Genomic DNA, 115343 nt, shown 5'->3' on the forward strand with positions numbered 1-115343 from the left:
TGTGTGGATTGCCACCTCGCGAAGGATTGGACGGACAAAGTATCGTTCCCTTGTTAAAAGATCCTCAAATAAAATGGGAACGGCCTGCGCTCACAACCTTTGGTTATAAAAACCATACCGTTCGTACAGAGCGTTGGCGCTACATCCAATATAATGATGGTGGCGAGGAGCTTTATGACCACGACATTGATCCGAACGAATGGACGAACCTGGCTAATATCTCGAAATTCGATTCTATTAAAACTGAGTTAAAGAAATTAATTCCGACAATCAATATACGGTAATCGGATCTGCTTTAAAATACATTGATCTGTCATCGGCTTGTTGTTCTCATTTTCCATAGTCTAATGACGTTTCCCTATGACCGAGGTTTTTAATTCCGAGTACCCTTCCATCGAACATCTCCGCGAAAAGGCACGCAAGCGGATGCCTGGTTTTGCCAATGACTACCTTGAAGGCGGATGTTTTTCCGAAATAAATCTTCACCGTAATACAGCCGATATTCGTGAAATTCAACTGCGCCCGTTTTATCTTCGGGATTATCCGGGTAGTGATTTGAAAACCACGCTTTTTGGTAAAACGTACGATGCGCCCTTTGGCATTTGTCCCATTGGTCTTCAAGGTCTCATGTGGCCGCGAGCAACCGAGATTCTGGCTAAAGCGGCATTTGAGGAAAATATTCCTTTCACGCTAAGCACCGTTGCCACCGCCAGTATAGAAACGGTTGCTGAACTGACCGAAGGCAATTTTTGGTTTCAGCTTTATCATCCGGCCGAAGATCATTTGCGGGACAAGCTACTTGACCGGGCGGAGGCCGCAGGATGCAAAACCCTTATCATTCTCGCTGATACACCCACTTTGGGTTATCGTCCCAAAGAGATTCGTAACGGTCTCTCCATTCCACCGCGGATGTCACTGCGAAATATTCTGCAGATGACCGCCCATCCTTCATGGTCTTTTGGACAACTCGCAGCAGGGATACCAGAATTCAAGACGATGAAGCCGTATATGCCAAAGGGGCTAAATATGAAGCACCTGGGTCTCTTTATGAATAAAACCTTTTCGGGACGTCTGACGGTCGATCGGATCAAGGCCATCCGTGATCGCTGGAAAGGTAACCTGGTAGTGAAGGGAGTGGTTACCGATGAAGATGCTGCCAAAGTCGTTGAGCTTGGTCTCGATGGTATTATCGCGTCCAATCACGGAGGACGTCAGCTAGACGCCGGTCAATCGACGATCAAGCCGATGACGGAGCTCGCCAAGACCTATGGTGATAAAATCACCATGATGATTGATAGTGGTTTGCGTTCCGGTTCAGACGTTGCGTGCGCTATGGCAAGCGGAGCGAAGTTCACTTTTATGGGACGCTCGTTCATGTATGGAGTTTGTGCACTAGGCAAGCACGGTGGACATCATACAATCACCTTGATGAAACGTCAGCTTCAACAAGTCATGGAGCAAATCGGCTGTGAACAGGTAAAAGACTTTCCCAAACATCTCATCGAGCAATGAGGAATAATCAGTAACCTCCATCACGCTTTTGACTCTTCGTCTCACAGTGTTTATCGAACCCCAACTTTCCACCTTATGAAACGCGTTCTTTGTTTTGGTGATTCCAATACGTGGGGATTTTTAATCGGTAGCGACTGTGAGCGCATGCCTGCGGATGTGCGATGGCCTGGCGTGATGCAGGCAGAACTTGGCAATGAGTTTCTAGTCATCGAGGAAGCACAGAATGGTCGAACCACGATGTGGGATGATCCGTGTGAACCAACCGATAAAAACGGATTGCGACACCTGCCTGTCATACTGGAATCACAAGCGCCGGTTGATTTGGTTATTTTGATGTTGGGGACAAACGACTTGAAGAATCATCTTAATCAAAATGCTCATTCCATTGCGCATAGCTGTGGTGTCCTGATTGATCGAATTCTTGAAAGCACATCCGGCCCGAATAAAACTGCACCGAAAGTTTTGCTTATTGCTCCGGTGCCTGTTTCGGTAGGGTATTGTCCCTTTGGCCACCTGTTTGATGATGGAGCTGAAAAATCGACGGGCTTTAAGAAAGCCTATTCTGAAGTCGCAGCTGATCGAGGTATTCCATTTTTGAACGCGGGAGACTATGCACGTTGCCCAGCTCCCGATACGATTCATATCGATGCAGAGGGTTGTGCAAATCTTGGACTGGCTGTGGCAGAAAAGGTCCGGAAAATCTTCTCAAACACCTAGACATTTTAATTTCTAAAACCAAAAACTACCCCATGAACTACCGATTCTTTATTTCTATCGCAGGCTTTGCGGCTGCTCTGCTTGTCGGCTGCACGCTTGCCGAAAAACCTCAGGAAACGAAAACATCTCCCAATGTAATCTTCTTTTTGGTCGATGACCTGGGATGGACCGATGTGGGCTCTTTTGGTAGTAGTTTTTATGAGACGCCAAACATAGATCAGTTCGCTGCCGAGGGAGTTAAGTTTACTAACGCCTATGCTGCATGTCATGTGTGTTCACCGACACGTTCCAGTATTTTAACAGGTAAATATCCTGCGAGAAATAAGATGACCGATTGGATCCCAGGCCGCCGTGACTTTCCTTTCCAGAAATACTTAAATGTTAAGACAGGGCAGTTCTTGCCCTATGAAGAAACAACCATTGCCGAGACCTTGAAAACTCACGGCTATGCCACAAAAGCGATTGGTAAATGGCATTTGGGTACCAACCCTAACACGCCTGATAAACATGGGTTCGATGAACATGTTCCTCGGAATTGGCCGAGGGGAGCACCCAATGGGACGTTTTATGCTCCTTATGAATTGGAAGGCTTGGAAGATGCACCGGAAGGTGAATACCTGACTGATCGGCTGACCGATGAAGCTCTCGAGTTTATCGGACGTGATAGGGACAATCCCTTTTTTCTTTATATGGCGCATTTTGCCGTGCACGATCCGATTCATGGACGTCCTGATCTGGTTGAGAAATACGAAGCTAAGCTGAAAGCGAATCCAACAACTGGAGACACGCCTTTTGTGCTAGAACAGAATCCGGATGTTGCAGAACCGCTAAGCCGCGATTATTTGGATACCGCAATCCAGCAAGATGCCTTTGCGGGATATGGAGTGCTTCCTGAAAGAACGGTGAAAATAAAACAGTACCAGGATAATACCCAGTTCGCCGGTATGGTGGAAGCGGTTGACCAGAGTCTTGGTCGTATCCTTGCAAAACTCAAGAGCATGGGAATCGACGACAACACCCTCGTTATCTTCTTCGCCGACAATGGTGGCATGGCAGGGATGAATGTGGGGAACCCCGAGAGAACCGTTCCAGAAAGTCAATTGGACAGAGCTTTCTCCAGTTCGAATTTACCTCTTCGTGGTGCCAAGGGCTGGCTCTACGAAGGAGGCATTCGTGTGCCATGTATTGTAAAGTGGCCCGGGCAAGGAGAGCAGGGGACCGTTTCGGAAGAACCAATCATAAGTACCGACTTTTATCCTACCATTCTCGAAATGGCTGGATTGCCGTTGATTGAAGAACAGCATCAAGATGGGGTTAGTATTGCTCCTCTGGTTAAAGGAAAAGGCACCTTCGACCGGGACGCCATCTATTGGCACTTTCCTCATTACAGCAACCACGGCATGCAACCTCCCGGCGGAGCCATCCGAAGCGGCGACTATAAACTGCTGGAGTATTTCGAAAATTACACCGTGCAGCTGTTTAACCTGAAAGACGATATTGGTGAACAAAATGACTTATCGAAAGCTATGCCGGAAAAAGTGAATGAGCTACGTAACAAATTACACGCCTGGCGAACTTCTCTCGATGCGGAGATGCCCGAGCCGAACCCGGATTATTCACCCAATGCGGGGCTATGATTTATCGTCGGGAGATCGGTGGGGGTAAGAATTAGGGAATCTGGTTTTAGGGTGTGATTGTTTTTCACTTCGTTGTCGGTCAAGACCTCGGTGCAATTGATGTCAGAAACGAAAGGGTGGCCAAAGTGTAGCAAATTTATTCGCGACTCTTATTTCAAAAACCATCGGGTCGGGACTAAAGTTGCTTACAAAAGGAGGGTGGTGACGAGTGGAATGAAACTCATGGTTCTTCCTCCATCAACTCCCCGAACAATCGGACAAACTTTCGATCAGAGTCGTTTAATAATACTGTTGTTTCGATCAACCAGGCATCGCCCAGATTTTCGATGATCTGATCCGTTACTCCATCGCGGTTCCAAGTAGCGAGTTCAGGCGACGCTCGTGCTATCAGGGAGCTATCCGGAGCGTTTTTAGACCGTCTATACCGTATTGTTAGAATTTGTCTGTCGTTGGCTATTCTCATGGGTACCCCATTGTCGGCTTCTTGCACATGCGGATTAAGGTTCATCAAATATTCCATCAGTGTCTCCAGGCCGTCGCCATCAAGGTCGGCGTTTGGGCCCCAGTGCGTTGTTTCTTTTTCCGGGTCGTCAAGATCGGCGGCAGTAAACTGTCTCGATTGCCAAGCTTCGAAGGAGTCGGGTAAACTTAGAATTTGAAGTGTGTTTGTCTCGGCGAATGCGAATGCGATCTCTCCACCTCCTGCAACGTAAATCCTTCCGTCGGTGGCGACGGGGTAAATACCGTGTCGTGCCAAAGGTAAGGGAATACCGGAACGCCAGGTGTTTGTTCCTGGATTGTAGATGTCCACGCGGTCATGAAGTAGTGGTGTTCCTCCTTCACCGCCGATGACATAAAATTCTCCGAGAATAAATGGTGCGCTTCCCATGCCCCCGCGGCCAAGCGGGAGCGGTGCGAGGGTGCCATCCGGAAGATGACTCGACTTCCATTGGTTCGTCGCGGGATCGTATACTTGCGTTGAGTTTCCCGGACCGCCACTTCGTCCGCCGAAAACCCAAAAACGTTTTCCGTCCGTTCCGCTGGCGGCGTGATTGTGTCCGTGAGGCATCGGCGCCAGGGTTGTCCACGAATCTTCTCCGGGATTGTATTTTGCAACATTGTCAACCGAACCAACGCCGGGAACAGAGCCTCCGGCGACATAAATTTCACCGTTAATCACGCATGAGCCAGTGGACGATGCTGGCCAAGGCATGTCGGCTCCCAGACTCCAGTTGTTTGATTCTGGATCGTAAATCTGCACCATCCCCTCTGCACCAGCGCCGCCACCAATTAGGTAGAGTTTTCCTCCCAGAGCTTGAGCTGCATGGTGATGGCCTGATTGCGGACGTGGTGCTATTGCATCGGAGGGCGCCCAGGTTTCAGATGTCAAATCGAAGACGGCTAGGTCTGCTCCGCTGAAACCCGCGACGTAGAGTTTTCCCTCAACCACTGCAGCGCCTACCTCGCCCAAAGAAATCGGCATGAGTGGTCCCTGTCCCCAGCCCTCTTCGTGCGTTGCCTGAACAGCGGTTTCGCCAAAGAGTATCGAAATGGCGCTAGCTGCGCAAATAATGAACTTCCGAACCATAAACCAAATTGATCAATCGAGACTTGTGGTGCAACCAATCACTTGCGTGATTTATGTAGATGTAGTGACCTAACTCACAAAGTGTAGAATGCGAATGGAGCGATCGGTTGAAGCACGTCGGCGACCAGTCCACCGAGGGTGCACAGCCAAGCCGAAACCATGAGGCTGGTTTTACGAATGTTCTGATTTGATATCCTCTCGACGAAAGCACAGTTACTATTGTCTTCCCTTATGATCTCGCTGGAGGATTCCCCACTTGACCGACTTCGTTCCAAGGTCTAAGGATTGCTGCTTCTTCCCCAATGAATCCAACGTACCGGTTCGATGTAGATCAATGATTAGGTTGGAGCGGTCTGGAATTGGATCAAAAACTGATGTCTTTTAAATCTTGCACCCTTTGATAACTGGCAAAATGAGTTTGATGCTTCAGCATCCAGTCTACCGCCTGGGAATCTGCCTGCTTGGATTCACTATTACTATTGCCGACGGGAAGGTTGATTTCGATCAGGACATTCGCCCGATTCTTTCAGATAATTGTTTCAAGTGCCATGGACCCGATGCCGCGCAAAGAGAAGCCGATCTTAGGCTGGATACGAGATCAGGTTTGTTTGCCGACCTGGACGACTACAGGGTTGTGGCTCCAGGTGACTTGGAGAAGAGCGAACTCTTTTATCGAATCTCCCATGAGAATCCGGAAGAGCGTATGCCTCCTAAGGATGCGGATAGGCATTTGGAAGACAGCGAAATTGCCCTCATCAAATCCTGGATTTCAGAAGGCGCCATCTGGGAACAGCATTGGTCACTCGTTCCACCGGTGCGTCCTGATACGCCTTCGGTTTCTGATGCTCGCTGGGTTAATAATCCGATCGATGCATTTGTTTTGGCGCGACTGGACTTGGAGGGTCTGAAACCTTCACCGAGAGCTGATCAGCGTATACTGGCACGGCGAATACATTTCGATATCACAGGGCTTCCTCCGACTCCGGATGACGTAAAACGTTTTCTGAATGCTTCGGTTAAACAGACCGCAGAACACTTGTTTACATCCCCGGCCTATGGAGAAAAAATGGGCATTCGCTGGTTGGATGCGGCGCGTTACGCTGACACCAGTGGTTATCAAAACGACGGATGGCGGGAAATGTGGCGTTGGCGCGACTGGGTGATTGAAGCTTACAATTCCAATATGCCCTTTGATGAGTTCACGATACATCAGCTTGCTGGCGACTTATTGCCGAAACCAACTATGGACCAATTGATCGCCACCGGATTTAATAGGAATCACCGGGGAAACGCAGAGGGCGGAATCGTACCTGAGGAGTTTCAGGTGGAGTATGTCGTAGATCGTGTGGATACCACTTTCACGATTTGGCAGGGCATGACGATGGCATGTGCCCGCTGCCACAATCACAAGTATGATCCCATTTCCCAGCGCGATTACTATCAGCTGTTTGCTATGTTTAATAACCTGCCCGAAAACGGTAGAGCGTGGAAGGAAGGCAATTCGGAGCCGTGGTTAAAAGCTCCAACGCGTTCTCAGGAAGACCAGTTGGCTGATTTGAAAACTGCGGAATCCAAAGCGCGAAAGGCTTGGGATAAAACCAGGAAGGGTTTGGATCGAACTTTTTCTAGTTGGGAATCGCAGGCTGTTGATTTGCCTGAGAACTGGACGGTAGATTCCGGTTTGGTTTTCAAAGAAACAGGAGTTGGCTTGACTGGTCAGGAATTTGAAAAGGAAGGGAAGTTTGGGTACTTTGACAAATTCTCGTTTGGTGCCCGACTAAAGGTGGAGACCTTGAAAGAGGGGACCATCCTGTCCCGAATGGTTCCCGTGCCGGAAGGGAAAGGACACAATCTTCACCTAACCGAAAAAGGAACGATACAGGCAAATTTCGTTCAACGCTGGCTGGATGATTCTGTGAAGGTTGAAACACTTGATCCGATTCCAAGCGGGGAGTGGGTGCACGTGTTTGTGACCTATGGAGGAACACGCAAGGCGAGTGACATAAAGCTCTATATCAATGGAGTGTCGGTGCCACATAAGGCCAATTATGATTTTCTGAACCAGAACTTTGACTCTGATGAACCACTGCGGATTGGATCTGGCATGGTGGACTTCAATGGCCAGATCGATGACGTTCGCTATTATGATCGGGCACTGACTGAGGAAGAGATCAGAGTAATCTTTGAAACAACTTCTCTTAAAAGTATCCTATCGCTTTCGGAGTCCGAACGCAGCAAATCGCAATCTTCGAAGCTCAAACACTATTTTCTTAATGAGGGTGGACCTGCCAAACTGACGCAGACCTACAGCAATTGGAAAACGGCTAGGGCAGGACTCACCGAATTTGAGGAGGCGATTCCTACGGTAATGGTCATGCGCGACGAGATGCCGCGGCAAACGCATATTCTTAAGCGTGGCATTTATGATCAGCCCGGAGACCCGGTTGAACCTGGAGTTCCTTCGTCACTTCCTCCTTTACCCGACGATTTTCCGAGGAACCGACTGGGTCTGGCCAAATGGCTTGTTTCTGGAAATAACCCGCTCACGGCGCGAGTAGCGATTAATCGTATCTGGCGCGACTTGTTCGGAACGGGCCTGGTCAAAACGACCGAAGATTTTGGGGTCCAGGGAGAGCGGCCCAGTCATCCTGAGTTACTTGACTGGTTGGCGGTCGAATTTGTGGAATCGGGGTGGGACATCCAACATATGCTGACTTTCATTGTTAGCAGCAACACCTACCAACAGTCTTCGCGCGTTGATGAAAGTGAACGTGCCCGCGATCCGGAAAACCGTCTGCTGGCCCGTGGTCCGCGGTTTCGTTTGCCGGCAGAGATGATCCGCGATCAAGCGCTGGCAGCGAGCGGATTACTGCATAAGCAGATTGGAGGTCCAAGTGTAAAGACCTACCAGCCCGACGGACTATGGGCCGACTTCGCTTCTGATTCAAACTATGTCCTGGCCACTGGAAATGATTTGTACCGACGTAGCTTGTACACCTACTGGAAGCGAACGGTGCCTCCTCCCATGATGACCAATTTTGACGCCGCCGGAAGAGAAGCGTGCGATGAAGCACTTCGTAGAACCAACACACCTCTCCAGGCGCTCAATCTGATGAACGATGTAACCTTTGTAGAGGCGGCCCGTGTTATGGCTCAAGGATTATTAATGAATATCAAGGGAGATAATGAAATTCTTAATCGAGCCTATCAGCAATTGCTGGGACGATTGCCGGAAGCGAACGAGGCAAACATTTTACTCAAAAGTAAAATGGACTATCAAAAGCGATATTCGGATGATCAGGTCGCAGCAAAATCATTGATTAGTTACGGTGAATGGTCCGTCGACGAAACCATCTCCGTGGCTGAACTGGCCAGCTGGACTATGATTTGCAGCACACTGCTGAATCTCGATGAAACTGTGACGAAAGAATGACTTTGTAGAATGAAAAAACTAACTCGAAGAGATTTTATGAGTGGAATGGCCGGTGGCATTGGCACCATGGCCCTGGGTAATTTATTGGGTATCGAGCCAAGTCTGCCTCCACGTGTAAAACGCGTTATCTTCCTTTTTCAGTCCGGTGGCCCTTCTCAAATGGATCTCTTCGACCATAAACCTGAGTTGCAGAAGATACGAGCGACTGAGCTGCCCGATTCGATCCGACAGGGACAACGTTTTACCGGCATGACAGCTACCCAGTCGAATTTTCCGGTGGTTCCAAGCATGTTCAATTTTGCACGTCATGGCCAATCTCAAGCCTGGGTCAGTGACTTACTTCCGCACACGGCGAAGATTGTGGATGATTTATGTTTCATCCGCACGATGAAAACGGAGGCGATCAATCACGACCCGGCCATTACGTTTTTTCAAACGGGATTCCAGCTTGCGGGTCGCCCGAGTATTGGCTCGTGGTTATCCTATGGATTAGGAAGCGAAAACAAAGACCTGCCAGCGTTTATTGCCCTGATTTCGGGCAATGGAGGACAACCGCTTTATGACCGGTTATGGGGAAGCGGTTTTTTGCCTTCAAAATTTCAGGGAGTAAAATTCCGTTCCACCAAGGACCCGGTTCTATACTTGTCGAATCCTGAGGGCGTTGATGCTCAAACCCGGCGTCGTATGATCGACGACGTGGCGCAGCTCAACGAAATGCGTTTCAAAGAATTCGGGGATCCGGAGATCCAAACGCGTATCGCTCAATACGAGATGGCTTACCGAATGCAGTCCTCGGTTCCGGAGTTGACTGACGTCACATCTGAACCGGACCATGTTTTCGACCTCTACGGAGAGGATGCAAGGAAACCGGGAACCTATGCCTATAATTGCCTGATGGCGCGGCGCATGTCGGAGAGAGGCGTTCGCTTCGTTCAATTGTTTCATCGCGGCTGGGATAACCATACCGAGCTTCCTGAAAAGATACGTACCCAGTGTAAAGATACCGACCAGGCATCTGCAGCTCTTGTAACCGATTTAAAACAACGTGGTATGTTGGACGACACACTGGTTGTTTGGGGTGGAGAGTTTGGCCGCACCGTTTATTGTCAGGGTCGATTGACGACCGATGACTATGGGCGTGATCATCACCCTCGGTGTTTCACCATTTGGATGGCGGGTGGGGGAGTAAAACCCGGATTCACCTACGGAACCACCGACGATTTCAGTTACAACACCATCGAAAATCCAGTCGATGTCCACGACCTGCATGCCACGATCCTCCACCAGCTCGGCATCGATCACACTCAACTCACATACAAATTCCAGGGAAGACATTATCGTCTGACCGACGTGCATGGGAATGTGGTGAAGGAAATCCTTTCCTAACGAAATTGTATTAACGGCTCAAACCGGAAGATATAAGAAAGGATCCATCCTGCAGTTAAGACTTCGCTGTGAGTCGGTGGTAATTCATGAATATTTGGATGGCGCCCCCCTTCCTTCTTCCTGCCTGTCGCCGAGATCCGGCCGGGTCAGGGCGGCTTCCTTCCAAAAAAACTTTGCCATTGTCATGACTGGTTGGATCGCCTGGCTCTTGTTTCGCACTACCGAGTAAATTCTGACGACACCTCTTCAAGTGACTCTTGCCGCGTTGAAAAACATATTTCAGATACCACTCAGGGTAATCCACCTTGATTACGAATCCCCTTGTCAACCCCCGTTCGGCCTGCAGCACTTTCTGAATCCACGTTTTCATCAATGCTAACACAACATGATTCTGAATCATGTTTTTCAAGGAAATTGGCGTTGATAAATCTCCGCATACAATCATCCTTTGACTTGATCATGAGCTACTTAACAAACTCATTCTTCAAATCGAGGATATTTTTCCCATTAAAATAATCACGTATACCAATAGTTGGAAAGAATATGAAAAACCTCAGATACATTTTACTGGTCTTAGTTTTTGCTGCTACAATACCCTTGCTGGAAGCGGAAAACACAAAGAAAGACTCATTCGTGAAGATCACTGAACTCACAATAAATAACATATTCAAGGCGACACTACTCAGATACAGGATAGATACTGGTTCATACCTGAGCACGAAAGAAGGACTGAAGGCGTTACTCGAAAATCCGGGTACCGACAGATGGCGAGGTCCTTACCTCAGATCATATGACGATTGCCATGATGTATGGGGAAACGAACTAATTTATAGATACCCTAGCACAAGAGATCCAAAAATATTTGATCTGTATTCGCTTGGCCCTGATGGGAAAAAAAAGCGGAGACGACATCTACAACGAAATTTTAAAGAAATAATCTCAACAAGGCGCTTATCGTAACTCCGTAGGCTTCGCCGACTCCGTTCGATAGCTTAGCGTTGGAAAAAAGAATTTTAACCACTGATCAACTTAGAGCAGCAAAGCCGCAACCAAAGTTTAACCTAACCACAGATTGCTCAGATAGACACAGATTTTGTAGGGATTCCTTAACCACGAATGGACCAATTGACACGAATCAGAAGGTAGGGACTGATCGCCAAACTGTCCGATATCCTGAAAGATTGGTTCATCGAATTTCATTCACCATCCAAGATACCAAGCTGGGGCTTCCGCCTCCTAAGACATGCGGCGCGACGTATCCGCCTCCTTCAAATACTGCGAGACAGGTGGCGTTCCCGGGGGAATACAGTTTCGGATTTCGGGTCTGATTCTTTGACTGAATAAATGATTCCGTACCCATGATTCTGTTATAAAGAAATGCTTTCAGCTTTTTGCGTAATTTAGCGCATTTCGTAGTTAAGCATTTTTCTTCGAACTTATTTTATTACCAGCTATTCGCGAGGTCACCGTGATTGGTTGAAATATGAAAACGTTGCTTTAAAAACAAGATTCCACCGGATAGTAGTGCAGATTCACACTGATCCATGAAATGGGTAGGCCATATAAATTTAACCGTCATCAGTGTCATCGGTGTTTGAAAAAAAAAGAAGAGAAAGAATAAATCAGGATCCTAAATCTTGTTTGCGTCGAACCATCTAGATCTCCACTACTGAAAGATAGATTTCCCCCATGACCATGACCCATTCTCGCAGATCTCGCCATAGTTCTTCAACGACGGCGGAAGATCAACACCCCAACTCCAACCAGACGCTGCTTCAAATCCAGACTCGCGGGTTTTGGTGTCAGGCATTGTGCCTTCTGCGTTTTTTGTGGTTTCCACCTCTTACTTCCTACCTCTGGATTGGAGAGCTTAGCGTTGGAGAACTGTATACCAACCACACGCATGATGTACACAGATACGATCCGGATAATTCGAAAAGAAAATATCAGTGTCTATGCAAGGGAAACATTAAAACGCTCAATGTTCATTTCTCATAATCCTATTCAAATCATGATGGCCTGATTTATCTGCTTTTGTAAGCGATGAGGTACTCGATTGTTCTGAGGTAGGCAGTGTCGCCGTCGAAGATAGGAGTACTGCGGTTCTCTCCCAGGTCGAAGCGGGCGTGCTCCTTATATGTTGGGCCTGGTTGGATGAATACTGCGAGTCCGTTTTCTTCTCCTACCAACAGTTTGTCACCGACCAGCGTTACTCCGGTGAATGCCCTGCCTTTCATGCCGTCGATTTTTTTAGAAAAAAGAAGCTCTCCAGTGGCGGCATCCAGTGCCTGGAATTCGTTGCCCATGGAGATGATGTAAGTGATGCCTTGATGCGTAACAGGTGAGGCGTAATACCGTTCTTTGGAGACTTCCGAGTACCAGACTTGGGTAAGTCCGGTTTTTTCCAATGCTTTCTTGGTGCTTGGAATCTCCATACAATAGGCATCGCCCTGTATGCCGGCTGCGCCATGAACCACGTAAACCCGGTTTCCTCCGACGAATGGAGTGTTGAAGAATGCGAATTTCTTTTCAGGAATGTCCCAGTCTTGTGAAGGCAGTTTTTTGCCATCTGAGACACGCATCAATTCTCCGCGCACGGTATAAAGGTACCATTCATCTTCTAACTGAAAGGACGCCGGTGGTCCAAAGGTTGCGGGATCTTTTATACGCCAGAGTTCCTTTCCCGATTCCGGATCGAGTGCCGCATAGTCACCCATGCGGAGTATGAGTTTACCACCAATCAACTGAGGGGAGACCGCGGTGCCGAATGCGTGGTCCGGACCTTCCATGACTTTCCCCCAAATGCGATTTCCGTTCAAGTCATGTTTGGTGACAATTCCCATTCCGTTGCCGGTGTAAATGTAGGTGCCATCTGAGCAGGCAGTCATGGATGCATAACCGTTGGTGTCGTGGGTTTTGGGTTTGATGAATTGTTTGGGAACGGTACCGGCTTCTTGTTCGAGTTTCTTCTGTTCGGCGTTGGCGTCCTCCAGCTGGCTTTGAAGTTTTTCGTTCGACTTGTCGCTTCGCAGCTTTCGGGTCAATTCGTAGACTTTGCGTTTTGCGGGCTCCAGAAGTTCAGTCAGGTTTTCATTGGCTTCAATGATACGTTTGATCTCTCTCCGTTCTTCATCTGGCATTTCAATGACATCTTCAAATGAGTTGGAGGTTCGCCAGAGTGTTTTGCCCGTATTGGCATCGGCGCAGATGAGGTCTCCGGGTTCTGCAGTATAGAAGAGTTTCTGGCCTACAACGATGGGAGTGGCGTTTCCGCGAATGGGTGTGTCAATCTTCCAGAGGACATTGTCCTGATTGTCCCAATCAATAGGGGCGGTTGTGTCGGGGTAGAGTCCGAAGCCGCCATTGCGCCAGGAAGTAACGTCAGCCGAAAGATTGTTAGCAGCCAGACTAAGGCCTAGGGGAAGCAGGGTAGAAAACTTCATAGGGTAATTGGAAACGGTATTTTTGGAATTGGAAATGCAATTCTATGAATTAATTAGGGCACCGGAATCAATCGCAATTCTCTCAGACTCAATTGCGGGCCGTCGAGCTGGTGTTGGAGTTTAAACACCGCTTTGGGAATATCCTCCTCAATCAGGACATTACCAAATTTTCTCTGACGGAATCTGTCAACTCCACCGGAGTAGACCACGGCTCCGGTGACAAAATTGTCGTTGATGGATAGTTTAAAAGGACGTCCTGCATATTCTACTGCCATAGCAGCATCGGCAAAGATATCGTAGTAACCGGCTTTCAGGTCGTAGGCCGTCCATTCGAGGGTATCGCTTTCCGAAACGTAGTCAAAGGAGCTCTGATCGCTGTTGTAGTAAACCGAGGGGCCCATTGCTTTGCCCCGGTTCGCGGTAAGTCCGATGGATCCGTCTGCGTCGGTCCGGATTTTGAGGGAGTCATCCGATGCGTTGAGAAAGGCCAGGAGATCTGCCATTGCTTGATGGTCAAGTCCCAGTTCAAGACCTTCCGGCATTAAGGACATGCTGCTGCTTTCCAGCGAACGCATATTTTGGCGGAGCATGGTTTGTTTGAGACCACCGGTGGTGGTTAATGTGACGCTGCTCGTTGATTCATCTGAAAGAATCCCTACGGCGGTTTCGTTGTTCGTGCTTGTTGCGATAAACTGATTGAATTTATCTTCGACCGCACGATTTGGGTCGAGGATAGCGATGAGCAAGGCTGGTGATGATTTGTCGGAAAGCGCCGTTAGATTGGGGCCGACATCGACTCCGATTCCATCCATGGCATGGCAGCTTGAGCACAAATTCGTAAAGTGGCCTCGTCCCGCATTGGGATCTCCGACCAGGTTTAAAACCGGTTGGTAATCTTCTATTAGCTGCTGACGGTTCGAGTTGGTTGTTTGCTGGAAAACGGTTTCAGCAAGTTGGGAGATAGTGGGATCCCGATGATTGCTGAGTTGGTTACTTTGAGTGATAGAAAACGATTTTGCGATGTCGGTTTGAATAGCAGCCGTTTTAAGAAGCTCGATTGTCCAGTTGTTTCTTGAGAGTAGGGTGTCCACGATTTTGCTGCGGACTTTTGGTGAATGAGCTTTCCAGTTCTCCAACAGTTTCTCCGGTGCTTGGGCTCCAAGAAGTAGTGCGAGGCTGTCGACTGAGGCGAGTTGAAGTTCGGTTGGATTACTGGGTCCAAGAAGCTGAAACGCTAATTCGGTATTGGCTGCTTTTCCATCCTCCTGAAATGATAAAACTTGCAAAGCTAGTTTACGCTGGTCGGTGGTAGCTTTTGGGTCATTTGCTATGGAATAGGCGGTCGTGAATATTTCCCCTTCTTTCCTGTTCAGGTCCTGATTTTGATTCGCTACCCAACTTCTACCATTTGAGAATCTATTCAGCACGGTTCGATAGTCCAGATAAGCGGTGAGGTTGTTTATTACAGGATGATCTGTAGTGCGGGTTAAAATTGAATTTAGCAAGGTGGGCAAGGCAGTGTGATTTTTGGTCCCGGTTGCAGTCTGAATGAGGCCCCTTAGAAAAGGTTTCAGCTCGGGATTCAGAACATCGCTGCCTAATTTCACTGCCAGGGTTAATTGATGCGGTATCGCGGAGCTAAGCACGGCGGAAGTCATCAAATCATCTGTGGCGTTTTCTTTGGCGATTTTGAGCAAGGTCTCGCTGGCAAGTGTGGATGAGGATTCTCCCAAGCTGTAAGCAACCTGCATTCGAACCTGTGCATCGTCATAATCGGCTAGGCCGATGATCTTATTTAAGATTTCCTCATCTTCGATGAAGGTCGTGCTCAACTTGAGTGCTTGAATCCTGACTCCGGCAGCTGAATCACTCAAGGCACCGAGCACAGCGTTTTTAGTTAAGCCGTTCAATTGTGATAAAACCGAGAGCGCCTGACCGCGGGCCTCGGGTAATCGACCATTTCTCACCATGGTCACCAGTGCCGGGTTAATCCCGGAGTCGTTTCTAAGTAAGAGTAACTGATGCGCCTGGTCGCGTTGCCAGCGAACATCGGAATCCAGCATCACAACCAATTTGGGCGTGTTCAGCTTATCGAAATCAGGAATCTGGGTCTGCTTGGCTCCTTTTTTCGAAATACGGTAGATGCGTCCTTTGTCGTGTCCTTCGCGTAAGTTCAGCTTTCGCTGCCAGTCCTCCGGAATCCACTCGGGATGTTCGATGGCCAGACGATACATGTCGGTGATATAGAGGGCTCCATCCGGGCCGCTTCTAATGGATGTTGGACGGAACCAATTATCGGTGGATCTTAAAAACTCGGAATCTTGTTCCTCTGGGGCTCGTTCGCTTCTGAAGCTTGTGCCGTTGGCAAACAACACAGCGCGGGACACCAGATTGTGAACCGGCTCAGCCACAAATGAATTCCGGACAAACGCCTCACCCAATGCAGAGTCCTCGTAAATCATAAATCCACAAGCTGAGGTAAAGCGGTTTGATTTTTCGTAATCATTAAATCGGCTGAGTGTTTTGCTGATGGGAAACACCGGTCCTGCTGTAGCGATCTCCGGTAAGAAGACCCGGGAAGATGCATAATTCACGTGAGGGTTTCTGTTGAGATACTGATCATCGAGTGCGAAGTGCCAGCCTGGGTACGAGTTACTGTTCCCAAACCAGTTTCCCCAGGAGTCGCGATTTCGGCCATACTGTGAACGGCCCAAAATGGCTTCGATCTGACCGGTTTCCGGTTTGATACGTAAATCGCGTCCATCGATGTCGATGGCTTTATCGGAGCCTATGGGTCGAACGTTTCCACCGCTATCGCCATTGGCCAGATATATCCATCCATCAAGCCCCCATTGCATGCCGTTGACCAGGTGCTGTTGGTTTCCCAGGTTGAAGCCGGTATAAAGAGGAGTGATTGAATCCGCCTTGCCATCGTCATCTGTATCGCGCGCGTAAAGAATATCCGGTGGAGTGGTAATCAGCACTCCGTCCTTCCACGGAAAGACGGAAGTGGGGAAGGGGATGGCATCCAGAAAAAGCGTCGATTGGTCGTACTGTCCGTCCTTGTTGCTATCGACCAGATATCGAATGCGACCACCGCCTTGTCCTTTTCCGTCAAGGCCCAAAGGATAGTCAGCCATTTCGACAACCCACATGCGTCCATCGGGTCCCCAGGCGACATCGATCGGATCCATGACCAGTGGTTCAGCTGCGACCAACTCAATTTGCAAATTGGAATGAATCTCCATCGTCGCTAATGCCTCTTCCTTTGAGGTCGGTGCCGGCATAAAATCCAGGGTGGATTCCGAGTAGAAGGTATGGGGAATCTGTTGCAACACTTCGTCGAGCACCAGGTCCTCGGTATCGGGAGACAGTCGTTGTGGTTTATCATAGAAATACATGGATCTATCAACCTCGTACCCGCCTTCATCATACAAGCGTCTCGAAGCAATATAGGAGGGAATTGCGTTGGCATAGGCGCTTACCCAAAGTCGTTTTTTGTCAAATCGCTCTTTCAGTTTGATGGAGTAATCGACGACAACTTCTCCAGCGAGAAAGACCATGGCCAAGTCTGTCCCGAAGGTCCAGGTCTGGATCGGGTATTCCATGGAGGTCGGTAAAGTTTCTCCCTGATCCAACCGCTTCAGAACCTGTTGTGCATAGTAGTTCGATATTATTTCGGAATTTGCGTGCGTTACCCATTCTTCACGGGTCGGCAACGGATCGAAGGGGAGAGTGATATGTTCAAGCCGGGTTTCCGGAACAGTTGATAACGGAGTCATTTTGCCTTTTATGATACGATCCACTTCGTCTGCCAGCGTTTTACCGTGTTGAAGAACCTCCTCCATGCTGCCCCGGGGATTGGGGTTTGAATCGGCCCCGCAACCGATGGCGATCATGGCCGTAACACCCGGATGCCTCTGCTCAAGCAAACGCTGCGCTTCACCTGCCCAGTCACCATGGATCTCGTTAAAGTTCCCGCCCAAGGTAGTGCAATGGCAGGCGTAGTTTGTCAGGACGGCCAAAAGGTCTCCGTGTGTGTCATTGATTCGCATCACGGGTAGCGAATGATCGACGGGTCCGTCTGGCTGGTTCCCAAAGCCCGTCCATTGGCCATTTTCAAGGACACGACGATTCCCGGCAAAACCTACTTCGCCTTCGCCCCAGGCCAATGAACCTGGCTTGAGATTTTTGATTGCCTGGCGACAGACCTCCGCAACCATATCGGCGAGTTTTGCAGAATATCGTTCAATGCCTGACCAGTGGTCGCTTGGAATATCGGCCATGAAAATAGGATCCAGGACATTTTTCAGGTGAGGTCCTGAGTGAGTATGGGTCGCGCAAATAGCGATTTTCGAGGCGGGGATGTTCAGCTCTTTTACAACGCTTGCCTTTAACCAGTCGGGAACGCCTATCAGGTCGAGGGTTACAATAAGGGCAGGCTCATCTCCATCGCCAATTGCCAATGCCTTGGCCGACAATTTTCCTTTTACCCCTTCCGATAATTCTCTTCGGCTTCCATAACCGCTTAAGCGAATAGGTTCGTCTGGAGTAATGTCGATGGTTGCGACACCGACATGCAAGGTTGAGGGTGACTCCGAAGTTTGGCCATCGGGCGTTTTGACTTTCGAACAGGCAGTTACCAGAAAGCAGCAACTGAAGGTGATAATCGGGAAAATGTAATTCGGCCTCATTTTTAGGGTAGTTCAATTACTCAGAATCGAAGAGGAAACGAGAAACCAATCAGTTAATTATTTTGGATGCAATAACACGGTGAATTCTTTGGCAGGCTCGTAGTATGCGATTCCTCGGCTGGGTGGTCCGTTTCCCAAGCCTTTCAAATTATAATTCATCGACAAATAATATAGGTGTAAAGTCTGCATATTTGAATCGAGGCTGCCCTGTGTGGACAACGATGGTTCCCAAGTCCAAAGGAGACATATTCATCCAGTGAAAATTTCCGACCAACAATTTATTAAGGACTAAAAGAAAACGGATTCGGGAAATACATCTACGGATTTATGTGCTTCCCGGATCGACAAACGAACGATCGACTCTGCTTTTGGAAAATGAAGTTTGTGTTTCGAAAAGATTCAGCAGAACCACTTCCAGCAAACTTGAATAAACCCCATGGAATTACGGAATTTATAGAGAATGGTGCTGGCCATTTTAAATTAGCCATTTCCTTGAACTCATTGAATTGGCATGAATTTTACGGTGAAACTTTTTGCAGGTTCCCAATGTGACCTTTCTCGGCAGGCGGGACCGTCACCATGAGCCTCTACCTGATAATGCGTTGCTATGGTTTTGATAAGAATCATGCTCATGCGTAGTGCTGTTTGAGCCAATGGGCAACAATGATGGCCAATGCCAAATGGAGCGTATTCTTTTAATGAAAAATTAGTTTCAAGAAAGCGACCTGGCCGAAAGGCAAATGGCTCCGGAAATATCTTAGGGTTTTTATGAGCTTCCCATAAACAGATGCGAACAAAAGATCCCTTTGGAATTATGAAATTATTATAATGCAAATCGCGATCCAGAACCCGTATAAGGCGCTCTATCTGATTTAAACGTAAGGTTTCCAAAACAAATGCCCGCGTTGTGTTTATTTCTTCGCTGGCAAGGTCGGCATCTTCTCTGGCAATTTCTAATAAGATTTCCGGATGATTGCTGGCAAACTTGGACATCCAACGAAAGAGCCCAACCATGTCGTGACGTCCCATCTCGACCATGTATATGAGGTTGCCGAGGCTGGTCTCATCGACCAGATCAAGCGCATGCATATTTCCAAGAATACTTGAAGCGTTTACCGACAAAACGTCTTTGTTCCTTTGTAGAAGGAAATCCCTGATTTCGTTAAAGGCGGTTGTTTGCTGTTCCCCAATGTCAAAATTAAATTGGGTGTTTCCCAACAAGCTGTATTTTTCCATTACCCAGCGGTAGTCAGACGAATTCGCATCCAAGCCGAAGAAAATGTTTAAAAGCATACCGGTTGAAATGTTATGCAGTGTTTCAATATAAGCTTCTGGATCGTTTGCTCCGTTCGCAGTTTTTCCCACGTATTCTTTCAGGGCGATTTTGGCTATTTCGGCGTGTGCATTTGAATTTTGATTCATGATTTCCGGGGAGATTCCTTGGATCAAAGCGCTTCTATACTTTTTGTGATCGTCTCCTTCTAACTGCCGAAGGAATCCTTTAGGAAATAGAGATTCCAGATTTACGGTTGGCATGTGCATATCATTCTTAAATTCGAGTAAGAACTGATGAGCCATTGGCAGGTCGACAATGCAGGTGAGAAAATTATTAGCGTTTCTTCCTTTAAAAATGGGACCGTATCGTTCTGTTAGCTGGAGAATCAAGTTCCGGTTCAAGCGCTCCTTTGCATAGAGTTGAATGAGCCGCCCAGGTGGCAATTCGTATTTTGAAAACAAGTAGCGTTGGGCCTTTAGCCACAAAAATGCTATAGAAACCAGAGCCTGGGTTTTTAACTTAAGTTTTCTGATCATTTTTAAAATTTGTAAGAGTTGAATACAAATCCAATGCAAAGCCAAGTCTGCTTATTGTTGAGATTATCAAGATAAGGTTTTTCAAAAGATCGGTTCCGGTTTAATTTTTTATGATCCAATTAAAGAGTCTGGACGTGAGCCTGTTGAATTGAATATTATTTTCGGATGTCTGATTCCCTACCTTCATTTTCCAATTCCCTTGAACCCACTAAAACGCTTTCCCGAAGAGCTTTTCTTGCCAGCACCGTGGTTGCCGCACCCATGATTTTGGCAAGCGGAGTATTGGGTGCCAATGGTCGGCCCGGTGCTAATGAACGTATTGTTACCGGGCACATCGGCGTAGGTGGCAAGGGTAGTAGCCATTTGAAAAGTATCGGCGAGCATGTGGGTGCATTGTGCGATGTGGATGCTCATCAAGTTGAGAAAGCCGCGCAACTCGTAGGTCGAGCCGTTCCCATATACTCCGACTATCGGCACCTGTTGGAACGGAAGGATTTGGATGCGATTGTGATCGCGGCGCCGGATCACTGGCATGCATTAATGATGATTCACGCCTGCGAAGCGGGTAAGGACGTATATGTTGAAAAGCCCGCTTGTAAATATATCGAAGAAGGCCGGGCCATGGTGCGAACAGCGCAGCGCACAAAACAAATTGTTCAGGTCGGTTCTCAAGGACGTTGTCACCCTGGTGCGGCGGCGTTAAAAGCTTTTATCAAAAGCGGTGCAATCGGGCGAGTTACCCGCGTCGAATGTTGGCACAACGATAATCCGATCGGTGGCGACCCTATGAAAACAACGAACCCTCCACCTCAATTGGACTGGGATATGTGGTTGGGTCCTGCCGCGATGCGTGCTTACAATCCGGATTATTGTCATCGGAATTTCCGTTGGATGATTGATTTGGGAGGAGGGCAAATCCGTGACCGTGGTGCTCATGTTTTCAATCTTATTTCCTGGATTCTGGAACTGGACCGCACTGGACCGTCCCGCATCGAAGCGAAGGGTAAAGTCCCTGAAACGGGCATCTGGAATTGTCCCACAAATTTTGAAGTTACCTACGAGTTTAAAAAACCTGACATCAGCATTCACTGGGCACAACCGGGGGAGCGCGCAGCCGATTTTGAATTTGGAGCGGTCTACCACGGGACCAATGGGAAAACGGTTGTTCGTGGAGGTGATGGGCGAGTGTTTTTAGATGATCAAGTGATCGCTTTTGCCAACTCCAACGAAATGCCCTACGAATTGCCCAAAGGAGTTCCCGCTCATAACCTCAATCTGGAAAATTGGTTTGATTGTATCAAAACCAGGAAGACACCTATCATGGACATTGAATCCGGTCATCGGGTGGCAAGTATGTGTATTTTGGCAAACTTGGCTTATCGGCTGGAGAGACCTATTGAGTGGAATGCTGGCCGTGAACGATTCGATAACGACAAAGCGGCAAACTTGCTTCTGGGAACTCCAGGGCGGGGAAAATATAATTTGTTGTATGCTTGATGGGTGTGTCGAGGTGTAATTCAGTGAGTACCATAGAGTATCTTGCCTGGGTTGCATTGTATGGATGTAAGCACCAAGGAAGCCAGAGCCATATCGCAGCTGCATGAAGAAAGAGGTTTGTCTTTGATTGTAGCAATGGTGCGCACGTTTCGCCGTAGTCTCAGAAGGCGGATGACACCATTGATTTTTTCATTCCGGGCTTCTACGCCTCTATGGTCTTACGACCATGACTACACCTGAGAAATTTAACTGTAGGAAGGGAGCTTGCTCCCGATTTGATATTTCTTGGACAAGGCGAATCGGGAGCAAGCTCCTCTCCTACAATCAAAAAATGTAAACGCTGAAATTATGGCAGTTGTGTAATAAGATCAGCAAGATGCCTGCGCTACTTTTTCTGCCAGCGATCTTCTTCTTCAAGGACGTCCCGAACCTGGTCACTTTTTAGCCAGGCTTTTGCGTCTTTGTCTTTTCTCAAATATGCGTCCCAAAACGCAGTGCTCAGAGCGAGTATCGTTTTATGGTGATTTGGGTTCCGTGTTTGCTTGTCACCTGACAAAGCTCTTTCTGAGAAGGCGCTGTGTTCCGCGCCGTCGAGAACCAATTCATATTTGTCACCCTTCGGGAGTGCTGGGAATACGCTCAGTCGAGAGTCAAGATCAGCATTGCCGACCGGGGATATGTCTTTTGTGCCTGTCATGAGCATCCAGGGGATTTTAACTTTTCCAAAAGCTCGTTCCGGTTTTCCTATTTGTGGGCTACTAGGACTAAAAGCGACCGCGGCTTTGATGCGGTCTTCTGTATAATTGATCAATCCTCCTATTGCCTGTTGTCCACTAACCGCCTGGGTTGTAATCGCTCCAAACGAGTGTCCTGACATTCCGATAATTGAGAGGTCGAGTTTTTGATAAAGTGGATGATCCTTTTTTGAATTCCAGGATTCTAATGAATCGATAAGCGCGGGCACATCTTCATAGCGTAGCTTAGCGTTTTCCGCACTAGCGGCTTTTTTCAAAGCGTTCATCATTTCCCGAGGTTTTACACCCTTCCATACGGATTCGTCACTTCCAGCGTGTTGCATGAAGACTGCAAGGTATCCCCGCTTCGCCCAATGATTTCCAAGGTAAGGATTATTATCCTTGGAACCTCCCAAACCATGACTGAACAGAACAACGGGTGACGATGAATCAGAGTTTGGCAAATAGACTTTTACCGGAATCTCGCGGTTACGCTTTTTGTCCTTCACCACGAAATCGTGAGTTTCGATTATGGCGTCTTCTAACGTTTTTAATGGGTCGTACGAACTATCCTTTGCGGTTAGAAAATTAATGCTTAAGGCCAGGATCAAAACGGTAACTGAGCTGATTGGTGTAATCATATTTTCATGGGATACAGTAAGATAACTCCGAAACGGCTTCGCTGGTTTCAATTTTGTGGGGCAGGGCAGATAGGAATGGATCGCTGTGGAGGCAGAATTATGGGTATTGGGGACGAGTAGGAGGAAGAGTAAGACGAAGAGTAAGACGAAGAGTAAGAGGAAGAGGTGAAGGAAGAAGAGGATTTGGGGATACTTTTTGTCGAATCAAAGTTCGACCCATTTTGACCAGGTTCTCCGCTCACCTCTATGGTTCCTCAGTTTACCGGGTGCTGTTTTACTACCAACTGTTATCGGCCCGAAGAGGAATATGGAGCCGAGAAGAATTTCTTCTTCTGGAATTCCTAGCAGTTTCATCGTTTCAGCATTTCTTAGACCTCCACCACTGGACCAATAAGTCTGGATTTCACGAGCTGTGGCAGCGATAAGTAAATTCTGAATCGCTGAAGACGCAGCTGCGATGTGCTCCATGTTTTCCAGGGTCGGCTCGTAGAGAAGGTCATTGTCAGATTTTTTCGGATCGGGCAACCAGGTTACCTGGATCAAGTTTGTTGCAGCTAAAAGCATGGCTGGTATCTTGGTAGAATCACCCCCTTCTAGCAGAGTTTGTCTTAGGCTTCTGCAGTTCTTCCCATTAAGGATATAAAATCGCCAGGGAACCATTGAGCTGAGTTCTGAAGATTTACAATGCGACTTGGCTGCTGGACGGTGAAACGGAGCCCAGCTCGCCGCTTCCAAAAGTTCTTCGACAATTGAGGAAGCTAAGGAAAATAAATACTGATCTTCGGTGAGTACCTTGAGGGTCTTTCTTTCACTTATTACTTTATCAACAATTTTAACAGACTCAGAAACGTTCATGGATACGAAACTTATTTTCCTGGAACTTCGACCTCGTTCTTTGCGGTCAACCAACCAGCAAAACCGCCTTCCAGGTGGTAGACGTTCTTAACTCCAATCGCCTCGAGGGCATCTATAGAACGACGGCTTCTTCCTCCAACGCTTCCGGCTGCACAATGGACCATATAGGTTTTTGAAGAATCTAACTTTGCAATCCCTTCACTAAAGTCAGGACCGGTAATATTGATATTTATTGATCCAGGTATTCGACCCATAGCAACCTCCTCAGGCGTCCGAACATCAAGAACAACAATGGATTCGTTGGCTAATCTTTTTGCAGCCTCGTCAGGTTGAACATCGACGACCTTGATCTCAACCGTTTCTGAAGCAGCCTTTTCGCTACAAGCAGTAAATCCAGTTAGGAGAGAAAGAAGGATAATGGGGAGTAGGGTGAAGCGTGATTGAATTTTCATGGTGGTATTCCGCCTCAATTATTGAAGTCAGGCAAGCCAATCCTCTGTGTAACAACGATCCTGACGCTTCAGATGCAATCTTCAAGGATCAGAGATGCCTTGACCCGTGGAAATGATGAAATGACCCTCATATGTGCCATATGAATATTGAACCAAGAATCGAATTCTCAGCTGAAAAGCGACTGATAGGGCATCGGCTTGAGATGTCACTTCTGGAAAATAAGACGGCTCAATTATGGGGTCGGTTTATGCCTCGAAGGAATGAGATCGCAGGGAAAGTCGGTTCCGATTTTATTTCAATGCAGGTATACAATCCTGCGAACGGGTCGCCTTTCGCGCCTGATACCTTGTTCGAGAAATGGGCGGCGGTTGAAGTTGAAGAATCGCCGGTGGTTCCGGATGGCATGGAGCTCTATCATTTCAATGGTGGGAAATATGCGGTATTTGATTATCAAGGTCCAGCGAGTGGGGCACCTGATTTATTTCGCTTCATCTTTTTTGAGTGGTTACCGAACTCGGATTTCGAAATAGATGATCGAGAGCATTTCGAAGTGTTAGGTGAAAGCTATTCTCCAGCCGACCTCGCAGCTCAGGAGGAAATTTGGATTCCTGTTAAATGAAGGCGACAAAACATTCATTTCAGACTCTGACAGAAAGTCATCCGGCCTTGGACCAAATCGTTGATTGGTTGTATCAGGAATGGGGTAAAGTTCAGGGGGATTCATCTTTCGCCATCAAAGAAAAACTGTTGTTGGAATGTGATTGTCCGACCTCACAAGTTGCCATGGAAGAAACTGTTCCTGTCGGTTTCATTTGGTTGAACCGTTATCAATTGCCCGAGCATGAGAAACCTGAAATCTGGATCAATGGTCTATTCATTCCTCCTGAACATCGGAGAAAAGGAATCGCTTCCTCGCTCATGAAACGTGCAGAGCAGTTGGCGAAGGGTTTTGAGAAAAAGATGTATGCCTATACGGATATACCCGAGTTATACCTCCGTCAGGGATGGCAGATCTATAAGCCCAAAGATAACACAGGAAACACTACGCTGATTCGTAATTTAGAATGTGGCTCGTAACAGAACATAGGTGTTGTATTAGCGGTGAAAGTACTTAGAGCAGCAAAGCCGCAACCAAAGTTTAACCACCAGTCTCCGCCAAGGCTACGCCACGGCACGGCTGATAGCACTGATTTTCACTGATGAGATACACCGATTTATTTGTACCAATTCGAGCCCATGGACAAGGTGTCGCATACTTGATTTGTTTTTTTATAAAGAGCTGGCTTTAAGTTTTTCGCGTAATTCAGCGCTTTTCGTAGTTAAAACATTTTACTTCGAACTTCTTTTAACACTGGTTAACTCAGATGAGCAGTGATGTTGTAGTAGTTTCTTAACCACGAATGCATATGAAATTGTTGAACCCTTCGACATTGCTCAGGCTAAGACAAGCAACTGAGATAACGGAGGAAAGAGCCCTCAGGCGACAATCAGTTCGACAAGTTCAAGGGTTTCATCGAAGCGAACGACAAACTTTTTCAAAAAACTCTGTTTCCTTCGTTACCTCCTGTTTTAATAAAAAACAATTAGTGTTTGGAGACAAAGGTATCTATCATCTCCATCACTTTCAGGCCGATGCCTACATCGCACGGATTTTCTCCTTGGCCCAGGAAGTAAGCGCTCACCGCCTCGATCATGGGTTGCTGGATATGCGGAGGAGGATCGTAGTTCGAGGTTTCGATGCCATTCTTTCCCTTGACCACTAGGGTGGAGCTTCGGAAAAAGCTGAACGATAGGGTGCCGAGATCGCAGCTTATTTTACAAGTGTCGCGAATAGTGCCATCGGCTGAGGCAAAATCCCAGTGCCCTTGAAAGAGAACATCATTTTTAAACCGCATCTGGCCGCTGACGCAATCATCACAAATGCCGTCGGGACTACGTTTAAGAGAGAATCCCTGGATTACTTCCGGAGTGCCAAAGTATTGAAGGAGTAAATCCAGTTGATGAGGAGCCAGATCGTGGAAAATGCCCCCGCCGGATATCTCCGGCTGGACGCGCCAATATTCTTCGCTCGATGCAATCAACGGATCCTTTTCAGGTTGAATCGTCTGCAAGGACACATGACGTGGCTGACCAAGCTCTCCTGACTTCAGAATTTCGTCCACTCGCATAAACAGTGGAAGTTTTCGACGATAGTGTGCCACGCAAACTTTTTTGTCTGATGCATCTGCGGCTTCAAAAATTTGCCGGGCTTCTTCACTATTTCTGGCCATCGGTTTTTCAACATACACATGTTTTCCGGAAGCCAGTGCTCGTCTCGTATATTCAAGATGATGCGAGGGAGGGGTGGCGACGTAGATTGCATCAATGGCCGGATCATTCAACAAATCGTCTGCGTTGTCTGACCACTTCGGCACGTTATGACGCTGAGCAAAGTCTTTGGCTTTCTCCCCGTTCCTTCGCATTACAGAAACCAAGGCAGCATTTGGAGCCTTCTGAAATCCAGGTCCACTTTTTATTTCGCAAACATCACCAACTCCGATGATTCCCCATTTGATTTTATTCATTCGTTATTAAATTGAAGATTTGTTCATGGTGATGCAATGCCCCTTGCTGAGAAAAATGACTGTGAGTTGTGTCATCCGAAAAACGTTTCACGATAAGATTGAATGGTTGATTAAAATTTGATTTAGATGCATTCCTCTTGCACCAACAATTCTTAAACTAATTGATCTCAGACTATGAAACAAAATTCATTCGCATGGATCATTTTATCCTGTATTGCGTTTTACCTTATTGGATGTGCTAAAAACTCAAATGAAGATTCCTCATCCGATTCTGTTACCGAGCTAAAGTTGGAGAACTTAATGTCAAGTGCACTTGAAGGTGCGAATGGTAAGGAAATTATCGTTAGTCGAGTGTCCATTCCGCCAAATACCTCATTGCCCAAACATTGGCATCCTGGAGAGGAGTTCGCCTATGTTCTCGAAGGCTCCGTTGTGCTTTGGCAAAAAGGGAAGGCCGATGTAGTTTGTAATGTAGGTGAAGTTGCCAAAGTGCCGTTTAAGCAAATTCATACAGCTATGACTGGAGATGAAGGTGCAACTATTGTGGTATTCCGTGTTCATGAGCATGGCGAACCAGAAAGGGTTTTGGTCGAGTGAAAACTGGATGCAGAAATGAAGAGTAACTATGGAACGACTTCCCCTAAATTAGTTGTTCCAAAGGTTCATTGTTTCTCCAAATGGGATTTAGTATTGTCCGGAATGCAGCAGTACGAGTGTGCAGGCTTCGGTTGCTTCGATCCCAGCCTTTGAAAATTTTTGCTGAAGTTCCAGGTCCTCGGTTCCGGGATTGAAAATAACGCGTTTCGGCTTCAGGGCGATTATTTCATCCGCAATCGGTTCCAAGCGTTCGGGGCGGATATAAAGTGTAACAGTGTCGAGCTCGTCTGAGTAGTCACCTGGATTTTTAAACACAGCATCGCCCAGGATATTTTGTTCAATCGGATTGATGGGAATGGTCGTGTGGCCGTGTTCTTTTAAAAGTCGCTGGGCCTTGTGGGCGTACCGGTCCGGTTTCGGACTGGCGCCGATGATCATGGTGGGTTTGTTCATGGTTGAAATAAAATAACCATCAGCCGCAAGTTATTCCTGCAACTTATTTGTTTATGGATTTCCTTGTGTTTGAAATGATGTTGGTTATTTTTCGAGACCTTGTCTCTTCCACATGTATTGGGTTCGGAAAGCTTTCCGCATCACCTATTTAGAACCATAAAAACCTCAGTCTTATGAAATCTAAAATACTCCAGTTGTTGTTACGTGATCAATGTTGTGGAAAATCGTTAGTTTTCGTTGTTTTTTATGTTTAATGGCACCCCCGTGTGGTCCCAATTGGTCGTGGGGGTTGGTGACCCCGCTCCAGAAATCGTTGCCCCCGATCAAGACGACGTCACATTTACCTTATCCGATGAAATGGGTAAGGTTGTTTTGCTTCATGTCTGTACCTTGTGGTGTGTTCCATGCGTACAATCTGCCATAAATGAGGCGACGTTGGTCGCAAGCATTGACTCTGAGATTGGTGCTGAAAACTGGGTGCTTGTGGATGCCCTTTATCATAATCTCGGATTTGGCCCATCAAGTGTTGTAGATGCAAATTCCTGGCGCGACAATTTTGGAACTCCTGCCAGAACGATTCATTGCAACGGAGTGTACAGTCCCGGACTCTATGAAACCATTTTTACGGATTATGGAGTGATATCGTTTCCTACTTATTTCGTTATCTCACCTTAATCCAAAAGTCTTATTTTCCAAGTGGAGCAATAAATGAAATGTGTTCTGGAAAATCGGTGTGGTACCGTTTGAGTAAAGTGGGCATGTCATTCTCGACGAAGTAAAATTTGCCTTTGATTTCAAGTGTCTGACCCGCTTCAAGACCGCCTAGTCGGAAATCGCTGTGCAGGCAGCGGATTACGCCCTGAAATAACTCCTGGTAGGGTTCGAAGGCCATGGCGAAAATCATCGTCTCATCCGCATTGAAACAGCCGATCAACCCGTTGCTTGGGACATCGGGGTGCAGTGGCCGCGGATTTACATCGGACCGTGGGACGTTTGGGCCCGCCCAAACTTGTCCTGGTTTGTATCGCGCCTCAATTGCCCAATCCCGGGTCGGCATGCGAGCCAATTTGTTGTCGAGAAATACAAAACTCTTTCCTAGATAAGCATACTTGTCATCCGTTTGCCCGGGTCCGGTCCCGGTGAATTCGCCGACACGAACACAGGGTTGGGCCCAGTGAGTTACCGAGCGTTTGTTGGTTGGATTGTGGGCTATGATTTGGATATCCACCTCGTCGTGCTTGGCGGTTATGGTGTGATCTACAATCACACCGTCATTTACTTCGCATCGAAGTTTTATCTGTGTCCCGTCCTCTGATCGCGAAACCAGTTGGGTAGTGTGTCCAACAACCGTATGTTGTCCCCAATGGGTGGTTTGCGAATTGTCCCGGCAATAGGCTTCAAGATACCAGACGGTGAGTTCATTGCCTGGCAAATGATCTCCATGAATCGTGAGAATGTTCTCCTTCCACTCCAGTGTAAGTTGGTTGCGTTCAGCGGCTTGTCCAGTGGTTGAGGCTAGGAATGCAAATAGGATCGGGAGAAACGCGTATTTCATATTAGCGCCTAAAAAAATGGGTTGTTTGAAAAGATTCCAATTTCCGTTTTCTTCGAAATGGTGACGGGTTATCCAAACCATCGACTCCAGGCCAGGTAACCGAAGAATAGGATTATCGATATCAATACTATCGTGGTCGGGATGCGGTCTGTAAATTTCCCCATCCATTTTTTTCGACTGTTGAGGACGAGCAAAACCACCGTCAGCAATGGCAGAAACGCAGCGCCAATAACGCCATAAAACTTCTGTACCTCTTTAAATTGATAAAAGAGTCCGATCATAGGAACAAAGGCCATCACATACATGTAACCGCGATAAGGTAGAGATTTGGTATCAATTAAAACTCCGCCTGCAGGATTACTCCCCGGACCTTTTCGGACTAAAAACAGGCGCCAGAGGTCTGCGAACAAATAAGGTGCCGATTGCCAGACCCCTAAAATACTACTGAACACTGCTCCCAATGCTCCCAATAGAAAGGCCCATTGGCCGATTGGACCGAGAGATACTTTTAAGGTGTTGGCAATATCAACGATCAGCCTATCTCCACTGCCCGATGTATCCACGGTTGTTCCGATGATGACCATCGCGATACCAAAGACAGCAGTCATCGCGTATCCTGAACCCAGATCGAGGCGGCATAAGTTGATCTTGTCTTCGCCTTCGCGATTCTCTTCTGCGATCCAATAGCCATAACATAGAATCGTGACGGTGCCTCCGATCCCACCAATTAACGCCAGCGTCCAGGCGATCCCACCTTCATTCGCATCGGGGATACTGGGGACAAACAATCCACGCAATACATCTCCCCAATCGGGACCTAAAAGAATAGCGCTTGCGACGACGGTAACGACCATTACGCCGATGCATACTGCCATAATCTTTTCAAAAAGTTTAAACCCGCCCCGCAAGATGAGAATGAGGCCGACGATGCCCGAGATGATGCCGAACACCACTTTCCCATGTGAGGCGTTTTCAAACACGGGAAATATCGCGTGTAAAGTGACACCGCAGCCTCCCATCAGATTTGCGCTAACAAAGAAAGTCCAAAGAATAAAATAGGGCAAAAACAACCAACCGGACCACTTGCCCATATTTTTTGCCATACCTTCCAACAGGGTCGTTCCCGTCACCAGTTGCCATCTGGCAAGACCCTCGGTTATAACGTACTTGAAAAATGAACCAACCAGCACCGCCCACAAGACAGCGTAACCCAGTTGGCTGCCCGAAAATCCAGCTGAGGTTAAATCCCCGGCACCTACACCTGTCGCAGCTATCAGGATACCAGGACCGATTATGGATAATAATCCTGGTCGTTTAGTTTTTGCCGGATCCGTCATTACTTAGGGGGTCTCATAAGCAGCTCTGCTTTGCGAATGGAAAAGAAGTCGTCGCCCGAAAAAACGAGCTGCAGGGTTTTGCCATCCGGACTCATCCATTTGGTTGGGAAGCTGGAGGTTTCACCGGGACCGACGTCCCAATTTTCTGTGAAAAAAACGGTGCGCCAGGGACCCCAGGGTTCAGTGGATTTGTAAACCCCAAAACCGCCTTGGAATCTTGTTCCTCCCTGGTGACTTGATTGTGGCAATATTTGGCACCAAAGGTAGCGTTGCAATCCAGAATTGTAAGTAATGCCCGAGCGGTAGCAGTTGTTGTAGTGAACAAATACAGGTCCTCGTTTGGTTATGTCCGATGTCCAAACGGGTTCATTCAGATAATCCAGATTCCTGAAGAAGGTGTAAGCCTTGCGATCCGTAATCGATCCCTTGGGGACACGGGCCAATACCTGGCGGTCTGAAGGATCGTAAGCCGAGTCTGAATCCTGCGAATAAATGTAGACAAATTCATCACGGGCTCCCTCGTAGTTTTTTCCGAAGTTGAGAAAGGTGGGTGCGCCGAAACTGGTTTCAAATTTCCAGTCTTCCCAGGTCCAGCTTTTGCCATGATCTTTGGACCAGGCCAGTTGAGAATTTCCTGTGTTGCGTACCCACATGTAAAGCACGCCGTCTATCATTAGCATTCCACTTGCTTTGGGGCCATTTGCACCTTGGCCTATTTTTTCGGCGGTTTCCGAGCGCAAATTTTCGGCTCTGAAATTTGATTGCGAAGATCCACCCGTAATTCTTGCCAGACCCAGGCTGAGTTTCTTTTCAACAATCGGATCGAATCCCCAGCCATCTCCGTAGGCCGTATAAAGTGCATCGTCATCGCCCCAGGTTATCGGCCAATTATCACTGCCTTGAGCTTTTCGGGTGATAAGGTCGGGACGAGCCCATGTGATCGTTTCAATTATCCGACTCGGTGGATAGGGAAGGTTGGGCGCTGACTTTATTTCTTCCTGATCCGTAATCGCATCCATGAGTGGGTTAAATAACACTTGTCGTAGTATGGAGCTTCCAGCGTCGAATCCTAACGAAGGTTCCAGGGAACTGCCGTTACGAACCATAATCAGGTTGAGTTTCGGGACTACCAGAACGACCTGGTTTCCCGCTCCGAGTCCACAATATGCCTCTGCGGGTGCTTTTCCTAAATGGCCTTCTGAGTTGGTCCACCAACCGATACCTCCATGCATGGCAGTTCCGGCATCGGCCACGGTAGATCGGACTGCTTCCGCGCTGATTAATTGTTTACCTTCCCAGTTCCCTTCTTTGAGCATCAGGCGCGCCACTCGTGCTGCAGCATTGGCACTGTAGTTGCCACCACCCCAGTTAGCCACGATCGGAAGACCATTAACCTCAACGGTTTTTCCATAGCCACAGGACCATTCCTCTTCTGGCACGCCGATGGGGTCCATTACTCGATGTTTAAGCAGGGAGCGAACATCCTGATTTTCCGTTTGTCTCAGACTCGCGGTTACGGCGTAGCTCAACATGGCAATTCCTGGATTGCTGTAATGGAGGTCTGAGCCCGGATCGAACAATAGGGGTGCAACGTCTCGCGATAGAGTGAAGGCATCCTGTTTCGGCGGATTCTCGATCGACCGCCATCTCCAAAAATCTCCCTCCCAACCGGGAAAATCATTCTGGTTGATGGCACCTCCTGTTTCGTCGCGAATTTTTGCATCCTGAATGCCGGAAGTGTGACTTCCCAAGTGACGAAGCGTAATTCGCGATTTTAAAGGATCCGCTTTCCATTCAGGAATCAGATTTGCAACCGGGTCATCCAGATCGACAAGATCATCTGATAGCGCAATGGCCACTGACACCCCGCCGACCAGAGCTTTTGCCATGGAGGCGGTGTAATGTTTCTTGGTCCTGCTATGTCCTTCGGCGTACCATTCGTGGACAATGGTGTCGTTTCGAATCACCAGGAACGCTTTGGTACCTCTGTTCTGCAACTCATCACTTAAGGCTTTCAGTTTCTCAGAAGACATCGCCTGTGATTCCGGAGTAGAGATGCTCCACTCAAACCGCGGTGCAAGTCCCCATAATTGATTTCCAATCAACCATAGAAATACAACGACGATTAGTGGGAGCTTCATGTCAGATACTTCGCAGTCTAGGGTGCTTGCATCAGCCTACTCACGCCGGGGTAGTCCAGCCGATAGCGAACCACACGAAATACACTGTGAGGACCTTCTGGTCCTACTGGTGGCAGTTCGATAGGATTGTGGTATTCCCAAACTGTTTTTCCTTCTGGAGTGACTTCAAAAAAGATGCCTTCCGCACCTGAACATATCAGGGTGTTGCCATTGGGTAAGCGCTCGGCTCCAGAGATGAAGCTGGAATAAAAATCATTTGGATTGGTGGCGGTGTACGACCAGTTCGCTATCTTGGGTTCAAAGGCTTCACCTTTTTTGATCTGGTAACTCCCGTTGCGCTCAATCGGTGTTTTAATTTCGTCGACTGAGGAATAATTGATTCCAGACTGCCCTTTCAGGTTATTGAAAATAGTAATGTTCCCCGCGCCAGGTTCCCCGGCATGAACCCATCGAGCGTCGTGTTGTTGAAAGAGTGTTTGGTCTTCAGGCCCCCCTGCGCGGTAATTGGCCGGGTTGCCCCAACGGTAAAGAATATCACCACCTTTGCCCGCAAGGCCGCCTGTATGACCACGTGCTTCTTCTGTTGTCGTGCTGTGGTCGATAACGAGAATTTCGTCGAAGCTTCGCGCGCTGATCACTATTTGATCCAAGACCGGATTGTAATTTATTCCATTGGAATGCATCCAATCGGTCCGCGGTCGACCATTCAGATTTGCATCTATCAGTTCAGGATGTGCGGCCACGTGGCCGTAGTTTGCTTTACTGGGATCGACGTCTTGCACCAAGTGATCCCAGGCACTCCAGCGCCAGACAACTTCACCGGTTGTTTGCCCGGTGCGTTTTACTTCAACTACGGTGTCGGGAAATATACCTGCATCTCCAACGCCTTCCGGATTTCGACCCGCCGCAATTGCATTTTCTTTGGAAATTCGTTCCCAGGCGAGGATAAGTACATTTCCATTGGGAAGCGGTTCGATGTCGTGGTGCTGATGATGCTCATTATTCGAGTAGACGTAGTCCCAAAGTTGTTTCCCATCCCAGTCAAACAACTCGACACGACCACCGCTCGGTCCTCGCTCCCCGAACACTTCGTTGCCGCGAACCTTGGCGCAGCGAAGTAAGTTTCCGTTGGGAAGAAGATACACTGAATTGGAAGGCCAGTTTTTGCTCACCCATTTGTGAACGACTTCTCCCTTCATATTCAGGAGAACGGTGTCGGTCGACCGAAGTGGGGTATAAAGCGTATAGCCTTGGAAAGCACCTGGTTCGTTTTTGATGAGACCGCGCGCTGATACCTGAGAAGTGAATATTCCTAGCAAGGAGGAAATGAAGATGTATTTAATAAAAGAATGCATTGGTTTTGACGTAGCGTAAGATTCTTTATCGTTTGCTGAGCTCTTCGTAAATGGTGGTCATGAAGGTCTTGGTCGAAGCCCATCCCTGATCGGCTGCCCAGCGGTCGTTGAACTCCATTGCTGGATTTCTTGCCAGGGCTTCTTCGAGTTTATCTCCTTTATCGACGCTTTGTTGAATGCGACTGGCAATGGTTGTGAGCATCTTGCGCCATTTGATGATGTCTTCTCTGGTGGAGGGAACTCCATGTCCTGGGATGATGACCGTGTCGTCGTTGGCTAGCTCAATGAGGTAGGCGAGAGTATCCAGAGTCCCCTGGAAAGTGCCTCCGTGATTCAGGTCCATGACCGGGTAGGTTGTCGTGCGAAACACATCTCCAGCATGAATAACGTTTGAGCCGGTAAAATGGACAATGCTGTCCCCATCGGTGTGGGCTGCAGGCATTTTAATCACCCGAATGGTTTCGCCGTTGTAATGAAAGGTTAGGGTGCTGTCGTAAGTAATATCAGGCAGGGCCGAGTCCGGAGCACCCCTTCCCAGTTCCCCAGTTTGCCTGTTTACCGTACGGCTTTTAAGGCGATCATGCACGAGATCGTGGGCTACGATTCTAACTCCCATTTTAGCCAGATTCTCGTTACCGCCCGTGTGGTCACCATGCAGGTGGGTATTTATGACAAATTCAATCGGTTTGCTGGAAATGGCTCCAATCGCTTTCACGATTTTATCCGTCAAAGTGGCAAATTGGTCATCAACCATCAAGATCCCGTCTTCCCCCGCCGATACGCCGATATTTCCTCCCTGACCTTCCAGCATATAGACACTTCCGGCTATGTGGGTGGTTTTGATCGTTACATCACCGCCTCCGGGTTGGGCGGATAGTGACAGGATGGAGATCAAGAGTAAGGCTGCTGAGAAGATGGGTTTCATAAATTGCTTGGAATAGTTCACCCGACTATCTTTAGGGAAGAATGGGACGGCAATCTTGAAATATTTGAACAAGTTTAGCGTGGTAAGTCGCTCAACGTCTGTCAATTTAACCACTATGAGATTAATGACACTTCTACTATTGTTGTCCGGAATCGGAGCCTTCGCAGAAACAGCGGAAGAAGCTTGGACGAGTCTGCTTGGTGAGAGTTCTATAGGTCGACCGGCCTATGCCTTTGTAGAAAACAATGCTGACCTTCTGAATGTATTTATCTACGGCGATTCCATTTCTATCGCCTATACGGAAACGGTTCGCAATGAGCTGAAGACTGAGGCCAATGTTTACCGGCTGCATGTGAATGGTGGCGATTCCTCTTCGGTTATTCAGAAAGTCGACACGCTGCGCAAGACGATGGGCGAACATTGGAAATTCGGTTGGGACGTCATCCATATTAATGTTGGATTGCATGACCTTAAATATGTTGTGGGAGGCAAGCTTGATAAAGTGAAGGGCGAGCAGGTTTCAACGATGGCTGAATATGAAACGAACCTACGCGACATCATTAGATATTTCATGCGCATTGCTCCGAATGCGAAACTGATATTTGCCACGACCACTCCCGTTCCTAAAGGCGAACCCGGCCGCAATGTCATCGATGGCATGCGCTACAACCGGGTAGCACTAAAAGTGCTTGAAGACTTTCCTGAAATTGCCGTGAACGACTTATATAATTTTACCTTGCCCCATCAATCTGAGTGGTGGACCAAGCCAGGTAATGTTCATTACGTGGAAGTCGGTTACACGGCCCAGGGACAGGAAGTAGCGAGGTATGTGCGTGAGGCGTTGGGGAAGTAGAGGGAAGTCGAGGTAGGTGTCAGGTGTCGGTGTTCTGGATCAGAGGCGCTTTATGCCTGAGCCTTATACGCATTTATTTCAATGGTCACTTTCCAGCGCCGGACACTATGATTCTGTTATTCATGATTCTGTCTTTTTTCTTAACAGAATAATGGGTACAGAATCATGTTGGTTTTGAAACCTTTGTGGGAGATCTCGATTGGATTATTTCTGAAGTAAGGGAATCGGGAACCCGACGTCCTCTATTCCGTCCATGACTACCAACCGCCAACCGTTTTGTAGGAGAGGAGCTTGCTCCCGATTCGTATATCAAAGGAGTTTCATTATCGGGAGCAAGCTCCTCTCCTACAGTTAGGTCATGTACCCACTGAAATTACGAAGGTTGTGTATAAGGCTGGGGCTTTATGCCCCGATCGCTTTTAGGTAGATCATTCTGCCAGAGGACATGAAATAAAAAAGTGGTTTCTATGTGTAGTCACGGATATCGATCAGGATAGAAAATTTGCTGCGCCTTCGAGGATCGGGGCATAAAGCCCCTCCTACAGCCAAAATTTGTAGAGGAGGAAGCGTATGAGGAAGATGGTTCTTATCCAATCAACGCCATCGCTTTTTTCAACGAAGCAATCGTTGCCTTACAGGCGGCATCGTCATCCAGATCGCGGAGAGGTTGATTGAAAGGCTCCGCTCGTGCGGGCCCATCGTAGCCGATTTTTACCAACGCCTTGAGGAAAGGGTTGAGGTCTATGACGCCGGTCGCCAGGGGGAGTTCTCTCTGACCGTCTTGCTGCTGTTGTTTGTCAACGCCTTTGGGAGCGTCATTCAAATCAACCAGTGTTATACTCTTGGGATCCAGTTTTGTGATGGCTTCGGCGCTGTCGCCAGCCTGCCACCAATGCCAGGAATCGAGAACGTAACCCACGTTGCCTGTGCCGATGGCGGCACAGAGTTCCTGGGTTTCGGCAAGGGTATGTAAGAAAGGGTATTTGCCGCGAATGAGCAGAGTCGTGGTGCCAACGTATTCGAAGCCGAGTCGGAGATCATTGTCCCGAAGTATCGTGGCTGCTTCCCATAGGCGACGGGTGTGCTGCTTGAAATTTTCATTGTAGGTCAGCTCGTCGTGCGAAGGCATGATCCACGTGTTCACCCGTGTGACGCCGGCTCTTTTCAGGCCAGCCGCGAGTTTTGGAAGCTCCTTCAGGTCTTCTTCGAATTTGGCGCGATCTTTTCTGAAGTCGACCGGAAGGCCGGAACTGCCCCAGCTGACCTTCTTTTTTGCCATGTCTTCCTGGAGGTCGTTTAATTGTTCTTTGCTTAAATCGGCCAGATAGTTGGCTTGTGCTTCAACGGACTCGAATCCGTATTGATGGGCGAGTTCGATCGATCGTTTTTGATCGGCCTTAATTCCAAGCGCTCCTCCTACAAAGTTGATGGTGAATTTGCGCCCAGCTGATTTGTGATGGGCGGCGAACAGATTCGGGCCAATTGCTGCCGAGGCAGCGATTCCTGTTAGGGTGGATGTGCGGATAAAATCTCTACGATTCATAGTGGTGACAGGGTAATGATGGTTTAAGATCCAAAACGTGATGAATTGAAGGCCACGGGTCAATGCTTCAACCGAGGTTGGTTCTTTATCGACAAGTTGCTGGGCTAAAATGAATCTGAGTTATGAAGTTTTCACTCTACCCTAAATTCTTGATTTTTCCCATCCTGTTTTGGAGCACTTCTTTTACCGCTGCTCAGGACAAGCCCAACATCCTTTGGATATTTGCGGAGGACACTTCGCCCTGGATGGGCTGTTATGGTCATGAGGTCAATAAAGGTCACACACCACATATCGATTCGTTGGCAAATCAAGGGGTGTTGTTTAAACGGGCCTACGTTCCAGCGCCAGTCTGTTCAGCTTGTCGTTCTGCCCTCATGGGCGGGATGAGCCAGATTCGGTTCAATGCCCATGAGCATCGCAGTTCGCGAGGTCCTGCCCAGCTGTTTCTGCCGGATGGCATGAAGCTGCTTCCTCAGATCATGAATGAAAATGGCTACTCCACCTTCAATTTAGGGAAGACCGACTATAACTTTATCCTCGCCGATAGTGAGATCTTCACTTTCAGTCAGAAACAGCGAGACCCGATTCCTTGGGATAAGGTAAAACAGCAGCAGCCATTTTACGGACAGATCCAGACCGCTGGAGGAAAGCAGAATACCAAGACTTGGCCAGAGGACCGGAAAACTGACAGAAGCAAGGTTATTGTTCCAGCCGACTATCCTGACAATGCTGTTCAGCGTGAGGTGGTAGCCGAACACTACGATTCGATACGAAAGGATGATGATTTTATCGGTGAAATCCTGGAAGGTCTGAAAAGAAACGGACTCTGGGAAACTACCATCGTTGTTTATTTTGGAGACCATGGCGCCAATCAACTGCTACGTCATAAGCAGATGCCGACTGAGGGTGGACTGCATGTGCCCTTCGCTGTTTACGGTCCTGAAAAGTGGGTACCTAGAAAACAGGTACGAAACGATCTGGTAAATATGTTGGACTTGTCTGCAACAACCCTTGCCTGGGCTGGTATCCCCATTCCTGCGACTTGGGAAGGGCAGCATTTATTTGGCAAAGAATTTAAGGCGAGAGAATGGGTGGCTGCAGCGAAGGACCGTTTGGATCATACCATCGATCGGGTTCGAACGATTCGGACAGAGCAGTATCGCTACACCCGAAATTACAAAACCGACCGCATTTTCCTTCAACCGCAGTACCGGGATACGCAGCCTTACACAAAAAATATGCATGACCTTTACCACGCGGGGAAATTGTCTGACCGCCACAAAGAAATCTATTTTGGAGAAAGGCCGGCTGAAGAATTTTACGACGTGGAAAAGGATCCGGCGCAGATGGTGAATCTGATCGACGATCCGAAACTCGCGGGTGAGATCCAACGTCATCGTCAGCTTCTCGATTCCTGGATTGTCAAGGGCGACTGTGGGGAAGGGGAAGAATCCCTCGATGAGTTGGCCTTTCAAGCCGATAACCGCTGGGGTTCCGTGAACCCCGAGTATGAGCTGGTTAGAATCGATCACGATGGAGACGGATTGTCGAGTGAGTGGGAGAAGGTAGTGAGACGTGACCCAGACGACGGAAAATTGCAGTTTCTTTTTGATAATGGCGGTTGGCAGACTGAAGGGTGGGAGGCCGAAGGAAACCTTCCGAATATTGCGGGCTATCTTGGGTTTCTGGACTTCGATCTACCGGATGGTCATGGAGCTATCGTGCGAAAGGGATTGAATGCGGACGCGGCCAGGAATTCCGGAGCTTTGGAGATTCGCGCAAAAGCGTCTTCGTCTTTGTTGGTTTGGCTCTTGGCCGAAAATGAATCAGGAAACATGGAATCAATTGCCGGTCCGGTTACCGTAAAAGAGTCGGACCATTTCGCAACGTATTCATTGATGCTTGATGGCAATCCCAATTGGAGCGGAACTGTGAAAGAGCTTAAGCTATCCTTTAAAGGAGCGCCCGGAGTATTTTTGGAAATCGACTCTATAAAGGCCCAGTGAAAAATTAGCTGGAACTATTTCAAACTACCTCGAATTGACGTACTTGAATTCCGTTTTTGCCACTTCTTGCCGCGGGTCGAGGTTCTGGTTGTGCGTAGCCATTCAGATCGACCGCCCGAGCGCGAACTTCGTAGTGACCTGGTTTGAGATTGTTGATTTCTGTAAACCAAAATCCCACGCCGAAGCGTAGCGGCCATGTTTTGGGTTCTCCGGTTTTGGGATCGAAGCCCAGAATGTTTTTGGTGGAGATTCCATTTGGCAATTCCACGCTCCAATCAGGCTGGGGATAAATGTGGCAGGGTTTCCAGGGAGCACTAACAAATTCGGGATCGTCATCGTCGAGTGGCTCTTGCTCGGCACCGACCTTTCGAACCCAACATTCCACGCGTTCCAATCCAGATAAGCCGGATATGACTTGTCCGGTTACGGTAAGGATTTTTCCTGAGGAAACTTTCTCCGGAATTTCGGTGGTGTAGGCGGCCGTTTTAAGAAACGACTCGGGGTCATTGTTCTTTAGCGCGTAGGTATCGTTGCTCCGGTAATCGTTGGTAAGGAAAATGTGTTGAAGCCATTTAACCGATTTGAAGCCGTGTGACCAGGTAACGACCATTCTTACCGGTCCGCCCCGTATCGGTGGAATCGGTTTACCGTTGAGTTTATATGCAAGAAATACGGGTAGCTCACCGGGTGGAGTTTCCATCGCCTGAGTATAACTGACGGAAGACTGGAAGATCTGTTCCGGATCGTTGTTGTGAAACCCCCAATAGTAGATGCGGCGAACATTATTCATCGATCCACAAAGACCAAGAATATCGCGCAACGGAACTCCTTCCCAGAGTCCTTGACCCAATGGAGAAGGAATGTTCAAGCATTGCATCGCCTTGATATATTTTACGCTCTTCATCTTTCCCAATTCCAAAAGCATCGGCAGATCGAGCGCCGTGCCGTCGGCCAAAGTGAGAGGATGATTTACGGTCGCCGGTAGTTGAATGTTGGGCTCCTCTATGAACGGATCGGCCGTTATTTCCAATCGCCAACTTGCGGGAGTCATTCGCGCGTTTTCCAATGCCTGACCGGTAAGCGTATGTGGCTTAGGGTTCCCGCGGGCGACGGTATAGAAATCTTCAGCCGGAGTTAGTGCTGGAAAGGGGCAAACAGGTCCACCCGGATAATTGCTTGCGATCGACTCGGGAGTCTCGGCCGCGTGGGAGATCGCTTTTCCCGCAAAGGTAGTAGCTGCTATGGCCGTAGACTTTATGACGAATCCGCGGCGCGAGATGGGATTGTTGTCCTTGGATTTCATTGGGTAAGTGTGGATTGTTGGAGTTCCATTGTTGTAAGCAATGAATTGGAAAACAATTATTCTATATAATTAGGGTCGAGATGTAGGAGCAAATTTATTCGCGACTTGAATATCCAAGACTCCAGATCGCGAACAGGTTTGTTCCTACAATTGAGTTTATATTTCGAGTTGCGATGAGTCCGATTGATTCAGGTTGAACGCCAGGTGTGTGATAATCTGAATCAGCCCCACCATTTTTCTCCTTGGACTAGATGCGCCTTAACCACATCTGGGTCGAGCTCGATTCCCAGGCCGGGCTTATCAGTCAGTTCTACGAATCCGTTCTTACACAACGGTTCATTGTGGACTATAACATCATCCATCCAGCCTCCGTTAAAGAAGACCGTTTCACAGGCGAGGTAATCACGAATGGATGATGCCCATTGAATAGATGCCATACCGTTCACGATGCTACCTGTATTATGATTGGCCATGGGGAGAAAGTAGAGGTCTGCCAGATCTGCCATTCGTTTACTTTCCAGAAACCCGCCCGAGTTGCGTAGGTCGGGGTGTAAGATGTCGATGGCGGCATTCGTCACAAAGGGGAGTGCTTCTGATCGGCGCATCCAGTTCTCTCCCGTGCAAATAGGAACCGGCGACATTTCCGCCAGGCGTTTCCAGCTTTCGGAGTAGGGGACTGGTAGAGGATCTTCCAGCCATAACGGTTTTATAGAGGCAACCACCTCGGCCAGATCAATGGCACTTCGAAGATCGAATTCCCAATGGCATCCGATCATAATGTCGTGGTCCCATCCCAATGCGTCGCGCGCGTTTTCAAATCCTTGGCGGAGGTTGCGAAGTTCCTTGCTGGAAAGCAGGCGATTGGATGGATCTTTTCCAAAGTCATTTTCTGGCTTTGTACGGAATGGGCCAAACTTGTGGCAGTTAATTCCGTTGGGTGTTTCCATCACTTCCTCGGCCCAATCACGACAGGCCTTTTTGTCGAGAAAATCTTTTGGAGTAGCGTGGTCGTACAATCGAACTTTGTCACGAAATCGGCCGCCTAATAATGTTGCCGATGGAACGTTCAGGATCTTCCCTGCCAAATCCCAGAGGGCCATTTCAATGCCACTAAAAGCGCGCTGTTGATGATGCGCACTGCCATCGGTGTAGCGATAACCGGTATAGAGTCGGTCGATTTCCAAAGGATCTTTTCCAATAAGGAATTCCTTCACTCCATGAATAGCTTCCACAATCCCCAGACCGGGAGAACCATAAGCCTCGGCGAATCCAAACAACCCTGCATCTGTTTCAATCTTTACCAGCGTATAGGTGCGCGCTCCATTCAGGAGCATGGTTTTAATATCGGTTATCTTGACCTTTCCTCTTTCGGAAGCCGCGTGCAGGGAATAGGATGAAAGCCAGGTGGCAGCTGTTGCCCCTGCCAATGTAGTCAAGAATGAGCGTCGTGATAATTGTGTCATCGTTTTCGTGGGTTAGGTATCAGGGGTAAGTCGGAGTAAGAATCCTCGTTGATCTACCAAAATATAGAGTGCTCCGTCAGGGCCAGTAGTTATATCCCGAATTCGTCCGCAATCTTTTAGGATGAATTCTGCTTCAGTGACTGTGTCACCCTCGATAATAAGCCGGCGAATGTTCTTATGTTTCAGAGAGGCTACCAACAGGTTGTGTTTCCATTTTGGGAAAAGAGGGCTGGTGTTGAATTCGATGGCGCTCAGGGCAGGGGAGGGGGTCCAATATTTCATGGGCTGGGCCATGCCTTCCCTCTCCTTGTAAGGCGTAAGCGGCGTGTTGTCAGAATGCAGTCCCATTGTGATTACGGGCCAACCCAAGTTAACTCCTTTGGTAATTCTGTTCAGCTCATCACCACCCATGGGACCATGTTCGGTCGACCAGATTTCGCCGGTTATTGGGTGAAACGCGAGTCCCTGGGCGTTGCGAGAGCCATAGGCAAAGATAGTTGGCAAAACGCCGGTAAGCCTCATGGCAGCAAATGGATTGTCTTTCGGGATTCTGCCATCGGGATGGATACGATGAATTTTACCTTCGGGTCTGGCCAGATTCTGCGCCTGTATCATCAGGTGACGGTCTCCAATGCTGAAATACAAATAGCCGTCCCGATCAAACAGCAGTCGTGAACCATAGTGATCCCGAACGAATGTGTAAGCATCTTCGGGTGCCGAGTAGATGACTTGCTGGTCTTTCCAATGCCCGTCTTTTATCCGACCTCGTACCACGCGCACCATGGACCGCTTGATTTCCTCGTTATCAAGAATTCTATCCGCTTCATGCGCGTAGACCAGATATATCCAACCGTTTTCGGCGTAATTCGGATCGGCTGCGATGTCGAGGTATCCCATACTTCCATCGTCCGACAGCATCACTGCAAGGGGAGTATCTGCTATTGGTTGCTCCACAACTTTGTTATCAATCAGTAAGCGTAGCGCTCCGCCGTGCTCGGTAAACACCGCTGTCCGATCGTCGAGAAAAGTAATTCCCCATGGTTTGCTTAGGCCTTTCGCCACTATTTCGATTTTTAAGCGGTAATGTTCGGTATCGAAATGGCTGGGAGGTGGAGGTGGCTCGACCCTGAGTTCCGCCTCCACCTTGAGAATGTATTCCAGAACCGCATCGATTTCCGGGTCTGTCAGAACTGTATTCCAGGGCACCATCGGAGTTCCTATAATACCGAACGCGATATTACGTCTGTGTTGACCATCTCCGGAACCGTAATTCCAAACACCATCAATAAAACTTGCAGCCTGTCCGCCTTCCAGGTTGGGCCCATGACAAACTGCGCAATGCGTGGTGTAAACTTCCTTCCCGGTACGATCAGCCCTGGATACGAGCGGAAATACTAACAGGCACAGAAACGCCAACACTGCGCGCCATGGCTGTACCAATCTTTTGAATAACGACTGTTCCGTGGGGAGTTCTTTTGCGGTTTTTGTTCGGATTTGGAATTTCAGGACCGTCATCATTTATTTGATAGAGGGTGCTTTGCTAATGCGTGCTGACACGAAAAATTTCGATGACTGGTATTTGGGGTATATATGCTCATCAATCTCGGTTGGGGATCTTGCTTTGAAGAAAGCGATTTGATGGTTAAATACAAATTGTAGCTGTGGCAATCTGTTAGAAACCTTGCATTTAAATTTTATCGCGGGATAATTTTGAGTGTCCGAGTACTTTGCTTGGACGATTCTTTCAAGCAGACTGCGAATGGTCTTGGTAATTAGTTTTTATGATTATGGGATTAATAAAATTACGAATGAAAATAATAACCAAACTTAAGAACTTTGCCTTAGGATTTCTTTGTGCGTTTTTGCCCCTAGGAACGTTTGGCCAAAACTATGACATCTTGCTTAAAGGTGGGCATGTCATTGATGCGAAAAATGATATCGATGGGGTTTTTGACGTGGCGATTACCGGTAACCGAATTGCGGCGGTTGCGGTGAATATTCCTGAAAATGAGGGAAAGCTCATTGTCGATGCATCCGGCCTGTATGTGACGCCAGGCTTGATTGACTTGCATGCCCACATGTTCTGGGGAACGAGCGAAGGGGATTACCTGGCAAATAGTTTCAGTGCCCTGCCGCCCGATGGATTTACTTTGCAGTATGGAGTGACCACCGCGGTGGACGCAGGAGGACCCGGCTGGAGGAACTTCGAGCTTTATAAACGCCAAACCATAGACAAGTCCACGACACGAATAAAAGTGTTTCTCAATATTGTGGGTTCCGGAATGAGCGGGGATCCCGACGAGCAAGACGTTGGTGATATGGATCCCAAATTGGCAGCCATGATGGCCTTTGAGCACCCGAATGAGATTGTCGGGATAAAGCTGGCTCATTTTAAAGGTCCTAATTGGATCCCCGTGCGAAAGGCGGTGGAGGCAGGTCGTTGGGCGAACATTCCTGTTATGGTCGATTTTGGTAGGTCTGAACCTTCTCTTTCAATTGAACATTTATTCCTGGAAGAATTGAGACCTGGTGACATTTACACTCATTGCTTTGCAGATGCCTTGGGTCGGGAATCGATTGTGGATGAATCGGGAAAACTTAAAGATTTTGTTCCAAAGGCCATTAAGCGCGGTCTGATTTTTGATGTAGGACACGGTGCGGGAAGCTTTCGTTGGTCTGTTGCTATTCCGGCTCTTGAACAAGGCATGCGACCTCAAACCATCAGCACCGATCTTCACACTGGCAGCATGAATAGAGGCATGAAAAATCAGCTCAACGTCATGTCAAAATTGCTAAATATTGGCATGACTTTGGAGGAAGTAATCCTGGCATCTACCTGGAAGCCTGCGCAGGTCATCAAAATGGATGAGGACCTGGGCCACCTCAGTGTCGGCGCTTTGGCCGATGTCGCTGTTCTTCGAAAATTAGCGGGAAAGTTTGGATTCATCGACGTCGCTAATACCCGGTTCGATGGGACTGAAAAGTTGGTCTGTGAACTGACGATTCTCGACGGAAAAGTAGTATGGGACCTGAACGGCATTTCTATGGAAAAGTGGGATGAAGCAATAATTCCGTCCGCTCCTGGACGATCGGAAGTTCTCAATTTTATTAATCCACCAAAATGAAAAACACAGTCAATATATCAGTTGTCGCCATCGCCTTCCTGGGCTTTTTTCTATTCATATTTTCGCCGTTTTTTAAGGACGGAAAAGAGAATACGGATACGAGTTTCGCTGCTCATCACGAGAGCTCGAGCTTTGAAGCGAATTTAAAGAAATCAGGAATTATTTTAAATACAGGAGCAAAGGCAAATGATCACTTTCTACCAGTCGTAGTTGCCGGGAATCTTGCTTTTCTGTCAGGGCATGGACCGAGAAAACCGGAAGGCGGTTCTGTCCAGGGAAAGGTAGGCAAAGACCTGACCATCGAGGAAGGTTATCATGCTGCACGTCTTACGATGATAGCGTTATTGTCATCCTTGAGAGAGGAGATCGGTAGTCTCGATCGGGTAAAGCGGATTGTGAAAGTACACGGCATGGTGAATTGCACGGCAGATTTTACGCAACAACCTGCGGTAATAAACGGAGCCACAGCTGTGTTGACCGAAATATTTGGTGACATGGGCAAGCCCGCTCGCGCCGCCGTTGGGATGGGATCTCTGCCCAGTAATATAGCGGTCGAGATCGAGATGATCGTGGAATTGCAGCCTTGAGAATATGAATTTACCGAGATGGTAAGAAAACTGAGATTTAAAGAATTGTTATGATTAATCTATCCTTGATTTACAATGTAGATTCATCCTCCGGTCGACTTGCCGAGTGTTCCTCCTTCCGCTCTCGGTCACGCAACATTGTGCGCTCCCTCGCTCCTCAGTCGTCAAGCTCGACATCTCGATCCGGTCAAGACCGCAATTCACTCGGAAATGTCGTGCGTCAATGCTACGTCGATTCGCCACCAAGGTGGCTCCTACCCTTAGATTCGGATAACGCGAATGTAGGAGTTAGCTTGCTGACGATTTTTCACACATTGACGGATCAAATATGGAGAGGCATCGAGCCGATTGCCTACGCAATTTCAATGGTGTCACCACCAATGCTGCATGTTCCTGAAGTAAAGGTAGGGTGGGATCGCCGATCGCGCCGAAATTCAAACCAATAAAATCCTATGATAAGCAGAAGAAAATTACTAAAACGGCTATCCAGCCTACCATTATTAGGTGGGCTTGCTGCTGGTGGGTTGGCACCGACAAAGTTACTCGCTGCAGAAAAATCCGTGAAGAGAAATTACTACGAGGAATTGGGCGTTCGGACGCTTATTAACGCCGCCGGAGCTTACACCACTCTCACTGCTTGCCTGATGCCCCGAGAAGTATTGGAAGCCTATACGGAGGCCGCTAAAGACTTTGTTTCATTAAACGATTTGCACGATGCTGTCGGCAAAAAGATTGCCGGTTTGGTGGGTTGTGAGGCCGCCATGGTTACCGCCGGAGCTGCCTCTGCCATGACCCTGGCAACAGCCGGTGTTTTGACAGGCACCGATGAGGACAAAGCTAAACGTATCCCGATTGATCTCAGTGGCATGAAAAACGAGGTGATTGTGCAAAAAGAGCATATTGTAGGGTATACTCACGCAGTCATAAACTGTGGCATCAAGCTGGTGGTTGTTGAGTCGCGAAAGGAATTGCTGAATGCGATCAATAAAAACACGGCCATGCTTTACTTTACTGACGTGCACAACTTTGACGGCTCGGTTCAAGAGGAGGAGTTTGTTCAAATAGGAAAGGAACGAAGCGTTCCAACTTTTAATGATGCTGCTGCCGCAGTACCGCCAAAAGAGAGTTTGTCAAGATACACCGATATGGGTTTCGACCTGGTGGCCATTTCCGGTGGCAAAGGAATTCGCGGACCTCAAAGCGCCGGGCTTTTGATTGGTCGAAAAGATCTGATTGAAGCAGCACGGTTCAATGCACCTCCTACGTCTGACCGTATTGGTCGGGGAATGAAGGTAAACAAGGAAGAAATGGTTGCTATGTGGATCGCACTGGAAAGGTACATGAAACACGATGTGGAGAAGGAGCATATGTTCTGGAAACAACAGATCGATTGGTTAGAAGATACTCTCTCACCTATTGACGGAGTAATAACCGAGAACTTCGTTCCTCAGCGTCCCAACAATGTGCCCACTTTAAAGTTGTCCTGGAACCGGAGCAAAATCCCGGCATCTGGATTTGATATCCAAAAAGCTCTCCGCGATGGAGAACCATCCATAGAGATTGCTAGAACTCACGAAGACGGATTTAACATCACCACCTGGATGTTGCAACCCGATCAGCTCGAAACCGTAGGTGCTCGGGTGAAGGCGGAACTTAAAAAGGCCCATGTTTGATCGGCCAACCACCCGATGCAATGTTAAGTTAAAACGATAGAAATTTCACTGATAAACAATGTCTCAAAACTAGAAAATATCGGCGGCAGAGCCTGCCTTCGCACAAGGCTTCGGCATGATGCGACAGGGATGCTCTTGCCCTACCAATTCGACCAAAAAAGGTAGGGCTACTGCGTCCTCGCAGTGCCGCTCATTCACTCAAATTTGGAGAAAAATTATGCCAAGCAGAAGAACAGTACTAAAACAGTTATCGAGTCTACCAGTAATTGGAGGAGTTGCAGTTGGTGGATTAATAGGTGGCAGGGAAGTTTCCGGCGCCAGTCACTCTCAAAGAGATTATTACAAGGAGCTTGGGCTGAAAACATTTATAAATGCAGCTGGTACCTACACGGCTTTGACGGGATGCCTGATGCCCAAGGAGGTCATTGATGCCTATACCTATGCGTCAAACGAATACGTGGGGCTCAACGAACTGCAGGACGCCGTTGGCAAGAAGATTGCCGAAATGATTGGTTGCGAGGCGGCCATGGTAACGGCCGGTGCTGCTTCGGCAATGACGCTAGGGACCGCAGGTATCTTAACCGGAACCGATGACGACAAGGCCAAGAGGATTCCCAATGATCTTAGTGGTATGAAGGACGAAGTAATCGTTCAGGAATCGCATGTTATCGGTTATTCGCATGCTATAAAAAACTGTGGCGTTAAATTGATCGTTGTTAAAACACGGAACGAGCTGATCAACGCGATTAACGACAAGACAGCCATGCTTTATTTTACGAACTATGCGAACAACGATGGTCAGGTGCAGGACAAGGAGTTTGCAGAGATTGGAAAACGATATGGTATTCCTTCATTAAACGATGCGGCTGCCGATACGCCCCCAAAGAATCGGCTTTCGATGTACATCGATATGGGTTTCGACCTCGTCACGTTTTCCGGCGGTAAGGGTATCAGGGGGCCACAAAGTGCCGGGTTGTTGTATGGAAGAAAAGACCTGATCGAGGCTGCGCGTTTTAACGCTCCTCCCAACGGCGATCGAATTGGTCGCGGAATGAAAGTAAACAAGGAAGAGATCGTCGCGATGTGGATAGCCTTGGAGACATTTTTGAAAATGGATTTGGATAAGGAATGGAAACTCTGGGAAAAACAGATCGATCTGATTGAACGTGCGGCTTCCTCGGTGGATGGCATCACTACCAAAATTTATGTGCCGGAAATCAACAACCATGTTCCTACACTGGACATTAGTTGGGATACTGCCAGATTCCCTATGTCGGGTACCGAATTTCAAACAGCATTACGTGATGGTTCCCCTTCAATCGCTGTCGCCCGTCCGGCTGAAAATTCTGTCAACATTACTACCTGGATGATGGTCCCAGGACAAGAAAAGGTAGTAGCCAGACGCATAAAGGAGGAATTGCAAAAGGCCCGCGCCTGAGCAGGGCTTTTCACATATGGAACTTAATACAAATAATTTGTAGCTGCTTCAGCTGCGATTATCCTGGGAACGCCTAGCCCAAGCTTGGCATCTCTGGAATCGATTCTCAGCTAAAGACTCCTGCACCCGGCCCATTAATCTTTCACTCGAAATTTCCTTGGGAACAAGGCCTGTATTATAAAACTTATCCGGTTTTCAAAGGTCTGGATCTCCCCATCTGGTGGAGTTGATGTGTTGATCACCTAACAAGGACCTGAATCTGCTCCCAGATCGGCGCGGCCTTTTTTTGAGCCTCTTCAAGTGGAAAGCCTGTTTTCGTATTAGGGCGTTTGTGTCCGCAATGGGTGAGCCAGGCATCGCGCAACAATTGCTGTCGCTCTGAAACCAAATTCTGCAAAGCCGGATCGACTTTCACTGCGGAATCGAATCCCCAATAGTTGAGTAGATTGTTCGCAATGATTCGGTGGCCGTCTTCGTTAAAGTGTACGCCATCGTTGGACATAACATAGTCAGGGTTGCTGTTTCTTTGCTCGGCGATGTATTTGAGTATCGGTCCGCGAATGTCGATGACCGCCTCAACACGATCATCCTTCAAAGATAGCTGCCAATTCGAATAGTCTTCCAGGACGGAGTCGTAGTTTTCGTAGATGGAAAACCAGGCAAACTTGGGAGCATCCTTCGGCAGGAGCTTTCCTTGTTTGCGTTGAGGCAAGGGATCAAAGGGTGGGGGTGTAAGCAAAATCAGTTTTGCACCCGAGGCGTGGACTTTGTTAATCAGTTCGTTGATTCCGTTTTTGTGGGCTACAAAACGATCGGGATTTTGCGGGTAATACATGCCGTCGTTCATGCCGTAGCAGGCAATCACGATGTCTGGCTTCATGATGGTTAAAACTCGATCTAAACGCTCGTGAACATTGGGCCTGGGAAACGGATGATCCGGCTCAGACAAACCGCTCGTGGTTTCGCTGGGCAGACCCAGATTCAGGATATCCAACTTCAACCCGGGCGCCTGTGTCAGCAGCGACGCCTCGATGAAGTTCACATATTGCTGGGTGTAGGTGTTTGAGTCGCCCAGAAACACAACGCGCTGTCCGGATTTTAGAAAAGGAGCCTGTGGTGAACATGCCACAAAAGTTGTGAGCACTCCTGTAGCTGCAATTAACAAACGAAATCGTTTCAAATTTTTATCCATGCTCGAAAGAATGGGACAGGATAGCGGTGATGCGCGATGATATTTCTTTTCAAGTCAACTAAGCAGTAATTAATCCGGGTAGCCGATTTGTGAGCTGATATTATTTGAGATTGTTTGGCTGTATTTTTGTCTCTCGTGACAGCAGACTTAAATCGGTTCCGACATTGACGCTCTGCCTCAACGCGGCTAAAAATTTGGTAATTCAAACCAATTATTGTTTTCAATTAATCACAGCATGCACCACTTGATTCGTTTCCTGCTACTTCCCATTGGCGGAATTTGGTGTGACCCACGATTCCTCCGGACCTTCATCCTGTTTCTCTGTACGACCACTTTGCCGATGTTGCTCAACGCGCAAACTCTGATCGACGACTTTTAATCCGCCCGGTGCTCATTGATAAAACCCGTCACATCCTTCATTATTTGCTCCACGGTCTCGAGGGTGGCTCCGGTTCTCGTGGTGCCCCAATAGAAACCGTGCGTCACGCCGGGATATGAAATACTGGAAATGTCTTTTCCCAGTTTTTTCATTTCCGGGATCAGGATTTCGAAATTGGTTTTATAAAGACCGACATGGTTTCCTTGTAAAACCAAAACCGGGCATGTGATTTCTTTCATCCACGCGCGCATTTCTAATTGCCGTTGTGAGGTAAACAACTCCTGGGGATTTTCCATGATGCTTCTGTAATCGGACGTTCCTGCTGATTGACCGGTTCTGGGGTCGAGAGGAACTACGGTGGCCGGTTCACCGGCTATGACGCAGGCCAGGTCAGTTTTTGATGCGGTTACGATAGCCAGGATAGCACCGCCGCTGCCTCCATAGAGGATCACTTTGTCCGCGTCCACACCGGGGAGTGTTTTTGCTTTTTCCACAATTAATGCAGCATCGTTGACTGCATCGTAAAAGCCGGTGGGGCTTTCGTTGTTGCCTTTCCAATACGCCCTTCTTGTAGATGCGATGGTTATAAAGCCTTTTTCAAGGAAGCGTGTCTGAATTGGCTGGGTCAGTAAATTGTTTTTGAGGCCTTGCAGATTGGATTGGCCTCCTCCTCCATGGAAAAACAGAATGGTCGGGTGTGGCCCTTTCCCTGGCGGGGTTCGATAGGCAAAGCTCAGATCCACACCGTCCGCAGATTTCAACTTCACTTCCTTAACCGGAGAAATTGACTCTGGAATATCAATTCCAGGAATGTGCGATGTAGAAACAAGGTTGTCGCCTTGGGAGGGGTCGCGCTCTGCGGGGGTGTTACTTTGTTGGGGTTGTCGTGCTTTTTGGCGATGGGCTCGCGCTTCTTCGCGCGTCAACTTTCCGTCGCCATTCGCGTCCGCTTCCGGATTACTTTTGAAATAGTCCGCAACCTGCTGGTCCAACTGTGCGGATAATTGAATGAAGAAGAATAAGGTAATGATACTTATGATGAATGTTTTCATAGGGGTAAATAATTGGTTTTTCAGATTCTAGACGAATTTGATCTACGGACTCAAGGTTTATGGTTCTGTAGGACGAATGATACACCAAATTCTCATCTATTGGAATTCGCGATGTGAAAGACTCCATTGAAGCATGAAAAAGAATGGAATTGTCAGGCATGCTTTCGCGGCTGAGGATCGAGCGAAAGATTGTTTCCAGCTATGTCTACCCTAATGTTTCAATCGCCTTTGAAAGAGCAGGCTTTATCTCATTAAAATTCAGTGTGTTATGGATATTAGTATAAACTTTTCAATCACCACTATTAGTGACGTTACAAAATTGCCCTTTCGAAGGCTAAAATCAACATGCGCGAATAACTGCGTTCCAGCCCGCAACCCGCTTGGTTACGTAGAATACTACGCTCCCGCGCTTGCTTGCAAACTGCGCCTTGTTCTTCATCACATCTAGATTTTTTGAAACTATGAGGTGAAGACACCTGGAACTTTTCGGCGTCCAATTCGAAACTCAACGGCGACGCATCCGAAGGCGTTGAGTTCATCAACAAAGGAAGCGGAACCATTGGCCGCACGGGCGGTGGCATCGCGCGTATGGAGATTCCAATGACCAATGAAGGAGGAAGCTTCAATATTGAGGATGGCCAGCTGAATATCATCAAAACATCCGACATTGAAGGTGGTTCGATTGGCGTGGCTGGAAACTCCACCCTGCAATTCCAAAATATCGCCGGGCAGCTGATCACCTTCACTCAAGACACCGCAATAAGTGGCGTGGGCAATGTGGTCTTCGCAGGCGTAGGCAAGGTGGTGGTCGACGGCAACCTGTCCTCACGGCTCACGTTTCCGGACTCAACCAGCGGTTTTTATTTTGCCAATGGCAGCACCGTCGAAATCAACGGCACGGTTACCAATCTAAGTTTTGGTGAAGCCCTGTGGAATGGTACCTATGTCCAGGGAGAGGGAGAATACATCAACGAGGGCACTTTGGAAATCCAGGGACAGAGGTTGCTGACAACTCTGGTAAACAATCCAGCGGGTGTCGTAAATCAAACCGGTGACTTGCAGTTGGCGGGCGGCACGATCAATATTCAGGAAAACTCCGTCTACAACCTGTTCAACGGAAACGTTGTCAACGGTGGCGGAGTCAACGAACTGGTGGTTCTTGGTTCGTTAAACAAAAAAGCAAGCAGCACACTTTCCTCGACCATCCATGTTCCTATCAAAGCACTCAACAATGCATTGATCGCGGTAGAAGCGGATGCCACCAAAGACCTTTTCTTAAACGCGGGAGGTGTAATCAGTAATAAGACCAAGCTTTCAATAGCCGCAAGAGGCAGCCGGCTTCTACTCCAATCAGGCACTTTCACTTCAGGAGAACTGGGGTCTGAAGTTGAAGTCGAGGGAGGAGGAAAATTTGTTATTTCCTCCAATGCAAATTGGACGCTGAACAATCCGGGGGATCGAGTATTTTTTCGTCAATATTATATTGAAGATCTTTTGGAAACTTCCAGGGGTGTTGATCTATTGGGAACATTAAAGGCAGCGGCTGGGGCAAGCTTTATGAACGAGAGTCTTTTTTTCTGGAACGGCGGAACTATCGAAGGCGGAACCTCTAGCATACCAGCCTTTTTAAACGTAAATTCAAATACCACCGAGCTTGTTGCCTGGGTCCAAATCGAGGGAAACTGTACGTTAAACGGATTTTTTCGGAACGAGTGGACAGTAACCATGGAGACAGGAAGCCTCAACCTGACAGAAGGCAGTGAATTCCAGAATCACGGTGGTTTCGGTGTCAACTCCGGAAGCTCATCCATTCTTGGACCAGGGACATTCATGAATTACGGTAGTGTTACCGCGGAAGGAAATGTCAATGTTTCGAGTAGATTCCATCCGAACAATGGTACTGTTTTCATCCTTGGCTCCCACTCCGGATCGATGACTCTCACCAACCTTATTGATACGGTCGAAGACGATACTTTGAAACTGGGGAAATGGGTGATTTTCGAAAACGGCACCTTGAACATACCCGGACATACCATCAAAAGAGTTGGAGCTGGTGCCGAAGTTGAATTTCACAAAGGAGCAACTTTTCCTCAATTTCAACCCGACTTGATTGAACCCGGTGGCAATGTCGTTTTCAAAGGCGATTTCGAATTTCCGGGTGCCTTGAATAATGCAGGCAAGTTGCTCAGTGAATCGGCGCGACTGAACGCAACCAAGGTTGAAAACGAATCCAATGGGAAAATTGAATCAGCCCTGCAATTTCTCAACGAATCCATCGTTATAGCAAAAGGCAACGTACCCTTTGAGTCAGTGACCTACGAAAAGGGCTTCGCGGTTTCCGAAGGCTTCGAAAACGCCGGCTACCTCTATCCAGGTGGAACAGGCGCGCCTGGCTACTTCCCAATTACCGGTGAATTTACTCAAACAGCCTCCGGCATCATCGACCTGGAACTGGGTGGCAAAACCAACGCAGCCGAAACGCCTGCGGAATACGACCAGCTCGCCGTGATCGGAACCGCCACACTCAATGGCAACCTGCTGGTCCGTTTCCTGGATGACTTTGCCGGCGCCATCCAGGCCTCCGACAGCTTCACCATCCTGAAAGCCACCACCATCACCGGCGCTTTTTCCAACGCGCCGAACGGGGGCCGGGTCCACCTGGTCGACGACACGGGTTCCTTCCTCGTCACCTACTCGGAGAAGGACGTTACGCTTACTGATTTCCAACCCGGACCCGGCGAAGATGCGCCTGAGGAGCCAACTCTGGTTGTGGAATTTTCCGAAGGGACCAACTCCGCAACCCTCTCTGTTATTGGAGATCCGGGGGAAGCCTATTTCCTGGAATCTTCGTTGAAATTTATTGGTTGGGATATTATCACGGAAGTCCTGCTCGACGAACAAGGGATGGCCGTTCACCAGCAGCCATTAAACGTGGAAGCAACTCAGCATTTCTTTCGCACCCGAATCAAGTGATTCCACTCAAAAGTTTTAGTTCACACATCTTATGCTTCACACTTTCCCTACTCGCCAACAAATTCTCGAATCTTCAGCTCGAAGACAAAATCACAATACTCACTTACCAAAAAAGATGAACCGTTGGGTGCCGCGTAAACCTCCATTCAAATTTTTTCGTTTTTTGTGTATTATTACATTGGTAGTTTCAATTACGGTTGAAGCTGAGGAAGCAGGATATCGCTTTGTATCCGTTCAAACGATGCTGGGGCCCTGTTGTACCGATCAAGGTAACGATCTGATAGTAGATTCCGATGGCGGGGTCCTCATTTCCGGTTCCCGGGGAGGTCTCGATCTGGATCGCGACGGTTCTGTGGATGTTCAAACATTTGGTTCACCTGATCCGTTGATCCTGAAGTGGTTTGAGGAAAACAAAAACGAAAAGGGTTGGGTCCAGGGACCCGGGGGACCCAAAGCAGATGCGGCTTATGGTGTTGCCTCAGATCGCCAGCATGGAGTCTACGCCGTGGGTAATTTCAGCGAAAGTATGCGCATTGCAGGTGGTACCATTTTTTCAGCGGGCAAGATGGATGGATTTATTGTCCGCTACAACGCGACTGGAAAAACCTTATGGGCAAAACCGCTTGGCGGAGAAGACGCCGATGATTTTGTCGACATCGATAGTGATCAAGAGGGTAACAGTTTTATTATTGGAACCATAAGAGGAGCGGTGGACATTGACCGCGACGGTACGATTGATGCCACATCAATGGGTGAGTCCTCTGCTCTTCTCGCTTCCTTCGATCCCAATGGAAACCTGCGTTGGGCGAAAGTGTTGGGAGGAGATGCCACCGTATCAGGACGGGCAATCCGACTGGGCGAACAAGGTGAAATTTATATCGGTGGTCACTACAGTAAGGGTGCGCTGGATTTGGATGGCGATGGTTCTCCGGACAGCCTGGGAATCAACAGTTCCAGCGAAAGCAGTGTTACTCCACAGACCGATTTCAACAGCTTTTATGCTCAATTTGACTCATCCGGAAAAATGCTCTGGGTAAAAATTATTTCCGGACCGGCGATGCAAATTATCGGTTCTATGGCTGTAACTGGAAACGGAGACTTGTTGGTGCTTGGTGGATTTACGGGTTCAACGGATTTGGACGACGATGGAAAAATCGACATGGAATTACAAAGCATGGGAGATCGAAAATACATGCATCACGCTGATGGAAACGCCTTTCTTATTCGTGCCAGCCCAATGGGAAAAACCATCTGGGCGCGTCAATTTTTCGCTTCACCCAGCCATGTAACAGCAGACAAGACCCGGATCGTCATCACAGGAACCTATGCCAATGACCTCGACCTGGACGGTGACGGAATCCTTGAACGCGAAGCAGACCCCGATGAAAGACTTGAAGGGTTTTCTGCTGTTCTGGATGATCAAGGACGAGTCAAACACGTGTTTACCATTGTGGGAGGAGATAGTGACGTAGCCAACGCGGCAGGATTTTCACCCGATGGAAACAAGCTCTATGTAACCGGCTACACCAGACTCGGTGCCGATTTTGATAATGACGGACAAATTGAAAGCGCTTCCGCTTGTCACCAGCTTGGAGATCTCTTCCTTGTGGTCTATGATGTGACGGATAAAAAACAAGGTTTGTAGAAAACGTCGATGTTGAGCTTCCACTAGCCCAAATACAGTTCACGTTCACCGTTCCAGCCCAACAACCTGATCTTGATAAAATCATCGGGTCATTCTAACAATGGAGCATGCCAAAGTTAAATGCTACGCTAAACCGCCGCCATTTCATCACCGCCACTGGAGCCAGTCTGGGACTTCTGGTTGGCGGTTGTAAACCCAAAGCGGACAACCTGCCCGCTGCGGATATCAAACCAGAAGAAGAAACGACTCCGAAGGTCGTATCGACTCCGGTCAATGAAACGGTTTCCAAACCAACCCACGCGGTCGAGGAACTCTTGGACATCGACTATACGGAAAAAGAGTGGGACCAACTGCTGACGGGCTTTGACGACCAGATCGACCTATTGAGGAAAACCAGAGCCCTAAACCACCCGAATTCCCTCGCTCCGGCACAAGTGTTTGATCCCCGACTGCCGGGAGTGAAATACAATTCAGACAACGACGTTTTCCGTTTGGCGGCCAAATCGAGCAACTTACCAACAAACCAAGAGGACATCGCTTTCGCACCCGCCACTCAACTAAGTCATTGGATTCAATCCAAACAGATATCGAGTCTCGAACTTACCGAGCTCTACCTTCAACGCATTCAGAAGCACAATCCAACCCTGCAATGTTTCATTACGGTAACTGCGGACCTGGCACGACAACAGGCACAACAGGCCGATGAGGAAATCCAAAGCGGAAAATACCGCGGACCACTTCATGGGCTACCATACGGATTGAAGGATCTTTTCGACACCAAAGGAATTTCCACGACCTGGGGAGCTGCTCCTTATAAAGAAAACGTTCCTGAGTCAGATGCCCACATAGTCAAAAAACTTCGGGATGTCGGCGCAGTATTGTTGGGTAAAACCAGCTGCGGAGCCCTGGCGTATGGAGACATCTGGTACGGCGGCGTAACGCGTAATCCGTGGGATACGCGAGAAGGCTCATCGGGCTCGAGCGCAGGTTCGGCTTCCGCAACCGCCGCTGGCCTGGTCGCTTTTTCCATCGGAACTGAAACACTGGGTTCAATCGTCAGCCCTTCAGTCAGATGCGGAGTGACGGGATTGCGCCCGACATTTGGACGGGTCGGAAGATCCGGTGGCATGACTCTCTGTTGGAGCCTCGACAAAATTGGCGCCATTTGTAAATCGGTCGAAGATACCGCATTGGTCCTCAAGGCAATCAATGGAATCGACTCCGACGACGCATCCTCCATTCCAACGGAATTCGGCTACGATCTGGGCATCGATTTAACCCAACTTCGGGTTGGCTACGATCCACTGTTCTTCAGCGATCAAGAAAAACATGCGGTCAACCGTGAGGTGCTGGAGTCCTTGAAAACCATCGGGGTACAATTACATGAGATAACACTTCCTGCAAGGGATGCCGAGCCACTCATGCTACAACTCGATGTCGAAGCTGCGGCAGCATTCGAAGAACTTACCCTTTCAAACCGGGATGATGAGCTTCGTTGGCAGGTAGATAAAGCCTGGCCAAACAGTTTTCGGCAGGCCCGGTTAGTCCCAGCCGTGGATTACATTCAAGCCGATCGCCTCAGGCGCTTGTTCATGCAAGACATGCATATGCTTTTCCAGGAGGTAGATGTTATTATCGGAGACAACTTTGGCGGCGGAATGTTGAGAATCACCAATTTCACCGGACACCCTCAACTCACGCTACCCTGCGGATTTTCAGATCGAAAGATTCAAACAGCCTTTGAAGAAACGAAAGTAGTCGAAGGAGAAATGGGGAATTTTCCAGCAAGTATTGGCTTGTGGGGTACACTCTTTGGTGAAGGTAAATTACTTGCCCTGGGACACGCTCTGGAAGAACAGATGAATGTGAATTCGAAAAGACCGTCGCTTTGACATGATCAAATCCAGGCCCTCGGTTTTAATAGAACAGGCAATAGCCGCAAAAGAGCGCAAAGAGCACAAAAACAGTATTTCGCCGGGAACGCCAATCCCCAGATTTGCATTTTTGGAAGACTGCATGATCTCACGATCATGAGACCAAGGAGAAGTCAGTAGGTGAGTTTTTGAAACCAATCAGACGATTCATTACCCGCCATTCAGATTCCAGATATCCGACCTAGATTTAGTAGGGAACGCGAACATCGGGCCACACGCTCTTAAAGTCTTTTGTATTTCTGGATACCAGCATGCAACCCTCGACTCTTGCCGTTGCGTAAACGATGGCATCTGGCACTTTGAGCCGATGATCCCGCCGCAGTTGGATGGTCATGTCTGCAACTTCCGTTGATAACCCGACCACTTCAAGTGATGAGAGGAAGCCTCGAATTATGTTTTCCTCCTCAGGCTCATAAGCACCCGCCAATACCTCGATATAGGTAACCACACTGATAAGACGGGTCTGATAAAGCGAAAGCTCTTTGGATGCGGCTTCGATCCCATTCAGATAATCAATCAGGATATTCGTATCAAAAACGGCCTTCATCACCTATCCCACTCAGACCGCAGACTTTCCTGATACTCCAATCCATCACGGCCCCTTTTCTTCCATAAGCCAAAGGCGGCATCCGATGCGGGCAGGGATTTCTGTTGTAAATACTCCGCTATCGCCTCGCGGATCAAGGCTGCCCGGGAACGCTTTTGCATGCGACCGACACGATCAAGGCTTTCAATAACCTCATCCGGAACTTCTATGATAGTTCTCATTTGAGTCATCATGCACCGTCATCACATAAAAGCAAGTGGTTTTTCAAGAGGAAAAAAACGGCCATATTGGAGAGTTCAATGCTCCTTCCCGCTTAATTATCTTTCAGATCCATTCACCTCAAAGAGTCACTCCTCTCCACCTGCAAACTGCAGTTTGAAAAACGCCCGGGGTGCCAGAGAGGTATAGTCAATATCCAGGTAGTCACCGGAAAGCTGAGGGGGAGCGTACGGGGTCGGGGGGAGCGTACGGGGTCGTGTCTCGATTTTTGATAGATAATCTTAAAAGAAATCTAAATTTGAGGTGTTCAGCCAGGCGAATCTCATTTGTCAAGAATCGAGACATGACCCTGTTGTCACTCCTATGACCCTGTTGTCACTCCTGTTGTCACTCTCCTGTTGTCACTCTCTGTTGTCACTCTGTCCCATTCAGTTTGTTCATGAAGTCAAATCGGAATTGGTTTGTTTTAGAGCGTAGCGTCCAGTCTTCTTTCCGCCGATCTTTTCGACGATGCCGGCATCTATCAGAGGACGCAGGAGATTCATGGCACCTTGCCGGGATACCGCAAGGGCTTCCCATAGCTCAGCGGGAGCGAGGCTGCCGTGGTCCCTAAGCAGGTTGAGCAACTGTTCCTGCCTGGGGCGTAAAACGAGTTTTTCCTGAGATTGGATGTTGAACGCCTGAACACGCAGCCACACTTTCACGAGAGTCTGCCTTATTCCTTCAGCCGAGTATTCCAACCATCCCGAAAGGTCCTCGCCGGACTTCCGAGGGGCGTCTAGGGCGGAATAATAGGCCGGGCGGTTCTCCCAGTAATATTCATCCACCGAAAAGATGTGATGGCTGTCGAAGCCACGCCGGTACAGTTCCCACAGGGCCAGTGCCCGACCTGTGCGGCCGTTGCCATCGGCAAAGGGGTGTATGGTTTCAAATCGGTGGTGGAGTATAGCCGAGCTCAACACTGGTGAAAGCTTCGTGGACCGGGTGTTCCACCATTCCAGAAGTTCAAACATCAGGCCCGAAACCTCGGCAGCAGCAGGCGGCATATGTTTGCCCACCCGAACCCCAATAGTCCGGTACGTTCCTGCATCACCCTGATCCATTACCCCATCGGCTAGTATCCGGTGCAGCTCAAACAGCTCTTCGTGCCGAATCTTTTTTATATTCGCCTGGTTTTCAACAAATCGCAATCCGACAAAATAGTTTAGCACTTCGCGTCGGGAACGGCTGTCTGTAGCAGTAAGCTCCCGACCTTCCTCCAGAGCTCGCACTTGCGTAAGCGTCAGCGGATTCCCTTCGATAGCGGTAGACGCATGAACGTTACGCGTGCGCGTGTCTTTCTGCAAGGCGGGTATCCACGAAAGCTCCACCGTCGCACCCTGTATGCGCTCTCGCAGCGCAGCGATTTCCTCCACCAGCGACAACAGCTGTGAAGTGATAGAGAACAGGGGTTCGTAGGGCATGAAATAAGTCAACCGTAAGTCAACTTATATGTCAAGTCCTCAGAGTTCCGTAAGCACCTCATGTTTCATTCCCGGGCTCTATCCCAAAGTAATTCTGAAGAACGGCTGGTGGCGAAGTTGCTATTATCAATCTCTAACAGATCTTCATTGAGTGTGTATCGGATTGATTCCAATGCAGTCCAAGTCGGTATATTGGAGCTAATCTGACAGCTTTGGAATCTGCGCCAGCGCGCCATTCGCTTCCATGCGTCTTACATTAGCCAATTGCTCTGCCATGTCCGTCTCCACTATGTCCATGATCGCGATAAATTCCGGATCACTTCGAAGTGGGTCTCTTCTGGCAGCACAACGGCAAGAACTTTGCCGCGGAATTTAAATACGGTGACGCCCCCCGACGCAGCAAGGCAATGACCGCGGCACTCAACGATCTCAAGCTCGACCATTTCTGGATCATCTACCCAGGGGCTCAAAGCTACCCCGTGGGCGAGAAGATCATCGTTCAATCCATTTCCGAGATCCAATCCATTTTCATCTGATCAAAGTAGAGTAGCAGATTTTATTACATCCGCTTTAAGTGCCCACATCGGGATAAATTGGTTAACGGCCATCAAAAATATCCAGTCCACATTTGTGGTCCAAAAAACCTCACCCAAAAGTCACCACTTATTCTCCTCCCCCACCGTCCGAGAAGACCACCTTGAAAAATGCCCCGGGAGCTAAGGTGCTGAAGTCGATCTCCAGGAAGTCGCCGGAAAGCTGAGGGGGAGCGTACGGGGTCGTGTCTCGATTCTTGATAGATAATCTTAAAAGAAATCTAAATTTGAGGTGTTCAGCCAGGCGAATCTCATTTGTCAAGAATAGAGACATGACCCTGTTGTCACCTGCATGACCCTGTTGTCACCTGCTCTGTTGTCACCTGCTGGACATGAGTGAGTGAGAAAGTAAGCGGAGTTCCTGATAGATTTCCTCGTACAGCTGGTCGCTTGGTACGGTGTCTTCTTCACTGTCAGAGGGAGACGCTTTATCCATCAAAAGAAGAGTGTGGAGTTTTAGAACCTCCCTTCAATACGAAATGTTAGCTCGGAGGTGGAAGATCGGAGATGGAAGACAGAATGGTGTAGGAGTGTCGTGAAACGGGACATGGGGCGAAGGACATGGGGCGAAGGGCATGGGGCGAGGGGGCTAGCAACGGCGTAGTTTTTAAGCACTTCCTCCTTCTCTTCGATACGGCGCGACATGTATCTTCGCTCACCAATCCAGACGCCGGACACCTTTAACCCTATCGAAATGGTGATCCCGGCTAACGATTTTCATCTTGTGCTGTCGAACCAATGCGGCAATCCAACAATCGTTTGCCGGAATGGGAGTCCCGGCTGTTTTCAGCTCGCGTCGGATATCCGCATAGTGTGGAAGCGTGTCCATTCCAGGAGAAAGCACCTCCACCTTTTCAAGCAACAAGGTTAACCATCGAGTAAGCTCTTTTTGCTTCCTAGAAACGTTTATGCCGTATTGATATTCTCCAAGACTTATCAAAGTAACATACAGACGGGGAGCACTCATAATTTGCTCGATCAATTGGTCATCTTTCTCAGCAAGCGCTGAAAGTGCATTGGTATCCAGAATCATTTCCACATGTCTGGATCGATTGAACGAAAGTCATTGCTCCCAATCACCTTGTTCAAGTCTCTGGATGCCTGCTTGGAAATGCTCGGAAGACTGTCAAGCCAGTCACTCACATTGGAAGAAGAGGCTTCATCCTCTTTCAATGCCCGCTCAAGACTTTCCTCGACATAGCGGCTCAAAGGCTGGCCACGTAACGCTGCTCTGGCCTTCGCTCGACGAACTAATTCATCGCTCATTATTAACGTGGTTTTCATTATTCCGTATTTACGGTTTATCCGTAACAATGTCAAGTTATCAAACGAGCACAAATGCAATTCCTTTTCTCTCACGGAGGTCACGGAGATTTTTTGAACAGATCCTCTATTTCCTTTTCACGCCTTGGAATGTAGGAAGGTAGCTTGCTGCCGAATCGATCCAATCGAAACTCACCCAATCGGCAGCAAGCTGCCTCCCACATTAAAAACGAAATCGATCCGTTGAACGTTCCTGACGAAAATCGAGAACATTGCGCCACAAAGTTGGCACTCAAAGTGCACTAAATATCGCATATCTTTTTGACAGGCCTAACTCATCCAACAGCCTTTTATTGCCTCTCATGAAGTATACCCACTTAGCCATCCTAGGCAAAGCAACCCATCTACTCATTCTGGTTGTAGTAGTCTCCTATCGTTTCCCCTAGATGTGATTGCACAAAACGACGACCAAGAGGAACCCTTTGATTTGAGTCCTTTTGAGGTACAGGAATCCGAGGAAAGTGGATACAAAGTCGTGAACAGCACAGCGGGCATGCGCATCAATACTGAGCTTAAGGACTTCGGTGCCTCCATATCAGTCATCACTCAAGAGTTTATGGAAGATCTGGGAGCAACCGATGGGCAATCTCTATTGTCCATGGTGGGGATCATGGAAGTAGGTGGCGTTCAAGGTAACATCTCCCAAACGAGTTCTTCAGCCAGTACCGTAAATGCGCGAAACAACCCCCAGGAAGAACAACGAGTTCGCGGACTGGCCAGCGCCATTCTGACCCGGGATTTATTCCGGACCAACCTGCCATTCGACAGTTACAACACCTCGCGAATTACGATTAATCGCGGGCAGAATACCATGCTGTACGGAATTGGCTCACCAGGAGGGGTCATTGAAAGCACGATTGCCAAGGCGCAAATCGGTTCCAATTTCGGAGAAGTGGCAGTGCGTGTAGATCATCGTGGAAGCCATCGCCAAACCCTGGATCTTAATAAGACCTTGGTCCAGGATCGCCTGGCCCTAAGATTTTCCCTACTCAACGAATCCACTCAGTTCAAGCAGGACCCAGCCTTTGAAAAAGAGTCACGCTTCTTTACCGCCTGGGATGCCGTTCTTCTTACCAACGAGCGATCCTCCGTATTGGGCAAGACGCGGTTTCGCGGAAATTACGAACAGGGCGAGATTACCCGCAATCCACCCGACGTGGTGCCGCCCCTCGATGGCTTTTCCTCCTGGTTTGAAGGCATAGGAGGCCAGGAAGTTTTGAACGGGATCCTGAGTGTGCCCGGAAGGAGCCTGGAAGATATCCCCAACGGCGCTGTAAAAAAGGAATGGGTATTGAGTGCCATTGAAGCAGGCCTCGTGGAAGTCCCGGCAAACATTGCCCCAGAATTCTATGCTGCGATAGAAGGAACCTTTGTCCCCAAATCCGAATACAACCGCATCACCACAGAAGGTAGGCAAAACTTTCACGGATGGATTCCCTACACCTTGGAATCAGCGGTCAATTTCAACGGCTCGGCTGCCGGAACTATAGCGGGATGGCAGAACCCCGACTTGACAGGCGTGCAAGCGATGATGGGCCGCTGGAGACCGGATAATTTTCAAGAACAGAATCTTCGTTGGTCAAGTCCTGTCCGTGTAGGAGCCGGCTTCAATAATCTGAATGTTCAGGATCGTGCGGTGTTCGACTACCATAATCTTCTGTGGCAAGGTAACACCAATTGGGGGGAAACGGACTTTGATGCCAAACAATTAATCCTGGAGCAGGACCTCTTCGGAGGAAATGCGGGCATCGAACTGGCCTACGATCGTCAGCACAGCAACCAGACGGATTTCAATCCCTTTTCAGGAGGCAATAGCAAAACTATTTTCATCGATGCCACCTCGCAACTCGCGCCAGCCGACGGAGATTTTGACGGAAGACCCGACCGTACACCCAATGAAAATGTCGGAAGGCCCGTAACCCTCTCGAGCGGCGCTCCCATTTCGCAGTCCAGCTCGGATTGGGAAACCTTTCGAGCCACTGTATTTGGAAAGCTGGATGTGGGAGATTACTGGAACAATACCTGGGGAGAAATAATCGGATCTCATATCCTCACTGGCTTGTATGAAGACCACACAAAACTGCGTACATCCCGAACCAAAAGTGGAGCTTGGTGGGCAGATCAAGGAGACCAGCCAGCGGAAAATTTTATTTCAGGGGGTCTAAACGATTCTTTTTCGCGCCAGGTAATAAGCCAGGTGTATCTGGGACCCGATGTTAGAAATCTGGACAGCCCGAAGGATCTTCGGATCACCGGACCACTCAACCTGACTCTTCCCCAGCTAGGCGATACCTTTGGCGTCTGGTATTTCGACAATCGACCCGAAGTAGATAAGGGAGCGATCAATGAGTGGCAGGTTATCGAGTACCTGAGAAACGCCTATATACAGAAAGAAAACATTGAATCCCGAGCTGCCAGTTTGCAGAGCCACTGGTTGTGGGACTCTATCGTTACGACTTATGGGGTGCGCAAGGACCGGGGCAGATTATGGCATCCGATTGATAACGAGGAGTTCACCGGACCAACCGGTTCCCTGGGCTACCGACTGGACGATCCCGGTATCAACATCACCGACGGAAACTACAATGAGGCCCGACTGGTATTGGATGAGGTACCGATACAGGACACGACAGGTGAAACAACGACCTGGAGTCTGGTAGCGCACTACCCGGAGAAATGGCTGGGAAATCTGCCAGCAGGAATAGACTTAAGCGCTCACTACTACGAAGCAGACAGCTTTGAGCCCAATTTTGGAATAGTTAACATCCTCAATGAATTTATAGATCAGACACGGAGCGATACGCGGGAATGGGGAGTCACCCTCAGCTTGTTCGACAAGCAGCTAACCATTCGATTCAACCACTTCGAAACGGTAAGGAATAAGGCCCCTGCTTTCCAGGCTGCTACCTTGGTACCAGGCGAGGTGAATTGGAACATCAACCTCATTGCAGCGGCAGACTTCAACGGGATCCCTCTTTTTCCCAGTGCGGAAGATCAATTGCTGACACCTGATACCTTTCCCAATAATCGCCAGAGAACCACCGGAACCGATGCCGACTTGATCGGAGTAAATTCCTATGAGGAATATTATGAACGGATCATCGAAATCTTACCGCCCCGGATTCAGGAAACATACAACCTCCGGATGATAACTCAGGAAGAATATGAAAACGAGACAGGAGAGGTCGTCATTGGGGGAGGCGTTTTCTGGGCCTGGTATGATTACGACGGACGCCTCTTTGGGACTGAGGACTACGTGGCCAGGGGCACTGAATTGGAAGTGATCGGGAATATCACGGAAAACTGGAGCCTTTCGCTCAACGTTTCCCAGCAGGAAACGGTGAGATCGAACGTGGGTCCCCTGGCCATACCGTTGGCCTTTGAGACGCTCGAAAGGGTCAAATCATTGGGACTTTATGACATTCGTGATGATCCTTACAACCAGGGAGACACAACCATCGGTTACTGGTTCGAGGAGATCATACGCGAAGTAAGGATCGACAAAGCCCAGGAAGGTATCGCCTCACCAGAGCAACGGGAATGGCGCATCAACCTGCTGACCCGCTACGACTTTAAAGGAGGTTTTCTCAAGGGCTTCAGTGCGGGTGGAGCCTTGCGTTACCAGGACAAGGTGTCCGCCGGATACACCGATATCTGGAATGAAACCGGCGAAGCGGTGCCAGACGTGGCGAACCCCTTCTATGGCCCCGACGAAATGAACGGCGACCTCTTTCTTCGTTACACACGAAAGATAACAGAGAAGCTCGAATGGAGCATCCAGTTCAACGCTCGCAACCTGTACCGGAAAAACAGCGACGATGATATTCCGGTAACGATAAATCCGGATGGACGAGTTGCCTTAATCCGTATCCCCAACGAGCAGCAGTTTTTCCTTACGAATACGTTTAGGTTCTAAGGAAAATATCCACACTAGCTCCTCTTCGATTTTCAGTATAAACTCAGCAGCTCAAGACGAAACCAAATCACTCACTGGCTGCAAAATCAGACTCTTCGATTTCCGGGAAGGCAAGGACGTGAGGATGACACAGGAAGTTCCAGTCTTCGGATCTGCCCACGCCAATGTTCCTGTGGATCCGCCATGACCAAAGGTGGATTCAGAGCAGTGTTCGCCGAAGCTGTCCGTGCCTAAATCAAATCCCAGGCCCCTTCGCTTATCCAATCCCCGGTTATGGTCTTGGATCATCCTGTAAGCCGTGGCTTCCTTGAGCACTTTGCCATCCGGATTGATGAAGCTTCCAAGAAAGCGAGTGATGTCCTGAGCAGTCGAATGGGCCCCACCCCACGGGGCTCCAAGATTTCGCCAATAGGGACTGTTCCAATCCCAGTCTTTGGCTTCGACCGACCCGGAACCCGACTCTGGGGCAGCGAATTCGGTTTGGTTGCGAACGGTTTCGGACAATTTAAACGGTCCCAGATCCAGGGCACTTCTATTCATTTCCAACGGCTCATACACCTCTTTGGACAAAAATGTCGCGAAGGGCTGGTTGGTAATTCGCTGGGCAACTTCGGCCGCCAGGAGAAAACCCATGCTTTGGTATTTATACGCCGTTCCCGGCTTAAATAACAGAGGCGTCTTTACCACCCGTGAAACAAAATCATTCAAAGGCGCATGCCGCTTACGGAGCTCATCGTTTTCGGGAAGTTGGTCTGGTAAACCGGAAGTATGTGTCAGCAAATGCTGAATCGTAATGTCTTTTCGATCTCCTTCGGAAAACTCCGGAATAAATGTTACGACCTTATCCGACAACTTCAACTCACCGCTATCCACCAATACCATCATCCCGGTCGCCGTCATCGGCTTGGTGATCGATGCGATCAGAAATATGGCATCACCGGACTGGGCCTTTCCAAATGCGCGCAATTGTGAGTTGCGTCCTCTATTCACATGCAAAACAGCTGATTCGAGTATCCCGACATCTACTTGATTCTGGATGAGCTTACACGCTTCAGCGAACGAATCGGTCTTATTGTTCTGAGCTGTCATTCGAGCTGAGCCAACAAGTAATCCAGTAACGGAGGAAAGAAGAAATTCACGACGTTTCATTGAGGAATGAGATAAAAATGATCATTGAGATGCAGCCTCATCGGCAATACGTTCATAAACTTTGATCGCCCGATCAAAGGCAGCCCTTGCATCGGCCTTTTCATGATCGGCAATCTTGTCCGAACGTGCACGCCACAGTTGATGGATGGTCTCGATACACCAGAGCGCGCTATCGCGAGAGGTCCGTATCGGTTTTCCAGCTACCATTACATTCACCGGATTCGTGTGGAGCTGAGGAAAATGGCGAAGGGCAACCCAGCTGCTTTTTTCAACTTCAACCACAAAACGCAGCCTATGGACATTTCCATCGGCAGGCACCTGCCGAGAAGCAACCACCTCGCCATTCACTATAAGTTCCATTTCTCGTGAACCGCCGGATACTGTCTCCGTGGGAACAGGTCCATGAAAGGTAACCGTGTCACCGACAAAACGCGGCCCCACGTGTGGGACAATTCCTCCTTGCGCGACCGTTAAAGGAGTTTCGGGTGCAAAAGAAACGGTTGCCTCTACTTCCACTTGACCCGAACGGGCCAAAGAAACATCTCCAAATCCGGGAGAAATACCATTCACCTTGAATTCCAGGGCATGAGCGAATCCATCCGAAACATAGGATCGCCCTTTAGCCATTCCTGCACACCATTCGGCAAAGTCCAGTTCCAACTGTCTCCCGAGCTGAACATACACTCGCCCCTGCCCCACGCGGCCACCGCTCATGCAGGGAAAATCCGTTTCGCCGCTTACTTTCAACGGAAACCCACAATTGAGAATATGATACCACATATTCCATTCCGGAATGCGGGCTGTATCCATGGCCGAGATGAAATCACAGACCCCCTCCGCCGTGCTCACGCAAATCTCCATCGCCCCCACTCCATTCATTTCAGGAATAGCGAGATTGGGAAGCTCATCTGCTGATTTATCGATAGCCTCCCTTAATTCAGATTCAGTCAAGGCACGGTCTCGATCCTGATCCATTCTAGCGAAAGTATAAGGAAGTAAACCTCCGATGGCTTCGTCCTGATCGAGCACTTCATCTCCGTTTGTGTTCAGCTGACTAAACAATCGTTTACCGGCGGACTCAGCGTCGATCTGCAAGCCGCTTCCTGAATGCGCATACCCGGCATAACCTCCCTGCTCTTTGGTCCAACGCATGACGGGAGTTGTCCAAGTCGGCCAGCCTTTCTCTTTCGTGCCATCCGACCCGGGATAGGTCTGGTTCTTTAAATTTAAAAGACACACATGACCAAGAGAGGCCGACCCGAAACCAGATATCTCCAGATCGTATTTCAACAAAGTCATGGGTTCACTTATCTCCTTAACGATCGGAGAAAAATACTGCCGTTGAAATTCAAAACAGGGACCCCAGGTAAGAATGCATCCTACGTTCAACCCCTCCCCTTTCACTTGCATAAACATGTCTTCTGGACGAACCCCCAAGGTTGGTGATTCATAGTGAGCACACCCCGCACCATGGATGTGATGATCGCCACCGAAAAAACCAAACTCGGTCGGATTTATCCATCGCTCGAGTTTGATATCTAGTTCGGCTGTTTCCGCATTAGAAATTTCAATTTCCTTACGTTGAACCACGTACTCGGGCCCTCGGCTCGATTCCAAAATCAATTTCCCTGGCGGAAGAAAAACGTCCTCTCCATCGTTCCGGTAAATCTGTTCCTGAAAATAAAAATCCGGAGCAACCCGCTTTGCCTGTGGCGGATACACTTTGCCCGACACATCCTTGAACACCAAACGTGCGGCAGTGGCTTTTCCATCATAATCCCGAATGTTCAATCGCACGCGAACAGCCGGATTTATGTCAAACAGGACCGGAAGCTCCGCCCGAAAACCAATGTCCTGAGTCCCCTGCCCCACATCGAACTCCAGGGTCGCTTCCCGTTTTCCCGCATCGCGACTGTAAATCAGCGCAAGGGCATACTCCACCTCAAGACCACTTAAATTCCTGGTCATAGGTGACTGCTGATACATCTCCAAATCAAGAAACCTCTTGGGATCGCCCACTTTATCGTCGAGCTCATTCAGTTGAGTTCGCTGCAATCGAGTGGCGCTGAGCGTGGACATCCCACCATAAACCTGCCCGGCTTGTGGACTTCGGATCCGCAGTTGCTGAGTGGTCGTCCCCTGATTAATGATCTTAACCAGGAAGGGCGTATAACCTCCTTGTTGCAGAATGGACGGACCTGGGCCCCGATGCACTTTGACCCGCACCTCGGGATTGATATCCACCACAAACAGGACCGCTTTATCCAGGATAGCTTGAATCCCCTTTGTATCTTCCAAAGTCACTGCTGTTCGGAGGGGAGCCACTATCGAATCTGATAGCGGAGCACCAAGAAAATCCAGAGTCTCGAGCAATCGACTCACGTTCGCCGCCAATGGTTGCGCCTCTACAACTACACTTTCAGTTTCTTGAGCGGACAACGAAAACTCCATCGCGATAACGATAAGAACAGCCGCAACCCATGCCTTTAGAATTTTTCGATCCATAGCCAATGAAATCATCCTGACTCAATACTCCCAAAATGAAAATACATTTTCTCCTAATTGAGGAAATTCATTCGTTTATTTGAGAGTAAGGATTCATGCTCATTCCGTTTTGTTTTCCCTGCGTTCTCGGCACCTCGGTGAGCGTTCATTCAATTATCAACTACTCAACAAAGGGTTGATCCATCGCAGTCCGGAGAATCTACCAAAATCGCTGTCATTACTATAAACAGTAGCTTGGTTTTCTATCGCCATTGCAGCGATATATGCGTCGGTTGTCAGCTTTCCTCCTACGCCTGCTTCCAACAACACTTCCTTATAAAATTCAAAATGGCGCGACCCGGGTGCCAGAAAAGAAATACATTCAGACTCCAGCCAAATGTCCACCATCTCAAATGCTTCACTCACAGCTAATGGTTCAACCAGAATCTTTGGGTGAGTCATGATCCGGACAAAGCCATTGATGCAGATGTTGGGAAGGAGTATAGTCGTATCGCTGTTTAGCGATTCTTCCCACCAGGCGAAAGCAGATGCGTGGAAGCGGGAGGATTTATTGTGGGCATAAACCAGGATATTTACATCCGGGACGATCACGACTTCGCCTGTTCGTCCACATCCAATTCATCCAGCAGGTCCTTAAGGCGCACTTCGTCGACCCCTTTATGGTAACTTAGAGCCTGCGTCTTTAGTTTTACTCTTCCTCGATTCGCTTTTTCGGAGGAACTGCCAAGGCCTTTCTTCAAAGTCTGGTTAACCACTTCCTTGAAGCTCTTTTGCTGACGAGATGCCGCCAATTTCAATTTATGGGCCAAGTCATCGTCAATAGTTAAGGTGGTCCTCATGATTAGGCATCATGATGTTTCATTTAGTGATGTCAATGTATCAATTTTCGCTTTATGATCGCGAAATCCCGACAACGCTTGCACTTTCCCCCACAGGAAACCTTCTTTCTCGTCAATCCTCCAAGAGTTTATCAAACCGCGGATTCCCCCTTAATCGGTCGAACATGAACCAGACGTCGAGCTCGCGGTTGAGGAATATGGGGCCTTCCATCTTGCTGGCGGCTTCCAGGATATCGATGGCTTTGTCGTGGTCGCCGAGGACGAGGTAAGCGATAGCTATTTGTATCTCGCATTGGACTTGCTGCTTATATTTCCAATTCTCGAGGCTGGTCCGCTCACGAACCTTGGCTATGGTTGATTCCATGAGCTCACGCTGTTCCAATGCACTGCGGAATTTTCGTTCCAATATAGCTTTTTTGGCTTGGGCTTCTTCATCGACAAGGACTGCAGCAAATGCGGTCTTATCTCCCGAATTCAGGTAATTTATTAATGCCTTTGCATAGGTGAATTCGGGATGTTTTTCCAGCAAGGCCAGCGCCTTATCCGGAGTCCCGGCGAAGTTATAGGTGACGGCTAGTTGGGCGATTGCAGCCCGATGAAAGGGATCAGCACGAAGGACTGCTTCCAAGTGATGTTGCGCCTCAGCAAAACGTCCCGATTGAGCATATCTCGCTCCGAGGTTTCGTCGAGCTTCGATAAATCCTGGATCGATAGCCAAGGCCTCGAGGAGATATTCTATGTCTTCCTGATTATTATTCCTATGTTCATCCGTGCCGTTAAAAAAAATCTTAGCCCAGGGTATGTCAGGCAATCCTTGTCCGTAGCGTTCAGCCTGATCCAGGGCAAACTTCGCGCTAGTAAGAAGTTCCTGGTCTGCAGTTCCGTACCAAGCTCTCATTCGGTTGGCGGCTAGTGCAGCCCATGCTTCTGCAAATTGAGGGTCAAGCGCGACCGCTTTTTCCAATAGTGGGATGTCATTATCTCTCCCAAATAGTTGGCGGCTTTGTAGAAAGTAATCCCAGGCTTCCTGGTTCTCTGTGGGACGGCGTTCAATTTTCGCTTTCTCTTCGGGCAGTAATACGGCGTGGAGTTTTTCCGCAATCGTTTGGGCGACTTCGGCCTGGATCGCAAATATGTCCTCAAGACTTCGATTATAGTTCTCGGCCCAGACGTGTCCTCTTTTTTGCGAATCAATCAACTGAACCGTGACACGAACCTGATTCCCTTCCCTACGGACCGACCCTTCGAGGAGGTAGCGCACGTCGAGCTCGGTGCTGATTTGCTTCAGTGTTTTGACCGTGTCCCGGTATTGCAGGGTGGATGTTCGCCCAATGACCAGGAGGTCTCTGATTTTAGATAAATTGGTCAGAATATCCTCATGAACCCCGTCGGCGAAAAACGCGTTGTTCGGGTCCGGGCTCATGTTTGCCAAAGGGAGAACGGCGATGGATTTGTCGAACTCGATGAGTTCGAGGGACGGGGGACGAGAGGCGAGGGACGAGGGGGAAGAGTCAGAACGGATGTAAAAGAATATGGCTAAGGCACCAAAGATCAGCGTTGGAACAGCCGCTGCAAAGAGGATCGAGAACCAGTTACGTTTGCGTTCTTGTTTCTTGGATACAGGTACTTCGCCCTGTTCTTCTCGTGCGGACTTGGTGGTTTTGATACCGTCTGGCGACAGCTCAAACGCCCAGGCCAGGATGATGGCAATGGGAAATCCAATCAGCAGGAGCAGCGTTACCAACTTTGCCGCCCACTCGGGAATGCCTAGCTGTGGAAACACCGTTGCCGAAACCTGAATCATCAACCACGCGACAACCGCATAAACCATGGCCACCCGCATGACCTTGCGGCGCTTCAGCTCCTGGCAGAATGCGCCCAGTCCTGAGCTTGTCGAAGAGGTGAGGCCTTACGGCTTCTTTTCGGGGTTATCTGGGGATTTGTTTTCCAAAGGGAGAATCAGGTTTATAGTAAAAGTTTGGTTTAAGACTTTTTGTAGGGGGAAGCGATATTTTCCAACATCGGATAGTGTTTGAGGTTTAAGGTCCGCAATGGAAGATCATGGTGTTTGGCTGTGGCTGCTAACAGGCAGTCGGCCAATCCAATGCCATGGGATTTACGATATTCCCGACACATCAACCCTCCTTCCTTGGCGATATCTTCCGAAACAGGTACTGTGTTCAGGGCCGAGATCATACTGTCCAGAGCAGAACGTTCTTCCCCCTCTTTAATCCCTTGATAAAGTTCGCCAACAGTAATTGAGCTGATGGTCATATCGTCGAGGTTCGATTCTACAAAGGCTTCCGCCTTCGGATTGCCCCGCAGGTAGTCGATGAGAATGTCAGTATCTACTAACATATTAGAAACGATCAAATCCTTCCCGAATAGAGCGCAGGTCAAGATCCTTTCGGTTCTTCCAAATTCCTTTGGCCTTTCGAACCCTTGATAATTTGTCCTGTGGACCGATCTTTCCCAAAAACTCATCAATCGCTTCACGAATGACCTCGCTTTGCTTTTTGCCAGATGCTTTGGCCAATTGAGTGACACCTTGGTGCTCGTCTTTGGTGAGGTATATTTGCGTTCTAATCATACATCACGATGTATAATTGTATCAGATCTGTCAATTTCAATTATTTCAGTCATTTGATTAATCCTCCAACAGCGCATGAGTAAAATTGGTAGGTGATTCGTTATCCATTAGGGAAGGAGAGAAACGGGTGTAACCTGTTCAATTAGTAGGACAATTCGCCAAGGACTCAAGTCTGTTAAAATGGAGGGCAGTGGATAACTGTGGTGCTTAACTGAAAAGGCTTCGGCTATGCTCACGCTGCGATGGCATTGAGGGATGACCCTCAGGGTAGGAATTTGGTTTCGAATTCGGACAAGGTTCCGTTGAACAAAATCAGCTTGCCTTGAACCTCTTTGGACGAACCGGGTTGGAGGTCGCCAAAGAAAGGGTCGCTATGGATGCACATGTTGGGTTCATCGGAGTTTTGAAAAACTTCGCCGGCCGGATCGAACCAGAGAGCGACGAGGTTTTCTTTTGATTCGGAAAGAGTCAGAATCAGCCCGCTGTCGGCCTGTTCCGGTGAAGGAGCGCCCCAAAAGCGATTGTCCGGATTGTTGAAAAGTTTGATAGCAGGAAATCCACTGACGCGATAGTGAGCCCTAATCGGATCCGACCCACGGTTCGTCTCCTGAAGGCTCCGAAATTCACCGTCTAATCTCAGGTAACTGCGCTGAAACGACGGATCACGAAAGGGATCGCTTAAATGGCCAAGACAAATGTGGCCTACTATATTGTGAAGCGCTTCCTCTCCTGTGTTTTTAACCGACAAGGTCAGGAGTGCGCCATAGGGCATGGGATCGATTTGTAGCTGATAGTCGATCGAATGTTTCACAGCACCTGCTGTGTCGTCCTTGTTGTTTCGTTCAAAGAGCCAGACTCCTTCGCCTGGATTCGACCAGGATACCGGCGTGTGCACCCGCCAGATATCGTGACCCACCAAAACGCCTTCGTCGCAGAAAATTCGTTCCGGGGCTCTAAGGCGCCACCGGAAAGAGCCATCACGACTCTCGACCATAATTTGGCGTCGCCCTTCCGGTTCGGGAGTGAATCGCAGACCTACGGATCCTTTCTGACTGGTAGTATCTCTATCAGCGCCATGTCCGATTATAGCCCCTAAAAAGATTACATAAAACAGAACAGAACGAGAGATAATTGTTTTCATGATAGCAGGTTGATAGGTCGTATGCTTGGCCATCGTTTGTCTTAAAAGAAAGAAGTTTACCGGAGGTCCCTAAATAACTAGAGAAATCAGCTTGGGACACAAGTCAGGATGTTTGCTCGGGACTGAGGAGGGTGCGATATTGAAAGATGTCAAAATCTGAGCTACCGGATCCAACGATTTTCCATTAGCGAGTGGGTGGACTTTTCTAACAGAATTCTTTGGGCTGATTCACTACTGAAAAAATCCCTCCGCCTTTTGTAAGCAACTTTAGTCGCGACTTGAGGGTTTTCGATGTATGAGTCGCGAATAAATTTGCTCCTACATGCAATATCCATGATTAACCTCAACCAGTTCAACTCAGATATATTCAATGACCCAAAACATTACCCGCAGACAATTTGCCAAAGGTGCCGCAGCGTCCTTGGCCGCCCCTTTCATTTTCCCCAAGCTTGGATTTGGTGCTTCACACGCCAGCCAGAAACCTAATTTGGCATGGGTAGGCCTCGGAGGCCAAGGCATAGGTAACCTATCCAATTTCATTGGCGAATGTAACATAGTCGGGCTCTGCGATGTAGATCTGCGTAATGACCCAAGTCGGACCCCGATAATAATTGATCGTCAGCCAGTCAATTTTCTCGATGGCTGTAAGCAACTCTACCCGGGAGCCAAAATCTACCAGGACTTCCGTAAGATGTTTTTGGAGATGGGCGACAAGATTGATGCAGTCGGCATAGCCACCCACGACAGCTCACACTTCGCCGTTGCACACATGGCGCTGTCGATGGGTAAACATGTATTTATCCAAAAACCCCTCGCTCACTCTGTTACCGAGCTGCGCACCCTCCAGAATCTTACCAATCAAAATAACCTGATCACCCAAATGGGCAATCAAGGCCATTCATTTGAAGGAGCACGCCTGGTCAAAGAATGGTACCAAGCGGGCCTCATAGGCGATGTGGAAGAAGTCATTTGCTGGACCGATCGCCCTGAAAAAGGATTTGGATTTAAAGGACTTACCAGCACCAGCTTTCCTCCCAAAGTCAAAGTGCCGAAAGGTGTCGATTGGGATGCCTGGAAAGGACCCATCGATAAGGATGTTGGTTACAGCGACGACCTGCATCCGTTCACCTGGAGAGCGTGGTGGGACTTTGGTTGCGGCGGCCTTGGAGACATCGGTTGCCATACTATAGACACGCCCTACTGGGCACTCGACCTGGGATATCCTACGCGAGTCGATGTCGATGTGGAACGAGTCGATCCTTTGCTTACACCCAACGGATCCATCGTAACCTACGAATTTCCCAAACGCGGAAGCCAACCACCTGTTCAATTGAAATGGTATGAAGGTCCTACTGTTCCGATCAAGCCTCAGATGCTCGGCGAAATGGAAATGCCTATCGATGGAATGATAATGATCGGAAGCAAAGGCGCCATCTACCACCCAGGCATGCGCCCCAACAGTCCACAACTTCTCCCCGACTCCAAATGGCAGGAGTACCGCTCCAACCCGAGCAAACGTGTTCCGAAATCCATTCCACGGGTGGAAAGTATTTTCGCCGACTGGCTCAATGGAATCAATACCGGGCAACAACCCTGTTCAAATTTCAATTACGCTGCCCCACTAACAGAAGTCATTGTGTTGGGTACTCTGGCTATTCGAACAGGAAAGTCCGTCGTCTGGGATCCAAAGAACATGAAAATAACCAACGACAATTCTGAAGCGTCCAAGTTGATCGATGTTGCCGCAAGAAAAGGTTGGCGCGCTCAGGACTTGACGGTGGAAACAGCAGGCAAATTTGTGAAATCTTAGAGGTGAACAATACTCGAAATCGATGACCGACCTCATTTTGACACGGCCTCTTTTGGGCGACCTTTCCCACTAGTTTTTTTTCTAAACGAATAAGTCTGCTCGACCCCATCAGATTTCTTTTCTAATTTTTTAGGAATGAATCGCAGACACTTTATAAAGACCGCCGGAATGGGAACCGGCGCCCTACTCTACCATCCAACGACTTCACTTCTGGCTCAATTGAATTTATCGAATTCGGCGCTTTCAGATTTAAAAATCACTGGGATAAAAATTCATAGAATCAGCCAAAAGCTTGCGGAGCCTCTCGGATACGGAGCAGCGCCCGATCCTTTCAGAATTTCTCATATGGGTGCCGGAATCGTGGAGGTTTCGACAAACGCCGGCTTGACCGGTTGGGGAGAAGGCGGATGGGCAGGTGATATTCTTTCAAAAAAACCGGAGCTGGTCATTGGTCGCTCACCCTTTGAAGTAGAAGCTATCTTCGACGAACTCACGGAGCTCAACGAAATTCAATACCACAAGATGCCACGCAACGCAGGTTCGCCAGGAGGACTTGATACAGCTCTCTGGGATCTGGTTGGCAAGGCAGTTGGTAAACCAATCAGTCAGCTTCTCGGCAAACAGTATCGCGATCGAGTCATGCCCTATGCATCGGCGGGATATCAAAAGCCTTCCTGGGAAGGCGAAGTAAAGCGTTGGGCAGATGAGATAAGTCACTGCACGAAAGAGCTTGGCTATAAAGCCGCCAAGATAAAAACCGGTTATGGACCTGCTCGAGATGTGGAAATTGTCGCCGCCGTCAGAGAGGCGATCGGAGAACAGATTCACCTTGGCATTGATTCGGGAACACCGGGAGCCTACGACGATGGAACGGCCGTTATGTTAGGTCGCCAACTGGAAGCATTTAATTTGGAGTATTGGGAAGAGCCGATCAACAAGTGGGACATCGAAGGCTACAAACGGCTCAAGGATACGCTTCGCATTCCTCTCGCCAGCGGAGAGTTTCTTCCGGTCGACTGGACTATAGAAAATTACGTCAACAAGAAGATCGTAGATATCGTACAACCGGATATTGTGGATTGCGGACTGACTGGTGGGAAACGAATCACTCACGCCTGTACCATCAACCGTGTACGGCTGATTCCACACAGCTGGGGATGCCCCATACGCATCGTTGCAGAAATGCATTGGGCAGCTACCATTCCACAACTTTCGATTTCTGAGTTCGCTCCACCGATATTATTTGAGCTTCACCTTCCTGAAGAAAGTGCGATTTGGAGCCTCACCACAGAACCGATTCTGGTGGATAAAAAGGACGGACAAATAGCCGTTCCTACCGGACCCGGCCTGGGCATTGAAATTGATCGGGACGAGCTCGCTCGCTACCGCACAGAAATAGTGACCATTTAAAACTTTTTTTTCAAAACTGTAGAAAGACTGAAGCCCAGATGGCCTGCTATCTCCTACTCTAACTCGTGGACATCATCCAGGACTCCCCGAGGAATACAGATAGTTAATACCTTAAGATTTCCGATGGCCTTGTGTTTGACTCCCCGTGGGACATAAACAACCACCCCCTGGTGAACTTCGATCACCTCGTCATCCAGAACCATGGTTCCTTCTCCCTCGATGATATAGTAAAATTCATCGGTTTTCTTGTGAAGGTGCAATTTCGCGTCCTGGATTTCCACATGATGGATTTCACCTGCCGCGCCATCCGCCTCCTCGATCACACAACGAATGGCCCCACAAGTTTCCGCCCAAGGTTCGATTTCAGCAGGATCGCGACGGATAAATTTCACAGGATTCATATCAACCTTTTTCAGAGTGTTCATTCTGGGAGTATGCTAATTTGAAATGAAAGGTCAATCTCGGTAAAACCAGGACCGGGTCGCGATCAAATAATGGTTACAAAGGAAACCCTGCGGCAGAAACCGCAGACAATGTGTGTGGATTCAAGAGTCAAGCAACGGTCCTGTTTGGGTTCCCTGTATGTTTATGCAAATTTACTGCGAAACATAAAAAATACGGCACCCATAAGACAAATCCCTGCCCATAAATAATCTAACTTTAAAGGCTCTTTGAGATACATAACCGAAAATGGCACAAAAACAGAAAGCGTTATTACCTCCTGCAAGATTTTCAACTGACCAACACTTAAAACAGTAAAACCAATTCTATTGGCCGGCACTTGAAATAAATATTCAACCAGTGCAATACCCCAACTTATCAGTGCCGCAATTATCCATGGCTTATCGTTCAACTCTTTGAGGTGCGCATACCATGCAAATGTCATAAATACATTGCTACATAGTAATAATAATATGGAAAATAATACGGTATTCATTCTTAAATTTTTTGCACAATGGAGATACAAGTAGGCCTCACAACCCCGCCCTTCTCAAACCACCCGGCATACGGATTAGGTACCAAGGCGGTTCGGTTAAGGGTAGATTCATGGCATCATTCAAGTCTGGGGGTTGAAGTTTAACAATCTCATTTTACGCTAGAAAATGTTGTTCAGAACCTGGTTCACACCGTGCGTCCGACTCAAGCTCCACGGGCCATGAGGGGCCTTACTGGTTACCCAGGTGATCTTGCGATCCTTAACCCGACTTTCGCCAGGATTTCGGACTGACCCGAATTCGAATGTATCAATTATTGGTTACTCCAAGGAACGGACAGTTTCAGGGACGATCCACCCTACTCTTGCTATGGTTTAACTTCAGCTTGAGATCAAAGGGCTAAGGATATTTCTCAAGGTTGCCAGAAATCCAAAAACCGGCAATCATAGGGTGGTCCAATTCTGTAAGTGTTTTGGCGTTTTTGGGAAACACGAATTGGATGGTTGTTGCACATCCAAGGACGGATCTGGACATCGAAAGCATATCCTTCAATCCTCTTGATCTATTCCCCAATCTCATCAGAAATCAATGAATGAGACTCCATGATTGTTTCCATCATGTAGAAACGCATCGTTCCTTACTCCAACTAAAAGCCCCATGAATAATCCGTCAGGAAATTCCCCTACAGCAGGATCTGAAGCGACAAAACGCACGATCTGGTTTCACCTTCATTTCTGGATCGGCTGGATAGCGGGAGTGCCGATTGCGTTGGTCTGCCTGACCGGTGGCATTCTGATTTTTGAAGGAGGCATTTTCCAGTGGGAACACCAGGACCTGTATCAACTTGAAGTGACCGAGAATCCGCTGACCGTCGCAGAAGTTCTTGAAGCCTATCAAACCGCAAACCCACCCCTGCGAGTCAATCACTTGGGCATTCCCAAATCGCCAGAACATGCCTACAGTGCCTACACAACCAACATTAGCCCGGAAGGCGGCCAAGGGGGACGAGTATTTCTCAATCCTTACACAGGAGAACTTTCCAGACTGTCTGGCGGGTTTTCCATCAGCCATATTCTCATAGATATTCACCGCCACATGGCCGCTGGCCGAATTGGTCAGCAAATAGCGGCTATCAGCTCCCTCGTGCTGGCCATAACCTGTATCATTGGTCTGGTCCTCTGGTGGCCCTTGCGTGAACGGACTTTCGTGCGCGCCTGGAAACGCGGCCAAGCCCTCGATTGGCACAACGCGTTGGGGTTGGTGGCGATGATCCCGCTCATCATCATGGCCATCACCGGTTTCACCTATACTTGGGGTCGGCACATCTGGCCGCTTCTTGATAACATCCAGGATACTCCATCCGAAATACCCCGACCTACTGTGAGCGCTCCGGCTGGAGCTGAGAAGCTGCCCATCGATGCTATGGTTGAAACAGCCCTTTCACTCATGGCAGACGTCCGTTGGACAGGCCTGCAACCTTCCAATCATACCACGAGTGCCCATGCGTTTTTCTTCAGCGACGGAAAAAACAACAACATTCAGCTCTATATTAATCCCTATACAGGAGAAGAACTGGCGCGAAATGATGGTTCTGTGAAATCCAAAGGACTTGTGGCTTTATATCGCAGAAATTTCGGTCGGCTGCATACGTTCGGGGCCTATGGAAATGTTGCTCAATTCCTCTGGGGGTTATTGTCCCTGGGCGGCACGGTGCTCGTTGTGACAGGACTGTGGGTTTCTGTGAAGCGCTGGCAGCGACAGAGGCGTAGAGTGGTTTAGAGATTGGGAACCGTAATGACATTAAGTGCGCGAAGCGTTTAGCAATAATAGAAATGGTCCATGGTGTCACCATCACGGCTACTGTTTTCAAATCTAAATAATTGTAGGAGAGGAGCTTGCTCCCGATTCGTAAATCAAAGGAGGTTCGTTATCGGGAGCAAGCTCCCCTCCTACAGTCAACTTATGTGCCCGTTGAAAATTCGAAAGTTTTGTATAAAGCTCGGGGCATAAAGCCCTTCCTACAAATTAAATTGGCGGAACAAGAGGTTAATTCGGAAATACAACTTCATGGATTAAGTTCTCTGGACGAACCGTCTTTATGAATCTACTACTAACTGCATGAACCGCCGAAAATTTCTTCAAGCGTCAATTGCCTCTTTACCATTTGCCGGGGCCGCTTCGCTGGGTCAGGCAGCTTCACATAGATCCGCCCATCGCTCCAACCCCATCGCACTTTCCACCTATTCACTGTGGCGGTTTCGCAATGACGAGCTACGCGACCTGCATAAGTGTATCGATCTAGCAGCCGAATATGGATTCGATGGCGTTGAGGTATTGCTTTATCAATTTGAACAAAACGATCTGCTTTCGAACAGCTATATGCAATCGCTCAAGCGGCATGCATTTCGCCAAGGACTTCCGCTTTGTGCCATGTCTACTCACCAGGGCTTCGTCACACCTGATCGAGAAAAACGGCAGCGCAATATCGACCTTACTATTGGCCAAATTGAAATCTGCTCTCAGCTCGGCATCCCGGCCATGCGCGTGAACACCGGTCGCTGGGGCACGTCGGGAAGTTTTGATGAACTGATGGCCAACAAGGGCATAGAGCCACCCCTACCCGGTTATACTGAAGAGGACGCATTTCCCTGGGTCATTGATGCTTTTGAAAAGTGCCTTCCTGCGGCGGCCAGGCACGGCGTCGTCATGGGATTGGAAAACCACTGGGGGCTGGGCCTTACCGCAAAAGGCGTGTTACGAATCGTAGACGCCATCGATTCGCCCTGGCTGCAGGTGGTTCTGGACACCGGAAACTTTTTGGAACGGCGGTACGAGCAACTGGAAGAAATGGCTGCACGCGCTTTTTTCGTCCAGGCCAAAACCTACTACGGAGGTGGGCAATGGTATGAGCTCGATATTGACTATCCACGGATTGCGAAAATGCTTCACTCACATAATTACCACGGCTGGATCTCGCTCGAGTTTGAAGGCATGGAAGATTATAGAACTGCCATTCCAAAAAGCCTGAAACTACTACGAGATGCATTCACCTACTAGTTCGAATCCTCAACCGTTTAGAATCCGACCTAGCCCCCAATCCAATTAACACCAATTACCTTAGAACACCCAAACATATGAATCCACTCAATCGAAGACACTTCCTAAAAGGCATTGCTGCTGTAGCCGCTTCAACAACGCTTCCCCTGTTCGCTATTGGACAATCCGGACCTTCAGCCAATAGCAAACTCAATGTCGCCGTAATAGGTGCCGGTGGACGCGGACGGGCCTCCATCAATGCCTTGGTCGATGAAAATATTGTCGCCTTCTGTGATGTGGACGAGGTGACCGCTACCAGCACGTATAAAGATTTTCCGGACGTGCCTCGATTCCAGGATTTCCGCGAGATGTTGGACAAAATGGATAAGGAGATTGATGCGGTTGTCATCGCGACTCCTGATCACACGCACTTTGTTGCAAGCTACTATGCCATGGCAAAAGGTAAGCACGTGCTGACGGAAAAGCCTCTTGTCCACAACGTCTGGCAAGCACGCACGTTAAGGAAAGCGGCCAGACACTTCAACGTCATCACTCAAATGGGTAACCAGGGACATGCCACTGAAGGTATTCGCTATGTAAAGGAATGGTATCAAGCCGGTGCCATAGGCGAAGTAGACGAAGTGATTGCCTATAATCCAGGTCCAAGATTCGGCCCTGATAGAGCCTTCCAACGCCCTTCAACTTTACCGGCTACCTCTCAACCCGTTCCAAGCCATTTAAACTGGGACCTTTGGAAGGGACCCACAGCACCCGACATTAAATACAATGAAGTTTATTTACCCAAATCATGGCGTGGATTCTTCCAATTCGGCAATGGGCAGTTGGGTGATTGGGCCTGCCATACATTGGACGCTCCTTTCTGGGCTCTGGAACTGGGAATGCCAAGTTCGGTCAGCGTGAGAGACATTACCGAGCCTTGGCCTGGAATCGTGCCACAAACGTCGGTTGTAGAATGGGAATTTCCAAGAGAAGGTAAGAATCCACTAAAACTGAGCTGGCATGAAGGTAGAAAACCTGAGGTAAACCCAAGCAATGGTGAAGTTGAATGGGGAGATGACTTCAACATGGCCATGATCGGCAGCAAAGGAATTATCACTCACAATGCTCGTCCGAACAGTCCTCGACTATATCCGGATAATTACTGGCAAGATTTCCGCAAAAACCTGCCCGAAAAGAAATTCGCACGCATAAAAGGCAACCTAGTGGATGAGTGGGTTAGAGCGATCAAAGGAGAAGCGCCCACGCCTGGTTCCAATTTTGAATATGCAACTCGCCTGACTGAAATGGCTTTGCTTGGCGTGCTTACTCAAAAAACCGGTAAAGGGTTCAAGTGGGATACAAAAAACATGAAAACCGACGATGCTGAGCTAAACACCTACATCAAGGAACCCGTTCGCCGGGGTTGGGAAATGGGAGACGAGCTCTGGAGTTAAACTTCTTTCGAAGAAATGTAGGAGCCAGCTTGCTGGCGAAGCAGAAATTCTTTATATTTTATATCGCCAGCAAGCTGGCTCCTACAAAACTAATATCGAAAGTCACCTTATATTTTACACAAACAGTTAAGTAGCTGCAATTTGCATATCCGTTAAAAATCCTCTTCCCCTGAACGAACTCTTTAAATACATCTGACACCTATGAAGCTTAAAAGTCTTTTACTCATTCCCCTAATTGCGCTGACATGCCTTGCGACTTATGCAGACACGCTCCCCGTTTCTTTTAAGAAAGGTGAACATATTGCCCTGATAGGCAACGGCATGGGGGAACGTATCATTCATTACCCTTACTTTGAAACTGATTTGCAGCGGCGTTTCCCCAAGGAAAACCTGATCGTTCGCAATCTTTGCTTTCCAGGTGACACTCCTGGATTCCGTGCCCACTCGTCCCGCAAGTCACAATGGGCATTTCCTGGCGCTGAACAATTCCACCCGGACAAACTATTTCATGACGGTGTTGGCTTCTACCCTACGCCCGATGAATGGCTGACCACCGTTCAGGCGGACACGATTCTGGCGTTCTTTGGTTATAATGAATCCTTCGACGGGTTCGAAGGCCTGAATAATTTCTACGCCGAACTGGATGCGTTTATTAGCTATACCGCTTCACAACAGTATAATGGCAAATCGGCGCCACGCCTGATCCTCGTATCGCCCATCGCTTTCGAAAATCGCTCTGCTGACTACGATCTTCCCGACGGCAAGGCGGAAAACCGCAGACTCGCCGCTTATGCAGAAACCATGCGTCAAGTGGCGTTGGATCGCGGGATTGGTTTTATCGATGTGTTCAGTCCCTCACAGGAGTGGTATCGTTATTCGAAAGAACCTCTCACTATCAATGGCTTTTTATTAAACGACCGCGGAAACCAACTCCTGGCCGAAGAATTGATCGCCGCACTGCTTGGCGAACGCGATTCCAAGACTCTCAGTAAAACATCCCGCGAAAAAGTGTATGAATCGGTTGTGGCCAAAAACTGGTACTGGTACAATGACTACAGAATGCTGAATGACGTGCACGTGCATGGCCGTCGTCACAAGCCTTACGGCAATGTCAATTATCCGGAAGAAATAAAAAAACTTCGCGAGATGACCGCGCTGCGGGATACACGCATCCACGCTCTTGTTCAAGGTAGAGAAAGCGACCTGATCATAGACGATCGAAAAACACGCGATCTGGTCGAAGTTGAAACCAACTACACCTTGCCGATTGAATTCCTCGACGATGTCGCGGTTATGGATCAGTTCACCATAGCCGAAGGTTATCAGATATCCCAATTCGCCTCCGAGTCCAGTTTCCCGGATCTCAAGAATCCTGTTCAGATGGCCTTTGATAATAAGGGCCGCCTATGGGTATCCGTCATGCCATCCTACCCTCACTGGAAGCCAGGGGATCCACTGCCGAATGATAAGATTCTCATCTTTGAAGATACGAACAAGGATGGCGTGGCTGACAAGCAAACCATCTTTGCCGATGGACTGCATCTACCCATGGGTTTTGAAATCGCGGCTGAAGGTGTTTATGTAACTCAAGAACCGAATCTTGTGCTTTTGGTAGATGATGATGGCGATGATCGCGCAGACCGAACAGAAATCCTGGTTGCCGGGTTCGATTCCGCCGATACTCACCACGCCATTTCCGCCTACACAGCTGACCCATCCGGGGCCATTTACATGTGCGAAGGCCGCTTTCTCCACTCACAGGTTGAAACCCCGTATGGCCCGGAACGCATGACTGACGGTGGTGCCTGGCGTTTTCACCCACACTCATGGAAATTGGAGCGCTTCATGCAAACCGACGTAAACAATCCTTGGGGAATCGCTTACGATGAATGGGGACAGAACTTCCTCGCAGATGCTTCTGGTGGTCAAAACTGGTGGTCTCTCCCTTTGTCAGCCAAAGTCCCACACGGTTACGAAATCGATAAAGTGGATGAGTTTACGACTCACCGGGTTCGTCCCACTTCCGGAGCAGAATTCATTTACTCACGTCACTTTCCTGAAGAACACCAGGGAGACTTTCTCATCAACAACACTATTGGCTTTTTAGGAACCAAACAGCACAAGATTTGGGAAGACGAGGAGGGAGGATTTACGGGAGAAATCAGACACGACCTGGCTTACTCCAAAGATCCGAACTTCCGTCCCGTCGATCTGGAATTTGCTCCGGATGGTTCTCTCTACATGGTGGACTGGCACAATCCATTGATTGGTCATATGCAGCATTCAGCTCGCGACCCCAACCGCGACCATGATCACGGCCGGATTTATCGGATCACCTACCCATCTCGTCCATTAGTTACACCCGTTCCAGTAACAGGTGCAAAAATTACAAGACTCCTGGAAAACTTGAAGGAGCACGAATACCGGACCCGTTACCGGACACAACGCGAACTTCAGGGCAGGCCTTCAGAGGATGTAATACCGGCCGTTCGAGAATGGGCCGCTTCGTTGGATCGCAATGACCCCAACTACGAGCGTAATTTACTGGAAGCCCTGTGGGTAACCTGGGGACATCACCAAGCAGATGAAGCCCTGCTTCGCCAGTGTTTGAATGAAAGGAAACATCAAACCAGGGCGGCCGCTGTTCGCGTGCTACGTTATGTTTACCCCAAGATCGAGGGCTTTCAGGAATTGTTTCTTAAGGCGGTCAACGACTCCCACCCGCGGGTTCGCCTGGAAGCCGTTGTGGCTGCATCCTGGATGAATAATAACGATGGCGCACGCATCGTCCTGGAAGGTATGAAAAATCCCATCACGAAATGGATGGGCCATGCCATGGAAGCCATCCTCGTAACCTTGGGCGACGAAATAACCACGCTCTACCAAACCAAAAAAGTCGATTTGTCGGATAACCCAGCCGGACTGGCTTTTGTGGATGGCACCTACGTTCCATACGTATACAAGGAAAAATATGAGCGCCCACCCCAATTAAATATGCCGGCAGCCGCTCTCAAGGTTTTCGAAGTTGGACGAGAAGTATATTCACGGGATGCTCATTGTACCACCTGTCACGGTGAAGACGGTAAGGGCGCTATCGCCGGCATCTATCCTCCACTCAACAATAATGCATGGGTGAACGGAGATGATGAACGGCTGATAAAAATTATTCTCAAAGGAATCTGGGGACCGATTGAGGTGGGCAATAAAACCTACGATCCGTCGACCGGTGTGCCGCCCATGACCGGTTTTGAACACATGCTGACCGACGCGGAGATAGCTGCCGTCATTTTTTACGTGAAGCAGAATTTCGCAGCCATAAAAGGCCGTCCTGCAACGCTCATCGATCAGGATTTGGTGACCAAAATTCGTCGTGATGTGAAAGACCGCGAAGGTTTCTACATGGTGGAAGAACTTCTGAAGATGCACCCCATGGGTGAATGGAAAGTAGAATAGATTCGGTTGACGTACCTGAAGGCGAACCAGACTGCTATGATCATCAAACAAACCATCTACGCAATTGGCACTGTTCTGATTCTCATGCAAACCGGATGCTCTAAAGTTCAACCATCCAATACCACCAAGCCAGTGGTTGTTTCCACTTGGAAATTCGGTATCGAAGCCAACGCCGAAGCCTGGAAAGTCCTGGACTCCGGTGGCAGGGCCCTGGACGCTGTTGAAAACGGTGTCCGCGTTACCGAGGCAGACGAAAACAACGGGTCCGTTGGCATTGGCGGAACTCCCGACGTGGATGGAAACGTTACGCTCGATGCCTGCATCATGGATGAAAACGGAGACTGTGGATCGGTAGCATTTCTGCAAAACATCCTCCACCCTATTTCGGTTGCCCGCAAGGTCATGGAGGAAACCCGCCACGTGATGCTGGTTGGAAAAGGAGCCGAGGAATTCGCCTACAAACATGGATTTGAAAAAATCAATCTACTGACACCTAAAGCAGAAGCACGTTGGAAAGAATGGTTGGCAAAAAACGAAGAGGCTGCAAAACAGGAAATCAACGCCGAGAATCACGATACGATCGGCATGATTGCATTGGATAAAGATGGAAACCTTTCAGGTGCCTGCACAACCAGTGGAGCGGGTTTTAAATTGCACGGACGCGTAGGTGACTCACCCATCATTGGAGCAGGCATGTTTGTGGACAACGAGGTGGGAGGAGCCGTCGCAACCGGTTGGGGAGAAGCGGTCATTCGGATCAGTGGAAGCCACCTGGTTGTGGAACTGATGCGGCAAGGTCACTCACCCGAAGAAGCCTGCCGACTCGCAGTCGAAAGGCTCATCTCAAAGAACCCCGATTGGAAAGATATCCAGGTTGGGTTTCTGGCCTTGAACAAGAAGGGCGAATACGGTGCCTATTGCATTCAGCCGGGGTTTCAATATGCCGCTTATGATCCGGAGAACGGGAATCAACTAATTGACGGTAAAAGCAAGCTACCCAAGCAGAACTAACATTGAAACTCACCGACGCAAGCATCGGGAGATAACAAGTTTAAATATTTAAGTAGAAGCTGTTGTAGCTGTGATAATGAACTTAAGATGCCAAGCTGAGGCTTGGCGTTCCCAGGGAAATCGCAGCTAAAGCAGCTCCAACACTTGCCAAGTAAAATTGCAATGAACACTTCCATAAAAAGTACCATCCTGGCTTTTTCTTTGATCCTGATTCAGGGATCCCTGCTTTCCGCATCCATTCGGATCCATCGTACCGACAAGCTGGGAGAGAATTCAACCACCTCACCCATATTCGATCATACCGAAGCGAGAGCGGAGGCAAAGATTGTATTTGCCGAATTAGCCGAAAAACATGGTTGGGAATTCACCCAATCCAGCGATAGCGAGATTTTCACTGATGAGGGTCTAAAAGAAATTGATGTCATCATCCTGGATAACAACACCGGTATTCTCTTTAACGAATCTGAACGAAGGGCCTTCGAGAATTGGGTGAAAAACGGCGGTGGCGTTGTCGGCATCCATGGTGCGACGCATGCCCATAAAGGCGTCAATGAAAACAACGAGGCCGAATGGCCCTTTTGGTATGGTCTCTGGGGCGTGCTACACAAAACCGGTCCCAAAGAAGGTCCACAAGGCCGACGAGGCTATCCCGATCAAATCTACCTAATCAATGCCTCAGAGCCGTGGTGCAAAAACCTCCCCAAGCAATGGGTGTTCGAAAAGGTGGAATGGTATTTCTGGAACTACCACAAAAACTTCAGTGACAAAGAAATCATTGCCATCGCCACGGTGAAGGCAAACCAGCCCGATCTACCTGAATACTACCCCGTTACCTGGTGCCAACGGTATGAAGGCGGGAAAGTTTGGTACACGAACATGGGACACTACGCGGAGAATTTCCGCCAGGAGGCATTTATTCAACACTTGCTCGACGGCATCAATTGGGCAGCCAATAAAAATAACAAAGAACAACCATGATTCTAGAAGTTTGTATCGAATCGGCCGAGTCAGCCATTGCCTCCGAAGAAGGAGGAGCCAATCGCGTTGAGCTCTGCGACAATTTAATGGAAGGAGGTACCACGCCCAGTTCGGGCATGGTGACCCTTACGCTGGAACGCGTGTCCATTCCAGTCATGATGATGATTCGTCCTCGTGGAGGCGATTTCTTGTACACGGACCTTGAATACGAAATCATGCTGCGCGACATCGAGGAGGCAAAGCGACTAGGAGTTCACGGCGTGGTATTCGGATTACTCACTCCGAATGGGCGGATTGACAAAGCACGTACCGCGACACTCATCGAGGCCTCTCGTCCCCTAAGCGTCACCGTTCACAGAGCCTTCGACATGACCGTGGATCCCTTTGAAGCTTTAGAGGATCTCATCGACCTCGGCGTCGACCGTATCCTTACCTCCGGTCAGGAACCCTCCACAGATAAAGGAATCGACCTGATAACCGAGATGGTCAAACGCGCAGACGACCGGATCATTATTCTGCCAGGCTGCGGCATAAATGAGGACAACATTGCCGAGCTGGTTTCCAAAACCGGAGTCAAAGAATGTCACGTCACGGGTAAATACCAAATTCCCAGCAAGATGACTTATACAAATCCCCGGGTCTTCATGGGAGTCCCTGGAGCACCGGAATATGAGAAGACGGTGGTCGATCCTCAAAGAATTCGAGCCCTTCGCTCAGCGGTGGAAGGAACTAGTTGAAGCCTTGGCAGGAATTGGAAAGCTTCAGGAATCACTGGTAAGGAGGACCAAGTAGATTTTCTTTGGCATAACTGTCAAAACAGGCGAGTTTGATTAATAGAAATAGATCTCTATCATGTTTTGCATTTCAATGAACAAGTTTATGAAAAGTAACTTATATCTCAGTATTCTGGCTTATATCTCAATTCAATCCTGGCTTACGGCGGAGGAACTGGTCTGGAAAGATCTACTCAACGGCAGAGACCTAACCGGATGGCTGGACGTTAATACCAGCCCGGAGACCTGGTATTTTGAAGATGGATTACTAAAATGCAAAGGTATGCCCATTGGTGTCATGCGATCCGAGAAGCAGTATGAAAACTTCATTCTGGAAATTGAGTGGCGTCATATGGAGGACGGAGGAAACTCCGGGATTTTCTTATGGAGCGAAGGAACACCTGCTCCAGGTAAAGATCTACCGAAGGGCATGGAAACCCAAATGCTGGAACTTTCCTATTCGAAAATGCATGACAGGCATCCGGGCTATGTAAGTGGAGAATTGTTCGGCGCAAATGGCCTGACCGTCATTCCAGATAATCCGCGCGGGCCACGCAGTATGTCTGTTGAATACCGATGCAAACCTAAGGGTGAGTGGAATAGCTATGTGGTCGTAGCCGTGGACGGTGTGGTCAAACTCTCAATCAATGGAAAGTTTGTGAACGGTATTCGAGAGGCTTCCGTTAAAAAGGGCTATTTGTGTCTTGAATCCGAAGGCGCAGAAATTCATTTCCGCAACATGAGAATCATGGAGCTTCCAGCCGGAATGACGACGCCTGAGCAGACGGCGCCTTTGGTGGAATAAGGGAGTTGGTTTAGACAAATAAAGAAGCCGCATTGCGAGGACGCAATGGCTCTACCTTTTTAACTTGAATCGGACGGCTCGGCGATCCGTCCCTACCCTATAATAGTTCCGGAAGAAAATGAAACTCCCCGACGCAAGCATCTGGGTATCTGAAATAGAAGAACAAGCTCTTTTCACTTTTGCTCGCAAGAATCCAGCAGACATGTTTGGTATTCGATTGGCGACCAAGGTCACTCCTACAGATACTTTCGCGTGTCAAAATGTAGGAGCCAGCTTGCTGGCGATCTCCGCGATTTCAAACTTTCCCATCAGTCACCGACCCCGCGGCAAGACCACGGGGGATAACAAGTTAAAACAGTTTGGAAATGCTCTTTAACTTGGGGGTGGTTGCCAGTTATGAGAATCCGTAAAAGGTGGATGTTCAAACCGAACCGGATCTTCGATGACTCGAGGATCCTTCTCAGAAATCAAGGTGTTCATGAGTTCCCTACTTAGCTTAAGCTTGATAGCCTGGTAATTCGCTTCTTCGGCAACATTGTTCATGTAGTCCGGATCTGTTCGAAGATCGAACAGCTCCTCCGCGGGACGTTTGGCAAAAGCATAGTCGTAATAGATTCGATTTTCAGGTTCGTTTCGATGCTCGATCACCCAAGCTTTTGTCGGACTGGCATCCAGGTCACCGAAAGTGATAAAAGTATTACCTGCCAATGCATCCCATTCCGGGGTACTTGTATCAGTCACTTCACCGGGCGAACCCATGGGCCAGCGGTCCGGTTCAAAATTACGAATGTAGAGAAAATCTTTGGTGCGAATGGCCCGCTGCGGATAAGGCAAAAGCCCTTCGCGCGCAGCAGCGACATGACGTTCCCGTCCCACCACGACTGAATCGCGTTGGTCGTCAATCTGCCCTGATTCCTTCGAAAGAAATAAGGGCATAAGATCGCGTTCAGACATTCCTTCAGGAACGGCCGTTTGTCCGGCCTTCAAGAATGTCGGAGCCAGCTCTAACAAGTTTACGAAGTCGTCAATAATTCGCCCTGCTTTTATCTTAGCTGGCCAACGAGCAGCCAAAGTAACTTCAGTTCCCAAGTCGTAGAGATTACATTTCCCTCGAGGGATTCCGGGAATGCCGTGATCGCCGCTTATGACAACCAGCGTATTGTCCAATTCACCCATATCCTCCAGTTTCTTTAATAGGATCCCGATTCCCGCATCCACCGCCAGACACTCACCCAGGTAATCATTTACATCTTCACGAACTTCATGGGTATCGGGTAAAAACGGCGGCAAGCGGCCTTTCAATTTGTCGGGATCCAAGCCCCAAATGTCTTTGCCTGAACCCTTGATCCATTTGCGGTGAGTATTGGTCGGACCCCACCAATAACAAAAGGGCTGGCCTTCCTCACGGTCTCCAATGAATGCGTCGAAATTCTTCCGGACTTCCTCGTAAAGTTCTTCTTTGGCCTTCTCAACACCGACCTGAGGTGCCTTGGCCGAAGTATATTGGGAAAAGCGGTTAAAATTCGTACCACCTTGATGGTAAGCCGTTCGCCCGGCTCCATAAGGGGCGTTTGTCGGCGTACCGGGTGTCCATACCTTATAAGCATAGCCGATATGATATCCGGTTTTTTCCAGCTCTAAAGGATAAGACGGAATCTCAGGATCCCATACAGCTCCCTGAAGAATGGCTGCTCGCCCAGTATTCCAAAAATAACGGCCCGATAGGAGTGAACTTCGACAGGGAGTACAACTTGGAGCAGGAACAAAGGCATTACTAAATAAGGCCCCTTCATTGGCCACTCGGTCAAAGTTCGGTGTATTGATCAAGGCATTGATCGATTGAGGACCTTCGACCTTCTCATAAGCACTTGCATAACGACCCCAATCATCGGCAAACAAAAATACTATATTGGGACGATCATCCCCAGAAAGAAAACCGGATGCAGTGACCATAAATAAAAAAAGAATACGGGGTATTTTCATTGGTATGGGCACTAACTTACAACAATCACTCTTCGTGCCAAGCCATTTGAAGCAGCTCCTTCAATCGATCAATTTCGGTAGCTGAAGATTTTGCAACGAATCCTTTTTTATGAGCGAAATGCACATCGGCTTCGGCTTCTATTTTAGTAAATTCGAGACTGGGATGATCCTTGTACCGAGATAACCCATACCCCTGCCCCCGACGGTCGGGATATACCAAGCCAACAACTTCTTTATCAAGACCCTGCTCTTCGGTATATCGAATGATACCCATGGATGGTTCCTCCGGCAAGGGTTCTGTCCGCGGCAGGAATACCACTTTGAAGTTTCCGTTCGCATGATCGATCTCCCACAACTCCGCATGCTCTCCGACAAATTCGATTCTCGAGCGAAGTGTTTTGAGAAAGTCGACCATATCACTTCCGACCAGTTTCATCATTTCCCAAAGTGGCTGGCCAGGCTCAATGCGTTGATTGAGTGCAAATCGACGAATGAGTGTGCCGTCGATTGGCGAATTCAATTTGTTGATGATATCCCTTTCAACGCCGAGAAATTTCGCTGTGTCATTAGCTCCTCTGCAATCAAACCATTCAGCTGGCTCTAACCAATCGTAGAATTCTTGAGCATCTTCATAGAGTTCCAGGTATTGAAAGACAAGTGACAGCGCGCACGTGGGTACATGATCTCTGGGAAACTGATGATGATCAAAATTCCGCTTTTCGGGATCGTGCTCGTGACCTACATCTACGACACAAACAGCTGGATCTGCCAATTCAGCTTCAGTGGGATCGCGCCGCTCAATCGGCACACCGTAGGTGGCCGCCAGAACACTGCATGCAAGAAAATCATCTTTGTGAGCACCACCAGGGTGAGTAACAATAAGCTTAACGGAATTCATAAAATCCGAGGACGTTAGGCCCACCTTACCAAAGGGCAAGCGGGATCATTAGAAAGCTAACATTACTGGAAACCAATGACAGAGAAACCAAGTTCCTAGCGGTGTTCCGCCCAGAGATTTTGCGTTTCAACACCACTGCGGATCCGCCAATTGAGTAACTTCATCAGGAGTTCATTTTTAACCGAAGCATGCTCCGGCTCGTCCCAAAGGTTATTAAATTCGTTGGGATCGTTTTCAAGATCGATAAGCATACCGTAGGTTTCATCGACAAAGTGAACAAGTTTCCAACGGTCATTACGTATCATAGTCTGAAACAAATTCCCGGTAAAGATTCCGTCTTTCACTTGTTCACAAAAAACGTATTCGCGCGGTTCCCAATCTTTATTCTGTACTGCGGGCAATAAACTTTTCGCCTCCATGTCGGCGGGTTTTTCAACCCCTGCAAGATCCAGAATCAAGGGACCCAAATCCATCAGTTGGCAAAGCCCATCGACCTTCCGGCCATTTCCTTCAATTAGCCTGGCAGCAGAAGAACCGGGTTTCGCCCATACGATAGTTGGCACTTTTGTTATTTGCTCATACATGGTCCATTTCTGGATATGCCCATGATCGGACATACAATCTCCATGGTCGGATGTAAAAATAACGATGGTATTATCGAGATACCCTTCAACCTCAAGTGAGTTGAGAATTTCTCCCACCTTTTCATCGATCATGGTCACGTTACCGTGATAATAGGCGCGCTGCCTATGACGTTGCTCCTCGCTCGGATTCAAATCCCATTTCACCGAGTCGTGGTCCACATCGACATTGTGCTGACGCAACTCTTTGTAAGCCTCAGGCTGACCTTCCAAATCGCTGTCTTTCAGTTCCTGAATCTGAAGGTCTTTTTCCAAATATTTATCCGCATAACCAGGGACTGGATCGTAGGGCGGGTGTGGTCCCGGAAAACCAATTTGCAGGAATAGTGGTTCGCGGGTAGGATAAGCGTTTAGCCACCAGGTTGCCGTATCACCGACAAAATTATCGGAATGCGTATCCTCAGGAAGTTCCCATTCAAAGGCACCCAGGCGTTCACCGTAATCTGCTCGTTTGCGGTATTGTTCACGCTGCTGCTTGACCAATCCACGGAAGCGCAACGCCTTATCCCATTCATCGAAATAGTAACGCTCCTCCAGGAAACGATCCTTGTTTTCTACCACGTAACGCTCGTGAAATCCGTTAGACGTATGGTACGGATAAGTGTGCATTTTACCAATATTCACACAACGGTAACCCGACTCGGCCAAATCCTCGATCCAGCTATGGCGCCATAAATCCGCATTTTTTAAGACGCCGTAGGTGTGAGGATAATAACCGGTAAAAAGGCTCGCACGTGACGGCGCACAACTGGCCGCAGTAATATGGCAATTTGTAAAAGTGACCCCTTCATTAACCAAACGGTCAAGATTTGGCGTCTCCATGTAATCATACCCTAGCGCTTTGATGGTATCCATCCGCTGTTGGTCAGTGATAATGAAAACGATATTCGGGCGTTTGGTTTCGGCGTCTGTAGAATTGGGCATTATTTGTAAGGTAAGTCTTTTGTCTTTAGAAATTCAACGTTAGAGTAAGCTCTCGGTTGCGCCTTCAACAATCAGGCGAATCGAATCAAGCCTCAGGCGTGCATGAGCTATGGCATTCAAGGTTTTTTTCAATTGTTTCCTTGCATGGTCGATCTCGTCCAAACGGACGTGATCGTTGATCTTTCGTAAATCAACCAGACGTCTATAGGCAGCGCTGAGCATGGCGTGGGCTGTTGTTCCCGCTTTTGCTTTGAGTGCTTCGGCTTCTGCTTCCGCCAATTCGGTTGCACCCTCAATCATGGCCTTGAGTAAACCTTCGTTGAAACCCGGCATCTCCAGAAAACGATAAATATTTCCATCTTCCGCTTCAGCCGTAATAGCTTCATGCGTACGATCATCACTTAGATCATTACCCCGAATATCCACCAGCATGCGGATGGGAGTCGGGGCAAGGTATTGCTCCACGTGCCACTTCGAATCAGCCACCGCTTCACATACAAAAATTGCCTCCAATAAAATATTGGAAGTATTGGCTTCAATCAGACCTAGCGCGGTAGTACCTGCCTTGGAATTCACGAGAAGATCCATAGAGTCCCAATAAATGGGGTGGTCTGGTGAGATAAAGGCCATGTCTTCCCGGGTTATCGCTCTCGCCCGATCAAAAGTCGCCATCATACCTTCCTGGGGAATAGAGGGATAAGCTTCGATATAGGCGTGAGAAGGATCTAAAAAGATATCGCCCTCATCGTGCTCATGCAACCGCACTCCGTAGTGATCAAAAATATCACACAATCCTTCTCTAAAACTGGAATCCGAGTCCACTTCCCGGATACGCTCTATAATCTTACCAGCAACATTCTTATCGAAGGAGTTCAATTCCAACAACCGGTCCCTGCCTTTGCGTAGTTTTTCCTGAAGTTGTTCACGAAAAACAATCGTTTCCTCAACGAGTTTATCCCATGGATTTCCAGGGACAACCATACTGGCTGCATCATATTCCAGAGCCATCTCCAAAACCCTCTTCCTGAAGCGATCCTGAAACTCGGTTCCACCATGCAAAGAGGTTTCGATTGAGTTGAGGCCACGGTGATACCAGTCAGCGAGGAACTCCTGACAGCTACCTTTCACAAATGGCACATGAACCTGAATCGTCTCGGTTTGTCCTATTCGGTCCAGTCGACCAATTCGTTGTTCAAGCAATCCCGGATTGAGCGGCAGATCAAACAAGACGAGATGGTGGGCAAACTGAAAATTTCTACCCTCACTCCCAATTTCCGAACAAATGAGCAATTGGGCACCATCTTCTTCCGCGAACCAGGCAGCATTCCTATCTCGTTTAACCAGGGCAAGGCCTTCATGAAACAGTCCCACTTTCGCGCTGATCTTTTCCTGAAGGGCAGCTTCCAATGCCAAGACCTTTCGCTGCGACTTACAGATGAGAAGCAGTTTCTGGTCCCGGTTTGATTTCAAAAAATCTGCCAACCAATCGATACGTGGATCTTCTTTAAACGAATAACGAATATCATCCTCGTGATCATTTTCCTCGGCTTCGAGCTCACGACGAATCCGATTCAGCAAGGTCTTGTTATCCTCATCGATCAATTCCGGAATGAATTTTCTCTTAGGGAAGCCAGTCATATTGGAACGAGTATTGCGAAACATTACCCGGCCAGTGCCGTGTTGATCGAGCAAGGCGGTTAATAATTCATCCTTTGCGCCTGCATCCTTCGAAGCCAAAGCAAGTAAATGGCCTTCCAATCCCTCAGTATCCTTATCGAAAATTCGCTTCAGGTGTTTCTGATCCGTTTTATTCAGGACTTTGTCATCAATGATTTTTCCAGCGATTTCGGCAATCACACCAAAATCTTCAGCTTCCTTGAGAAAACTGTCGAAATCGTCATAACGAGCGGGGTCAAGCAGACGCAATCGGGCAAAGTGCCCCGGCAAACCTAGTTGAGTTGGTGTTGCGGTAAGGAGCAAAAGTCCCGGTGAACGAAGGGCCAGTTCATCAACCAAAACGTAGTCATCGCTCACCTTATCGGGTGCCCATTCAAGGTGATGCGCTTCATCGACGACCACCATGTCCCATTCGCCCTCAATAGCTTGCTTCTGACGGATTTCACTTCCGGTTAAAAAGGAAACACTGCAAAGCACCAACTGTTCATCGAGAAATGGATTTGCACCGGGATCCCCGTGCTCCACTGACTGGCAGCGTTCCTCATCGAAGATACTGAACCACAAATTAAATCGACGTAAGAGTTCTACAAACCACTGGTGGACCAAGGATTCCGGCACTAAAATAATGGCGCGGCTCACTTTTCCTACGGCAAGAAGGCGCTGAAGTATAAGACATGCTTCGATTGTCTTCCCAAGTCCTACTTCGTCAGCGAGTAGTACACGGGGGATTTGGCGAGTGGCCACTTCGTTTAAAATATAAATCTGATGAGGAATAAGGTCTACACGACCTCCAAGGTAGCCCCGGACGGATGATTGCCTGGAATTTACCTGAGCCTGGAGCGTTTTGAAGCGTAGCTCGAATACTTCACCAGAATCCACCTTACCCTTCATCAGGCGCTCATGAGGCAAGCTAAAGTTCGTGATGTCTGAAATCTCGTCTTCACTCACTCGAAATCCACCACCCACATAGATAAGCAAGCCATCCGCTTCAACTACTTCTTCGATAGTCAACTTCTCCTCGTCTTTCGTAAGCACAGTCTCGCCAACGCGAAACTTGACGCGTTTCAAAACAGACGCGCCGGTAGCATAAATACGTTTTTCACCACTGGTTGGGAAATCCACCCCCACCTGATAGCGATCAACACTCGTAATAATCCCCAAACCCAGTTCGGGTTCCGGCTCACTCAAGCATCTCTGACCAACTACAAATAAATCCATCTCGGATGGTGTGACACTTTTCTAGCTCAGCTCAAAACAAAATTCGGATTTTTAGTATTCCATTTAGAACGGCTCAATAATGGGACCTTTTCACCGGGTGAAAAACAGGGGCCTGCATATTCTGTGTCCCACCTTCTGTGGAATTGAAAATGTTTGGTTGGCAAAATGAAGATTTTTAAGGACATTTCCTTTATGTCCAATTTACCCCATCTGCCTCTGATTTCGTGGATTTTCCTTCTGTTGACCACCCTTGGATTCACTCCCAGCTCATCCATCATGGCCGCATCCAATCTCGATTACCTATCTTCGATCAAGAAATTTGATGTGCACACACACGAGCGCGTCGATGAGCTTTTTATCCGGGAGATACTGGATGAAGACAATTGGAAGTACATTAACGTCTGTGTTGCCAGTCGAGGTTCGGAAAGCACCAAAAGCCAACGTGAAAATGCACGAGTGCTGCTGGAAAAGTATCCGAGGTATTTTGCCTGGACTACAACCTTCGACGTGGAAGGCATGTTCGAGCCGAGTTGGGTGGATTCCGTTTTGAAAGGCTTAAAAGAAGATTTTGATCACGGCGCAATCGGTGTTAAAGTATGGAAGAATATCGGCATGGAAATCAGAAAGCCGAATGGAGATTATATTCAACTGGATGATCCCCTGTTTAAACCGATCTGGGAACTGATTGCCAGAGAAGGTAAAACCCTGATGGCTCATATGGGTGAACCGCTTCACGCCTGGATGCCCACCTTTACTACAGAAGATGGATTCACCAGAAATTATTGGGCGACGCACCCCGAATACAGTTTTTATGACAAACCCGAAAAACCATCCTACAGCGACATCATCTCGGCAGCGGATACTGTAATCCGTGAAAATCCGGATATGCGCTATGTCGGCGCACACTTGGCCAGCCTGGAGTTTGATGTGGCCGAGCTCGCAATGCGCATGGATATGTACCCCAACTTTGCAGTAGAGATTGGAGGCCGCACCCGTTATCTTATGTGGCAGGCGCACGGGAAAGTGAGGGCTTTCTTTATTAAATACCAGGACCGGATCATGTACGGAACCGATATGGGAGCGTCGGCAGGTTTAAGCGATCGGCAACGCAGAGAAAGGAAAGCACAGATCAAGGAACGCAACCGTCAGTTTGCTCGTTACTATGCTACCGACGATGAGATTCCCTTTGGAGATTTACTTTCCTCAGATAAGCCAGTTCGAGAACCAGAGTATTACGTGACAGGATTGGCATTGCCCCAAAAGGTCCTGAAAAAAGTATACTATGATAACGTATTGAAGTGGTTTCCTGGCGTTGAACAAGAATACCGTGATTGAGGCAGGTGAGACCAAGTCAGCCGACGGAATTAGGATAGCAATTGAAAAAAGTCATTGAAAGGCCGTTTCCTCAATTAACTTCACGAATACTCCTTAACGGTCGAACATTTCCAACTGACGGTCGTCCATCCTGGAAGGTTCTTCAAATTTCACTCCAACTCCCAGAAGTCGAACAGGCTCTGAGCTCCTTCCAAAAGCTTCTTCCAATAGCGGGATGTAGGTCTGCAAAGAAACGTCGCTTCCGATTCGTTCTTTGGTCGTGGTTGTAAAATCTCCAAATTTCAATTTCAGAAACACTTTATAGACTCGATCCTTCATACTGGCTTTGTCCAGGTCTCCCTTCAGTTCATCGACCAATTCGGGCAATTCGTCGAGACATGCCTGTAGCGAATCGAGATCATCCGAAAAGGTTGTTTCATTACTCATAGATTTTCGTAAGCGTGTCGCTTCGACAGGACGATCATCCTGACCGCGGCACAGCTTATACATTTCCGTTCCCCAGGTGGGACCGAAATGACGCAGAAGCTCGCCCAAAGGAGCTTCTCTTAATTGACCACAAGTTTCAAATCCGAGGGAATGTAGGCGAGCTGCTGATTTCGGACCCACGCCATGTAACTTCCGTACAGGAAGGTCAGTCATGAAAGCTTCGATCTCTTCAGGTAACACGGCAAACTGTCCGTTTGGTTTTTTCCAATCACTTGCGATTTTCGCCAGCATTTTGTTGCACGAAATACCTGCACTGGCCGTGAGCTGTGTCTCATCCCAAATCTTCTTTCTAATTTCTTTGGCAATTTGCCAGGCATACTCCTCACGATGCGTAACATCCAAATAAGCTTCATCCAACGACAGCGGTTCGATGAGCGCCGTGTAGCGTTTGAATATCGAACGAATTTTGGCTGACTCTGCTCGATAAGCAGAAAAACGAATGGGTTTGATGATAAGGTGAGGACAAAGTTTCATGGCCGTATAGACGGGCATGGCGGAACGACAACCAAACTTACGCGCTTCGTAATTGCAGGTCGTCAGAACACTCCGCCCACCAGCACCCCCAACTCCAACCGGTTTATCAGCTACAGAAGGATCATCGCGACATTCCACCGCAGCGTAAAAACAATCCATATCAATATGGATAATCTTCCGCATGGGGTGAATGGTTTCGTTTGCAGTTTCCTCTTTCAACTCGGTCTTGATCTTTAAGGTCAAGCCTGTCAGCCATCCTAAACGGCACAAGTTATTCCTAGTTCCGAATTATCCTATGTTCTACCGACCCAACAAAGCATTCAAAATCAGCAACTCTCTGCTCATACTTCTCACAATCCAATTGGCGCTTCTCAGCGGTTGCGGCAAGAGTGAATCGAAAAATCCGCAGATGGAGAATGTTGAAACCAAGACTCTGGTAAAAAAGCCGCCAGTACAAACTTCCAACAAAATTGCCATCCCATTCGATATCGCGGTTCAAGCGGCGCTCGAAGGTCATACGGCAACGGTTCAACAAGCACTCGATACCGGTACGAATCCGAATCAATTGGATGAAAATGGTCGAAACATGCTCATGGTCGCCTCGTTCAACGGGCATAAAGACATCATGGAAATGTTAATTAAAGCTGGCACCACGATCGACACCCAGGACGTGGCTGGCAGAACCGCACTGATGTTTGCCTCAACCGGCAAGGACATGGACACGATCAGTTTACTCCTGAAACACGGTGCCAAGGTCAACCTGGTTGATAGAGAAGAGCACTGGTCCCCTCTGATGTTTGCCGCAGCTGAAGGAAATATAGAGGTTGTCCAACTTCTTTTGGATAATGGTGCCGATATCACACACGTCGATATCGACGGTGAATCTTCCGAATTGTTTGCCAGAAACAATGGTCATACAGATGTGGCAGATTTATTGAAGAATTTGATAAAATAGCCCGATCGGTAAAGAAATACCTAGGGTGAAGAACTCAGGGGGGTAACGTAATCGGATTCGCTGATTTTATTATCCTACCTGATCTCAAATGCCTTGGACGTGTACCAAACCAAACTTCTTTTCTACCAGACTTGCTGGTTCCATTCTTGTTTGGCTGTGCGTTTCCGTGCCACTACTGGCTGCCGAAACCAGCAAAGTCTACTTTCTCGGAAATTCATTTACCTGGGATACACAGCCCAACAATATTTCGACCGCCACAACCCTACCGGATGGTATTGAGCAGGAAATCGGCTGGGGCATCTACAGTGGTAAGTCGCTTACTTACATTGTAGAGAATCCTGAGGAATCAGTCAAAGAAGTCGGATTGGTCGCCTATGATTATTACCCTGACCCAAACCACTCAGGCAATTTTGAAACAGATCTACCTAATAATCATTGGGACATGATCAGTATGCAACCGCACACCTATGGAGGTGGCTTGTTTATCGAAACAGAAATCGCAGCCGCAAAAACGGTGATTGATACCGCCAGGCAAAACCCAGCCAACACATGCACAACTTTTTTCATTTTGGGTCCATGGGCATTTAAGGAAAGCCCAGACAAAAGTGGTGCGCGGACTTACTCAGGCAACTGGCTGAGTGGCTATTCCCAGAATAGACTAGATGAGGGTAGACTTCCAAATGTTCGCCAAGCCTTTCGCGGTCTCTTCCTGGATCGAATAAAAGCTGAGAACCCGGAAGCCACCGTGAATTGGATTCCAATTGGCGAGGTTCTATATCGTCTCGATCAAGAGTTACAGGCAGGTAAATTTGAAGGCCTATCGGGATCCTGGGATCTATTCGACCCAGCCGGAGTCCACTTGGCCGATACCAATGATGACGGCATTGCTGGCCGCTATATTGCACATATTACAACTTTAAGCACCCTTTGGTCAAAAAATCCTACAAGCATTATTACAAAGTATGAAGGGGTGATTGACCCAGGGTTTAAGGCTTTGGTCGATGAAGTCGTTTGGAGCACCGTTCAGGAGTTTCTGCCGACCTATGCCGTGTGTGAAAGCGCTGGAAATCCAAATTTGATTCCCCACCCTGGATTACCTGGTGCATTGCTTAAAAGCCCGTTGTATAAGGTCGGCGTGAAACTCTCCGATTCGGAAGAATTTCTGGAATCCGAAACCATGGAGTACGCAACCAACTTCGGAGATGATCCAATTATCAATGATCCCTATAACATTGATGACCTGGACGATCGTGAAGCACTGGCAGACGCATCGCATTGGACAAGCATAAGCTACGGCAACAATGGATATGTGGTAGATTTTGAAATTTCTTTTTTAACCGAATATCCCATTGAAACAATTGAAGTATTTCCCGGTAGATATGAAATTCAACCATCCATTAAAGACGGGAAAGCTTACTTCAGTCTACAAGCTGCCAGCAGGTACCTGTATTTGGTAATTAATGACAATAAAGAGCAGCCCCTTTTTTTATTTGTCGACCCGCTTGAAACGAATCCACCAAAAGATGGTGACGAAGGTGTGCTCTTTTACGGACCAGGCATTCATGACATTGGAATAAACTTCGCGATACCAGAAAGCATCAACACAGTTTATATCGATTTAGGAGCTTATGTCCGTGGCTCTTTTTACGCGAATGGACGGTCAAATATTACCGTGCGGGGCCGAGGCACTTTATCCGGGGAAACCCACGGCTTTGACTCGGAGGTGAACGCAGCCATTTTTTTTGATGGGAATGGCACCAATCAGCAGATTGAAGGCATCACTTCGATTCGGCCAATAAAAAGTCATATTATTTCCAAGGGGACACTTCACACCAGAAACGTGAAATGCTTTTCTTACAATTTAGGAAGCGATGGAATTGAAGCTGGGATAAATTCGGTAACCGAAGATTGTTTTTTTAAAGTGAACGGTGACATCGTCAAACTGTACAACGACAATCAGGTGGTTCGCGACCTTGTCGTCTATCACCAAACCAACGGTCCCGTTTTCCAATTTGGTCGATCCAATCAAAGCTCACAAAATAGTTTGATCGAGAGAATTGATGTCGTCGAAGACAATGCGTTTGGCACAAGCGTAAATGGACACGCAATTTTAGAGTGGTCCCACAACAACCATTCCGGTGGAGAACAAAGAGGACACATTTTCGAAGACTTCAGATTTGAGAATGGGATAAATCAATTGATTCACATCAACATCGATGAAGCGGCGGGATCGCTCGATATCATTTGCCGAAACTGGTCGATCAAGGAAGTAGAAGATTCCAGCGATTTATTGGCGCTCTCTCCAGGAAGTATAAAAATCGAATTTGAGAACGTGGTCGTTGGCGAGCAGCACATCGAAAATAACGACTTCGAAAACTCAGGCTCAAGTGATTTACAATTAAGCTTTCAGCCATTGCTACAAGGCGACGAACCGGAAATAACCTTACAGCCTTCGGGACTTTTGGTTGAGCCGGAACAAGACCTGACCTTAAATGCCGAAGCCACAGGAGCGGGAGCTCTCAACTTTCAATGGTTTAAGGACGGCATCCCATTGCCTTCAGCTACATCAGCTTTTTTTGAATTCCGAAATATAGCTTCCTCCGCCGAGGGGGAGTACTCAGTAGAAGTAAGCAATAAATTTGGAACAAGCGTCAGCAAAGCAGCGGTTGTTTCATTTAGCCAATTAAGTCAAAACCTCACATTCGACGCATTGCCTAACATTTCTCCGTACGGTGAATCAGTAGTGGAACTCGCAGCAGAATCCTCGTCAGGACTAGAGCCTACCTACGAAGTTATCGAAGGACCGGCAACCATTGACGGAAAGGTTGTTACATTAACTGGTTATGGTCTGATCACCATCCGAGTGTCGCAATCAGGAAACGATCTTTACGCAGAAGCATCCAACCAAGAACGATCCTTCAATGCACTTTCACCTTTTAATTGGTGGCGAATCCAGCAGCTTGGACCCGATACTGATATCGAATATTCGGCAGGCATGGAGGACCCAGACAAAGATGCACTCTCGAATATCTTCGAATATTTCCTGGGCACCTCCCCGACCGTATACGATAACACCTCCATCTTTCAGCCGCTGGACGACTCAGTTGATTTCGATATCCAAACCATTCAAAGAGTCACCTCAATCGATGGTTTAAATGTTAAGATTGAAGCTTCCAACAATATGGTCAGTTGGTTTCCAATCGACAAAGATTGGCTTGATATTTCTGAAACTCCGGAAGGTAATTTAGTCTACAAGCTAAAAACCAAAAGCCTTCCTCCTACAACATTTGTCAGGCTTCGCCTGGAATCCATTTAAAAAACGGACCGTAGTTATAGGACAATGAGCTTTGACCAACGCAATCCAGGTTAAGGTTTCGACAATAAAGGCTTAATAAATCCCTGGCTTGTCATAAGCGAAACCTCACGGATTCAGGAGATCGATTAAAAATTGGAACGGTACCAAAAAATTCATTTCAACAAATACTTTTTGCTTAACAGTCAGGTTAATCGGACTAGGTTCCTCATCTATGAAGTGGAGAAGCATAATTGGAATTATACTGATTGGAACCCTGAGCATCCCAGCCTTCGCGCAAAAAGAAAGCGTGAATCCTGGGATAAATGCCTCCTACTTGAAGGAAGGCCTAATCATCGAGGAGTGGATTGAACGATTGGAAGCCGAAGGCCGGGAAGTATTCGATAACCGCGAGGCGATTGTGAATGCTCTGGGACTAAAACCCGGCATGAGCATGGTCGATGTGGGAACAGGTACGGGCGCACACCTCCCCTACCTCTCAGCCAAAGTCCAATCCAGCGGCACGGTTTACGCCGTCGATATTGTTCCAGAATTCCTGGAACATATTGACAAACAAATCGAGGCCAACGGCTGGAAGAACATCGAAACAGTCCAATGCACCGAGCGCTCAATTGAGGTGCCGGATAATTCAGTCGATCTCGCTTTAATCTGCAATGTGTACCACCACTTTGAGTACCCAAGTGACTCATTGGCATCCATTCACAAGGCACTTCGAAAGGGAGGCAGAATTGCGCTGATCGATTTTAAACGTATTCCGGGAGTGAGCACGGATTGGATACTAAGTCACATGCGGGCCGGGCAAGAGGTGTTTGAAAACGAAATAAAGGAAGCGGGTTTCAAAAAGACAGGTGAAGTGGATTATTTCTTGACCGACAACTATATGGTCATTTTCGAAAAGATTGAGTAGCTTGACCCAGAAGACAGAAAAGCTTTGGGACTTGGTCGTCATAGGTGGAGGGGCCGCTGGTTTCTTTGGTGCTCTTGCCGCGGCTGAATCTGCGGATAAACCGATGAAGGTGCTCATCCTTGAAAAGTCCCCTAACCTTCTGGGGAAAGTGCGAATTTCGGGAGGCGGACGATGCAATCTAACGCATGCCTGCTTTGAACCCAGAACATTTGCGACGCATTTCCCCCGAGGCGAAAAAGCACTCATCGGTCCTTTAAACCGTTGGAGCGCTCAAGATACGATCGACTGGTTTGAAAATCATGGCGTCCAATTGAAAAGAGAAGCCGACGGCAGGATGTTTCCCACTTCAGACAAATCCCAAACAATTATCGACTGCCTTATGGATGCGGCCCAAGCTGCTGGCGTAACCATCTGGACTAAGGCACAAGCAACATCCATCACGCACGAATCCCAACCAAGCGACCTATTCAGCCTCCAACTGGCTGGCGGGACAACCGTCCTCACCAAACAGCTACTCATGGCCACAGGAGGAACGAGATCTGCCGATACCAAAAAATTAATTCATAGCCTGGGGCACACGACTCAGCCAGCAGTTCCTTCGCTATTCACTTTCAACATTCCCGGACAGGCATTGAAGGAGCTGGCCGGATTGTCGGTGGCAAAAGCAGTTCTGAGGGTTCCGGATCTCGAATTGAATTCCACGGGACCATTACTGGTCACTCATTGGGGTCTGAGCGGTCCGGCTGTTTTAAAATTATCCGCATGGGGAGCCCGGGCACTCCATGGCGTCGACTATCAATTTACCCTACACGTAAACTGGCTTCCCGAACCCAATATTCAAAACACTTTTGACCAATTACGTGCTTCTCATGGCAAACGCCTGATCTGCTCTCGCTCGCCATTTACTGAAATTCCCCGTCGACTCTGGGAACGACTCGTAAACTTGAGCGAAATTCCTGACACCGTTGGCTGGGCTCAGCTTTCCAAACCTCTAGAACGAGTTCTGTTGGAAATCCTCCAAAATTCAACTTTTGAGGTTCGTGGCAAAAGTTTAAACAAGGAGGAATTTGTAACCTGCGGCGGTGTAAACCTTGATGAAGTGAATCTGCGGACAATGGAAAGTCGCAAGATTCCTGGATTATTTTTCGCTGGGGAAGTGCTGGATGTGGATGGAATAACAGGTGGATTTAACTTTCAAAACGCCTGGACCACCGGTTACCTGGCCGGAACAGCAATTTCGATGGGTAAATGATTGTTTTTGTTTGATGGTTACCGGTCTTGTCCAATAGGTATTAAATGGTTCCCTAAACCTATCCTTATATTTAACGGTGAAACGTTTTTCCCTAATCAGTTATTTTCTGTTCGGCAGCAGTTTTTTCTTTGCTGGTCTATCTCTCACAGCAAACGAAGAAACCTTTAATTCCTTCCTTAAAAAGGCTGAGCCTATTCTGGACAACTATTGCTACGATTGCCATGGACTTGGGGTCAGCGAGGGGGATGTCACTTTGGATGAGTTTAATCCTGAGACAATAAGTGACACGGATCTCTGGCTACGGGTTTTGAAAAACAGCCGGGCTCACATAATGCCACCACATGAAGAAGCTCAACCGACCGAGGAGGAACGAAATATTTTGGCTGACTGGATCAAATCAGGGCCTTTCGGAATTGATTCTAAAAACCCGGATCCGGGAAGAATGACGGTCCAGCGTCTAAATCGTATAGAGTATCAAAATACGATAAACGATCTTTTTGGGATCGAATTTAACACGCTCGACATTTTTCCCGCCGATGATTCAGGCGAAGGTTTCGATAATATTGGAGACGTCTTAACAATCTCTCCAATGCTATTGGAAAAATACCTGGATGCTGCCAATGCGATCGTGGCAAAAGCGGTTCCAATCCAGTCCCTGGTAATGCCTGAGAGAAAATGGACCAAAAAGTCTTTGGTAAACCTGTTTTCGCCTGCTCCTCCAATCGACAAGGACGAGGAAAACCTGCAGTTGTCTTTTTACGAACCATCCACTAGAACAGCCAATTTCCAGTTGGAGGTTGCCGGAAATTATCAATTCGTTGTTAGAATAAAACCAAAGAGTTTTTCATCCTTCAACGGATTTGATTACAACGAATGCCGTTTCACTTTCCAAGCAGATGGGAACACTCTGATTAATCAAACATTCGCTTATACTTCAGGAAAGATTCACGAATTTGTTTTTGATACTAACTGGGGCGTGGGTACGCATTCTCTTTCTGCTTCTGTTGAACCGCTGACAGACCTGGAAAAAGTTAAAAAGCTGAAAATGGAAATCGAAGAAATAATAATTCGAGGACCTGACAGCCCTAAACACTGGTCGGCACCCGATAACTACGAAGCCTATTTCCCCGAAGGAATCCCTGCGGGTAAGTCAAAACGGAAAAGCTACACTCACCAGCTCTTATCCAGGTTCGCGACAAAAGCTTACCGACGTCCAGTAGACAATACCACCATCAACAAACTAGTCTCATTGGCCGAATCCATCTCAGCGCAGAAAGGCAAGACTTACGAAGAAGGTATTGCCCAGGCAATGGTAGCCATACTGGCATCGCCACGTTTCATATTTCGAGAGGAAGACCTGAATAAAAAATCAAGAGATGAAACACACGCCTTCATTGATGAGTACGCCCTGGCCTCGAGGCTCTCTTACTTTCTCTGGTCAACCATGCCGGACGATGAGTTGTTTGAATTAGCAGAACAAGGTAACCTACGGGAAAACCTGGAATCACAAATTGAACGCATGATGACCGATAAGCGGTTTGATAGATTCATCGAAAATTTCGGAGGCCAGTGGCTTCACTCCCGGGACATCCAAGGTGTCAATATAAGCGATTACGACGTCTGGCTCCGGGATAATCCGAATCCGGTATTACGGGAAGCAAGAGCCGAATATCAGATCGTTCGTGAGATTCCCGAATTTACAAGAACTCCAGAGCAACAGGAAACCTACCGGCGAACGCGTGAGCTCGTAACAGCCAGCTACGATCTCGAACGTCCCGATTGGAGCGGTCCATTAAGAAGGGCCATGCAACTGGAGACAGAAGAATATTTCAAATACATCATTAAGGAGGACAGAAACGTGTTAGAATTGCTCGATAGCGATTACACCTTTCTCAACGAGCTTCTTGCCAAGCATTATGGAATAGAAGGCGTGGAAGGTTCAAAGACCAGAAAAGTTCAATTAGCATCCGATAGCCCAAGGGGCGGAATTCTGACACAAGGCACCATCCTGGCGTTTACTTCGAACCCAACCCGAACATCTCCGGTTAAACGCGGTGTATTTATACTGGAAAACATTCTTGGGACACCTCCTGCTCCGCCTCCTCCCGATATTCCTGCTCTTGAAGATGTGGCGAGTAAGGAAAAAATTTCCGCCATGAGCCTGCGTGAAATACTGGCCCTACACAGGGAAGAACCATTGTGTAGCTCCTGTCATAATCGTATGGACCCTCTCGGATTAGCACTGGAAAATTTCAATGCCATGGGCATGTGGCGCGATCAAGAACTCGAAATACCCATAGATAGCGAAGGAATTCTCATTACTGGCGAGAGATTTTCAAGCATTCAGGAAATGAAACACATCCTTGCCAACGACCGAAAACGTGATTTTTATTACTGCATGAGTGAAAAACTGCTTACCTATGCCTTAGGTCGCGGCACTGAATATTACGATACAATAACCATCGATTATCTGGTAAACGAATTAGAAAAAAATGATGGCCGTCCATCTGCATTATTGATGGCGGTTATAAAATCTGTTCCATTTCAAAAACGAAGACACCCTGATTTTAGCCCCAACTAAATTATGTCACGCTCACTTACTTCAAATAACGCCCTAAGCCGGAGGCACTTCCTAAAGGGCCTCGGAGCTGCAATTGCGGTACCGTCCTTTCATTCACTTCTTCCGGGAAATTTATTGGCAAATGAATCACTGCGCCATGGAGCGACGACCGCAACTGGTGCACCGTTGAGAACAGCCTTTGTCACATTTCCAAACGGCTCAATTCCGGCCACATGGTGGCCGGAGGGTTCAACAACAGACTTCAGGTTTGGCCAAACACTACAACCATTAGAGACCCTGAAACATTCCCTCCAAGTCATACAGGGGCTTGACCATCAGCATGCGACAGGTGCCAAAGACGGTGCCGGAGATCACGCTCGTGGTAATAGTGTATTCCTTACAGGAGTGCGTTTGAAAAAGAGCGCAACAGACATTCGGGCTGGAGTTTCAATTGATCAGGCAATTGCGAGAGAGGTGGGGATCGAAACCCGCTTTCCTTCCATGGAGCTCTCCTGTGACGCGGCACGTGCTTCCGGCAGTTGTGATTCGGGTTACTCCTGTGCTTATCAATACAACGTGTCCTGGAAGACCCCGACTACTCCTATGGCGCCAGAGTCAAATCCCAGAAAAGTGTTTGAGCGACTATTCGGGGAAGGATCCCATGGTGAACGAGCGGCCAACGCTCAACGACGGATGATCAATCGTCGATCCATTCTCGATTTCGTTATCGATGATGCAGAACGCATGCAAAAACGTCTTGGCGTTAACGATAAAGACAAGCTCGACCAGTATTTGACGGGTGTTCGTGAGGTGGAAACCAGAATCGAACAAATGGAAAAATTGGGACCTAATTTCGATCCTAATATTCCAACACCGGATGGTATTCCATACAGCCATGGAGAACACATCGCCATCATGTACGAAATGATGTTGCTCGCTTTCCAAACTGATTCCACACGCATCGCTACTCTGATCCTTGCCCATGATGGGGATAACCGTTCACACGAAGAAATTGGAATCACCGAAGGCCATCACGAGTTAACTCATCACCGGGATAAACAAGATCGCATCGACAAGGTAGCCCTCATCGATCGTTGGTATGTCGAACAATTTGCCCAATTTTTAAGCCGACTGGATGAAGTCCAGGATGTGGACGGAAATACCATACTTCACAATTCAATGATCGTTTACGGAAGTGGGAATGCTGATGGCAATAGACATACGCACCACAACCTCCCCATCCTATTGGCAGGTCACGGAGGAGGAGAATTAAACCCAGGACGTTTTGTTCAAAATGGTTCTAAGCCGGCAACCAATCTATTCCTCAGCCTTGCGGATAAAATGGGGGTCAAAAACTTGCCAAGTTTCGGAGATTCTACTGGACGTCTTACCAGCATCTAGAGAAGTTTGACTGTCTTATGGCAGTACTCGAATTAACACTCAAAGAGGGCGACAAAGCCCCTTCCTTTACCGCAACAACCAACGGCGGAAATACTGTTTCCCTCCAGGATTATGCTGGAAAACATGTGGTTCTTTATTTCTACCCCAAAGATGATACCCCAGGTTGTACGGTAGAGGCCTGCGGATTTCGCGATGCATGGAAGAAGTATGAGGACAAAGGAGCAGTCGTTCTTGGAGTGAGTGTAGACTCGGTAAAGAAGCACGACAAGTTTATCGAAAAGTTCTCCCTGCCCTTCATCTTGATTGCAGACGAAGATAAAAAAATAGTCGAAGACTACGGTGTGTGGGGATTGAAACAATTTATGGGTCGTGAATACATGGGCATTCACCGCGTCACCTTCCTCATCGGTCCCGATGGAACGATCACGCATATTTGGTCTAAAGTGAACCCCGAGGTCCACGCAGAAGAGGTTTTGGCAGCGATCATGTAGTGTCAATCACACGTAATTCGCTTCCTTTGTTAAAAGCGGGTTAATCACTCAAAGCACCACCGGTAAAGTATTTAAGGAATAGGACGGCACTTCCACGGTTTGAGGACAATATCACTCCATAACTCAAACATCCTTAAAATACCTTGAAACTTGAAGTTCAATGGCTCGCGTACTTGGCCAATGAAGCTGGCATCCTTGACTCAGCAAAATGCCTCGTACTTAAACATGCGCTTGGGCCTGAAGCTGAGCTGTTGGCGTTTGGAGAAAAACTGATTGATCGAGGTTATTGCACCGACGTTGACACACTACAAAATCTTATCGAAGAGGCCCATGCTAAAGGAGAAGCAGGAGCCCAAGTTCCGAACGATCCATTCGAAATTCTTCAGTCAACTTCAAAACGCACTTTCGGCAGGAGAAGTCCGGATGCGGATGCACCAAGTCCATTACGCCTTTCTTCAACCAGTTCATCAACCATACAAGACTCCCCGCTTACAACGAGTATACCGAGCCAGGGTTCTCCCAAGCCATGGAAACCTTCAGACGGACGACGCACCCTAACAACAGACAACCCGTTTGGCAGGACTGGAACTAATTCTCACACTGAAATCCGCGAAGCCAAACTGGCGCCAATTTCTTTTCCGAATCCGGAGGCGCAACCTGCACATATCCCGTCACTCAGATCCAATTCAGGCCGGGTCCAGGATGAACCCGACGCCCTCCCAACAATCCAAGCACAACCAGCGCCACAAGCATCGGTAGTTGCTGCGTCCACCCCGGTTCGGTCAGAACACGCACCCAATCTTACGAAAGAACGCCCCGAAGTATCCTTGGAAGTTGAAGATGAGTGGCCAGGTTTCGAAAAGATTGCGTCATTTTCTGAACAAGAAGCCCGTCAATGCATGGTCCAGCTTCTGCTAAAAAGCCAATGCGAAGGAGCAAGTGACCTTCACTTATGCGCTGACGCTTGTCCCTTTATCCGACACAATCGGGAAGTCGTTTATCTCGGTGACCACGTATTGAGTGCCGAAGAAGCCAAAAAACTTAACCTGGCACTCCTATCAGAATTTCAACTGGACTTTTTCAATAAGAATCACGACCTGGATTACGCTTTATCGTTCAATACCCACCTGCGTTACCGGGTTAACTTGATGCTTCATAAAGATGGTTTGTCAGGTACCTACCGTCTCGTTCCCAACCAAATTCGAAGCTTGGAAGAATTGGGATTTCATGAAGCAGACAATATCCGGAAACTGCTTACCTACCACAATGGTTTGATTATGGTCACTGGCCCTATGGGTTCCGGTAAAACGGCAACGCTTGCAGCTTTGATCGATGAAATTAACAGAACGCGTCAAGACCATCTAATCACCGTCGAATCGCCTATCGAAATAGTGCAGCACTCTGATCAATGCCAAATCACCCAACGTGAGGTAGGCAGCCATACCAATACCTTTCACAGTGCATTGAAGGGTGCGCTTCGGCAAGATCCGGATATCATTGTTATCGGAGAAATGCGCGATCTTGAAACGGTTGAAATGGCGATCAGCGCTTCAGAAACAGGTCACCTTGTAATCGGCACCATGCATACCAGTGATGCTGCCAACACGCTAAATCGTTTGCTCGATGTATTTCCAGCAGCCCAACAAACACAAATCAGATCGATGGTAGCGGAAAGTTTGAAAGGTATCATTTGCCAAAGACTCCTACCCGCTGCCGATGGAGGTGTCGAAATGGCTTATGAGCTTTTGCTTAATTGCGCGGCGGTTGGAAACCTCATTCGAACCAACAAAGCAGACGGACTTTCCAACGTTATAGAAACGGGCCGCAAACAAGGGATGATCCTTATGGACAAATCAATTTTTGCTCTCTGGGAAGCCAAACGCATTTCCGATGAAGTCGCTTTGGCCAACCTTGTTAGCAGGCCTATGAAACAACATATTCTCTCCGGCGGACAAGTGGAGGTCGAAGTATAATCATGCCTATTCTCGATAGATATTTGACGAAGATGTTAGACATGGATGGGTCTGACTTGCACCTGGCCGTAGGATTGCCACCAAGAATCAGGGCATCCGGTTCTATCATGGATATGGAGGATGAGCCAGAACTCGATCAAGAATCTTTGGAAGAAATGCTTCAGGAAATTTGTAACGAAACTCGCTGGAATCATTTTCAGGAAAATCGTGATCTCGATTTGGCTCACGAAATTCCAGGCCTTGCTCGTTTTCGTGGAAGTTTTTTATACAATCAATGGGGACCAGGTGCCGTTTTCCGGCAGATCCCTGCTGAGATTCTATCTTTTGATAAACTCAACCTTCCAGTCGTGTTAAAGGAGGTCTGCGCCTACCAGGAAGGTCTGGTCTTGGTTACTGGACCAACCGGTAGTGGTAAATCGACGACGATGGCAGCGATGCTGGACTATATAAATGATAATTTCCAGAAGCACATTATCACCATCGAAGATCCTATAGAATTTGTTCATCCCAAGAAAAACTGTGTGATAGTTCACCGGGAAGTGGGAGAACACAGCCACTCGTTTGCCAACGCACTCAAGAGCTCCATGCGGGGCGATCCGGATATCATTTTATTAGGGGAAATGAGGGAACTCGAAACCATTCAACTGGCGCTGAGTTGTGCATCGATGGGCATGCTTGTTTTTGGAACTCTCCATACCAACAATGCTCCGAAAACAGTCGATCGAATTATTGATGCTTTCCCGGCGGAAGAACAAAATCAAATCCGCACCATGCTGGCCAGTTGCTTGCGGGGAGTGGTCTCCCAATTACTCTGCAAAAAGATTGGAGGAGGACGAGTCGCGGTTAATGAAATACTTCTGAAACACGATGCATTGCCTAATTGCATCCGAAGTGGAAAGATCAGCAACATCCGTGGAATTATCGAGAGCAGTATGGCTGAGGGCATGACCACCATGGATGCATCCTTGATGGCTCAACTGAAAAAAGGGGCTATCTCGGGTCACGAGGCTTACATGAAAGCGGCCGATAAGAATCAATTCGAAGCATACAAAAATACCTAGGATTGTATCCGCTCAGGAAACTGCTAAAGTTCCCCGCATGCTCCAATCACCTTCCTGGCAAAACCCGACAACACCCCACCCTGATCTGGTTTATGGAAACAACGTAATTGCGACCTCGGAACCCCATGCCACTGATGCCGCAATCGATGTATTTCGCAAAGGAGGTAACGCAGTTGATGCAGCTCTGGCCGCAGCGATAACCCTGACGGTTACCGAACCGTGCTCGAATGGTATCGGTGGAGACGGATTTGCGATTGTGGCTCAAGGCGGAAAACTCTTCGGATTGAATGCCTGTGGAAAATCTCCACTTTCCTGGAAAAGAGACTATTTTAATCAATTCGATTCGATGCCCGAACGAGGCTGGGACTCGGTTACAACTCCCGGAGCTGTCAGTCAATGGGTTGCCTTACATGATCGCTTTGGAAAGCTTCCCTTTAAAAAACTGTTTCAGGCCGCCATATATCATGCACGAAACGGATTCTCATTAGGAGCTCAAGTAGCCAACGGGTTCAAAGCAGCCAGGGAAACCTTTACTGATTATCCTGATTTTGTGAAAACATGGTTGCCCGAGGGATTTGAACCCATTCAAGACGCTGTATTTAAAAATCCGGCACAAGCCGATACGCTGGAAGAAATTGCAGCTACAAAGGGAGCATCTTTTTACCAGGGCGAAATCGCCAACAAAATAGTGGCGCACGCTCAATCAACCGGGGGTTGGTTGAGCACTGAGGACCTTGCAACTCATCAAGCAGTTTGGGTGGACCCCATTTCCACAAGGTATCGATCCTGCGATGTACACGAAATCCCTCCCAATGGACAAGGCCTGGTTGCGTTGATCGCTTTGGGAATACTCGATCAATTTCCTCTCGACAAATGGGATCCCGATTCCGCCGACTCCATCCATGTAAAGATTGAGGCGATCAAGGTGGGTTTTGCCGAAGCATCTCAACACATCTGCGACCCGGATCATTGGAATAACGCAACCTACGGGGTGTTGGAAAAAAGCTACCTGGAAGAGCGCGCCAGAAACATGGATATGAACCATGCGGTCATACCGGAAGCCACCACGTTCCACGATCATGGCACTGTCTATCTTTCTGCGGCCGATGATTCGGGTACGATGGTTTCGTTAATTCAATCCAACTTCATGGGATTCGGTTCAGGAATCGTCATTCCCAAAACCGGCATCTCAATGCAGAACCGAGGACATGGATTTTCGCTGGCTTCGGGACACCCGAACGAAGTTGCTCCAGGAAAACGTCCCTTCCATACCATTATTCCTGCCATGGTTACGAAATCCGGAAATCCCTTATTTTCGTTTGGTGTAATGGGCGGTCACATGCAACCGC

General features: G+C 48.2%; 86 protein-coding genes (1 of these 86 running past the window's edge). 43 read left to right on the forward strand and 43 right to left on the reverse strand.

The window, feature by feature from the left end; translation table 11 throughout:
- The 4 genes from O3C43_00770 to O3C43_00785 form a co-directional block, all read left to right on the forward strand.
- Positions 1-284 (forward strand): DUF4976 domain-containing protein (locus tag O3C43_00770; GenBank protein ID MDA1065010.1); only part of this gene is annotated, 284 nt, incomplete at its 5' end.
- 76 nt (positions 285-360) lie between these two features.
- The gene (locus tag O3C43_00775; GenBank protein ID MDA1065011.1) at positions 361-1512 is read left to right on the forward strand and encodes an alpha-hydroxy acid oxidase; all 1152 of its coding nucleotides are present in this window, start codon (positions 361-363) and stop codon (positions 1510-1512) included.
- Between the two features lie 75 nt (positions 1513-1587).
- Complete coding sequence (locus O3C43_00780) at positions 1588-2229, forward strand: SGNH/GDSL hydrolase family protein (protein ID MDA1065012.1); 642 nt, start codon at positions 1588-1590, stop codon at positions 2227-2229.
- A 32-nt stretch (positions 2230-2261) separates the two neighbouring features.
- A complete protein-coding gene (locus O3C43_00785) occupies positions 2262-3866 on the forward strand; it encodes a sulfatase (GenBank protein ID MDA1065013.1) in 1605 nt (534 codons plus the stop codon).
- Positions 3867-4086: 220 nt separating this feature from the next.
- Here O3C43_00785 and O3C43_00790 read toward each other — a convergent pair whose 3' ends face one another.
- Entirely contained in the window at positions 4087-5454 is a 1368-nt protein-coding gene (locus O3C43_00790; protein ID MDA1065014.1) for a hypothetical protein, read from the reverse strand.
- Between the two features lie 397 nt (positions 5455-5851).
- On the opposite strand from O3C43_00790, the gene O3C43_00795 reads away from it, so the two are divergent.
- Together O3C43_00795 and O3C43_00800 are read left to right on the forward strand one after the other, a co-directional pair.
- Positions 5852-8887 carry a DUF1553 domain-containing protein gene (locus O3C43_00795; protein MDA1065015.1) on the forward strand — a complete coding sequence of 1012 codons (3036 nt, stop codon included), beginning with the start codon at positions 5852-5854 and terminating at the stop codon, positions 8885-8887.
- A 9-nt stretch (positions 8888-8896) separates the two neighbouring features.
- On the forward strand, positions 8897-10273 hold the full coding sequence (locus O3C43_00800) for a DUF1501 domain-containing protein (GenBank protein ID MDA1065016.1): 1377 nt from the start codon (positions 8897-8899) through the stop codon (positions 10271-10273).
- A gap of 1666 nt (positions 10274-11939) precedes the next feature.
- Here the strand turns inward: O3C43_00800 and O3C43_00805 are convergent.
- The 4 genes from O3C43_00805 to O3C43_00820 all read right to left on the reverse strand — a co-directional run bounded on the left by O3C43_00805 (position 11940) and on the right by O3C43_00820 (position 20222).
- A complete protein-coding gene (locus O3C43_00805) occupies positions 11940-12083 on the reverse strand; it encodes a hypothetical protein (protein MDA1065017.1) in 144 nt (47 codons plus the stop codon).
- Positions 12084-12297: 214 nt separating this feature from the next.
- Complete coding sequence (locus tag O3C43_00810) at positions 12298-13716, reverse strand: PQQ-binding-like beta-propeller repeat protein (protein ID MDA1065018.1); 1419 nt, start codon at positions 13714-13716, stop codon at positions 12298-12300.
- Between the two features lie 53 nt (positions 13717-13769).
- Complete coding sequence (locus tag O3C43_00815; protein MDA1065019.1) at positions 13770-18410, reverse strand: neutral/alkaline non-lysosomal ceramidase N-terminal domain-containing protein; 4641 nt, start codon at positions 18408-18410, stop codon at positions 13770-13772.
- Positions 18411-18908: 498 nt separating this feature from the next.
- Positions 18909-20222 carry a cytochrome P450 gene (locus O3C43_00820; protein ID MDA1065020.1) on the reverse strand — a complete coding sequence of 438 codons (1314 nt, stop codon included), beginning with the start codon at positions 20220-20222 and terminating at the stop codon, positions 18909-18911.
- 165 nt (positions 20223-20387) lie between these two features.
- Here O3C43_00820 and O3C43_00825 point away from each other — a divergent pair, with 165 nt between their 5' ends.
- Entirely contained in the window at positions 20388-21719 is a 1332-nt protein-coding gene (locus tag O3C43_00825; GenBank protein MDA1065021.1) for a Gfo/Idh/MocA family oxidoreductase, read from the forward strand.
- A 385-nt stretch (positions 21720-22104) separates the two neighbouring features.
- Here the strand turns inward: O3C43_00825 and O3C43_00830 are convergent, their stop codons facing one another.
- From O3C43_00830 to O3C43_00840, 3 genes are all read right to left on the reverse strand, one after another.
- Positions 22105-23094 (reverse strand): dienelactone hydrolase, encoded by a 990-nt coding sequence (locus O3C43_00830; GenBank protein MDA1065022.1) that lies wholly within the window; start codon positions 23092-23094, stop codon positions 22105-22107.
- A 204-nt stretch (positions 23095-23298) separates the two neighbouring features.
- The gene (locus tag O3C43_00835; GenBank protein ID MDA1065023.1) at positions 23299-23949 is read right to left on the reverse strand and encodes a nitroreductase family protein; all 651 of its coding nucleotides are present in this window, start codon (positions 23947-23949) and stop codon (positions 23299-23301) included.
- A gap of 11 nt (positions 23950-23960) precedes the next feature.
- On the reverse strand, positions 23961-24401 hold the full coding sequence (locus tag O3C43_00840; GenBank protein ID MDA1065024.1) for a rhodanese-like domain-containing protein: 441 nt from the start codon (positions 24399-24401) through the stop codon (positions 23961-23963).
- Between the two features lie 140 nt (positions 24402-24541).
- Between O3C43_00840 and O3C43_00845 the strand changes: the two genes are divergently transcribed.
- Entirely contained in the window at positions 24542-25021 is a 480-nt protein-coding gene (locus tag O3C43_00845; GenBank protein MDA1065025.1) for a GyrI-like domain-containing protein, read from the forward strand.
- Positions 25018-25479, forward strand: a complete 462-nt coding sequence (locus O3C43_00850) for a GNAT family N-acetyltransferase (GenBank protein MDA1065026.1) — start codon at positions 25018-25020, stop codon at positions 25477-25479. Before O3C43_00845 ends, O3C43_00850 begins: the two co-directional genes overlap by 4 nt.
- Before the next feature lie 506 nt (positions 25480-25985).
- Here the strand turns inward: O3C43_00850 and O3C43_00855 are convergent.
- The gene (locus tag O3C43_00855) at positions 25986-26966 is read right to left on the reverse strand and encodes a Gfo/Idh/MocA family oxidoreductase (GenBank protein MDA1065027.1); all 981 of its coding nucleotides are present in this window, start codon (positions 26964-26966) and stop codon (positions 25986-25988) included.
- A 174-nt stretch (positions 26967-27140) separates the two neighbouring features.
- Between O3C43_00855 and O3C43_00860 the strand changes: the two genes are divergently transcribed.
- A complete protein-coding gene (locus O3C43_00860) occupies positions 27141-27563 on the forward strand; it encodes a cupin domain-containing protein (GenBank protein MDA1065028.1) in 423 nt (140 codons plus the stop codon).
- A gap of 87 nt (positions 27564-27650) precedes the next feature.
- Here O3C43_00860 and O3C43_00865 read toward each other — a convergent pair whose 3' ends face one another.
- Positions 27651-28016 (reverse strand): CoA-binding protein, encoded by a 366-nt coding sequence (locus O3C43_00865; protein ID MDA1065029.1) that lies wholly within the window; start codon positions 28014-28016, stop codon positions 27651-27653.
- 246 nt (positions 28017-28262) lie between these two features.
- Between O3C43_00865 and O3C43_00870 the strand changes: the two genes are divergently transcribed.
- Positions 28263-28691: a redoxin family protein gene (locus O3C43_00870; GenBank protein MDA1065030.1), complete on the forward strand. Its 429-nt coding sequence runs from the start codon at positions 28263-28265 to the stop codon at positions 28689-28691.
- Between the two features lie 10 nt (positions 28692-28701).
- Here the strand turns inward: O3C43_00870 and O3C43_00875 are convergent, their stop codons facing one another.
- Genes O3C43_00875 through O3C43_00895 form a run of 5 tightly spaced genes read right to left on the reverse strand, consistent with a single transcriptional unit; the run spans position 28702 to position 35329 of the window.
- Complete coding sequence (locus O3C43_00875; protein ID MDA1065031.1) at positions 28702-29652, reverse strand: hypothetical protein; 951 nt, start codon at positions 29650-29652, stop codon at positions 28702-28704.
- Positions 29640-30908 carry an Nramp family divalent metal transporter gene (locus O3C43_00880; GenBank protein MDA1065032.1) on the reverse strand — a complete coding sequence of 423 codons (1269 nt, stop codon included), beginning with the start codon at positions 30906-30908 and terminating at the stop codon, positions 29640-29642. The genes O3C43_00875 and O3C43_00880 overlap by 13 nt, the downstream gene beginning before the upstream one ends.
- A complete protein-coding gene (locus tag O3C43_00885; protein MDA1065033.1) occupies positions 30908-33049 on the reverse strand; it encodes a serine hydrolase in 2142 nt (713 codons plus the stop codon). The genes O3C43_00880 and O3C43_00885 overlap by 1 nt, the downstream gene beginning before the upstream one ends.
- Before the next feature lie 17 nt (positions 33050-33066).
- Complete coding sequence (locus tag O3C43_00890) at positions 33067-34404, reverse strand: aryl-sulfate sulfotransferase (protein MDA1065034.1); 1338 nt, start codon at positions 34402-34404, stop codon at positions 33067-33069.
- A gap of 25 nt (positions 34405-34429) precedes the next feature.
- On the reverse strand, positions 34430-35329 hold the full coding sequence (locus tag O3C43_00895) for an MBL fold metallo-hydrolase (GenBank protein MDA1065035.1): 900 nt from the start codon (positions 35327-35329) through the stop codon (positions 34430-34432).
- 124 nt (positions 35330-35453) lie between these two features.
- Between O3C43_00895 and O3C43_00900 the strand changes: the two genes are divergently transcribed.
- Positions 35454-36182: an SGNH/GDSL hydrolase family protein gene (locus O3C43_00900; protein ID MDA1065036.1), complete on the forward strand. Its 729-nt coding sequence runs from the start codon at positions 35454-35456 to the stop codon at positions 36180-36182.
- A 586-nt stretch (positions 36183-36768) separates the two neighbouring features.
- On the opposite strand, the gene O3C43_00905 is transcribed toward O3C43_00900, so the two are convergent.
- Entirely contained in the window at positions 36769-37725 is a 957-nt protein-coding gene (locus O3C43_00905; GenBank protein MDA1065037.1) for a sugar phosphate isomerase/epimerase, read from the reverse strand.
- Positions 37726-37847: 122 nt separating this feature from the next.
- Between O3C43_00905 and O3C43_00910 the strand changes: the two genes are divergently transcribed.
- Positions 37848-39731, forward strand: coding sequence for a sulfatase (locus tag O3C43_00910; GenBank protein ID MDA1065038.1), 1884 nt, complete (start codon positions 37848-37850; stop codon positions 39729-39731).
- Positions 39732-39750: 19 nt separating this feature from the next.
- Here the strand turns inward: O3C43_00910 and O3C43_00915 are convergent, their stop codons facing one another.
- The 3 genes from O3C43_00915 to O3C43_00925 form a co-directional block, all read right to left on the reverse strand.
- Entirely contained in the window at positions 39751-41034 is a 1284-nt protein-coding gene (locus tag O3C43_00915; protein ID MDA1065039.1) for a molybdopterin-dependent oxidoreductase, read from the reverse strand.
- Between the two features lie 221 nt (positions 41035-41255).
- The gene (locus tag O3C43_00920) at positions 41256-42497 is read right to left on the reverse strand and encodes a mandelate racemase/muconate lactonizing enzyme family protein (GenBank protein MDA1065040.1); all 1242 of its coding nucleotides are present in this window, start codon (positions 42495-42497) and stop codon (positions 41256-41258) included.
- 12 nt (positions 42498-42509) lie between these two features.
- Entirely contained in the window at positions 42510-44015 is a 1506-nt protein-coding gene (locus O3C43_00925) for a PQQ-dependent sugar dehydrogenase (protein ID MDA1065041.1), read from the reverse strand.
- 290 nt (positions 44016-44305) lie between these two features.
- Here O3C43_00925 and O3C43_00930 point away from each other — a divergent pair, with 290 nt between their 5' ends.
- From O3C43_00930 to O3C43_00945, 4 genes are all read left to right on the forward strand, one after another.
- Positions 44306-45622, forward strand: coding sequence for an amidohydrolase/deacetylase family metallohydrolase (locus O3C43_00930; GenBank protein MDA1065042.1), 1317 nt, complete (start codon positions 44306-44308; stop codon positions 45620-45622).
- On the forward strand, positions 45619-46209 hold the full coding sequence (locus tag O3C43_00935) for a RidA family protein (protein ID MDA1065043.1): 591 nt from the start codon (positions 45619-45621) through the stop codon (positions 46207-46209). Before O3C43_00930 ends, O3C43_00935 begins: the two co-directional genes overlap by 4 nt.
- Positions 46210-46661: 452 nt before the next feature.
- Complete coding sequence (locus O3C43_00940) at positions 46662-47882, forward strand: aminotransferase class V-fold PLP-dependent enzyme (GenBank protein MDA1065044.1); 1221 nt, start codon at positions 46662-46664, stop codon at positions 47880-47882.
- Between the two features lie 217 nt (positions 47883-48099).
- On the forward strand, positions 48100-49320 hold the full coding sequence (locus O3C43_00945) for an aminotransferase class V-fold PLP-dependent enzyme (protein MDA1065045.1): 1221 nt from the start codon (positions 48100-48102) through the stop codon (positions 49318-49320).
- A 238-nt stretch (positions 49321-49558) separates the two neighbouring features.
- On the opposite strand, the gene O3C43_00950 is transcribed toward O3C43_00945, so the two are convergent.
- Together O3C43_00950 and O3C43_00955 are read right to left on the reverse strand one after the other, a co-directional pair.
- Positions 49559-50512: an SGNH/GDSL hydrolase family protein gene (locus tag O3C43_00950; protein ID MDA1065046.1), complete on the reverse strand. Its 954-nt coding sequence runs from the start codon at positions 50510-50512 to the stop codon at positions 49559-49561.
- 375 nt (positions 50513-50887) lie between these two features.
- Positions 50888-51943, reverse strand: a complete 1056-nt coding sequence (locus tag O3C43_00955) for a hypothetical protein (protein ID MDA1065047.1) — start codon at positions 51941-51943, stop codon at positions 50888-50890.
- Between the two features lie 600 nt (positions 51944-52543).
- Here O3C43_00955 and O3C43_00960 point away from each other — a divergent pair.
- The 3 genes from O3C43_00960 (at position 52544) to O3C43_00970 (ending at position 58453) form a co-directional block, all read left to right on the forward strand.
- The gene (locus O3C43_00960; protein ID MDA1065048.1) at positions 52544-54916 is read left to right on the forward strand and encodes a hypothetical protein; all 2373 of its coding nucleotides are present in this window, start codon (positions 52544-52546) and stop codon (positions 54914-54916) included.
- 163 nt (positions 54917-55079) lie between these two features.
- Complete coding sequence (locus O3C43_00965) at positions 55080-56561, forward strand: hypothetical protein (GenBank protein ID MDA1065049.1); 1482 nt, start codon at positions 55080-55082, stop codon at positions 56559-56561.
- Between the two features lie 107 nt (positions 56562-56668).
- Positions 56669-58453: an amidase gene (locus O3C43_00970; GenBank protein MDA1065050.1), complete on the forward strand. Its 1785-nt coding sequence runs from the start codon at positions 56669-56671 to the stop codon at positions 58451-58453.
- Between the two features lie 229 nt (positions 58454-58682).
- Here the strand turns inward: O3C43_00970 and O3C43_00975 are convergent, their stop codons facing one another.
- From O3C43_00975 to O3C43_01005, 7 genes are all read right to left on the reverse strand, one after another.
- Complete coding sequence (locus O3C43_00975; protein ID MDA1065051.1) at positions 58683-59045, reverse strand: type II toxin-antitoxin system VapC family toxin; 363 nt, start codon at positions 59043-59045, stop codon at positions 58683-58685.
- A complete protein-coding gene (locus O3C43_00980) occupies positions 59042-59263 on the reverse strand; it encodes a ribbon-helix-helix domain-containing protein (protein ID MDA1065052.1) in 222 nt (73 codons plus the stop codon). The genes O3C43_00975 and O3C43_00980 overlap by 4 nt, the downstream gene beginning before the upstream one ends.
- Before the next feature lie 435 nt (positions 59264-59698).
- Positions 59699-60724, reverse strand: coding sequence for a Fic family protein (locus tag O3C43_00985; protein MDA1065053.1), 1026 nt, complete (start codon positions 60722-60724; stop codon positions 59699-59701).
- 287 nt (positions 60725-61011) lie between these two features.
- Positions 61012-61245: a hypothetical protein gene (locus O3C43_00990; protein ID MDA1065054.1), complete on the reverse strand. Its 234-nt coding sequence runs from the start codon at positions 61243-61245 to the stop codon at positions 61012-61014.
- Positions 61246-61387: 142 nt separating this feature from the next.
- Entirely contained in the window at positions 61388-61591 is a 204-nt protein-coding gene (locus O3C43_00995) for a hypothetical protein (GenBank protein MDA1065055.1), read from the reverse strand.
- A 381-nt stretch (positions 61592-61972) separates the two neighbouring features.
- Positions 61973-62350, reverse strand: a complete 378-nt coding sequence (locus tag O3C43_01000) for a PIN domain-containing protein (protein ID MDA1065056.1) — start codon at positions 62348-62350, stop codon at positions 61973-61975.
- Positions 62347-62601 carry a DUF6364 family protein gene (locus tag O3C43_01005; protein ID MDA1065057.1) on the reverse strand — a complete coding sequence of 85 codons (255 nt, stop codon included), beginning with the start codon at positions 62599-62601 and terminating at the stop codon, positions 62347-62349. The genes O3C43_01000 and O3C43_01005 overlap by 4 nt, the downstream gene beginning before the upstream one ends.
- Positions 62602-63028: 427 nt before the next feature.
- Here O3C43_01005 and O3C43_01010 point away from each other — a divergent pair, with 427 nt between their 5' ends.
- Positions 63029-66556, forward strand: a complete 3528-nt coding sequence (locus O3C43_01010; GenBank protein ID MDA1065058.1) for a TonB-dependent receptor plug domain-containing protein — start codon at positions 63029-63031, stop codon at positions 66554-66556.
- Between the two features lie 51 nt (positions 66557-66607).
- Here O3C43_01010 and O3C43_01015 read toward each other — a convergent pair whose 3' ends face one another.
- From O3C43_01015 to O3C43_01050, 8 genes are all read right to left on the reverse strand, one after another.
- Positions 66608-67705: a serine hydrolase gene (locus O3C43_01015; GenBank protein ID MDA1065059.1), complete on the reverse strand. Its 1098-nt coding sequence runs from the start codon at positions 67703-67705 to the stop codon at positions 66608-66610.
- A gap of 21 nt (positions 67706-67726) precedes the next feature.
- Positions 67727-70210, reverse strand: a complete 2484-nt coding sequence (locus O3C43_01020) for a CehA/McbA family metallohydrolase (protein ID MDA1065060.1) — start codon at positions 70208-70210, stop codon at positions 67727-67729.
- 156 nt (positions 70211-70366) lie between these two features.
- The gene (locus O3C43_01025; GenBank protein ID MDA1065061.1) at positions 70367-70801 is read right to left on the reverse strand and encodes a type II toxin-antitoxin system VapC family toxin; all 435 of its coding nucleotides are present in this window, start codon (positions 70799-70801) and stop codon (positions 70367-70369) included.
- On the reverse strand, positions 70798-71049 hold the full coding sequence (locus tag O3C43_01030) for a hypothetical protein (GenBank protein ID MDA1065062.1): 252 nt from the start codon (positions 71047-71049) through the stop codon (positions 70798-70800). The genes O3C43_01025 and O3C43_01030 overlap by 4 nt, the downstream gene beginning before the upstream one ends.
- Positions 71050-71161: 112 nt before the next feature.
- Positions 71162-72892 carry a tetratricopeptide repeat protein gene (locus O3C43_01035; protein MDA1065063.1) on the reverse strand — a complete coding sequence of 577 codons (1731 nt, stop codon included), beginning with the start codon at positions 72890-72892 and terminating at the stop codon, positions 71162-71164.
- 140 nt (positions 72893-73032) lie between these two features.
- Complete coding sequence (locus tag O3C43_01040) at positions 73033-73407, reverse strand: type II toxin-antitoxin system VapC family toxin (GenBank protein ID MDA1065064.1); 375 nt, start codon at positions 73405-73407, stop codon at positions 73033-73035.
- Between the two features lies 1 nt (position 73408).
- A complete protein-coding gene (locus tag O3C43_01045) occupies positions 73409-73639 on the reverse strand; it encodes a ribbon-helix-helix domain-containing protein (GenBank protein MDA1065065.1) in 231 nt (76 codons plus the stop codon).
- Between the two features lie 262 nt (positions 73640-73901).
- Entirely contained in the window at positions 73902-74780 is an 879-nt protein-coding gene (locus tag O3C43_01050; GenBank protein ID MDA1065066.1) for a hypothetical protein, read from the reverse strand.
- A 370-nt stretch (positions 74781-75150) separates the two neighbouring features.
- Here O3C43_01050 and O3C43_01055 point away from each other — a divergent pair, with 370 nt between their 5' ends.
- Together O3C43_01055 and O3C43_01060 are read left to right on the forward strand one after the other, a co-directional pair.
- Complete coding sequence (locus tag O3C43_01055; GenBank protein MDA1065067.1) at positions 75151-76590, forward strand: Gfo/Idh/MocA family oxidoreductase; 1440 nt, start codon at positions 75151-75153, stop codon at positions 76588-76590.
- Between the two features lie 135 nt (positions 76591-76725).
- Positions 76726-78000, forward strand: coding sequence for a mandelate racemase/muconate lactonizing enzyme family protein (locus O3C43_01060; GenBank protein MDA1065068.1), 1275 nt, complete (start codon positions 76726-76728; stop codon positions 77998-78000).
- A gap of 53 nt (positions 78001-78053) precedes the next feature.
- On the opposite strand, the gene O3C43_01065 is transcribed toward O3C43_01060, so the two are convergent.
- Positions 78054-78425 carry a cupin domain-containing protein gene (locus O3C43_01065; GenBank protein MDA1065069.1) on the reverse strand — a complete coding sequence of 124 codons (372 nt, stop codon included), beginning with the start codon at positions 78423-78425 and terminating at the stop codon, positions 78054-78056.
- A gap of 161 nt (positions 78426-78586) precedes the next feature.
- The gene (locus O3C43_01070) at positions 78587-78937 is read right to left on the reverse strand and encodes a DMT family protein (GenBank protein MDA1065070.1); all 351 of its coding nucleotides are present in this window, start codon (positions 78935-78937) and stop codon (positions 78587-78589) included.
- 655 nt (positions 78938-79592) lie between these two features.
- Between O3C43_01070 and O3C43_01075 the strand changes: the two genes are divergently transcribed.
- The 9 genes from O3C43_01075 to O3C43_01115 all read left to right on the forward strand — a co-directional run bounded on the left by O3C43_01075 (position 79593) and on the right by O3C43_01115 (position 90821).
- On the forward strand, positions 79593-80714 hold the full coding sequence (locus tag O3C43_01075) for a PepSY-associated TM helix domain-containing protein (protein ID MDA1065071.1): 1122 nt from the start codon (positions 79593-79595) through the stop codon (positions 80712-80714).
- Positions 80715-81053: 339 nt separating this feature from the next.
- The gene (locus tag O3C43_01080) at positions 81054-81992 is read left to right on the forward strand and encodes a sugar phosphate isomerase/epimerase (protein ID MDA1065072.1); all 939 of its coding nucleotides are present in this window, start codon (positions 81054-81056) and stop codon (positions 81990-81992) included.
- Between the two features lie 77 nt (positions 81993-82069).
- Positions 82070-83425 carry a Gfo/Idh/MocA family oxidoreductase gene (locus tag O3C43_01085; GenBank protein MDA1065073.1) on the forward strand — a complete coding sequence of 452 codons (1356 nt, stop codon included), beginning with the start codon at positions 82070-82072 and terminating at the stop codon, positions 83423-83425.
- A 201-nt stretch (positions 83426-83626) separates the two neighbouring features.
- On the forward strand, positions 83627-86878 hold the full coding sequence (locus O3C43_01090) for a c-type cytochrome (GenBank protein ID MDA1065074.1): 3252 nt from the start codon (positions 83627-83629) through the stop codon (positions 86876-86878).
- Positions 86879-86962: 84 nt separating this feature from the next.
- Positions 86963-87889, forward strand: a complete 927-nt coding sequence (locus O3C43_01095; protein MDA1065075.1) for a N(4)-(beta-N-acetylglucosaminyl)-L-asparaginase — start codon at positions 86963-86965, stop codon at positions 87887-87889.
- 162 nt (positions 87890-88051) lie between these two features.
- Positions 88052-88867, forward strand: coding sequence for a ThuA domain-containing protein (locus O3C43_01100; protein MDA1065076.1), 816 nt, complete (start codon positions 88052-88054; stop codon positions 88865-88867).
- Complete coding sequence (locus O3C43_01105; protein ID MDA1065077.1) at positions 88864-89604, forward strand: copper homeostasis protein CutC; 741 nt, start codon at positions 88864-88866, stop codon at positions 89602-89604. The genes O3C43_01100 and O3C43_01105 overlap by 4 nt, the downstream gene beginning before the upstream one ends.
- Positions 89605-89746: 142 nt before the next feature.
- On the forward strand, positions 89747-90445 hold the full coding sequence (locus O3C43_01110; protein ID MDA1065078.1) for a DUF1080 domain-containing protein: 699 nt from the start codon (positions 89747-89749) through the stop codon (positions 90443-90445).
- Between the two features lie 118 nt (positions 90446-90563).
- Positions 90564-90821 carry a hypothetical protein gene (locus O3C43_01115; GenBank protein ID MDA1065079.1) on the forward strand — a complete coding sequence of 86 codons (258 nt, stop codon included), beginning with the start codon at positions 90564-90566 and terminating at the stop codon, positions 90819-90821.
- On the opposite strand, the gene O3C43_01120 is transcribed toward O3C43_01115, so the two are convergent.
- From O3C43_01120 to rapA, 4 genes are all read right to left on the reverse strand, one after another.
- Complete coding sequence (locus O3C43_01120; protein MDA1065080.1) at positions 90818-92428, reverse strand: sulfatase; 1611 nt, start codon at positions 92426-92428, stop codon at positions 90818-90820. The two genes, O3C43_01115 and O3C43_01120, sit on opposite strands and share 4 nt — an antisense overlap.
- Positions 92429-92453: 25 nt before the next feature.
- The gene (locus O3C43_01125; protein ID MDA1065081.1) at positions 92454-93326 is read right to left on the reverse strand and encodes an MYG1 family protein; all 873 of its coding nucleotides are present in this window, start codon (positions 93324-93326) and stop codon (positions 92454-92456) included.
- A gap of 95 nt (positions 93327-93421) precedes the next feature.
- Positions 93422-94891 carry a sulfatase-like hydrolase/transferase gene (locus tag O3C43_01130; GenBank protein MDA1065082.1) on the reverse strand — a complete coding sequence of 490 codons (1470 nt, stop codon included), beginning with the start codon at positions 94889-94891 and terminating at the stop codon, positions 93422-93424.
- A gap of 39 nt (positions 94892-94930) precedes the next feature.
- A complete protein-coding gene (rapA, locus tag O3C43_01135) occupies positions 94931-97786 on the reverse strand; it encodes an RNA polymerase-associated protein RapA (protein ID MDA1065083.1) in 2856 nt (951 codons plus the stop codon).
- 192 nt (positions 97787-97978) lie between these two features.
- Here rapA and O3C43_01140 point away from each other — a divergent pair, with 192 nt between their 5' ends.
- Entirely contained in the window at positions 97979-99121 is a 1143-nt protein-coding gene (locus O3C43_01140; protein MDA1065084.1) for an amidohydrolase family protein, read from the forward strand.
- Positions 99122-99214: 93 nt separating this feature from the next.
- Here the strand turns inward: O3C43_01140 and dinB are convergent, their stop codons facing one another.
- The gene (gene dinB / locus O3C43_01145; GenBank protein ID MDA1065085.1) at positions 99215-100273 is read right to left on the reverse strand and encodes a DNA polymerase IV; all 1059 of its coding nucleotides are present in this window, start codon (positions 100271-100273) and stop codon (positions 99215-99217) included.
- Between the two features lie 103 nt (positions 100274-100376).
- Between dinB and O3C43_01150 the strand changes: the two genes are divergently transcribed.
- The 10 genes from O3C43_01150 to O3C43_01195 form a co-directional block, all read left to right on the forward strand.
- Positions 100377-101036 (forward strand): ankyrin repeat domain-containing protein, encoded by a 660-nt coding sequence (locus O3C43_01150; protein MDA1065086.1) that lies wholly within the window; start codon positions 100377-100379, stop codon positions 101034-101036.
- 88 nt (positions 101037-101124) lie between these two features.
- Positions 101125-104352 carry a hypothetical protein gene (locus tag O3C43_01155; GenBank protein MDA1065087.1) on the forward strand — a complete coding sequence of 1076 codons (3228 nt, stop codon included), beginning with the start codon at positions 101125-101127 and terminating at the stop codon, positions 104350-104352.
- A gap of 211 nt (positions 104353-104563) precedes the next feature.
- Positions 104564-105256, forward strand: coding sequence for a methyltransferase domain-containing protein (locus O3C43_01160; protein MDA1065088.1), 693 nt, complete (start codon positions 104564-104566; stop codon positions 105254-105256).
- Position 105257: 1 nt separating this feature from the next.
- Positions 105258-106508 carry an NAD(P)/FAD-dependent oxidoreductase gene (locus tag O3C43_01165; protein MDA1065089.1) on the forward strand — a complete coding sequence of 417 codons (1251 nt, stop codon included), beginning with the start codon at positions 105258-105260 and terminating at the stop codon, positions 106506-106508.
- Positions 106509-106584: 76 nt separating this feature from the next.
- Positions 106585-109089, forward strand: coding sequence for a DUF1592 domain-containing protein (locus O3C43_01170; GenBank protein MDA1065090.1), 2505 nt, complete (start codon positions 106585-106587; stop codon positions 109087-109089).
- A gap of 3 nt (positions 109090-109092) precedes the next feature.
- On the forward strand, positions 109093-110469 hold the full coding sequence (locus tag O3C43_01175; protein ID MDA1065091.1) for a DUF1552 domain-containing protein: 1377 nt from the start codon (positions 109093-109095) through the stop codon (positions 110467-110469).
- A gap of 17 nt (positions 110470-110486) precedes the next feature.
- Positions 110487-110960: a thioredoxin-dependent thiol peroxidase gene (gene bcp / locus O3C43_01180; GenBank protein ID MDA1065092.1), complete on the forward strand. Its 474-nt coding sequence runs from the start codon at positions 110487-110489 to the stop codon at positions 110958-110960.
- A gap of 143 nt (positions 110961-111103) precedes the next feature.
- Positions 111104-112933 carry a PilT/PilU family type 4a pilus ATPase gene (locus O3C43_01185; GenBank protein MDA1065093.1) on the forward strand — a complete coding sequence of 610 codons (1830 nt, stop codon included), beginning with the start codon at positions 111104-111106 and terminating at the stop codon, positions 112931-112933.
- A 2-nt stretch (positions 112934-112935) separates the two neighbouring features.
- On the forward strand, positions 112936-113994 hold the full coding sequence (locus tag O3C43_01190; protein MDA1065094.1) for a PilT/PilU family type 4a pilus ATPase: 1059 nt from the start codon (positions 112936-112938) through the stop codon (positions 113992-113994).
- Positions 113995-114031: 37 nt separating this feature from the next.
- Positions 114032-115343: the 5' portion of a gamma-glutamyltransferase family protein gene (locus O3C43_01195; protein MDA1065095.1), read on the forward strand. The gene runs 281 nt beyond the window's last position; only the first 1312 of its 1593 coding nucleotides appear in the window; its start codon is at positions 114032-114034; the stop codon falls past the right edge of the window.

The sequence above is a fragment of the Verrucomicrobiota bacterium genome (genome assembly GCA_027622555.1).
GTDB lineage: Bacteria > Verrucomicrobiota > Verrucomicrobiia > Opitutales > UBA2995 > UBA2995.

What these genes read in the sequence shown, in the direction of transcription:
- O3C43_00775 (MDA1065011.1), top strand. Translation starts at nt 361, where the DNA reads ATGACCGAGGTTTTTAATTCCGAGTACCCTTCCATCGAACATCTCCGC.
- O3C43_00780 (MDA1065012.1), top strand. Translation starts at nt 1,588, where the DNA reads ATGAAACGCGTTCTTTGTTTTGGTGATTCCAATACGTGGGGATTTTTA.
- O3C43_00785 (MDA1065013.1), top strand. Translation starts at nt 2,262, where the DNA reads ATGAACTACCGATTCTTTATTTCTATCGCAGGCTTTGCGGCTGCTCTG.
- O3C43_00790 (MDA1065014.1), bottom strand. Translation starts at nt 5,454, where the DNA reads ATGGTTCGGAAGTTCATTATTTGCGCAGCTAGCGCCATTTCGATACTC.
- O3C43_00800 (MDA1065016.1), top strand. Translation starts at nt 8,897, where the DNA reads ATGAAAAAACTAACTCGAAGAGATTTTATGAGTGGAATGGCCGGTGGC.
- O3C43_00805 (MDA1065017.1), bottom strand. Translation starts at nt 12,083, where the DNA reads ATGCCTGACACCAAAACCCGCGAGTCTGGATTTGAAGCAGCGTCTGGT.
- O3C43_00810 (MDA1065018.1), bottom strand. Translation starts at nt 13,716, where the DNA reads ATGAAGTTTTCTACCCTGCTTCCCCTAGGCCTTAGTCTGGCTGCTAAC.
- O3C43_00815 (MDA1065019.1), bottom strand. Translation starts at nt 18,410, where the DNA reads ATGAGGCCGAATTACATTTTCCCGATTATCACCTTCAGTTGCTGCTTT.
- O3C43_00820 (MDA1065020.1), bottom strand. Translation starts at nt 20,222, where the DNA reads ATGATCAGAAAACTTAAGTTAAAAACCCAGGCTCTGGTTTCTATAGCA.
- O3C43_00825 (MDA1065021.1), top strand. Translation starts at nt 20,388, where the DNA reads ATGTCTGATTCCCTACCTTCATTTTCCAATTCCCTTGAACCCACTAAA.
- O3C43_00830 (MDA1065022.1), bottom strand. Translation starts at nt 23,094, where the DNA reads ATGATTACACCAATCAGCTCAGTTACCGTTTTGATCCTGGCCTTAAGC.
- O3C43_00835 (MDA1065023.1), bottom strand. Translation starts at nt 23,949, where the DNA reads ATGAACGTTTCTGAGTCTGTTAAAATTGTTGATAAAGTAATAAGTGAA.
- O3C43_00840 (MDA1065024.1), bottom strand. Translation starts at nt 24,401, where the DNA reads ATGAAAATTCAATCACGCTTCACCCTACTCCCCATTATCCTTCTTTCT.
- O3C43_00845 (MDA1065025.1), top strand. Translation starts at nt 24,542, where the DNA reads ATGAATATTGAACCAAGAATCGAATTCTCAGCTGAAAAGCGACTGATA.
- O3C43_00850 (MDA1065026.1), top strand. Translation starts at nt 25,018, where the DNA reads ATGAAGGCGACAAAACATTCATTTCAGACTCTGACAGAAAGTCATCCG.
- O3C43_00855 (MDA1065027.1), bottom strand. Translation starts at nt 26,966, where the DNA reads ATGAATAAAATCAAATGGGGAATCATCGGAGTTGGTGATGTTTGCGAA.
- O3C43_00860 (MDA1065028.1), top strand. Translation starts at nt 27,141, where the DNA reads ATGAAACAAAATTCATTCGCATGGATCATTTTATCCTGTATTGCGTTT.
- O3C43_00865 (MDA1065029.1), bottom strand. Translation starts at nt 28,016, where the DNA reads ATGAACAAACCCACCATGATCATCGGCGCCAGTCCGAAACCGGACCGG.
- O3C43_00870 (MDA1065030.1), top strand. Translation starts at nt 28,263, where the DNA reads ATGTTTAATGGCACCCCCGTGTGGTCCCAATTGGTCGTGGGGGTTGGT.
- O3C43_00875 (MDA1065031.1), bottom strand. Translation starts at nt 29,652, where the DNA reads ATGGTTTGGATAACCCGTCACCATTTCGAAGAAAACGGAAATTGGAAT.
- O3C43_00880 (MDA1065032.1), bottom strand. Translation starts at nt 30,908, where the DNA reads ATGACGGATCCGGCAAAAACTAAACGACCAGGATTATTATCCATAATC.
- O3C43_00885 (MDA1065033.1), bottom strand. Translation starts at nt 33,049, where the DNA reads ATGAAGCTCCCACTAATCGTCGTTGTATTTCTATGGTTGATTGGAAAT.
- O3C43_00890 (MDA1065034.1), bottom strand. Translation starts at nt 34,404, where the DNA reads ATGCATTCTTTTATTAAATACATCTTCATTTCCTCCTTGCTAGGAATA.
- O3C43_00895 (MDA1065035.1), bottom strand. Translation starts at nt 35,329, where the DNA reads ATGAAACCCATCTTCTCAGCAGCCTTACTCTTGATCTCCATCCTGTCA.
- O3C43_00900 (MDA1065036.1), top strand. Translation starts at nt 35,454, where the DNA reads ATGACACTTCTACTATTGTTGTCCGGAATCGGAGCCTTCGCAGAAACA.
- O3C43_00905 (MDA1065037.1), bottom strand. Translation starts at nt 37,725, where the DNA reads ATGAATCGTAGAGATTTTATCCGCACATCCACCCTAACAGGAATCGCT.
- O3C43_00910 (MDA1065038.1), top strand. Translation starts at nt 37,848, where the DNA reads ATGAAGTTTTCACTCTACCCTAAATTCTTGATTTTTCCCATCCTGTTT.
- O3C43_00915 (MDA1065039.1), bottom strand. Translation starts at nt 41,034, where the DNA reads ATGAAATCCAAGGACAACAATCCCATCTCGCGCCGCGGATTCGTCATA.
- O3C43_00920 (MDA1065040.1), bottom strand. Translation starts at nt 42,497, where the DNA reads ATGACACAATTATCACGACGCTCATTCTTGACTACATTGGCAGGGGCA.
- O3C43_00925 (MDA1065041.1), bottom strand. Translation starts at nt 44,015, where the DNA reads ATGATGACGGTCCTGAAATTCCAAATCCGAACAAAAACCGCAAAAGAA.
- O3C43_00930 (MDA1065042.1), top strand. Translation starts at nt 44,306, where the DNA reads ATGAAAATAATAACCAAACTTAAGAACTTTGCCTTAGGATTTCTTTGT.
- O3C43_00935 (MDA1065043.1), top strand. Translation starts at nt 45,619, where the DNA reads ATGAAAAACACAGTCAATATATCAGTTGTCGCCATCGCCTTCCTGGGC.
- O3C43_00940 (MDA1065044.1), top strand. Translation starts at nt 46,662, where the DNA reads ATGATAAGCAGAAGAAAATTACTAAAACGGCTATCCAGCCTACCATTA.
- O3C43_00945 (MDA1065045.1), top strand. Translation starts at nt 48,100, where the DNA reads ATGCCAAGCAGAAGAACAGTACTAAAACAGTTATCGAGTCTACCAGTA.
- O3C43_00950 (MDA1065046.1), bottom strand. Translation starts at nt 50,512, where the DNA reads ATGGATAAAAATTTGAAACGATTTCGTTTGTTAATTGCAGCTACAGGA.
- O3C43_00955 (MDA1065047.1), bottom strand. Translation starts at nt 51,943, where the DNA reads ATGAAAACATTCATCATAAGTATCATTACCTTATTCTTCTTCATTCAA.
- O3C43_00960 (MDA1065048.1), top strand. Translation starts at nt 52,544, where the DNA reads ATGACCAATGAAGGAGGAAGCTTCAATATTGAGGATGGCCAGCTGAAT.
- O3C43_00970 (MDA1065050.1), top strand. Translation starts at nt 56,669, where the DNA reads ATGCCAAAGTTAAATGCTACGCTAAACCGCCGCCATTTCATCACCGCC.
- O3C43_00980 (MDA1065052.1), bottom strand. Translation starts at nt 59,263, where the DNA reads ATGAGAACTATCATAGAAGTTCCGGATGAGGTTATTGAAAGCCTTGAT.
- O3C43_00985 (MDA1065053.1), bottom strand. Translation starts at nt 60,724, where the DNA reads ATGCCCTACGAACCCCTGTTCTCTATCACTTCACAGCTGTTGTCGCTG.
- O3C43_00995 (MDA1065055.1), bottom strand. Translation starts at nt 61,591, where the DNA reads ATGTCTCTATTCTTGACAAATGAGATTCGCCTGGCTGAACACCTCAAA.
- O3C43_01000 (MDA1065056.1), bottom strand. Translation starts at nt 62,350, where the DNA reads ATGATTCTGGATACCAATGCACTTTCAGCGCTTGCTGAGAAAGATGAC.
- O3C43_01005 (MDA1065057.1), bottom strand. Translation starts at nt 62,601, where the DNA reads ATGAAAACCACGTTAATAATGAGCGATGAATTAGTTCGTCGAGCGAAG.
- O3C43_01015 (MDA1065059.1), bottom strand. Translation starts at nt 67,705, where the DNA reads ATGAAACGTCGTGAATTTCTTCTTTCCTCCGTTACTGGATTACTTGTT.
- O3C43_01020 (MDA1065060.1), bottom strand. Translation starts at nt 70,210, where the DNA reads ATGGATCGAAAAATTCTAAAGGCATGGGTTGCGGCTGTTCTTATCGTT.
- O3C43_01030 (MDA1065062.1), bottom strand. Translation starts at nt 71,049, where the DNA reads ATGAGGACCACCTTAACTATTGACGATGACTTGGCCCATAAATTGAAA.
- O3C43_01035 (MDA1065063.1), bottom strand. Translation starts at nt 72,892, where the DNA reads ATGCGGGTGGCCATGGTTTATGCGGTTGTCGCGTGGTTGATGATTCAG.
- O3C43_01040 (MDA1065064.1), bottom strand. Translation starts at nt 73,407, where the DNA reads ATGTTAGTAGATACTGACATTCTCATCGACTACCTGCGGGGCAATCCG.
- O3C43_01045 (MDA1065065.1), bottom strand. Translation starts at nt 73,639, where the DNA reads ATGATTAGAACGCAAATATACCTCACCAAAGACGAGCACCAAGGTGTC.
- O3C43_01050 (MDA1065066.1), bottom strand. Translation starts at nt 74,780, where the DNA reads ATGAAAACAATTATCTCTCGTTCTGTTCTGTTTTATGTAATCTTTTTA.
- O3C43_01055 (MDA1065067.1), top strand. Translation starts at nt 75,151, where the DNA reads ATGACCCAAAACATTACCCGCAGACAATTTGCCAAAGGTGCCGCAGCG.
- O3C43_01060 (MDA1065068.1), top strand. Translation starts at nt 76,726, where the DNA reads ATGAATCGCAGACACTTTATAAAGACCGCCGGAATGGGAACCGGCGCC.
- O3C43_01065 (MDA1065069.1), bottom strand. Translation starts at nt 78,425, where the DNA reads ATGAACACTCTGAAAAAGGTTGATATGAATCCTGTGAAATTTATCCGT.
- O3C43_01070 (MDA1065070.1), bottom strand. Translation starts at nt 78,937, where the DNA reads ATGAATACCGTATTATTTTCCATATTATTATTACTATGTAGCAATGTA.
- O3C43_01075 (MDA1065071.1), top strand. Translation starts at nt 79,593, where the DNA reads ATGAATAATCCGTCAGGAAATTCCCCTACAGCAGGATCTGAAGCGACA.
- O3C43_01080 (MDA1065072.1), top strand. Translation starts at nt 81,054, where the DNA reads ATGAACCGCCGAAAATTTCTTCAAGCGTCAATTGCCTCTTTACCATTT.
- O3C43_01085 (MDA1065073.1), top strand. Translation starts at nt 82,070, where the DNA reads ATGAATCCACTCAATCGAAGACACTTCCTAAAAGGCATTGCTGCTGTA.
- O3C43_01090 (MDA1065074.1), top strand. Translation starts at nt 83,627, where the DNA reads ATGAAGCTTAAAAGTCTTTTACTCATTCCCCTAATTGCGCTGACATGC.
- O3C43_01095 (MDA1065075.1), top strand. Translation starts at nt 86,963, where the DNA reads ATGCAAACCGGATGCTCTAAAGTTCAACCATCCAATACCACCAAGCCA.
- O3C43_01100 (MDA1065076.1), top strand. Translation starts at nt 88,052, where the DNA reads ATGAACACTTCCATAAAAAGTACCATCCTGGCTTTTTCTTTGATCCTG.
- O3C43_01105 (MDA1065077.1), top strand. Translation starts at nt 88,864, where the DNA reads ATGATTCTAGAAGTTTGTATCGAATCGGCCGAGTCAGCCATTGCCTCC.
- O3C43_01110 (MDA1065078.1), top strand. Translation starts at nt 89,747, where the DNA reads ATGAAAAGTAACTTATATCTCAGTATTCTGGCTTATATCTCAATTCAA.
- O3C43_01115 (MDA1065079.1), top strand. Translation starts at nt 90,564, where the DNA reads ATGAAACTCCCCGACGCAAGCATCTGGGTATCTGAAATAGAAGAACAA.
- O3C43_01120 (MDA1065080.1), bottom strand. Translation starts at nt 92,428, where the DNA reads ATGAAAATACCCCGTATTCTTTTTTTATTTATGGTCACTGCATCCGGT.
- O3C43_01125 (MDA1065081.1), bottom strand. Translation starts at nt 93,326, where the DNA reads ATGAATTCCGTTAAGCTTATTGTTACTCACCCTGGTGGTGCTCACAAA.
- O3C43_01130 (MDA1065082.1), bottom strand. Translation starts at nt 94,891, where the DNA reads ATGCCCAATTCTACAGACGCCGAAACCAAACGCCCGAATATCGTTTTC.
- rapA (MDA1065083.1), bottom strand. Translation starts at nt 97,786, where the DNA reads ATGGATTTATTTGTAGTTGGTCAGAGATGCTTGAGTGAGCCGGAACCC.
- O3C43_01140 (MDA1065084.1), top strand. Translation starts at nt 97,979, where the DNA reads ATGTCCAATTTACCCCATCTGCCTCTGATTTCGTGGATTTTCCTTCTG.
- O3C43_01150 (MDA1065086.1), top strand. Translation starts at nt 100,377, where the DNA reads ATGTTCTACCGACCCAACAAAGCATTCAAAATCAGCAACTCTCTGCTC.
- O3C43_01155 (MDA1065087.1), top strand. Translation starts at nt 101,125, where the DNA reads ATGCCTTGGACGTGTACCAAACCAAACTTCTTTTCTACCAGACTTGCT.
- O3C43_01160 (MDA1065088.1), top strand. Translation starts at nt 104,564, where the DNA reads ATGAAGTGGAGAAGCATAATTGGAATTATACTGATTGGAACCCTGAGC.
- O3C43_01175 (MDA1065091.1), top strand. Translation starts at nt 109,093, where the DNA reads ATGTCACGCTCACTTACTTCAAATAACGCCCTAAGCCGGAGGCACTTC.
- bcp (MDA1065092.1), top strand. Translation starts at nt 110,487, where the DNA reads ATGGCAGTACTCGAATTAACACTCAAAGAGGGCGACAAAGCCCCTTCC.
- O3C43_01190 (MDA1065094.1), top strand. Translation starts at nt 112,936, where the DNA reads ATGCCTATTCTCGATAGATATTTGACGAAGATGTTAGACATGGATGGG.